At 41.5% G+C, this 115,343-nt stretch carries 89 protein-coding genes, 1 other RNA gene and 3 pseudogenes; 44 read left to right on the top strand and 49 right to left on the bottom strand.

Features of this window, described 5'->3' with window-relative positions; translation table 11 throughout:
* Positions 1-129: 129 nt before the first annotated feature.
* Positions 130-453, bottom strand: a complete 324-nt coding sequence (locus tag AACU32_RS37910) for a hypothetical protein (RefSeq protein WP_339378603.1) — start codon at positions 451-453, stop codon at positions 130-132.
* An 852-nt stretch (positions 454-1,305) separates the two neighbouring features.
* Between AACU32_RS37910 and hoxU the strand changes: the two genes are divergently transcribed.
* The 3 genes from hoxU to AACU32_RS37895 all read left to right on the top strand — a co-directional run bounded on the left by hoxU (position 1,306) and on the right by AACU32_RS37895 (position 4,159).
* The gene (gene hoxU / locus AACU32_RS37905) at positions 1,306-2,022 is read left to right on the top strand and encodes a bidirectional hydrogenase complex protein HoxU (RefSeq protein ID WP_096607375.1); all 717 of its coding nucleotides are present in this window, start codon (positions 1,306-1,308) and stop codon (positions 2,020-2,022) included.
* Between the two features lie 75 nt (positions 2,023-2,097).
* On the top strand, positions 2,098-2,643 hold the full coding sequence (locus tag AACU32_RS37900; RefSeq protein ID WP_096607374.1) for an oxidoreductase: 546 nt from the start codon (positions 2,098-2,100) through the stop codon (positions 2,641-2,643).
* Positions 2,644-2,707: 64 nt separating this feature from the next.
* Positions 2,708-4,159: a nickel-dependent hydrogenase large subunit gene (locus AACU32_RS37895; RefSeq protein ID WP_096607373.1), complete on the top strand. Its 1,452-nt coding sequence runs from the start codon at positions 2,708-2,710 to the stop codon at positions 4,157-4,159.
* Between the two features lie 11 nt (positions 4,160-4,170).
* Here AACU32_RS37895 and AACU32_RS37890 read toward each other — a convergent pair whose 3' ends face one another.
* A complete protein-coding gene (locus AACU32_RS37890; protein ID WP_096607372.1) occupies positions 4,171-5,601 on the bottom strand; it encodes a sensor histidine kinase in 1,431 nt (476 codons plus the stop codon).
* A gap of 392 nt (positions 5,602-5,993) precedes the next feature.
* On the opposite strand from AACU32_RS37890, the gene AACU32_RS37885 reads away from it, so the two are divergent.
* From AACU32_RS37885 to AACU32_RS37865, 5 genes are all read left to right on the top strand, one after another.
* Positions 5,994-6,428: a hydrogenase maturation protease gene (locus AACU32_RS37885; protein ID WP_096607371.1), complete on the top strand. Its 435-nt coding sequence runs from the start codon at positions 5,994-5,996 to the stop codon at positions 6,426-6,428.
* A gap of 118 nt (positions 6,429-6,546) precedes the next feature.
* A complete protein-coding gene (locus tag AACU32_RS37880; protein WP_096607370.1) occupies positions 6,547-7,416 on the top strand; it encodes a DUF4231 domain-containing protein in 870 nt (289 codons plus the stop codon).
* 197 nt (positions 7,417-7,613) lie between these two features.
* Positions 7,614-10,412, top strand: a complete 2,799-nt coding sequence (locus AACU32_RS37875; protein ID WP_096607369.1) for a bifunctional acetate--CoA ligase family protein/GNAT family N-acetyltransferase — start codon at positions 7,614-7,616, stop codon at positions 10,410-10,412.
* Between the two features lie 330 nt (positions 10,413-10,742).
* Positions 10,743-11,486: a Uma2 family endonuclease gene (locus tag AACU32_RS37870; protein ID WP_096607368.1), complete on the top strand. Its 744-nt coding sequence runs from the start codon at positions 10,743-10,745 to the stop codon at positions 11,484-11,486.
* Positions 11,487-11,635: 149 nt separating this feature from the next.
* On the top strand, positions 11,636-12,199 hold the full coding sequence (locus AACU32_RS37865) for a Uma2 family endonuclease (RefSeq protein WP_096607367.1): 564 nt from the start codon (positions 11,636-11,638) through the stop codon (positions 12,197-12,199).
* Positions 12,200-12,336: 137 nt separating this feature from the next.
* On the opposite strand, the gene mgtE is transcribed toward AACU32_RS37865, so the two are convergent.
* Complete coding sequence (gene mgtE / locus AACU32_RS37860) at positions 12,337-13,728, bottom strand: magnesium transporter (RefSeq protein WP_445223209.1); 1,392 nt, start codon at positions 13,726-13,728, stop codon at positions 12,337-12,339.
* Positions 13,729-15,018: 1,290 nt separating this feature from the next.
* Between mgtE and AACU32_RS37855 the strand changes: the two genes are divergently transcribed.
* Positions 15,019-15,417 carry a hypothetical protein gene (locus tag AACU32_RS37855; RefSeq protein ID WP_096607365.1) on the top strand — a complete coding sequence of 133 codons (399 nt, stop codon included), beginning with the start codon at positions 15,019-15,021 and terminating at the stop codon, positions 15,415-15,417.
* Between the two features lie 28 nt (positions 15,418-15,445).
* On the opposite strand, the gene AACU32_RS37850 is transcribed toward AACU32_RS37855, so the two are convergent.
* The 5 genes from AACU32_RS37850 to AACU32_RS37830 all read right to left on the bottom strand — a co-directional run bounded on the left by AACU32_RS37850 (position 15,446) and on the right by AACU32_RS37830 (position 20,055).
* Positions 15,446-16,993: a mercuric reductase gene (locus AACU32_RS37850; protein WP_096607364.1), complete on the bottom strand. Its 1,548-nt coding sequence runs from the start codon at positions 16,991-16,993 to the stop codon at positions 15,446-15,448.
* 241 nt (positions 16,994-17,234) lie between these two features.
* Complete coding sequence (locus AACU32_RS37845; RefSeq protein WP_339378602.1) at positions 17,235-17,978, bottom strand: TVP38/TMEM64 family protein; 744 nt, start codon at positions 17,976-17,978, stop codon at positions 17,235-17,237.
* A gap of 115 nt (positions 17,979-18,093) precedes the next feature.
* Positions 18,094-18,870 carry a TVP38/TMEM64 family protein gene (locus AACU32_RS37840; RefSeq protein WP_445223208.1) on the bottom strand — a complete coding sequence of 259 codons (777 nt, stop codon included), beginning with the start codon at positions 18,868-18,870 and terminating at the stop codon, positions 18,094-18,096.
* 76 nt (positions 18,871-18,946) lie between these two features.
* Positions 18,947-19,657 (bottom strand): TIGR04283 family arsenosugar biosynthesis glycosyltransferase, encoded by a 711-nt coding sequence (locus AACU32_RS37835; RefSeq protein ID WP_096607362.1) that lies wholly within the window; start codon positions 19,655-19,657, stop codon positions 18,947-18,949.
* A 2-nt stretch (positions 19,658-19,659) separates the two neighbouring features.
* A complete protein-coding gene (locus AACU32_RS37830) occupies positions 19,660-20,055 on the bottom strand; it encodes a CU044_2847 family protein (protein ID WP_096607361.1) in 396 nt (131 codons plus the stop codon).
* Positions 20,056-20,778: 723 nt separating this feature from the next.
* Between AACU32_RS37830 and AACU32_RS37825 the strand changes: the two are divergent.
* Positions 20,779-22,776, top strand: a pseudogene (locus AACU32_RS37825) (nSTAND1 domain-containing NTPase); the annotation flags it as partial.
* A gap of 342 nt (positions 22,777-23,118) precedes the next feature.
* Positions 23,119-23,613 carry a pentapeptide repeat-containing protein gene (locus AACU32_RS37820; protein ID WP_339378733.1) on the top strand — a complete coding sequence of 165 codons (495 nt, stop codon included), beginning with the start codon at positions 23,119-23,121 and terminating at the stop codon, positions 23,611-23,613.
* A gap of 100 nt (positions 23,614-23,713) precedes the next feature.
* On the opposite strand, the gene AACU32_RS37815 is transcribed toward AACU32_RS37820, so the two are convergent.
* On the bottom strand, positions 23,714-24,025 hold the full coding sequence (locus AACU32_RS37815; protein WP_339378601.1) for a hypothetical protein: 312 nt from the start codon (positions 24,023-24,025) through the stop codon (positions 23,714-23,716).
* Here AACU32_RS37815 and AACU32_RS40845 point away from each other — a divergent pair.
* From AACU32_RS40845 to AACU32_RS37805, 3 genes and pseudogenes are all read left to right on the top strand, one after another.
* A pseudogene (locus AACU32_RS40845) lies at positions 24,005-24,058 on the top strand (hypothetical protein); the annotation flags it as partial. The gene AACU32_RS37815 and the pseudogene AACU32_RS40845 sit on opposite strands and share 21 nt — an antisense overlap.
* 118 nt (positions 24,059-24,176) lie before the next feature.
* A complete protein-coding gene (locus AACU32_RS37810) occupies positions 24,177-24,593 on the top strand; it encodes a XisH family protein (protein ID WP_096607360.1) in 417 nt (138 codons plus the stop codon).
* Entirely contained in the window at positions 24,581-24,919 is a 339-nt protein-coding gene (locus tag AACU32_RS37805; RefSeq protein WP_096607359.1) for a XisI protein, read from the top strand. Before AACU32_RS37810 ends, AACU32_RS37805 begins: the two co-directional genes overlap by 13 nt.
* Before the next feature lie 220 nt (positions 24,920-25,139).
* On the opposite strand, the gene AACU32_RS37800 is transcribed toward AACU32_RS37805, so the two are convergent.
* Entirely contained in the window at positions 25,140-26,447 is a 1,308-nt protein-coding gene (locus AACU32_RS37800) for a dihydrolipoamide acetyltransferase family protein (RefSeq protein ID WP_096607358.1), read from the bottom strand.
* A gap of 545 nt (positions 26,448-26,992) precedes the next feature.
* On the opposite strand from AACU32_RS37800, the gene AACU32_RS37795 reads away from it, so the two are divergent.
* A complete protein-coding gene (locus tag AACU32_RS37795; RefSeq protein ID WP_445223207.1) occupies positions 26,993-27,511 on the top strand; it encodes a hypothetical protein in 519 nt (172 codons plus the stop codon).
* Between the two features lie 177 nt (positions 27,512-27,688).
* Here AACU32_RS37795 and AACU32_RS37790 read toward each other — a convergent pair whose 3' ends face one another.
* The 3 genes from AACU32_RS37790 to AACU32_RS37780 form a co-directional block, all read right to left on the bottom strand.
* The gene (locus AACU32_RS37790) at positions 27,689-28,141 is read right to left on the bottom strand and encodes a YlqD family protein (RefSeq protein WP_096607356.1); all 453 of its coding nucleotides are present in this window, start codon (positions 28,139-28,141) and stop codon (positions 27,689-27,691) included.
* 43 nt (positions 28,142-28,184) lie between these two features.
* Positions 28,185-30,161 carry an AMP-dependent synthetase/ligase gene (locus AACU32_RS37785; protein WP_096607355.1) on the bottom strand — a complete coding sequence of 659 codons (1,977 nt, stop codon included), beginning with the start codon at positions 30,159-30,161 and terminating at the stop codon, positions 28,185-28,187.
* 231 nt (positions 30,162-30,392) lie between these two features.
* Positions 30,393-30,575, bottom strand: a complete 183-nt coding sequence (locus tag AACU32_RS37780) for a hypothetical protein (RefSeq protein WP_339378600.1) — start codon at positions 30,573-30,575, stop codon at positions 30,393-30,395.
* Positions 30,576-32,241: 1,666 nt separating this feature from the next.
* Here AACU32_RS37780 and AACU32_RS37775 point away from each other — a divergent pair.
* The 7 genes from AACU32_RS37775 to AACU32_RS37745 all read left to right on the top strand — a co-directional run bounded on the left by AACU32_RS37775 (position 32,242) and on the right by AACU32_RS37745 (position 39,066).
* A complete protein-coding gene (locus tag AACU32_RS37775; protein ID WP_096607353.1) occupies positions 32,242-32,730 on the top strand; it encodes a pentapeptide repeat-containing protein in 489 nt (162 codons plus the stop codon).
* Positions 32,727-33,887 carry a 5-(carboxyamino)imidazole ribonucleotide synthase gene (locus AACU32_RS37770; RefSeq protein ID WP_096607352.1) on the top strand — a complete coding sequence of 387 codons (1,161 nt, stop codon included), beginning with the start codon at positions 32,727-32,729 and terminating at the stop codon, positions 33,885-33,887. Before AACU32_RS37775 ends, AACU32_RS37770 begins: the two co-directional genes overlap by 4 nt.
* A 59-nt stretch (positions 33,888-33,946) precedes the next feature.
* Positions 33,947-34,128: non-coding RNA, 6S RNA (ssrS, locus tag AACU32_RS37765), on the top strand.
* A 287-nt stretch (positions 34,129-34,415) separates the two neighbouring features.
* Positions 34,416-35,657, top strand: a complete 1,242-nt coding sequence (locus tag AACU32_RS37760; RefSeq protein ID WP_096608351.1) for an insulinase family protein — start codon at positions 34,416-34,418, stop codon at positions 35,655-35,657.
* A 538-nt stretch (positions 35,658-36,195) separates the two neighbouring features.
* Positions 36,196-37,479: a M16 family metallopeptidase gene (locus tag AACU32_RS37755; protein WP_096607351.1), complete on the top strand. Its 1,284-nt coding sequence runs from the start codon at positions 36,196-36,198 to the stop codon at positions 37,477-37,479.
* A 197-nt stretch (positions 37,480-37,676) separates the two neighbouring features.
* Positions 37,677-38,555, top strand: coding sequence for a peptidoglycan-binding protein (locus AACU32_RS37750; protein WP_096607350.1), 879 nt, complete (start codon positions 37,677-37,679; stop codon positions 38,553-38,555).
* Between the two features lie 157 nt (positions 38,556-38,712).
* Positions 38,713-39,066, top strand: coding sequence for a phage holin family protein (locus AACU32_RS37745; protein WP_096607349.1), 354 nt, complete (start codon positions 38,713-38,715; stop codon positions 39,064-39,066).
* A gap of 16 nt (positions 39,067-39,082) precedes the next feature.
* Here AACU32_RS37745 and AACU32_RS37740 read toward each other — a convergent pair whose 3' ends face one another.
* Positions 39,083-39,559 (bottom strand): cobalamin biosynthesis protein, encoded by a 477-nt coding sequence (locus AACU32_RS37740; protein WP_339378598.1) that lies wholly within the window; start codon positions 39,557-39,559, stop codon positions 39,083-39,085.
* 989 nt (positions 39,560-40,548) lie between these two features.
* On the opposite strand from AACU32_RS37740, the gene AACU32_RS37735 reads away from it, so the two are divergent.
* From AACU32_RS37735 to AACU32_RS37720, 4 genes are all read left to right on the top strand, one after another.
* Positions 40,549-40,998, top strand: coding sequence for an Hsp20/alpha crystallin family protein (locus AACU32_RS37735; RefSeq protein WP_096607347.1), 450 nt, complete (start codon positions 40,549-40,551; stop codon positions 40,996-40,998).
* A 567-nt stretch (positions 40,999-41,565) separates the two neighbouring features.
* The gene (locus tag AACU32_RS37730) at positions 41,566-42,183 is read left to right on the top strand and encodes a hypothetical protein (RefSeq protein WP_096607346.1); all 618 of its coding nucleotides are present in this window, start codon (positions 41,566-41,568) and stop codon (positions 42,181-42,183) included.
* A gap of 310 nt (positions 42,184-42,493) precedes the next feature.
* Positions 42,494-42,934, top strand: coding sequence for a DoxX family protein (locus tag AACU32_RS37725; protein ID WP_096607345.1), 441 nt, complete (start codon positions 42,494-42,496; stop codon positions 42,932-42,934).
* Between the two features lie 12 nt (positions 42,935-42,946).
* Complete coding sequence (locus AACU32_RS37720; RefSeq protein WP_096607344.1) at positions 42,947-43,441, top strand: ureidoglycolate lyase; 495 nt, start codon at positions 42,947-42,949, stop codon at positions 43,439-43,441.
* A 334-nt stretch (positions 43,442-43,775) separates the two neighbouring features.
* On the opposite strand, the gene AACU32_RS37715 is transcribed toward AACU32_RS37720, so the two are convergent.
* The 5 genes from AACU32_RS37715 to AACU32_RS37695 all read right to left on the bottom strand — a co-directional run bounded on the left by AACU32_RS37715 (position 43,776) and on the right by AACU32_RS37695 (position 50,415).
* The gene (locus AACU32_RS37715; RefSeq protein WP_096607343.1) at positions 43,776-44,939 is read right to left on the bottom strand and encodes an XdhC family protein; all 1,164 of its coding nucleotides are present in this window, start codon (positions 44,937-44,939) and stop codon (positions 43,776-43,778) included.
* A 164-nt stretch (positions 44,940-45,103) separates the two neighbouring features.
* The gene (locus AACU32_RS37710) at positions 45,104-47,218 is read right to left on the bottom strand and encodes a xanthine dehydrogenase family protein molybdopterin-binding subunit (RefSeq protein WP_096607342.1); all 2,115 of its coding nucleotides are present in this window, start codon (positions 47,216-47,218) and stop codon (positions 45,104-45,106) included.
* Positions 47,215-48,210, bottom strand: a complete 996-nt coding sequence (locus tag AACU32_RS37705; RefSeq protein WP_096607341.1) for an FAD binding domain-containing protein — start codon at positions 48,208-48,210, stop codon at positions 47,215-47,217. The genes AACU32_RS37710 and AACU32_RS37705 overlap by 4 nt, the downstream gene beginning before the upstream one ends.
* Positions 48,207-48,920, bottom strand: a complete 714-nt coding sequence (locus tag AACU32_RS37700) for a 2Fe-2S iron-sulfur cluster-binding protein (protein WP_096607340.1) — start codon at positions 48,918-48,920, stop codon at positions 48,207-48,209. The genes AACU32_RS37705 and AACU32_RS37700 overlap by 4 nt, the downstream gene beginning before the upstream one ends.
* A gap of 187 nt (positions 48,921-49,107) precedes the next feature.
* Positions 49,108-50,415, bottom strand: coding sequence for an RNA-guided endonuclease TnpB family protein (locus AACU32_RS37695; protein WP_096608350.1), 1,308 nt, complete (start codon positions 50,413-50,415; stop codon positions 49,108-49,110).
* A gap of 671 nt (positions 50,416-51,086) precedes the next feature.
* Between AACU32_RS37695 and AACU32_RS37690 the strand changes: the two genes are divergently transcribed.
* Entirely contained in the window at positions 51,087-51,239 is a 153-nt protein-coding gene (locus AACU32_RS37690; RefSeq protein WP_339378597.1) for a hypothetical protein, read from the top strand.
* Positions 51,240-51,580: 341 nt separating this feature from the next.
* Here the strand turns inward: AACU32_RS37690 and AACU32_RS37685 are convergent, their stop codons facing one another.
* The 3 genes from AACU32_RS37685 to AACU32_RS37675 form a co-directional block, all read right to left on the bottom strand.
* Positions 51,581-53,188 (bottom strand): serine protease, encoded by a 1,608-nt coding sequence (locus AACU32_RS37685; protein ID WP_096607339.1) that lies wholly within the window; start codon positions 53,186-53,188, stop codon positions 51,581-51,583.
* A gap of 418 nt (positions 53,189-53,606) precedes the next feature.
* Positions 53,607-55,628 carry a tetratricopeptide repeat-containing S1 family peptidase gene (locus AACU32_RS37680; RefSeq protein ID WP_096607338.1) on the bottom strand — a complete coding sequence of 674 codons (2,022 nt, stop codon included), beginning with the start codon at positions 55,626-55,628 and terminating at the stop codon, positions 53,607-53,609.
* 251 nt (positions 55,629-55,879) lie between these two features.
* Positions 55,880-56,428, bottom strand: a complete 549-nt coding sequence (locus AACU32_RS37675) for a COP23 domain-containing protein (RefSeq protein ID WP_096607337.1) — start codon at positions 56,426-56,428, stop codon at positions 55,880-55,882.
* Between the two features lie 484 nt (positions 56,429-56,912).
* On the opposite strand from AACU32_RS37675, the gene AACU32_RS37670 reads away from it, so the two are divergent.
* The gene (locus AACU32_RS37670; RefSeq protein ID WP_096607336.1) at positions 56,913-58,331 is read left to right on the top strand and encodes a serine/threonine-protein kinase; all 1,419 of its coding nucleotides are present in this window, start codon (positions 56,913-56,915) and stop codon (positions 58,329-58,331) included.
* Positions 58,332-58,492: 161 nt separating this feature from the next.
* Here the strand turns inward: AACU32_RS37670 and AACU32_RS37665 are convergent, their stop codons facing one another.
* The 3 genes and pseudogenes from AACU32_RS37665 to AACU32_RS37655 form a co-directional block, all read right to left on the bottom strand.
* Positions 58,493-59,281: a S1 family peptidase gene (locus tag AACU32_RS37665; RefSeq protein WP_096607335.1), complete on the bottom strand. Its 789-nt coding sequence runs from the start codon at positions 59,279-59,281 to the stop codon at positions 58,493-58,495.
* Between the two features lie 315 nt (positions 59,282-59,596).
* Positions 59,597-61,561 (bottom strand): multicopper oxidase family protein, encoded by a 1,965-nt coding sequence (locus tag AACU32_RS37660; protein WP_096607334.1) that lies wholly within the window; start codon positions 61,559-61,561, stop codon positions 59,597-59,599.
* Positions 61,562-62,284: 723 nt separating this feature from the next.
* Positions 62,285-62,395 (bottom strand): annotated as a pseudogene (locus tag AACU32_RS37655) (ABC transporter ATP-binding protein); the annotation flags it as partial.
* Positions 62,396-62,625: 230 nt separating this feature from the next.
* Between AACU32_RS37655 and AACU32_RS37650 the strand changes: the two are divergent.
* Positions 62,626-65,046 (top strand): FG-GAP repeat domain-containing protein, encoded by a 2,421-nt coding sequence (locus AACU32_RS37650; RefSeq protein WP_096607332.1) that lies wholly within the window; start codon positions 62,626-62,628, stop codon positions 65,044-65,046.
* Positions 65,047-65,173: 127 nt separating this feature from the next.
* On the opposite strand, the gene AACU32_RS37645 is transcribed toward AACU32_RS37650, so the two are convergent.
* The 3 genes from AACU32_RS37645 to AACU32_RS37635 all read right to left on the bottom strand — a co-directional run bounded on the left by AACU32_RS37645 (position 65,174) and on the right by AACU32_RS37635 (position 68,427).
* Positions 65,174-65,869, bottom strand: coding sequence for a DevA family ABC transporter ATP-binding protein (locus AACU32_RS37645; RefSeq protein ID WP_096607331.1), 696 nt, complete (start codon positions 65,867-65,869; stop codon positions 65,174-65,176).
* Positions 65,870-65,944: 75 nt separating this feature from the next.
* The gene (gene devC / locus AACU32_RS37640; protein ID WP_096607330.1) at positions 65,945-67,123 is read right to left on the bottom strand and encodes an ABC transporter permease DevC; all 1,179 of its coding nucleotides are present in this window, start codon (positions 67,121-67,123) and stop codon (positions 65,945-65,947) included.
* Positions 67,120-68,427, bottom strand: a complete 1,308-nt coding sequence (locus AACU32_RS37635) for an ABC exporter membrane fusion protein (protein WP_096607329.1) — start codon at positions 68,425-68,427, stop codon at positions 67,120-67,122. Before AACU32_RS37635 ends, devC begins: the two co-directional genes overlap by 4 nt.
* 230 nt (positions 68,428-68,657) lie before the next feature.
* Between AACU32_RS37635 and AACU32_RS37630 the strand changes: the two genes are divergently transcribed.
* A complete protein-coding gene (locus tag AACU32_RS37630; RefSeq protein ID WP_096607328.1) occupies positions 68,658-69,284 on the top strand; it encodes a TetR/AcrR family transcriptional regulator in 627 nt (208 codons plus the stop codon).
* Positions 69,285-69,657: 373 nt separating this feature from the next.
* Here the strand turns inward: AACU32_RS37630 and AACU32_RS37625 are convergent, their stop codons facing one another.
* Positions 69,658-72,408 carry a cation-translocating P-type ATPase gene (locus AACU32_RS37625; protein ID WP_096607327.1) on the bottom strand — a complete coding sequence of 917 codons (2,751 nt, stop codon included), beginning with the start codon at positions 72,406-72,408 and terminating at the stop codon, positions 69,658-69,660.
* A 129-nt stretch (positions 72,409-72,537) separates the two neighbouring features.
* Here AACU32_RS37625 and AACU32_RS37620 point away from each other — a divergent pair, with 129 nt between their 5' ends.
* Positions 72,538-73,665 (top strand): ATP-binding protein, encoded by a 1,128-nt coding sequence (locus AACU32_RS37620; protein ID WP_096607326.1) that lies wholly within the window; start codon positions 72,538-72,540, stop codon positions 73,663-73,665.
* Positions 73,666-73,690: 25 nt separating this feature from the next.
* Here AACU32_RS37620 and AACU32_RS37615 read toward each other — a convergent pair whose 3' ends face one another.
* The 4 genes from AACU32_RS37615 to AACU32_RS37600 form a co-directional block, all read right to left on the bottom strand.
* Complete coding sequence (locus AACU32_RS37615) at positions 73,691-74,437, bottom strand: GIY-YIG nuclease family protein (protein WP_339378596.1); 747 nt, start codon at positions 74,435-74,437, stop codon at positions 73,691-73,693.
* 518 nt (positions 74,438-74,955) lie between these two features.
* Positions 74,956-75,939: an RNA polymerase sigma factor, RpoD/SigA family gene (locus tag AACU32_RS37610; RefSeq protein ID WP_096607324.1), complete on the bottom strand. Its 984-nt coding sequence runs from the start codon at positions 75,937-75,939 to the stop codon at positions 74,956-74,958.
* Between the two features lie 524 nt (positions 75,940-76,463).
* Entirely contained in the window at positions 76,464-78,197 is a 1,734-nt protein-coding gene (locus AACU32_RS37605; protein ID WP_096607323.1) for a helicase HerA domain-containing protein, read from the bottom strand.
* Positions 78,198-78,581: 384 nt separating this feature from the next.
* Positions 78,582-79,373 (bottom strand): glutathione S-transferase family protein, encoded by a 792-nt coding sequence (locus AACU32_RS37600; RefSeq protein ID WP_096607322.1) that lies wholly within the window; start codon positions 79,371-79,373, stop codon positions 78,582-78,584.
* 1,021 nt (positions 79,374-80,394) lie between these two features.
* Here AACU32_RS37600 and AACU32_RS37595 point away from each other — a divergent pair.
* Positions 80,395-81,273 carry a fasciclin domain-containing protein gene (locus tag AACU32_RS37595; RefSeq protein WP_096607321.1) on the top strand — a complete coding sequence of 293 codons (879 nt, stop codon included), beginning with the start codon at positions 80,395-80,397 and terminating at the stop codon, positions 81,271-81,273.
* Between the two features lie 232 nt (positions 81,274-81,505).
* Here the strand turns inward: AACU32_RS37595 and AACU32_RS37590 are convergent, their stop codons facing one another.
* Positions 81,506-81,889 (bottom strand): nuclear transport factor 2 family protein, encoded by a 384-nt coding sequence (locus AACU32_RS37590; RefSeq protein WP_096607320.1) that lies wholly within the window; start codon positions 81,887-81,889, stop codon positions 81,506-81,508.
* A gap of 676 nt (positions 81,890-82,565) precedes the next feature.
* On the opposite strand from AACU32_RS37590, the gene AACU32_RS37585 reads away from it, so the two are divergent.
* Together AACU32_RS37585 and AACU32_RS37580 are read left to right on the top strand one after the other, a co-directional pair.
* Positions 82,566-83,051 carry a molybdenum cofactor biosynthesis protein MoaE gene (locus AACU32_RS37585; RefSeq protein ID WP_096607319.1) on the top strand — a complete coding sequence of 162 codons (486 nt, stop codon included), beginning with the start codon at positions 82,566-82,568 and terminating at the stop codon, positions 83,049-83,051.
* Between the two features lie 1,253 nt (positions 83,052-84,304).
* Positions 84,305-85,864 carry a serine/threonine protein kinase gene (locus AACU32_RS37580; protein WP_096607318.1) on the top strand — a complete coding sequence of 520 codons (1,560 nt, stop codon included), beginning with the start codon at positions 84,305-84,307 and terminating at the stop codon, positions 85,862-85,864.
* Positions 85,865-86,321: 457 nt separating this feature from the next.
* Here the strand turns inward: AACU32_RS37580 and AACU32_RS37575 are convergent, their stop codons facing one another.
* The 7 genes from AACU32_RS37575 to AACU32_RS37545 all read right to left on the bottom strand — a co-directional run bounded on the left by AACU32_RS37575 (position 86,322) and on the right by AACU32_RS37545 (position 95,204).
* The gene (locus tag AACU32_RS37575; RefSeq protein WP_096607317.1) at positions 86,322-86,519 is read right to left on the bottom strand and encodes an NblA/ycf18 family protein; all 198 of its coding nucleotides are present in this window, start codon (positions 86,517-86,519) and stop codon (positions 86,322-86,324) included.
* A 971-nt stretch (positions 86,520-87,490) separates the two neighbouring features.
* Positions 87,491-88,222 (bottom strand): Stp1/IreP family PP2C-type Ser/Thr phosphatase, encoded by a 732-nt coding sequence (locus tag AACU32_RS37570; RefSeq protein ID WP_096607316.1) that lies wholly within the window; start codon positions 88,220-88,222, stop codon positions 87,491-87,493.
* 18 nt (positions 88,223-88,240) lie between these two features.
* Positions 88,241-89,926: an AarF/UbiB family protein gene (locus tag AACU32_RS37565; RefSeq protein WP_096607315.1), complete on the bottom strand. Its 1,686-nt coding sequence runs from the start codon at positions 89,924-89,926 to the stop codon at positions 88,241-88,243.
* Positions 89,927-90,168: 242 nt separating this feature from the next.
* Entirely contained in the window at positions 90,169-90,495 is a 327-nt protein-coding gene (locus AACU32_RS37560; protein WP_096607314.1) for a DUF6825 family protein, read from the bottom strand.
* A 198-nt stretch (positions 90,496-90,693) separates the two neighbouring features.
* Positions 90,694-92,307 carry a ribosomal protection-like ABC-F family protein gene (gene abc-f / locus AACU32_RS37555; protein ID WP_096607313.1) on the bottom strand — a complete coding sequence of 538 codons (1,614 nt, stop codon included), beginning with the start codon at positions 92,305-92,307 and terminating at the stop codon, positions 90,694-90,696.
* Between the two features lie 657 nt (positions 92,308-92,964).
* Positions 92,965-93,429: an EVE domain-containing protein gene (locus tag AACU32_RS37550; protein ID WP_096607312.1), complete on the bottom strand. Its 465-nt coding sequence runs from the start codon at positions 93,427-93,429 to the stop codon at positions 92,965-92,967.
* Between the two features lie 122 nt (positions 93,430-93,551).
* Positions 93,552-95,204 carry a Ppx/GppA phosphatase family protein gene (locus tag AACU32_RS37545; RefSeq protein WP_096607311.1) on the bottom strand — a complete coding sequence of 551 codons (1,653 nt, stop codon included), beginning with the start codon at positions 95,202-95,204 and terminating at the stop codon, positions 93,552-93,554.
* Between the two features lie 251 nt (positions 95,205-95,455).
* Between AACU32_RS37545 and AACU32_RS37540 the strand changes: the two genes are divergently transcribed.
* The 3 genes from AACU32_RS37540 (at position 95,456) to AACU32_RS37530 (ending at position 97,726) form a co-directional block, all read left to right on the top strand.
* On the top strand, positions 95,456-96,337 hold the full coding sequence (locus AACU32_RS37540) for a 4-hydroxybenzoate solanesyltransferase (RefSeq protein ID WP_096607310.1): 882 nt from the start codon (positions 95,456-95,458) through the stop codon (positions 96,335-96,337).
* A 226-nt stretch (positions 96,338-96,563) separates the two neighbouring features.
* Positions 96,564-97,157: a hypothetical protein gene (locus AACU32_RS37535; RefSeq protein ID WP_339378595.1), complete on the top strand. Its 594-nt coding sequence runs from the start codon at positions 96,564-96,566 to the stop codon at positions 97,155-97,157.
* Positions 97,158-97,237: 80 nt separating this feature from the next.
* The gene (locus AACU32_RS37530; RefSeq protein ID WP_096607308.1) at positions 97,238-97,726 is read left to right on the top strand and encodes a TIGR00725 family protein; all 489 of its coding nucleotides are present in this window, start codon (positions 97,238-97,240) and stop codon (positions 97,724-97,726) included.
* Between the two features lie 4 nt (positions 97,727-97,730).
* Here AACU32_RS37530 and AACU32_RS37525 read toward each other — a convergent pair whose 3' ends face one another.
* Positions 97,731-98,666, bottom strand: a complete 936-nt coding sequence (locus AACU32_RS37525; RefSeq protein ID WP_096607307.1) for a LysR substrate-binding domain-containing protein — start codon at positions 98,664-98,666, stop codon at positions 97,731-97,733.
* 905 nt (positions 98,667-99,571) lie between these two features.
* On the opposite strand from AACU32_RS37525, the gene AACU32_RS37520 reads away from it, so the two are divergent.
* Complete coding sequence (locus AACU32_RS37520; RefSeq protein ID WP_096607306.1) at positions 99,572-100,195, top strand: hypothetical protein; 624 nt, start codon at positions 99,572-99,574, stop codon at positions 100,193-100,195.
* Between the two features lie 262 nt (positions 100,196-100,457).
* A complete protein-coding gene (locus AACU32_RS37515; protein ID WP_096607305.1) occupies positions 100,458-100,883 on the top strand; it encodes a YidH family protein in 426 nt (141 codons plus the stop codon).
* 137 nt (positions 100,884-101,020) lie between these two features.
* Here the strand turns inward: AACU32_RS37515 and AACU32_RS37510 are convergent, their stop codons facing one another.
* From AACU32_RS37510 to ssuD, 4 genes are all read right to left on the bottom strand, one after another.
* Complete coding sequence (locus AACU32_RS37510; RefSeq protein ID WP_096607304.1) at positions 101,021-101,311, bottom strand: NIL domain-containing protein; 291 nt, start codon at positions 101,309-101,311, stop codon at positions 101,021-101,023.
* 14 nt (positions 101,312-101,325) lie between these two features.
* Positions 101,326-101,949 carry an NIL domain-containing protein gene (locus tag AACU32_RS37505; protein WP_096607303.1) on the bottom strand — a complete coding sequence of 208 codons (624 nt, stop codon included), beginning with the start codon at positions 101,947-101,949 and terminating at the stop codon, positions 101,326-101,328.
* Between the two features lie 316 nt (positions 101,950-102,265).
* The gene (gene ssuE / locus AACU32_RS37500; protein ID WP_096607302.1) at positions 102,266-102,832 is read right to left on the bottom strand and encodes an NADPH-dependent FMN reductase; all 567 of its coding nucleotides are present in this window, start codon (positions 102,830-102,832) and stop codon (positions 102,266-102,268) included.
* A gap of 18 nt (positions 102,833-102,850) precedes the next feature.
* A complete protein-coding gene (ssuD, locus tag AACU32_RS37495; RefSeq protein WP_096607301.1) occupies positions 102,851-104,011 on the bottom strand; it encodes an FMNH2-dependent alkanesulfonate monooxygenase in 1,161 nt (386 codons plus the stop codon).
* 274 nt (positions 104,012-104,285) lie between these two features.
* Between ssuD and AACU32_RS37490 the strand changes: the two genes are divergently transcribed.
* Positions 104,286-105,533: a tetratricopeptide repeat protein gene (locus AACU32_RS37490; protein WP_096607300.1), complete on the top strand. Its 1,248-nt coding sequence runs from the start codon at positions 104,286-104,288 to the stop codon at positions 105,531-105,533.
* 410 nt (positions 105,534-105,943) lie between these two features.
* On the opposite strand, the gene AACU32_RS37485 is transcribed toward AACU32_RS37490, so the two are convergent.
* Together AACU32_RS37485 and AACU32_RS37480 are read right to left on the bottom strand one after the other, a co-directional pair.
* Positions 105,944-106,747 (bottom strand): PhnD/SsuA/transferrin family substrate-binding protein, encoded by an 804-nt coding sequence (locus AACU32_RS37485; RefSeq protein WP_096607299.1) that lies wholly within the window; start codon positions 106,745-106,747, stop codon positions 105,944-105,946.
* Positions 106,744-106,986, bottom strand: coding sequence for a hypothetical protein (locus AACU32_RS37480; protein ID WP_096607298.1), 243 nt, complete (start codon positions 106,984-106,986; stop codon positions 106,744-106,746). Before AACU32_RS37480 ends, AACU32_RS37485 begins: the two co-directional genes overlap by 4 nt.
* A gap of 1,040 nt (positions 106,987-108,026) precedes the next feature.
* Between AACU32_RS37480 and AACU32_RS37475 the strand changes: the two genes are divergently transcribed.
* Entirely contained in the window at positions 108,027-108,440 is a 414-nt protein-coding gene (locus tag AACU32_RS37475; RefSeq protein WP_339378594.1) for a four-helix bundle copper-binding protein, read from the top strand.
* A gap of 91 nt (positions 108,441-108,531) precedes the next feature.
* Here AACU32_RS37475 and AACU32_RS37470 read toward each other — a convergent pair whose 3' ends face one another.
* Complete coding sequence (locus AACU32_RS37470; protein ID WP_096607296.1) at positions 108,532-108,987, bottom strand: CoA-binding protein; 456 nt, start codon at positions 108,985-108,987, stop codon at positions 108,532-108,534.
* Positions 108,988-109,105: 118 nt separating this feature from the next.
* Between AACU32_RS37470 and AACU32_RS37465 the strand changes: the two genes are divergently transcribed.
* The 3 genes from AACU32_RS37465 to AACU32_RS37455 form a co-directional block, all read left to right on the top strand.
* Positions 109,106-109,768: a class I SAM-dependent methyltransferase gene (locus AACU32_RS37465; RefSeq protein ID WP_096608349.1), complete on the top strand. Its 663-nt coding sequence runs from the start codon at positions 109,106-109,108 to the stop codon at positions 109,766-109,768.
* Between the two features lie 527 nt (positions 109,769-110,295).
* Positions 110,296-111,648 carry a P-loop NTPase fold protein gene (locus AACU32_RS37460; RefSeq protein WP_096607295.1) on the top strand — a complete coding sequence of 451 codons (1,353 nt, stop codon included), beginning with the start codon at positions 110,296-110,298 and terminating at the stop codon, positions 111,646-111,648.
* Between the two features lie 81 nt (positions 111,649-111,729).
* Positions 111,730-115,343: nSTAND1 domain-containing NTPase (locus AACU32_RS37455; RefSeq protein ID WP_096607294.1), on the top strand; the 3,614-nt coding region annotated here is incomplete at its 3' end.

The raw sequence follows: 115,343 nt of genomic DNA, 5'->3' as shown, positions 1-115,343 counted from the left end.
GCCTTTTCTTAATGATAAATATTCACGCCGCGTTACTTAAATAAAAACTGCTCTTGCTGAATGTATAATCAAGAGCAGTTTTTATTTAAAATATTATGTTTGATAATTAGTGATACCCAAAATAAAAATTTAGGCATCTTCCATTTCAAATTGAGCCACCGTAACAGCGTTAAATGCAAAAGCAAATACTAATGGCATAGGGCACTTAAACAAAACGGTAGACAAGATAGCTACAACTGTGCCAATTATTGCTGAGATCGACCACAATCTTTCTTCAGAAGTTAGTCCCTTTTCAGCTTTAATCAATCGGAGGACGTCTACTGGAATTGGTTCAGGCATTACACCGCCTGGAGGAAAAGCCCAGTAGTTATTGCGCCGCTCGACAAATAAGTCTGTCCAGCCATTTTCTAGGCACCATGCCTCAATCCATTCGATAGCGTAATGATTCATCATCGGGTTGCTAGTGTAATTTGTTGAATTGGCGTAGTTTTCTGAATATAAATACTTATTAGAATCGAGAGTAGCTGTCTAACTGCTATTAACTGAAGGCTACTTTTCCAATTAAATACAGCTTGATCGGCAGTTGAAACCCATATATCAATAAACTCAAACAATTCTTAGGTTAATTACAAGGCTAACAGCCTATTGAGGCTGGTTAAATCAAAATACAATAAACTTAACCAGAAGCTAAATAAGTAAAGTAATGTAAATAAGTTGCTGGATAATAGCTGGAATCTAAAATAGACCTAAAAAAAATATATATGCTAAAAATCTATTTTTTAAGTCAAGAATTGTAAACAATATGTAGTTATGCCAATAGTGCAAGATAGCCACGATCCCATAAATTCGAGAATGTTTTCTCACATGCAGTTTTCTGGTATTCAGTTATCTGCTTGTAGGTAGATTTTGGCGATCGCCTAGAAAATGTAACCAAATATAAAGCGATCGTCTGTTAATATTTCTTAATTCTTGCCACCAATTCCCCTAGTGGACATCCAATTTTTTTAATACCCAATAAATTTGTAGTGCGAGCGTCTCGGAAGCTAATGTTCATTCATCAAGCAAGATGCTCGCACTACAGAATATAGGTAATTTATCAAAAAAGTGAAGGTTCAAACCTCGCCCCTTCTTCAAAAGCGAGCAAGATGCTCGCACTACGGAATATGGGTAATTTATTTTTTGTAAGTCCCTAGAAGCCCCATAGCTTCATCGCCTGTCATCTTCACAAGTTCCTCAAACTCTTTGTCTATAACTCAAGGGGGGACTTCCAGAAGCTAAAGGCAATTCTGATTGAGGCTAGGAGCAATGTCTGTAAAAACTTTAACAATCAACGACAACCTTATTAGCGCTCGTGAGGAGGAAACTATTCTTGAAGCAGCTCAGGAAGCTGGTATTCATATACCGACGTTGTGTCATTTAAACGGAGTATCAGATGTTGGTGCTTGTCGTCTTTGCTTAGTAGAAATTGCTGGTACTAATAAACTCCTACCTGCTTGTGTGACTAAAGTAGGGGAAGGAATGGAAGTTACAACCCATAGCGATCGCTTACAAAAATATCGTCGCACAATTATTGAAATGCTATTTGCAGAAGGTAATCACGTTTGTTCTGTCTGCGTAGCTAATGGTAATTGTGAATTGCAAGATCTGGCAATCGAGATGGGTATGGATCATGTACGTCTAAGTTATCATTTCCCCAACCGCAAAGTCGATGTTTCTCACGATCGCTTTGGTGTCGATCATAACCGTTGTGTGCTTTGTACCCGTTGCGTCCGTGTCTGCGATGAAATTGAAGGTGCGCATACTTGGGACATGGCGGGGAGAGGAACAAAATCTCATGTCATTACAGATTTAAATCAACCTTGGGGAACCTCAGATACTTGTACTTCCTGCGGTAAATGCGTTAATGCTTGCCCAACAGGTGCGCTTTTTTACCAAGGTTCCAGCGTCGGTGAAATGAAACGCGATCGCGAAAAACTCGATTTTTTAGTGACAGCAAGAGAAAAGAAGCAATGGAATCTTTAGTTGACGGTTGACGGTTGACTGTTGACAAATGACAAATGACAAATGACAAATGACAAATGACAAATAAGAATTATTATGGCTCGTTTAAAATTAGCAACGGTGTGGCTGGGTGGATGTTCTGGGTGTCACATGTCCTTTTTAGATTTGGATGAATGGCTGATTGATTTAGCCCAGCAGGTGGATATAGTTTACAGTCCTTTAGCTGATATTAAGGAATATCCCCAAGGTGTAGATGTGGTATTAGTTGAAGGTGCGATCGCTAATGAAGAACATTTAGAAATGATTCGCACAGTGAGAGAGCGATCGCAAATTTTAATTTCCTTTGGAGATTGTGCTGTTACAGGTAATGTGACTGCTTTGCGCAATCCTTTAGGTAAGGCCGAATCTGTGCTTCAGAGTTGTTATATTGAAGCCGCCGATATCTACGGGCAAATTCCCCAAGCACCAGGCATTGTACCGCCCTTATTAGATAGGGTACAACAAGTGCATAAAGTCGTACCAGTTGATATTTATTTACTCGGTTGTCCACCTTCAGCAACTCGAATTCGTGCTGTTTTAGAACCAATATTACAAGGCAAAAAACCCCAATTAGAAGGACGTGAATTTATTAAGTATGGGTAATTTGTCAACCGTCAACCGTCAACCGTCAACATTTCCCCTACCCTGTATCTTTACTAAAATAACTATGTCTGAAAAAATCATTATCGACCCAGTGACGCGGATTGAAGGACACGCCAAAATCTCTATTTATTTAGATGATAGCGGACAAGTCAGCGATGCTCGGTTTCATGTTACCGAATTTCGCGGATTTGAAAAATTTTGTGAAGGTCGTCCTTTTTGGGAAATGCCAGGAATTACGGCGCGGGTTTGTGGTATTTGTCCAGTAAGTCACTTATTGGCTTCAGCAAAAGCAGGCGATCGCCTTTTATCAGTTACAATTCCTCAAGCCGCAGAAAAACTGCGTCGCCTGATGAATTTGGGGCAAATTGTTCAATCTCATGCTTTGAGTTTCTTTCACCTCAGCGCCCCAGATTTCCTATTAGGAATGGATAGCGATCCGCAAAAACGCAATGTATTTGGATTAATTGCAGCTGAACCAGAACTAGCCCGTGGCGGAATTCGCTTGCGTCAATTTGGACAAGAAATTATTGAAATATTAGGCGGAAAGAAAATTCACCCATCCTGGGCTGTTCCTGGTGGTGTACGCGAACCCTTAACAGAAGCAGGACGCACCCACATTCAAAAACGCATTCCCGAAGCGCGAAACACAACTATAAATGCAATAAGTACATTTAAACAAATACTAAATGATTATCAAAAAGAAGCGCAAACATTTGGGAATTTTCCCAGTTTATTTATGGGGTTAGTCACACCAGAAGGTTTATGGGAAAATTACGACGGACATCTTCGCTTTGTAGATAGTGCAGGTAATATTATTGCCGATAAACTTGATGCTAGTCGCTATCACGAATTTATTGGTGAAGCAGTGCAACCAGACTCATATTTAAAATCTCCCTACTATCGTCCTTTAGGACATCCAGAAAAAGATGGTCATTGTAGTTTGGATAGTGGTATATATCGAGTAGGCCCACTAGCACGGCTGAATGTTTGCAGCCATATTGGTACACCGCTAGCTGATGCTGAATTGCGGGAATTTAGAGATAGAGGTAAAGGCACAGTTACCTCATCATTTTTCTATCATTATGCTAGATTGATTGAAATTTTGGCATCAATAGAACGAATTGAAATTTTACTTGACGATCCAGATATTCTATCAACTAGACTGCGGGCTGATGCGGGGATTAACCAATTAGAAAGTGTCGGTGTAAGCGAAGCACCACGCGGCACATTATTTCATTTTTATCAAATTGATGAAGATGGATTAATTCAGAAAGCTAATTTAATCATTGCCACAGGTCAGAATAATTTAGCCATGAATCGCACCGTGGCTCAAATTGCCAGACATTTTATTCATGGGCCAGAAATTCCTGAAGGAATGTTAAACCGTGTTGAAGCGGGAATTCGAGCTTTTGATCCTTGTTTAAGTTGTTCGACTCATGCAGTCGGACAAATGCCATTACATGTTGAATTAGTCGGGGTAGATGGTACGGTTATGAATGAAGTTTGGCGGGATTAAAACCTTGGCAATTATTCGGGAAAATTATATCTAATTGGTAGAATAATCGTAAATTCACTACCTTTAGCAACTTCAGAATTTAGGGTAATTTTACCTTTATGTTTATCAATAATTTTATATGCAACCGCCAGCCCTAAACCTGTACCTTTACCCACAGGCTTAGTAGTGAAAAATGGGTCAAATATTTTGCTTTGAATTTCAGGTGGTATTCCTGAACCGTTATCTCGAATTTGGATGCAAATTTTATCTTGTGTAAGTTTTTTAGTTTCAATGACAATTTGCTTATGAATTAACGACTCCTGACTTAGAACAGCATCAACAGCATTGCTCAAAATATGCATAAAAACTTGGTTGAGTAATGCCGGAAAACACTTGATTCGCGGTAATTCACCATATTTTTTGATAATTTCTATCTGGTTGAGTAACCTAGAATTAAGAATTAATAGTGTACTCTCAATACCTGAGTGTAAATCAACTTCCTTGACTTCGGATTCATCTAAACGCGAAAAATTACGCAGCGATAAAACAATTTTACTAATACGCTCCGTACCATTATTCATCGATGAAATAATCTTTTCTAAATCTTTGATAATAAACTCTAAATCAATATTTTTAATTAATTTTTTAATTTCTGGTGTAGATTCAGGATAATTATGTTGATAAAGATTTACCAAAGAAATTAAATCTTCAATATATTGTTTGATATGGGGCAAATTTCCATAAATAAAGCTCACTGGGTTATTAATTTCGTGGGCAATACCAGCTACTATTTCACCTAAACTCGCCATTTTTTCGGACTGAATTAACTGATTTTGGGTTTGCTGTAGCTCATCTAATGCTTGTTGTAATTTTTGTGTTTGAGCTATTAAAAAAGCGTTAAAACTCCAAAATAAAATCCCAAGCGCTCCAGCTGCTAAGAGTAAAGCAACTATAATGCCTATGTCAGACATTTGATCGGCATTATTCTTTTCATAAACATATAAATTACTCAAGCGATTAATTTCATCGCTGAGACTGTTGAAGGTAGGATCTACCTCATCTTCATCAACCTGGATTGCTAATTCAATCTGTTTTGTTAAAATTAAATTTAACTCTTTATCTAATGCTTTATTGTATTGTTTATATAGTTCGATTAGTTGTGTTAAATTTTCATAATTTAATTTATAGTTATTTAAACTAATAATTATTTCAGATACATATTTTCGCCGATTCTTTATCTCTTGAACTAATTCAGGCTCTATCTCCTTTGTGGCAATAGCCTCCCATTCCAGAGCGCTGATGTGGTTTAATTCTCTAGATATTTTGAGCAGTAAAACTTCTGCCTTGTAGCTTTTGTCAGCCCATCTTTGTAATGTCAATATATTAGCGGCAGTAATTATTGCAATCCCTAGAGAAACAACTAAAACTGTCCAGCTTGGAAGGCGAAACTTGGGTTTACTCATATTTTGCTATAAAATCTCAGATAAGAATCATTAATACCATTAGACTCATATAAACCTCGTCCATTTTGAAACCTGGAGTAGTGTGGAACGGAAAGCCCGCTACGATGCGCAGGGAGCAAGATGCTCCCACTACTTTTAAAACTATGGTTCTCAAAATAGATGTGGTTTATATAAATAAATTTCCCAAAATTTTTACTTTAATCACAGTTTGTTGATTTTTTTCGGATTCAACTTAATTTTTAATATCAGACTATCTAAAATTTTGAGCGATACTGAATTAAGTATTGACAAATCATGAGTTAAAGCAGTTATGATTCCTGCTGAGCTATTTTTTCACAACTTCTTCCAATTTGTGATTTAACTTCACAATAGAATCAGCAGAGTGAAAAACAATGAGCAATATTGTAGCTATCGGTTACGGTAATGACTTACGGAGTGATGATGGTATCGGACAACGGGTAGCGAATACGTTACAGTTATCAAATGTGAAATCTTTGGCTGTCCACCAACTCACCCCTGAACTAGCAGAAATTTTAGCAAGTGCAGATTTAGCCATTTTTATCGATGCTTGTTTAACTAGCGAAAGTTCCGAAGTGCAAGTGCGATCGCTTGCTCCTGACTCTAGTGGTAATATCAGTGGACATATAGCCGATCCGCGATCGCTTTTAGCCCTCACACAAGTCCTTTACGGCTATTGTCCAACCGCTTGGTGGGTGATTGTTCCTGGAGAAAATTTTAACATAGGCGATCGCTTATCACCCACTGCGGAAACTGGAATTGCGATCGCTCTCGAAAAAATCGCCCAAATTATCCACTTTCGCCCATAACATCAGCTAAAAATCTTGGACAATTAAATATTCATTGTATATATTTAGGTTATTGAGCTTGCTAAGTATTATAGTATACTTAGCTACTTCGCTCTCATAACTAATTGAGTACTAGCCAATGACTTCTTCAGAAATTGCAAATATCAACAATAGAGTAGCGCTTTCTCACCCTGAAACTATCACTTCTTCTACTAGTTCAAAAAACTTGTATCCCTTCAAAGTAATTCAGTATTTTTTACTGACTTCCTGTGTTGGCTCTAGCATCGTTTTTCTGGGTTTTCGCGATAGTCAACAAGCTGTAATTATTGGCATAGTTGCTCTCACTATTGCAATTTTTCTCTACTTGATCAACAAAGAAGTACTGCAAGCTTCTCAACAGGCTGCAAAACAATCTGATATCAGTAAAAAAGCCGAACTCTATAGCTATCTCCTAGCAAATAATAGCGAATTGTATAAAACCACAATCACACCAGCTAGAGAAAAGGCTTTGCAGTATTGCCAAGATTTGATTGATGATTACAAGCGGACACGTAATCTCGCCAGAAATCTTTATTATATTTTGCAGATTTCCACTGTGATTTTATCAGGAGTCACACCAATTTTAGTTTTGGTAGACAAATTAGAAACAGGACAACCTTGGTTGAAGTGGTTACCCGTAATCTGTCCAGCAATTGCCTCGATAGTTGCAAGTATTGTCACATCTTTTCCTTTTCAGAAAAATTCGGTTGCTGCTAACACAGCCGTTGAATTATTAGAAGCTGAACAAGAAAAGTTTATTTTGGGAATTACTCCGCTTTATCGTTCTAACAATTTGTCTTCTGAAACAGAACAGTTGCAAACAGCTAACCAGATCATCGAAAATTTTGTTGTGCAAGTGAATAACATTCATCTCCAGCAAGTACAACAAACAAGTGAGCAATCCTCAGAGAAAAAAGATACTTCACCAGCGAATGAACAAAACAAAGAAGCCACAAATGAGGAAAAGTGAGCTAAAATTCATAAATCATTTGTGAACAGCAATAACCCCGGTTTATCATAGAAACCGGGGTTAGGTTTTTTGTGGGCTTTTCCACAAGAGGTAAAAAGTTAAATATCCTCACAACTTCCTCAACAATGTTTCCTACCCTCATAATGTCTTGGTGAGAATCCATAAAAGACGCTGTCCCATTAGCGAGGTTTAGCACAATGCAAACCCCCAATATCCCTAATATATTTAAAACAGATCCCACCTCCGACATCCTCCGTACCGAGCGCCAGCCCCTCAGTTCTATTTTTGCGCCGACAACGGTGGCTGTAATTGGTGCTAGTGACTCGCCTGGGAGTGTAGGCCGTACCTTGCTGTGGAATTTAATCAGCAATCCCTTTGGCGGTACGGTATTTCCTGTGAACCCTAAACATCACAGTGTTCTGGGTATTAAGAGCTACACAAATATTGCCGAAGTACCGGACGAGGTAGATTTGGCAATTATTGCCACCCCTGCCCCGACAGTACCGAAAATTGTGCGGGAATGCGTAGCAGCCGGGGTCAAAAGTGCGGTAATCGTGTCTGCTGGATTCAAAGAAATTGGTGCCTCTGGCATCGAACTGGAGCAGCAAATTTTACATGAAGCCCGTCTCGGCAAACTCAGGATTATCGGCCCCAATTGCTTGGGTGTGATGAATCCCCATACAGGATTAAATGCTACCTTCGCCAGTACAATGGCACGTCCGGGGAAAGTCGGCTTTATCAGCCAAAGTGGCGCTCTTTGCACGTCTATTCTCGACTGGAGTTTGCGCGAGAATGTAGGGTTTAGCGCCTTTATGTCCATCGGCTCGATGTTAGATGTCGGTTGGGGCGACTTAATTTACTATCTTGGTGATGACCCCCACACCCAAAGTATTGTCATTTACATGGAATCCATTGGGGATGCGCGATCATTCCTCTCTGCTGCCCGTGAGGTAGCTTTGACCAAGCCGATTATTGTCATTAAAGCAGGTCGAACTGAAGCCGCCGCTAAAGCCTCAGCTTCCCATACCGGAGCCTTGACTGGTAGCGATGAAGTACTTAATGCTGCCTTCAGGCGCACTGGGGTACTGAGAGTTACTGAGATTTCGGAACTATTTTACATGGCGGAGGTATTAGCAAAACAGCCCCGCCCCAAAGGCCCACGCCTGACCATGATTACCAACGCCGGCGGCCCGGGAGTCCTAGCAACTGATTTTCTGATTACCACCGGGGGAGAACTGGCAGAACTCGCACCAGAGACGATCGCTTCCCTCAACCAAACTTTGCCACCTTACTGGAGTCATAGCAACCCCATTGATATTTTGGGAGATGCCGATCCAGAACGCTACAGCAAAACCTTGGAGATTGCCGCCAAAGACCCGAACAGTGATGGTCTCCTTTTGATACTCACTCCCCAGGCAATGACCGATCCCACCCAAACTGCTGAAAAATTGAAATCTGTAATTGAAAAGGGACAGGTTCCTTCAGGCAAACCGATTCTGGCAACTTGGATGGGCGGTGCTGAGGTGATGGCAGGGCAAGAAATTCTTAATCGTGCAAGCATTCCTACCTTTTCCTACCCGGATGCTGCTGCCCGTGTATTTACTTATATGTGGCAGTCTAGCTATAACCTACGCGGCATTTACGAAACTCCCATATTACCAGCAGAAGAAGATGGTATACCTAACCGCAACCTGGTAGACAAAATAATTACCACAGCCCATCAAGCAGGGCGAACCATTCTCACAGAGACAGAATCCAAGCAAATCCTTGCAGCATACGGTATCCCAGCGCTACAAGCCTGCATCGCCGCCACAGAAGACGAAGCCGTTGGCTGTGCAGATTCCCTTGGTTATCCCGTAGTCCTAAAACTTTTATCGAAGACTATCACCCACAAAACTGATGTGGGCGGTGTCCAGTTAAATCTCATGGATGGGGAAGCTGTGCGCTGGGCGTATCGCAATATTAAAACATCTGTTACCGAAAAAGTAGGGATAGAACACTTTTTCGGGGTAACAGTGCAGCCAATGATTAACCTCAATGGTGGCTATGAATTAATTATTGGTAGCAGCTTGGATGCACAATTTGGGCCAGTACTGCTATTTGGCGCAGGGGGACAATTAGTGGAGGTGTTGAGAGATAGAGCGATCGCACTTCCACCCCTAAACACTACCTTAGCTCGGCGGATGATGGAACAAACGCAAATTTACAAAGCTCTCAAAGGCGTGAGAGGACGCGCACCTGTAGATTTAGCAGCCTTAGAACAGGTATTGGTGCGATTTTCGCAATTAATCGGAGAACAGCCCTGGATTAAGGAAATTGATATCAATCCCTTGTGGGCGCGATTTGAGGGTAGGGGTAAAGAAGAAGACAAAGGAACTGCGTCTTCCTCATTACTAGCTCTAGATGCGCGGATCGTCCTCCACCCAGCGGAACTAACAGAAGAGCAATTGCCAAAACTAGCGATTCGCCCCTATCCAACACAATACATCACACCTTGGACACTCAAAGATGGCTCATCGATTACCATCCGTCCCATCCGTCCCGAAGATGAGCCGTTAATTGTGCAGTTCCATCAAACACTCTCAGAGGAAAGCGTCTATTTTCGTTACTTCCATTTGCTTAAGCTGAGTCAACGAATCGCCCACGAACGGATGACGCGGATATGTTTTATTGACTACGATCGCGAAATGGCATTAGTTGCTGATTATAAAAACCCCACAACAGGAAACCATGAAATTCTCGCCGTCGGTCGCTTGAGTCAGATGCATGGCTTCAAAGAAGCGGAATTTGCCTTATTAGTTAGCGATCCCTACCAACGCTTGGGGTTAGGTACAAACATCTTACGCCAACTGTTGGACATCGGTCGTCATGAACACATTCAGCGCATCACTGCTGACATTCTGCCAGATAATGTTGCGATGCAACGAGTCTGTGAAAAAGTTGGCTTTCGTCTCCATCGCAGCGCTGATTTAGTGCAAGCGGCAATTGATTTGTAATACCTATTCACAAAAGTTCTCTTACACATAGATTTGTCTTCAGGGCATAGCATTCCTATGCCCTTAACCATGTATTTATATGATTATTAAAGTGAAATAAGTAGCTCAATATAATTAAACGTCAAATGTCATTACGAGCGAAACGCAGTGTAGCGAAGTAATCGCCAGGAATCTATTTTACGTTTTTCAAAGTTGACCTACTTAGTATTAAGCTAAAATACCGATCAAGTTTGCATATTGACTATTAAATGTTTAACGCAGTGACAGGTCAACACAAAGACGCAAAAAAGCTAAAATAAACCCATTAACACATGATGCCGTTGGAATTTTATGGGCATTACGCAAGAATTAGATTCAACTGAAAGCATCTCTGAAGAAGTGATCTTTCCCCCTGGTGATTTATATAGTGACGAGCCTCCCTTGGAAACAGAACTACATCTAGAGCAGATCATGCTCTTACTCAAATGTCTAAAATGGCTGTGGCGAGACAGAAATGATTTTTACGCTGCGGGAAACTTGACCATCTACTACAGCCCCCGTCAACGTAAATCAGAGCAATTTAGAGGGCCAGATTTTTTTGTTGTGTTGGGAACTGAACGTAAAACTCGTAAAAGTTGGGTAGTGTGGGAAGAAGAGGGGAAATATCCCAATGTAATTGTCGAAATTCTGTCAGAATCAACAGCGGATACTGATAAAGGATTTAAAAAAGAACTTTACCAAGATACCTTCCGCACACCCGATTATTTTTGGTTTGACCCATATACATTAGAATTTGCCGGATTTCATTTATTAGATGGTGAGTATCAACCTCTACAAGTTAATGAACTAGGACATTTGTGGAGTCAGCAGCTAGGGTTATATCTGGGAATTTATCAGGGACTATTGCGGTTTTTTACACCAGAAGGGCAATTATTGCCGACACCAGAAGAAGCAGCAGAACAGGCAGAACAAAGACTTGAACAGGCAGAACAAAGACTTGAACAGGCAGAACAAAGGGCACAACAAGAAGCTCAAAAAGCCGAACGGTTGGCTGCCAAACTGCGGGAGTTAAATATCAACCCAGATACAATTTAAATAATTACTAATTCGTAATGACGCTCGTTCCTCGCTACCGCTTCGCTAACGTAATTCGTAATTATTGGTGAAACAGTTTTGCATAATAAGTGATGAAGCAAACTTGAGAAAACGATAAAATACTGATAATCCTCCCACCTGAAGCGGCAATGGTTCAAACTCCGACTAAACCTTTGACCCTGGAAGAATTTCTCCAGATCCCAGAAACTAAACCCGCCAGCGAATTCATCAACGGTCAGATTATTCAAAAGCCTATGCCCCAAGGAAAACACAGCACGGTTCAGGGAGATCTGGTATCATCTGTCAACACAGTGCTAAAACCAAACCGGATCGCTCGCGCCTATCCAGAATTACGCTGCACCTTTGGTGGTAGATCGCTTGTTCCCGATGTGACAGTTTTTACTTTGGAACGCATTCCCCGCGATGAGAATGGCAAAGTGTCCAACACGTTCTCGATCGCGCCTGACTGGACAATTGAAATCCTTTCCCCCGATCAAAGCCAAACTAAAGTCGTTCGCAACATCCTCCATTGTCTGGCGCATGGTACGCAGATGGGTTGGTTGATTGACCCAGAAGAAGAACTGGTGTTTGTCTATTTTGCCGATCGCACTCTCGCAGTTTTTGAAGAACAAAGCGATCGCATACCCGTCCCACCTTTTGCTGAGTCCTTTCATCTTTCCATTGGTCAACTCTTCAGTTGGCTAAGTGAATAATTTAATAACCTAACTTGGTAGACAAGGGAGACAAATGACAAATGACAAATGACAAATGACAAATGACAAATGACAAATGACAAATGACAAATGACAAATGACAAATGACAAATGACAAATGACAAATGACAACTGACTCATAACTGTAAAATCACCCGCGCCAAATTAAAGTAAATCAAAACGCCAAGTACATCGACAGCTGTGGTAATAAACGGCGCTGACATCAATGCTGGATCGAGGCGGAGGAAGCGAAATAAAAACGGTAGCGCAGAACCGGAAATCGAAGCTAATACAGAAATTGCTACTAAACTAGTGCCAACAGCGATCGCTACTTCTAATCTTCCTTGGAGGAAATAAGCCCAGACAGTGGCGATTGTGCCTAACATGACTCCCAATAATGCACCCGCGATCGCTTCTCTGACAATCACCTGTAATGGCCCCAATAATCTAATTTCTTCGGTGTTCATCCCACGAATCACGACTGTAGAAGATTGTGCCCCAACATTGCCACCAGTACCAGTCAGCAAGGGAATAAAAGCTGTAAGTGTTACTACTTTTGTCAAAATATCTTCTTGGGATTTAATAATTGTTCCCGTAACTGTATTTGTGATCAATAAAACAAATAACCATACAACCCGTTTGCGTGCAACTTCCAGTAAATTCATCTGAAAATAATTGTCGCCACCTGACTGCACACCACCACCCAAGGCGTAGATATCTTCTGTAGTTTCCTCTTGCAGAATATCTATAACATCATCCACAGTAATAATACCGACAAGGCGCTGTTCTCGATCCACTACAGGCACAGCCAAAAAGTCATATCTTTGAATTAATCTGGCAACTTCTTCTTGGTCTGTATCGGTGTGGACAAACACCACATCACGGGTCATGATCTCACCAATTAATTCTTCAGGTTGAGATATTACCAACTCCCGCAATGACACAATCCCTGTCAATCGTCTGGCTGTATCGGTGACGTAAAGATAATAAATGATTTCACTGGCTTTAGCTAAGCGGCGAATTCGCTCTAGGGCTTGATATACCGTAAAATTTTCTTTGAGCGAAATTAATTCTGGGGTCATAATTCGCCCAGATGTACCGGCTTCATAACCCAAGAGTTGGGCTGTAGCTGTGCGTTCTGCGGGACTGAGTTGTTCTAGGAGGCGATTAACAACTTTTGCTGGGAGTTCGTCAAATAACCTCGCTCGATCGTCTGGCGACATTTTATCAACGATGTCTCGAACTTCTTGGCTTCTGAGTTCCTCAATTAGTCGTTCTTGAATACTATAGTCGAGATATTCATAAACTGCGATCGCTTCATCCTTAGAAAGCAAGCGAAAAGCTAAAGCGTGCATTGCTTCTGGTAAACCTTCAATCGCCTCAGCAATGTCCGCCGGTTGTACAGGTACGAGAATCGCTTTTGCGCCACGTAAATCCCCCTGTTCTAACAGCATTTGTAGCTGAATTCTCACTAAATCTCGCAATTCTCTCCGCGACATATCCGGGAGACTAGAGGATAAATTATTCATTTCTGTCACAAATTACACTTTCCTCCGGCAGTTTGAACAAGGTGGCTACACAATATAGGAATCCGCTTTGATAATTAAATTTATCTGTCTATGCAGGGAACCCTTAACATGGAAATATACGGAGTTTTGGTCAAAAATCAAATAGGACTCCTAATATAATTGCATTAACTTTATATAGATAATATTTTTCCTAAAATATATCGGTTTTCATTTCCATTAAATACGAAACCCTAGCTCCTAGTCCCTAGCCCAAGCGCCGCTTTTCTTTGCTAAGGTGGATTGAAATCAACCGAGAAGCGCTATATATCTAATCTTTTAATTGCCTCAGCAAGGCAGTTCTACAGGAAAATTCTTTCATAGCCATGCATAAAATGTAAAGGCACAAGAGTTCAACATAGTTGTCTGATTGACAAATACAGATTTTTAAATTTTGTGAGTAATGATTGGTTAATATCAAGCTGTTTAGATACAAAAGTTATTATCCTACTTGATGCCACTCAAAATATAACCCTAAATTTAGGTGCGCCTCATCAAATTATTAGTGAGTGAGTCACAGTCTTTACATTTATTCATAAAATCAAAGCTGACTTATATGTGTAGCACCACAAGATGCATTTTTTGTGAGAAAATTATTTAATTTTTTGCTAAAAATCTACTGTTTATCTTGGTTTATCTTAATAGATAATTTATGCATGAAAATGCAATGATTTGCTTTGATTGCCTTATCTATAGTATGCATATTAGTTTCTTATAATACTGATCCAGTGATAATTGGAACCTTGTCAAAGCTGGAAATTACCTCAATAGATTACACGCTTCATAATTTGTAATTTATCTGCAAATTTATGATTAACAAGCACAAAGGCTATTACAGCTATAGCTTGGTGTACTTCATCTGAGTTAAATAAGTTGGCACAAATAAACCGAACTATGTAACAGAATGTAAAATGCACGAAACCTTGGCGATGACTACTCTGTGGGAACGCTTTCTAGTGCATCCGCTACGCTAACGGCAAACGTTTCACTCGCTGCGGACATACCAGGAAATTGTTACGCCAACTTAGCTTTATTCCCCAGCAAATAATTACAAATTGTTAATTATTAAATGTTTAGATATGAGAGTAGTCTGCTCAGATGTAACAAAAAAGTTACACAGAGGTTAGTTATTTTAGCGGAACATTTTTTTGGTTAGCTTGTCGTGTTTAAATATGACATAATCAAAATGTCCAATTTTTTAGAATTCATCAGATAAAGTCAACACAGGTAGACACTTTTAGTAATTCCCCGAATATGACTAACAAAAAGCATAGTGATGATTACAAACAAATCAGCAGCTATATCTCACTTGAGTTAGCCCTAGATTTTAAAAGCATCTGTGCCCGTTTGGATATTTTTCAAAGCGATGCCTTAGAGCAGATGACTCAAGATTGGATAGCCCAAAAAACAAGTCATCGTCGTTCTGTAACCTCTCAAAAAGCTAAGCCAGAAACAATTGCCGATTTAGTTAATGCCAACCGAGCAAAACTAAGAAAGTGTGGGGTCAAGAATCTGCAAGCACTAGCTAAAGGGGAGGCATTACCAACACCAGGAGATTTTGCTATTATCACATCAGCTTTAAACCTCCCAGAAGAAGAAAGAAAACAAATCTGGCAAAAAAATCTGCGAAATTTCCATAGATTGCGAAATTAAATTTAATTTCCATCTACAGCTTTAAGTTTTAAGATAATTTGGTTAAAAACCCCAAAATTCGTTTAGTGTTATCTGTGAGAAGTTTACGCCGATAGGCATCAGCTGCTTTTTTAATAGCTTCAGCCTGAGTTGGGTAGGGATGAATGACACCGCTTAACTTATTCAAACCTAGCTCACCAACAATCGCCGTAGTTACTTCCGAAATCATCTCCCCAGCATGACGAGCAACAATAGTTGCGCCAACAATTTTATCAGAACCTTTTTTGTGAAGAATTTTCAAAAATCCTGATTCTTCCCCATCTGCGATCGCACGGTCTATACTACTAAAAGGAATTTTAATCGTATCTACATCAATACCTTTGGACTTAGCTTCTACCTCGGACATCCCCACATGGGCAATTTCCGGGTCAGTATAAGTTACCCAAGGCATAACTAAACTGCTGAGTTTGGAACGTCCTAAACCAAAGGGAGAAAACAGCGTATTCTTAATGACAATCCTGGCTGCTGCATCCGCCGCATGGGTAAATTTCCAATTCATGCAGATATCACCAGCCGCATAAATCTTGGGATTTGTCGTTTGCAAATAATCATTTACCTTGACACCGTGGCGTTTATCGTACTCCACCCCAACAGCTTCTAAATTTAAACCTTCTACATTAGGAGCGCGTCCCGCACCTACTAAAATTTCATCTACAGTTACAGAATCTCGATGATTATTAGAGGAAAAGTAAAGCCGCTTACCTTCGGTGACAGTTACCACCTCTTCTAACTTGGAATTTAAGACTAAACGAATTCCTTCCTTAATCAAAACCTTTTGCAAAATTTCCGCAGCTTCCCCATCTTCTTTATTTAAGATGTGAGAACTACTATGAAAAAGCACCACCTCACAACCCAAACGCCGAAAAGCCTGAGCTAATTCGCAACCGATAGGGCCACCACCAATCACTGCTAAACGTTCCGGTCGTTGAATCAAAGAAAAAACCGACTCATTGGTGAGATAACCAGCTTTGTCCAGTCCCGCAATTGCAGGTTGTGCAGCTCTTGCGCCGGTAGCAATTACAGCTTTTTTAAACCGCAGAGTTTGTCCACCAACCTCCACTGTATTTTTACTAGCAAATCGACCGCTACCCAAGAAAACATCCACCCCCAATTTTTGAAAGCGTTCCGCCGAGTCATGAGGACTAATCCCAGCTCTAATGCGGCGCATTCTCGCCATCACCGCAGAAAAATCAACATCAATATTTTTGGGAATATTAATTCCTAATTCCTTCCCATCCCACAGTTCGCCTATCACGCGAGCCGAACGGATAATAGTTTTCGAGGGAACGCAACCCACATTTAAGCAATCTCCACCCATGAGATGCTTTTCAATTAACGCCACCTTTAAACCCAAACCCAAACCCGCCGCACCCGCAGCTACAACTAATCCCGCCGTTCCTGCACCAATTACTACCAAATCATAAACATTAGCTGCTTCTGGATTCACCCAATCTGCTGGATGAACATGAGATACCAAAGTTTGGTTATACTCATCCATTGGGCGAACAGTTACTCTCTCAAATTCTAAATTAGACATTATTTATATCTCCGGAAAAGTCTAAAATCTAATTAACTTATAATTCTGATTCAAAATACTTAATTTACAGCATTTTTCACGTAGTTGAACCACACTCTCAGGGCACAGCATTGCTGTGCCCCTACAGCATGAAAATAGCTGTAATGTGAGTTCAATGCATAATACTTTGACCTCACCCTCAAGCAAATCTGAAACGTCTTGACTCTGTGTTCTCTGCGTTCTCTGCGGTGCAAAAAAAATTTTAATTGTTACTCACCTCCTCCTCTAAAGCCTTCCTGGCTATGCGAGTAACATAAATAGTCACAGCGACTGTAGCAATAAAACCTATAATCCGAATTGCCCATTTTACTGTAGGGTTAGTAGGTTGAGTTTCAGTCCCAATTCTTGCCAAACTACCAGCTAAAGAACCGATATAAACATACATAATTGTTCCGGGAATCATCCCCACAGAACCAATAAAGTAATCCTGCAAAGAAACACCTGTAATGCCAAAGGCATAGTTTAATAAATTAAAGGGAAATATGGGCGAAAGTCGGGTTAACAGGACAATTTTTAATCCAGCTTTACCCACAGCATTGTCAATAGCCGCAAATTTTTTATTATCTGCAATTTTCTGAGCAACCCAGCCTCTAGCTAAATAACGTCCTACCAAAAAAGCTGCGGTAGCGCCTAAAGTTGCACCAATAAATACATAAAGGGAACCCCAAACTACACCAAAAACGACACCAGCGCCTAAGGTTAAAATCGAGCCTGGTAAGAAAGCAACGGTAGCAATAATGTAAAGTGTAATAAAAGCGATCGCTCCTAGTGAACCCAGGCTATCAATCCATTGCAAAGCATCTCGTAAAATTGTTTGGGGATTAAAGGTAGTGGTTGTAGATTGCTGTGCTAAGGCTAGGTCTGTGGTGGATAGGAAAAGGATAGTTACTGCTAGCAATGTTAATAAAGTAAGCTTTTTTAATGAACCGCCTTCTCTACGAGACACTACGTGAACGCGCAGCGTCTCGCAGAGAAGGACGCCAAATCCGCCAAGGAAGAGAGGAAAGAAGAGGTAGGAATTTCTTACAGTCGCGGTAGATGGTTTGAAAATCTGATTAATTTTAGTTATTTGTGTCATGGGTATTTGTGGCTGTTGCTACACTTTCTTTGAGAGCTTTTTGAGCAACTTTTGTAACATAGATAGTCACGGCGACTGTAGCAATACAACCCATCACTTGGATGACCCATTCTCCGATTTGAGCTTGAGTATTACTAGGCTGATTAGGCGTATTCAGCATGGCAAGATTACTAGCTAGAGAACCGATATAAACATACATCACTGTACCCGGAATAATGCCTATAGAACCTAAGATATAATCTTTGAGGGAAACTTGGGTCACCCCAAAAGCATAATTTAATAAGTTAAAGGGGAAGATAGGCGAAAGCCGAGTTAGTAGTACAATTTTCCATCCTTCTTTGGCAACTGCTAAATCGATTGCTTTAAATTTAGGATGCTGATCAAGTTGTTTAGCTACCCAATCCCGTGAGAGATAACGCCCAATTAAAAAGGCTACGGTTGCTCCAATAGTTGCCGCAATTATTACATAAACAGACCCCCAAAAAACGCCAAATAAACAACCTCCTTTCAACGTCAATATGGAACCTGGTATAAATAATAAAGTGGCTACGTTATAAATCGCGATGAAAGCAATGGGGCCAAAATAACCAAGGTTATTAACCCACATGACTGTGGTTTGTAAAATTGCTTGAATGTTGAGATATTGACTAGCAATTATGACCGTGGCAACTAGACAGCTTAATAGTAAAAGTTTGAGTTTGGCATTTGGCATGGGGCATTGGGCATTGGGCATTGGGCATTGGGATGGGGCATTGGGCATTTGTTATTTATCTCCTTTGTCCTCCTTGTCCCTCCCTCATCTTCAACCAAAATATTCTACTTCCCTGAGAATCAGCTTAATTCTTCCTAAATTTTTCTTGGCGATACCAGCGACGAATTCGCTGTGGTGATATTCCCAGTAAATAAGCGATGATGACTATTTGATTAATTAGGGTGGTTTGAAGAATTCCCTTACGCAACCAACGCCGAGCAGATGTGATAACTGATTCTTGGATAATCGCAATTTTACCAATGCATTTTAAACGGCGGATGAGTTCAAAATCTTCCATAATCGGCAATTCAGGAAAGTTGCCAATTTGCTGAAATATATCTTTTGTGATAAAAATTGCTTGATCGCCGTATGGCATTTGCCAAAAATGCGATCGCACTTTTACCCCCAATTCCACCAACCTCATACCCCAACCCGATGCATCAATCCGCAAGTTAAACGCACCTGCCACTGTTCCCGGTTGTTGTAGTGCGGTGCGAATCATCACCTCAAAGCCAGCAGGTAACCGAGTATCTGCATGGAGAAATAGCAGAATTTCACCGCTAGCAACTACAGCACCAGCGTTCATTTGCACCGCCCGCCCAGGAGATGAAGAAATAACTTTTACACCTAATAATTGGGCTATGGCTACAGTGTCATCTTGAGAGCCACCATCGACCAAAATAATTTCTGTATTTGTACTGTTTTGAGTTGTGATAATTACATCTTCAATATTTGCTGCTTCATTGAGAGCCGGAATAATGATAGAAATTTTGGCAGCATCAAGATTCTGATTCATGATTACTGAGTTTTCTTTTCCGGCTGATTAGGAAAGGAACACTCTACCGTTACCTTGAGATTACTTTCAGCCGTACCTTTAGTCACGTAGGGTATACCCGCCTCACCACCAACTTTGATGCCAAATTCCAGAGTGACTTTATCGATATTAGCCACAGGGATTTTCTTAAAAGCATTCAGCGTATAAACAGTGTAAGCCCGAATCGTCCCTTCAATTGCCTGAAAATTCTGCACTATCTGTTTTTGAGCAGCATCAGCATCCCATCCCTTATTAATCAAAGCTTCTTCCTCACCCTCTGGAGAAACTTCAATGCTAACAGGCGGCGCATCGACATTATTTGTGGCTTCAATGTAAATAATCGTGCCATCTTCTAATTGAATCGGTGTGAGTTGGGGCATAGGATAAATCTCGCGTAATACAGTTACTTAATATCATGTCAAGCTCATTACCTAAAGTATCTACCCCTTTCCAGGTGGCTCAGAAAATCTTTGCTTTCCTCTGGAGCGTTATCTGCGTCCTCTGCGGTTTAAAAGTATTTTATTTAACCGTATAGCATTTCTCGGTTGAGTGAGAAGAACCCCACCCCCAACCCCCTCCCCGCAAGCGAGGAGGGGGCTATTGTGCATTGGTGTCAACTTAACGTGAAACCCGCTTTGTGAAAACGTTTTGCCCTTACCCCCAGCCCCTCTCCCTTAGGGAGAGGGGTGTTTTTAATCAGATTCCCCTTCTCCTTTAGGGAGAAGGGGTTAGGGGATGAGGGCGAGAGGGTATTTGCACAACGCTCGCCCTATATAGCTTTTAACTTAAGTTGACACCAATGGCTATTGTGTACCTCATTTGATGAGGAAAAGCTATATTAGGCACAGAGTAAACAGGGATTTTTTGAGCAAAATTTTTACTCATCTTGAAAGGGCTACCTAAAGTATCCTTACCAATCCCACCCCGCTAAACCTAAATTTTACTCCCCTCCTCGCTTGCGGGGAGGGGCTGGGGGTGGGGTGCTAGTACTTTGGGCAATTTAACTAACATCAATGATTACTACACCATTTTTACGGAAAATACGGTAAATTTTCTGTATAACCTAGAAATAATGCGACACAACTATCATAAGGCTTACCAGGATGAGTCGAGACGCTTTAGTAGTGGGAATTAATAGCTATGACCGCTTAAGAAGTCTCAACGCACCCGCTGCGGATGCAGAAGCCATAGCGCAAATCTTGGAAAAGTACGGGGAATTTAAAGTAACGCGCCTACCTGCTGTCAAAGACAAAGAAAATGAGACAATTCGCATTGGTAAGCAAACTAAAGTTAGTTTAACGCAATTAAAAAAAGCGATCGCTCAACTATTTAAGCCAAAAGGTAATCCACCAGACACCGCGCTACTGTATTTTTCCGGTCATGGATTGCGGGAAGAACAAGGCGTTGAGGAAGGCTTTTTAGCCACCAGTGAAGTTAACCCAGAAGCGGGGAATTGGGGATTATCTCTGCAATGGCTGCGGCGACTGCTACAAGAAAGCGAAGTTAGACAACAAATTATAATTTTAGATTGCTGCTATAGCGGCGAAGTGCTAAATTTTGCTGAGGCAGATCCAGGGGATAGAGGTAAAGGCAGAGACAGGTGTTTTATTGCGGCTTCTCGTGATTTTGAACTGGCGTATGAAGACATTAATAGCCAAAACAGCGTTCTTACCGCCGCACTAATCAAAGGTTTGGAACCAAAACAAGACCGTTGGATAAGTAATTACACCTTAGTAGACTTTCTCAATCAAACACATCACCCCTTCCCCCAGCGTCCCATTTTTGCTAACTCTGGTGAAGCAATTAATCTTACCCGTCAGTGGAATACATCGCCTACCAACTCCACCGTACAAGAATCAGCTATCTGTCCTTACAAAGGGTTATCTTATTTTGACTGCACTGAGGAAGATGCTAAGTTTTTTTATGGCAGAACTGCGTTAACAGATGAATTATTAGACAAAGTGCGTTCTGGTAATTTCCTGGCTGTGTTGGGAGCATCAGGAAGTGGTAAATCTAGTGTTGTGAGAGCAGGTTTACTTTATCAATTAAAATTAGGACGTAGGTTATCGGGTAGCGAAACTTGGCAATTTAAAATTTTTTGACCAGGCGCTAATCCTTTGCAAAGTTTAGCATTAGCATTTGTAGAATCAGGATTATCAGATGTTGAACGCGCATCACAATTAGATAAAGCTGAAGAATTAATTGCTAAAGGAGCAGTCGGTTTAGGAAAATTGATTACTGCTACCCAAACTCAGCGTGTGGTATTAGTAATAGACCAGTTTGAGGAAGCTTTTACCCTGTGTAAAGATGTTAAAAAACAACAAGAATTTTTTGAATGTTTGCTAGGTACTTTGCAGCGTGATGACAATAAACTCTGCTTAGTAATTACAATGCGAGCCGATTTTTTTGGGAAATGTTTAGAACAAGAGTATGGCGGACTTGCTAAGAAAATTCAGGATAATTTAGTAACATTAACACCGATGAGTCGGGGGGAATTAGAATTAGCAATTATTAAACCTGCTGAACAGGTGAGTTTAAAAATAGAACCGGAATTAGTTTCAGAAATGATTGCGGATGTAGAAGGTTCACCGGGAAGTTTACCATTGTTGCAGTATACGCTAACAGAACTTTGGAAGCAAAGAACTGAGCAACAGTTAACCCTTAATGCTTATACCAGGCTAGGTGGAGTTAGGGGAACGCTGCAAACACGCGCTACAGAAGTTTATGAATCATTCTCACCAGAGGAACAGCAGGCAACAAAGCGGATCTTTATAGAGTTGACGCAGTTGGGAGAAGGAACAGAAGATACGCGTAGACAGGTTGTGCAACGGGATTTAGTGAGTTCGCAGTATTCAGAAGTTTTGATTAATAGAGTAATTCAACGGTTAGCAGATGAGAAGTTAGTTGTTACCAATACTTTAGATGTTGCGGAATCCAGAGATGAAAATCTCACGCAAAGGCGCAAAGACGCAAAGGAACAAAGAAGAGTTTATACATCAATTCAGCAAGGTAAAATTGCTGTGGTTGATGTAGCGCATGAAGTATTGATTCGCCATTGGTCGCTATTACGCAAGTGGATTGAAGAAAGTCGGGATGTATTGCGACAAAAACGCAAAATTGAAGCGGCGGCTGTTGAATGGCGAGATAGAGGAAAGGCGAAAGATTATCTACTTCAAGGAAAGCGGCTGAGAGAGGCAGAAGAATTTCAGAAGCAACAAACTGATAACTTAAGATTATCTGACCTATCTGCTGAGTTGATTCAAATAAGTGTCAGACAAAGACGGAATAATCGCTTTATATCTGTTGGTTTACTCTTAATTATCTCGCTGGTTGCGTCAGTAGTTCTGGGTATTGTAATAGAGAGACAAATTAGGATAAGCCAACTTAAGCATGACCTAGATACTGCTAAAAGACAGAATAATCGTTATGCATTCAATACAGCGATGGAGAAGCTAGTGAAAACTAATGAGAGCCTAGCTCATGGAAATTTTAGTGGTGCTGACCTCAGCTTTGCCAACCTCAGTGATGCCGACCTCCGCGCTGCTAACCTCAGCTTTGCTAATCTCGGCTTGACTAACCTCAGTGGTGCCGACCTCAGATTTGCTTACCCCATCGGTGCCAGCCTCGTCGCTACCAACCTCAGCGATGCCAACCTCAGCCGTGCCTATCTCAATTATGCCGACCTCCGTGGTGCCAAGTTCATCGGTGCTAAGCTCATCAGTGCTGACCTGAGCAATGCTACACTCTTGCTTGCCCTGTTCATCGGTGCTGACCTCAGGGATGCCAACCTCACTAATGCCGACCTCAGCTATACTAACCTCAGGTATGCTAAAAATCTTACTCCTGAGCAAGTTAAATCTGCTAAAAATTGGGATAAGGCAATATACGACAAAGATTTCCGTGCCAAGCTTGGTTTACCACCAGAACCAGCTAAGTAGATGGGCAAAATATTTACAGTCATTGCGAGCGAAGCGAAGCGATCCCAGCCATTGCGATTGCTTCATTCCGCTTCGCTACATTCGCAATGACTTTTTATCATTAAGCGATAATTAAGCGATCGCACCACACAAAAACGAACCTTGTAGCGGCTTTCCTCAACTCAATAGCGGCTTTCCTCAACTCAATAGCGGCTATTCTCAACTCAATAGCGGCTATTCTCAACTCAATAGCGGCTATTCTCAACTCAATAGTGGCTATTCTTAACTCAATAGCGGCTTTCCTCAACTCAATAGTGGCTATTCTCAACTCAATAGTGGCTTTCCTTAACTCAATAGTGGCTATTCTTAACTCAATAGCGGCTTTCCTCAACTCAATAGTGGCTATTCTCAACTCAATAGTGGCTTTCCTCAACTCAATAGTGGCTTCCGCAAACTCTGCATCTAATCTGAAAAAATGGCATTAAAGAGCGATCGCCCTTTTCGAGATTGCTTTGCTGGCAATGACTTTTTATAATTAGGCGATCGCGTTAAAATTGAAGCGGTATGTAGTTCAAAAATCATAGATGCCTGCTAAGGATGTTTACCATAATGCTGTGAGATTTGCATTGATCAAGGATGGCTGGGAGATTTTAACAGAAGATTATACTTTGGAGTATGGTGGCGATCGCTTATATGTGGATATTGCAGCCGAAAAATCGATCGCGGCAGAAAAACAGGGTCAAAAAATCCTTGTAGAAGTCAAAAGCTTCTTAGGTAAATCGTTTATTAATGACTTAGAGCAAGCTGTGGGTCAGTATGTTGTTTATCGAGATATTTTGCTAGAGACAGCATTAGATTTTGAACTGTATTTGGCGATTACACAAGGAACCTATAACAGTTATTTTCAACGTCAGTTAGCTCAGATGATTATCAATCGGAATCAGGTTAAATTGTTAATCGTTGATGCAGAAAATGAGGTAATTGTGCAATGGATAGATTAAAGCATCATCGTCAAATCGTCCAAGAAGTTTTAACAGAATATCATCAACTCAATGAAAAATCTGGTTCTACAACTGTTAGTGCTTTAGCCTTTGATGAGGTACGCGATCAGTACCTTTTGCTATTGATGGGTTGGCACAAAGACGAACGGATTAAGAGTGTGATGATTCATATCCGTTTGCAAGCTGACAAAATTTGGATTGAGGAAGATTGGACAGAGGATGGGGTGGCGACAGATTTGTTGCACAAAGGAATTGCCAGGGAGGAGATTGTTTTAGCCTTTCATCCACCTCATCTCAGACAATATACTGAATTTGCGATCGCGTAGCAACTCACCAAGTAAAAAGACTTGAAGTTAAATTAACTCCAAGTCTTAAAAGTAACATTCTTTTCTTAAGAAATTATTCTTATACCAATTTAATGTGAAGTTGCACATATCTCGATCCCCCTAAATCCCCCTTAAAAAGGGGGACTTTGATTCTTTCCCCCCCTTTTTTAAGGGGGGCTAGGGGGGATCGAATTCTATGCAGCTTCATAAAAAATTGGTATTACATTGTCAAAGATTGCGGATTGGTTTCAATTAACTTAGCTAAATCTTGCAAGAATGCAGCAGCATGAGCGCCGTAAATAATCCGATGATCTGCGGTAATATTTACCTGCATTTGTTGCTTTACACCAAACAAACCGTCAGGTGTGGCTACAAGTTGCGGGCGAGATGCGCCGATCGCTAAAATTGCACCTTGTCCAGGTGGTAAAATCGCGTCAAATGTATCTACACCAAACATTCCCAAGTTTGACACGGTAAAGGTGCCGCTGTTGTATTCATCTGGTTGTAGTTGTTTTGCTCTCGCACGCTCTACTAAAGACTTCCAAGTGCGCGATACCGAATAAATATCTACTAAGTCTGCATTCTTTAACACAGGTGTAATCAATCCGCCATCATCCATTGCTACAGCAACAGAAATGTTGATATCAGAATGATAAACAATTCCTTGCTCTGAATAGCTAGCATTGATTAATGGATGTTTTTGCAGCGTTACGGCTACGGCTTTTGCCAATAGCGCTGTCATTGTCACGCCTTTGGATTTAATCTGCTTATAAAGCTTGTCTAGCCCATCGGTGGTAATTGTATAACCTACACGGAAAACAGGTACAGATAAGGTAGCTACCATGTTCCGGACAACTGCATTTTGGAAGGTAGTTAAAGGTACTACCTGTCCCGGAACAGCACTGGCGACGGCGGGGATGGGTGCAGGTGCGGGTGCAGATGGGGGAGTAGGTGGTGCTACTGGGGTGGTTGTGGGTACAGATGGTGGCGGTGCTACTGGTGCGGTAGCGGCTGGCTTACCTTGATTTGCAGCTGCTTCTACATCTTCAGCAACAATCCGACCGTAGGGGCCACTACCTTTGAGCGTCTTCAAATCGATTTTGAACTCTTTCGCCAACTTGCGGGCGCGGGGTGAAACCACTAACCGCCCGTCTTTGTGATTTGAGCCATTTTGAGACGTTGGTATTGCTGTTGCAACAGTTGCGGCTACAGGTACAGGAGCAGCAGTAGCAGGCGCAGCTGCACTACCAGAATTTGCAGCAGACTTGGCGGCTTCGATTTCCGCTTCTGTTTCGACGATGAAAGCGATCGCATTTCCCACAGCCGCAGATTCACCCGCAGGCACTAAAATATGAGCTAGATATCCTTCATAAAAGGATTCCACATCCATATCTGCCTTATCTGACTCCACAACCACCACTGTTTCGCCTTTTTCCACTTTATCGCCTGGCGACTTCACCCAAGATACAATCTTACCTTCGGTCATGGTGGAACTCAGCGCCGGCATAAATACTTCGTAAATGCTCATAGGGTGGTTTGGTGAATCAATGAATTTATGGACTTTAACAGCTTTTACCAGATCGAATTGTATCTTGGTGTGAGGGTTTTCGCTTCGGGATTTTTGACTGCGCTTTGCGTATCTGTTAACGGTTGACTGTTGACTGTTGACTGTTGATTGTTGTACGGGCGGGTTCACAGATATCCTCGTGGATCAACAATGATCTAAATAAACCCGCCCCTACAGACTGTTGACTGTTGACGGTTGACTGTTGACAAATGCCCAGGAACCAAAACCCCAGATGAAGGTCTATATATAAAGCAATTAAATTGCGATCGCTAAGTATTTACAATCAATAGCCACAGCAAGTATTGTATCCCGCAAATGAGTTTGTTATCTATCTTTATTTCCCGCATAATTACTTACCTGATTTCAAAGGCTGCTGACAACCAAAAGGTAGACGCTCAGCGATTCAGCTTCCATTTACAATTCAAAGTTGATAATTTACTTGTTTGAAATTCTTGTTTAATTTTATGTCAGTAAAATGGAAATTGTTTTTGATTGTGATACTAAGTATGTTTGCCACTGCTGGCGCGGGAGTTTATTTCTCTCAACACCAGCCATCAGTACACAGTTTGGAAACTAAAAATGGGCAAGCACAAGAAGTAGCAGCAACTGAGATATCTCAGGATATTAAAACTTATCCAGAGCGTACCCACTATAAAACTATCCCGCTTGCAAGTATTAACTCTACTCTTCAAGGTAGCGATCCTGCTACTCTGGCATTAAATTTGTTTGAGGACAATGTATCAGAGGTAGGCACACGTAAAGTAGAGGTAGCTTATCCCCAACGGAATCAGGCTTTAGTGATGATTACCCAAGTTCAACAGGGCGATAATTCTACTAGTGAAGTTAAATATCGGGTGGAGATGAGTACCTTTGGGCGATCGCTGTTAGTTAGCTCACCTCCTGTATGGGAAATCGTCTGGGCTGGCTCCCAGGTACAATGTATGCCTGGAAGTCGCCCTAAAAAGAATTTCACCCTCAGCTGTCAACCCCCGATTGAGGACTACAAAGCCGGAAATTCCTTGTGAACAGTTTGCTTGCTCAACAAATCCACGCCACAGGCAATTTTCTCAATGATTGCTGTGACATGGATTAAAAACATGAATGCTAAAAAAGATCAGTAGATGCTTTGAGATCAGTCATTAGTGATTGGCTAGTAGAACATACACAGCAAATGACTATTGACTATTGACAAATGACCAAATTTAGATATCGCCACGAATTTCTTCTACAATCCCATCACGTAGAACAATTTCGACTTGGGTTTTGCTGATGAGGTTATCGCCTGGTTCGATGCGGAAAAAACCTTCCATTTGGAATTGGTTAACTTCCTGATCTAACTCCAGATATTGTACTTGCTGGAGGTTTTGCAGGAATTGATTTTTTTGCTCTAGGAGTTCGCTTTTCTTTTGATTGACTTGGAGTTGGATATTGTCAATTTGTTGCAGGGTTTGCGGTCCTGGTGGTTGCAAACTCTGCTTTTGAATTGCGGTAATTGCTCTTTGTCCTTCAATGTCTAGTTGTTGCAATTGCTGATCGGTTTGATTGATCTGAGCTTGCAATTGCTGTTGTACTTCATCTTTCCACAGAGGAGTTACAATGACTTTGACATTAACGACGCGTTTCAAAAGCATTTGTTGAGATTTCGAGGCATCCATACAGTTTCACGTTCACTCTATATTGATTGTTTGTGCGGAATTATTAGCCAAACATGGCGTTAATAATATCGCGATAGCGTTCGGCGACAATATGACGCCGAATTTTTAGTGTTTGTGTCATTAAGCCATTTTCAATGGAAAACGGCTCGGGAATGAGTTTGAATGGGCCAATGCGATCGTCGGCTCGATAGCCGGGACGATTTTGCACTTCCCGATTCAATTCCTTCCTATATAATTCCTGGATTATTTTACTCTCCAGGTCTATTTTTTGACTGGGTGAGGCGGTAATATTATCATTTTTGCTGCTTAAGTCAAGATTTTGAGTTTGGGCCCATTTTTCTAAGGCTTCAAGATTAGGTACAATCAAGGCACCGAGGCTACGTTGATCTTGACCGACAAGCATAATTTGATCGATGTAGGGCGATCGCAAACAAGCATCTTCTATCGGCTGAGGCTCGATATTTTCCCCATTGCTTAAGACAATCGTATCTTTTGCCCTGCCAGTCAGCACCAAATCTTTTTCCGGTGTCAACCAACCCAAATCGCCGCTATCAAACCAACCTTCTGCGTCGATGGCTTTTGCTGTCGCTTCTGGATTTTGGTAATAGCCTTGCATAATTTGCGGCCCTTTCAACAGTACCAAGCCTCGCTCCCCAATTGGCAGAGATTTGCGAGTCTCTGGATCGACAATTTTAATTTCTGTAGCAGGTAGTGTGGGGCCTGATGAACCACGCACATTATGCCAAGGACGACGCACATTAGTCACTGGGGATGTTTCTGTTAAACCGTAGCCTTGCAAAATTTGAATACCAATGATTTCAAAAAAATTATCTATGTGCTTAGGAAGTGCGCCACCACCGCTAATTACATACTTGATTCTTCCTCCCGTTGCTTCTCGGACTTTAGCATACACCAGTTTTTCTCCTAAGGCATGGATCGGGAATAAACTAGAAGCTAGTATCCTAGCTGATAATCGCTCAATTGCTCCTGAGTGAAGATGCTCTAAACTTAATTTTTGGGCAATGCGCTTGGCTTTAATATAGCGATCGCTATTGTTTAATAAAAAATTAACCAGGCGTTGCTTTTTGGCTGGTTGTTCGCGAAACTGCTTTTGCACTCCTTCATAAATTGATTCCCAGAGCCGGGGGACAGCCACCATATAATGAGGTTTAAATTCTTTCAAATCTTTTTTCACAGCACGCAGGTTAGTGTAAACCTGTGAGCAACCTTGAGAAAGTAAGTAATACTCAGCTGTTCTTTCATAGCTGTGCCAAGTTGGCAGGATACTTAAGGCTAATTCTCCTACGTTGGGTTGTAGTACTGTCCCAAAAGTATTGATTTGGTGCAGTAAATTCCCATGAGTCAGCATCACACCTTTTGGTTTACCCGTCGTCCCCGAAGTATAAATCAGTGTTGCTAGGGTATCGTAGTTTTGCTGTACTGGTGCTAGGGAATGGTTACTACCAACTTCTATGATCTGCAAGAAATTCAAAACTTTGAAATTTTCTTTTGTTGGTGGGGTTTCGTCTGAAAGCAAGATTACCAGTTGAATTGGTAAATCGTTGAGTCTATCTTGCAGTCTCTTTAGCGTTTTTAAATCCTCGACTACTACCGCCGTGCTGTCACTATTTGCCACAATAAACAGCAATTCTTCCTTTTCTGCTTGGGCGCTACGTACCGCATCCACCCCCCCAGCCGTCATTATCCCTTGATCGGCAATAAACCATCTGGGACTATTATCGGCAATTAAGGAAATGCGATCGCCTGCTTTCACCCCTAAAGCCTGTAAACCCGCTGCAAATTTTTGAATTTGCTCTGCCAATTGAGTATAATTAAGTACTACTTCTGGTTTGCCATGAGGATCGTGTAGAGCAACGGTATTACCAAAGAACTTGGCTGCTAATGGCCAAATTTCCGGAATTGCATTCACATTTGTATAATCTGCCAAACGCTTTAATGCTAAGCGTTCTCGCTCACTAATATTAGCTAAATAAATAGATGCGGATTTGGTTGTTGACATAACACATCACCTAAATACTGGATGGACTGTTTTTTGAGAGGATTTTACTATTCTTCGGCAACAAATCTCTTTAATATACACAATGGCTTCTGAGATAGCATTTGCGGAAAACTCACGCTTCCATTAACAAAAATTTATGATAAGATGAACTTATATAGTCTTAAGGCTATGGATGTAATTGTATTTAATGCAATTACAGAGATTTTCCTAACAGCCAACAATAGTGACCACCTATTTTACAGGGGGGTGATTACCTGTGGTTTTAAAACACGCTGCATTACTGACAATCATCAATACTGTTGCTTGTCTGGGGTTTCCCAAGCTGCTCTCAATCATTCTCTCATCTAAAGCTAAAGCTGCCGAAACTTCAGCCAATGCTTCCAGTCCGCAAAAAAGCAAAGTAGCAATAACCACCTTTCCTTATTGTACAACTCACACATTGACTGGAGATCCATTCTGTAAGTTCCGTCCTCATTTCTGCGATCGATGTACTCCTAATTAACAAAGTTTTGGCAGTATAAATACTGCGCGAATATTTTGCTGGACGGTTTTGGATCATGCTTCAGAATCCGCAGGTGCATTCATACCATTTTGAAGTGGAATTTTTATCTACCTTGAGATACAAGGACTTTTTCGCCCACAATTCCACTCGGTTTTAAACTTTCACTGTTTGCATAAATTAAATCAAGCTTGAAAAGCTGATTATTGGTTGATTTATTCATAAATAATCATCAATCAGATTTATTTCACACAAGTAATTTATCTTGGCGTTGATCGCTGATTAAATATTAATATTTTGATTTTTATAGCGTTTCTCTGTCAAGTGAGGTATAGTCACCCCACCCCCAACCCCCTCCCCGCAAGCGAGGAGGGGGCTATGATGTACTTCATGTGATTAGGAAATGCTATATATGATAAACATTGAAAAATTCAATATTAATTAAGGTAGACAACACGCGGCGAAAATGATTAAATATTCCTTTAAAAGTCAAATTTCTAGATGCGTCTTTCCCATTAGCTATGCCAGAAATTAAGGATTTGCGAAAGTAGGAAATAGCCGTAACGCAGTGCATGTCGGCAAGTTAATATAAGTTAACAATGGATATATTTGATTAGCTTATAGAGGCTAGAAGAAAATCAAAATTTTCAAAGTAGTTAAAAGTACAGATTTTAAGTCACACTAAGAAATAGACTCACAAATTGTTCATTCAGGAGGCGGTAATCTATGAGTTTCGTAGATTGTATATTATTAACGCTCATCAATACTGTAGCCTGCCTTGCATTTCCCAAGCTGCTATCGATGATTTTGGCAGTCAATCAGAAAAAAAATGCGCCATCCCCAACTCCCATCAGATCAACAGAGTCTAGCCCTGAGATTCCCAGTTTTCCTTAAGCACTGGTTGAATCTAAAACGTTTTCCTACCGACAACAGGACTTTTAAAACATCCTCTTAAGATATAAAGATTAGATCCCCGACTTCTTGAAGAAGTCGGGGATCTTGTGTAAGCATTTCTCAGCTACATCAACAAATAGCGATCGCCAAAGAAAGGTTTTATTTGTAATACCAATTTGAAACAAGAATGCGACAGATGGTAGGGGCAAGGCAATGCCCATTGGTGTCAACTTAAGTTAAAAGGCTTATCCCACAAGCGTTTTACCCCACCCCTCAATCCCCTCCCCGTAAACGGGGAGGGGAGGTTTTGCGTCAGCAAAGCCGGGGTGGGGTAACGCGGATCTTGATTTTAAGTGAGAGAATTCGCTCATCAAGTCTTGGCAAGGGTTTCGCGTTAAGTTGACACGTATGGGCAATGCCTTGCCCTCTAGAATATATTGATTTGTCGCAAACATTATTTGAATTGGTATAACATAGGAGTCGGGTAGACAATCAAGACAGTCGCTACTGGCGCGGGAAAATGACAAATGACTCCTTGATTAATGAACCTTAAGCCTTGATCGTTGAATATTTAGGCGATTTGTGGAAATATCCTTAGATATAGCCTACAGCAGCTAAATGAATTCCCTGATGGAAATGAGATAAGCTAAAAAGCAGTGACCTAGACACTACATGAGCTAAGTAAATATGTTTTGGCGGCAAGGGTTGGCATTAATTTTGGGGATAATGGTATTGTTCACAGCTTCCCCTGCGCTTGCAGACTGGACTCATCCCCTGTCCTTCAGCAATGCAGAATTAACAAGACATGATTTTTCCGGACAAAGTTTGCAAGCAGCAGAGTTCTCTAATGCTAATTTAGAACTGACCAATTTTACAGGTGCAGATTTGCGGGGAGCAGTTTTGAGCGCTTCGGTGATGACAAAATCAAATTTGCATGGGGCAGATTTAACAAATGCATTGATGGATCAGGTAAACTTAACTGGATCTGATTTAAGTGATGCCGTTTTAAAAGAAAGCCTTTTATTACGTACTATATTTACTGATGTGAACATCAGCAATGCAGATTTCACTGATGCAGTTTTGGATGGGGCACAAATTAAAGAACTGTGCAAAAAAGCCAGTGGTGTCAATTCTCAGACTGGTGTAGAAACTCGTGATTCTCTAGGATGTCGATGAAGCGTGTTGGTATAATTGGTGGCGGACAACTTGCCTGGATGATGGCAGATGGGGCAAAAAAGTTAGGCGTGGAATTAATCGTCCAAACTCCCAGTCAACATGATCCTGCTGTAAATATTGCCCAAGAAACTGTTTTTGCTTTAGTAGATGACGCTAAAGCTACAGAGATTTTAGCCGAAAAATGTGATGTCATCACCTTTGAAAATGAATTTGTTAATCTCGAAGCTTTATCTGTCTTAGAAAACCAAGGTGTTTGTTTTCGTCCCAGATTAGCAGCTTTGGCTCCCCTATTAGATAAATATCACCAGCGTTGCTATTTACAAGCATTGGGTTTACCAGTTCCGCATTTTTTTGCTGTCGATGAGTCCTTAATTGAGCAACCGACAGAACTACAATCGAAAATTGCCCATTTAAGTTTTCCCCAGAAAAACCCCATAGTTCTCAAATCTCGTCGTCACGGTTATGACGGACAGGGTACGTTTATTATTAAGGATGGGGATAGTTTACAGCAAAAGCTCACTAGTAGTAGCTCACACTATTTAATTGAAGAATTTGTCCCCTTTGAGCGAGAATTGGCAGTAATCGCCGCCCGTTCTGTAGATGGCGAGGTGGTGACATACCCAGTTGTGGAAACCCAACAAGAACAACAGGTTTGTCGGCGAGTGATAGCACCAGCAGAGATTACAGCTAATTTAGCAGCAGAAATAGACGTGATCGCTCGCACTTTATTAAATAATCTAGAAGTAGTCGGATTATTTGGCATTGAGCTATTTCTCACCCCAGATGGGAGAGTTCTCGTCAATGAAATAGCCCCCCGCACCCACAATTCGGGGCATTTTTCCCTAGATGCTTGTGAAACCTCCCAATTTGAACAACACCTGAGAGCAGTGTGTGGTTTACCTTTAGGCGCTCCTACACTCAAAACTCCCACTGCTGTGATGGTAAACCTACTGGGTTACGAAACTTCCCAAAGCGACTACCAAAGCCAACGCCAACAAATCGCCGCCATAGCCCAATCCTACATCCACTGGTACGGCAAGACAGAATCCCGTCCAGGGCGTAAATTAGGACATGTAACGGTTTTACTCGATACTCTAAACCGAGATCAGGCTCAGGCGATCGCTCGTACCATAGAATCTATCTGGTATCCCAGTTAAATTTCTGAGAAAATTTCTATATAAAACACACAACCAGTTTTGAAGGTTATAATGAGTGAGTTGCACTACGACGTTGGTGACTGCCATCAAGTTTTTTGATCTATGTCTTTAAAGAAAAGGGAATCAACAAGTCTCGTGGCAGTAAACCGGGCAAGTACCCGGAAACTTTAAACGAGGGATTTGATACCCACCTGGTTTAACCAGGTCATAAACTTAGGTAAAACGGCGTCGCGGTGAACTCAAAAATTTTAAGCTCCCAAAGTTAACTTCAACCTTGGGAGCTTTAATATTATTAGTCATTAGTCATTTGTCATTAGTCATTTGTCATTTGTCAAAAAGGCAATAGTCATTTGTCCCCCTTGTCTCCCTTGTCTCCCTTGTCCCCCTTTTCCCCATGCCCAATGCCCAATTCCCAATTCTGTATAAATTGATTCTGAATTAGGCCCCTTTCAGAGTTAAGATGGCAAAATTGCGTTAAATTGTGGTTAAAGCTACAAAAAATTGTCACAACAACAACTCATTGATACCTTGTTTCCAGCCTCGGTTGTCCATCTCGACAATGGTTTAACGTTGATTCATCAAGAGATTCCAACTACCCCTGTAGTTGTGGCGGATGTGTGGGTGCGTGCTGGAGCCACTCTAGAGCCAGAATCTTGGTTTGGGATGGCGCACTTTTTAGAACACATGATCTTTAAAGGTACAGCAACGTTACCGCCTGGGGTTTTTGATCATAACATAGAAAATAAAGGTGGTGTGAGTAATGCAGCTACAAGTTATGATTATGCTCATTATTCCCTGACAACAGCTGCTTCTTACCTGGAAGAGACTTTACCCCATTTAGGGGAACTGTTGCTCAACGCCGCAATTCCCGATGATGAATTTAGCCGGGAACGGGATGTAGTCCTAGAGGAAATTCGCTCTTATCATGATGATCCCGATTGGTTAGCATTTCAATCTCTGATTGGGATTGTTTATCAAAACCACCCTTATGGACGTTCTGTGCTGGGTACAGAGCAAGAAATCATGCAGCACTCACCAGAGGCTATGCGCTGTTTTCACCGCGCCCATTACCAACCGGAAAATATGACTGTGGTAATTGTGGGCGGAATTAATCAAAATTCAGCCGTAGATTTGGTAAATTGCTCTTTTGGAAATTTTACCCCCCGCGCTGATTGTCCGCTATCACAACCAAGCCAAAAGCCCGTTATCAAAGGAATTCACCGTCAAGAACTGCATTTACCAAGACTAGAACAAGGGCGGTTGCTAATGGCGTGGCTAGCACCAGGAGTAGAACAACTCCGTACTGCCTATGGTTTAGATATGTTATCAGTGTTACTGGCAGAAGGGAGAACTTCTCGCTTAGTGCGTGATTTGCGGGAAGAACGGCAATTAGTACAGGGAATTTGTAGTAATTTTTCTTTACAACGGGAATCGAGTTTATTTACAATCACTGCTTGGGTGGAACCAGAACACCTAGAAAAAGTAGAGTTCTTGATTCGCAATCATTTGTCAGAATTGCAGAATACACCAATCAGCCAGCATGAACTGGCGCGTACACGTAGACTTCTATGTAATGAATATGCTTTTTCTACCGAAACGCCCAATCAACTGACTGGGCTTTATGGCTACTATAATACGATCGCCCAAGCAGAATTAGCAGTTACATATCCTCAACAAGTTCTATCTTTTGATGGGGAAGAACTGCAACAATTAGCGAAAAAGTATCTCCAACCAGAAAATTATGCTGTGACTGTCCTCAAACCCTGTTAGCCATTAGTCATGAGCTAATACCAATTCTATGTGAGGCTGCACGTTAACGCCCTCACCTCCGGGTGGGTCTAAATAAACAAAGCTTGCCTCCGCAGGCTAGATTATCAGAAAAATGGGTCTAAAACCCCGTCCTTTGGTATAACGAGGATGTTTATTTCACTTCTTCTCACCCCCTTCTGTTGTCGGGAAGGGGGAAGATTCAAAGTATTTGGACTTGTAGGCTAGGGTCGGCAAATTATTAGCCGTGAAATGGTGTATGATAACAGTAAGTCAGCCCTCTCACTTAACAAAGACACAGAATCTAGCCTCCAGTTTGTCTGGAGTTTCGAGGAAACCGTTGCGAGGCTGTTCTCCTAGACGGTGAAATTCCTTCCAGAACAAAACTTGTGAGCAAGGGACGAGAAACCATGTGTGACTCCTGGCAAAGAATTAAAGGGTTATTGGGATGCGGTCAATCACCCTATTGCTGTCTACCCGAAAGGAATCTGGAACAGCAAGCCTCATCCCCTTGTGGGTAAGGCGGTTGACTTATTGACTAATGACTCAAACTGTGAAAAAATCTATATTTAATTCCCCGATTCACCGTACTGTATTAAGCAATGGCATTGTCGTCTTGGTGGCAGAAAATCCGGCGGCAGATATCATTGCAGCGCGCATTTTTGTCCGTGCGGGAAGTTGTGCCGAAAGCCGGGAACAGGCCGGACTAGCACATCTATTATCAGCAGTGATGACAAAAGGATGCGATGGACTTTCTAGCTTAGAAATTGCGGAAAGAGTCGAATCAGTCGGAGCGAGTTTAAGTACAGATACTGCCAATGATTATTTTTTGCTATCTCTGAAGACTGTTACCTCAGATTTTGCGGAAATTTTAACCTTAGCAGGGCTGATTTTGCGATCGCCAATATTTCCGGAAACTCAAGTTGAACTAGAACGGCGTTTAGCACTACAAGATATTCGCTCCCAAAAAGAGCAGCCGTTTACCATTGCTTTTGACAAACTGCGCCAAGCAATGTACCAAGATCATCCCTATGCTATGTCGGTGCTAGGCGATGAAACAACTATGAGCAGCTTAACTCGTGCGGACTTAGTTGCTTATCACAAAACTCATTTTCGTCCAGATAATGTAGTCATTAGTATTGCTGGACGCATTACACTAGAGGATGCAGTCAAACTGGTAGAAGAAGTATTTGGTGATTGGCAACCTATCAGCGAAAAGCTGCCAATCTTGAATCTGCCGGAAATTCAACTCCAACCCCAGCATCAGCTACAGCCCCTACAGACACAGCAATCCATCGTCATGCTTGGTTATTTGGGTTCCGCCGTAGCTGATGCTGACTATGCCGCTTTGAAGTTGCTGTCTACCTACTTGGGTAACGGACTTTCTAGCCGCTTGTTTGTGGAACTGCGCGAAAAGCAGGGCTTAGCTTATGAAGTATCCGCATTCTATCCCACCAGGCTGTATCCAGGATCGTTTGTAGTTTACATCGGTACAGCCCCAGAAAATACCAGCATAGCTTTGCAAGGACTGCGGAAAGAAGTCGATTTACTGTCTACTACTGAGATAGCAAAAGACGTACTTCAAGCCGCTAAAAACAAAATATTAGGACAGTACGCCCTAGGAAAACAAACAAACGGGCAGATTGCTCAGATATATGGCTGGTATGAAACCTTGGGATTAGGAATTGAATTTGACCGCGAATTTCCGGAGCTAATTACCGCCGTTAATGCAGCAGATGCGATCGCTGTAGCAAACCGATATTTACAAGAACCTTACTTGTCTTTAGTCGGCCCGGAAGCAGCAATTAATAGTGCGATCGCTTAGTTTTTAGTTTGAAGTTCGTAGTCAGCACAAAGCGTGCTTCATCATCCACTGACTAAAGTAGGGGCACGGCATCCAAAGAGTAATCTTGCAGATGCCGTGCCTCTACGAAATAATTTACACAGAAAAAAAAATCACCTGCTTTTTTCTTGGCTCAAGCGGCTGTAATATTAGCATCATGAAGATTGCGGGCATATACCATGAAAGGCAGCCGTTCAGTAAGTAGCTTAAGCCACTTAGATTCACTCAAATCCTCTCTCAGCTCCAGTACCAACAAATTGAATTGGTTACTTTTGTTTTCTGCTGTGCCTGTGTTGATTGCTGCCTCTACCTTGGTAACAATTGCAGCACCACAGAAAATTTCTCAAGCAACCCCAAGCGCTGACATCAATCGCCCTACCCTAGGTATTGGTAGCCAAGGCGAGCGCGTTTCTGAACTTCAGGCGGCTTTAAAGCTTTTGGGTTTCTACACAGGTGCAGTAGATGGTAACTATAACAACATTACCGCCAGCGCTGTTTCTCGCTTTAAGCAAGCAGCAGGCTTAAATTCAGACGGTGTTGTTGATGCTGCTACTTGGCAAAAATTGTTTCCTAGCCAAACAACAGCATCATCAACAGTTCCTGCACCTAAGCCAACCCCAAAATCAACACAGCCAGTCATCGTTCCTGCACAAGCGGGCAACATCAGAAGACCTACTCCTCAACCGGAACCAAAACCTGCGCAGCCAAGACAGCCGACAACTCCAAAGCCACAAAGAAATACCAATCGTTCTACAACCACTCGGACTCCAGCACCTCGGACACCACAAATCCCGCGTTTTGAACGTAGCCCTGGTATTCAATACACCACAGAAGGATTACCAATTTTGCGTTTAGGGAACCGTGGATCGGAAGTTGGTAAATTGCAAGAAGTTTTGAAAAGGCTGGGTTTCTTGAGCGGTGATGTAGATGGAGACTTTGGCCCAACAACAGAAGCAGCAGTCAAAGCTGCACAAAGCCGCTATGGTTTGGAAGCTGATGGTGTCGCTGGTGGCGGTACCTGGGAAGTGCTGTTAGAGCGATCGCAGCGCCAGCGTTAGACTCATAAACAGGGGGTAGGGGGAAAATGATTGTTGACTGTTGACTGTTGACTGCGCCGCACTGAAGCTCACTCGAAGTGTTGATTGTTGACTGTTGACAAATGACAACTGACAACTGACAAATGACTATTGACAAATGACAACTGACTATTGACAAATGAAACACTTTTTATTAACGTGGCTCGGTACTGCCGTGGCCTTAATAATCACCTCTAACATCGTTGATGGATTCAAGATCAAGAGTTTTGTGGCGGCGCTGGTTGCTGCTATTGTCATCGGGCTAGTTAATGCCTTTATTCGCCCTATTTTACGTTTTTTCGGAATTCCCATTATCTTGCTCACCTTTGGTTTATTTACATTTGTGATCAATGCGTGGACTCTTTGGTTAGCAAGCTTCCTTACTCCCGGTTCGGGTTTTAAAATTGAGGGCTTTTTACCTGCTTTGTTGGGATCAATTGTGTTAGCGATTGTTTCTAGTGTGATTAACTATTTTCTGCGCGTGGTTGAATAACACTCGCTATTCTTTCTCATCCTTGAGCAACGGCTATTGTAACTGCTCCTGGTTCGCCCTGTAAGCGGAAAATTTGTTTAGGAACTAAGCACCTTACTCCTTCAGCAGTTATAGCCGGAGTCAGGTGTGATGAACTTGAGTTCAGGTTGAAAGCTAGTATCTTAGTTTGCCAGTTAATATCAGCAGCTGCAAGTATAGCAGCAGCTTCTGCTACACTGGGAGTTCCCATTGCTTGCTCGGTAATCTTAGCCGGATTGGGTACACAGACGAGACGGAGAATTTCAGCGGGAAAGGTTTTAAAAGTCAAATTGTGTAATTGGCAAAATTCCCGTAAACATACTTCTTTAGCCTTATTGTCAATGGTAGCAATACCTGCGATCGCACTTTGGTCGAGTTGATTTTCTTGAAACACCTGCTGAATTGCTTTTTCAAGCAAATGTGTTGATGTACCTCGCTGACAGCCAATTCCTACCCACAAACTTTGTTGATTCACTACCAGCTTTCTCCGCTGCTAAATTTAAAATTTTTATTTTTTCTCTAATTGCAGGAATCAGCGCGAATTAACCTTTTTATATGAGTTATATACTTTCAGGTTCAGTATTATACATAAAAACTGATCTTTACAATACTTTTCCCAAAAATAAAAAACTATATATTGTTTACATCTAGCACAGTAGGAAACGCCGAGGGAGAGATAAGGTAAAAGGTAAATGTCCTGATTCTTTTTGAATTCATGAGTATGCTTGAGGCGCAAGCATTTTACCTTCTCTATCTTGGTGTTTCAATTTCTTCCTTCTTCGTTGCAGCAAGAGTTTAAAAGTTGCGACGGAGTTTTGCTCTCTTCACTATATCTTGAACTTTTCACTAATCCCATGTAGTTTTATATCTGTTTTAGCCAATATTGAAAACTCCATTTAGGGACTTCCAAGTAAAAAAATCTTCCATTAGTAAGAATATTTAACACAACCGATTACTGTTAATATTTTCAGTAATTTCCTCTGGGTATATCACTTTCGGATAGTACGTAGATACTATTAAATGGCGATCGCGCTGTGCCAGTTGCGTAAGTCCTGTCAGATTTATCAACAAAGGCAGAGGGCAGGAGCCAGCTATGCTCAAGGGAATTCTGATTAGATCCCTTTGGCACGACCGAAAGGGAGTAAAGGTTTAAGACCCCCAGCAGATTGAAAATTTGGGGCTGCTTGTTTAGGAGGGGTCGGAATCCCCTTCTAAATAAAACCTTCTGCCTTCTGCCTTCTTCAAGTACCTATTTTAGAAATTAGTTGGTGAGTTGACCGAACCAAGAAATGGCAGATTTCTACACATAGGTTTATACCAAGATTTTGGTGTGGCAATCATCATTAATTGAGTGATATTAACCGAACTAACAATCTGATTATTAAACATTACTATAAGAATCAAAGCAATGAATTAAAACTTCGATTGTTCAAACAACTAAAGACTACTAAAAAGGAAATCAATATGTTAGTTCGTTACAACCCCTGGCAAGAATTAAACGCTATCCAACGTCAAATTAATAGCCTATTTGAAGACACCAGAGTACCATCTACAGTGTTTTCCAAAGGCTTGGTAAGAGTGCCGGCGGCTGAATTACAAGAAACTGAAGAAGCTGTTCATCTCAAACTAGAACTCCCAGGATTAGAAGCTAAGGACTTGGATATTCAAGTTACCGAAAAGGCTGTGTATGTTAGCGGTGAGCGCAAAACAGAAACTAAAACTGAAGATAAAGGCGTGACTAGAAGTGAATTTAATTACGGTAAATTCCAACGTGTAATTCCTTTACCTGCGCCAATTCAAAATACTAACGTAACAGCAGATTATAAAGATGGTATCTTGAATTTGACCTTGCCGAAAACTGAGCAAGCAAAGAACAAAGTTGTGAAAGTAAATCTTGAGCAACCTGCTGCTTAATCGGTGGGAATGCGACTAAGTGGTAAATAAATTTGTAGTTAGGACTTTAGTCCTTGATTTGAGGACTTAAGTCATCACTACAAACTCATGAAAATTAAGCTAAAAGCCTGGTCATCGCACTGACTGGGCTTTTTTTTAGTTGTTCAGCGATTGAAAATAACTATATTCAGAAGGGGAATGGGGAATGGGGAATGGGGAATGGGGAATGGGAAAGTAATTGTGTCCCTATCTTTAATCTCACAGATTTCTCTTCCCCTTTACCCTTTACCCCTTTACCCTTTCCCCTACAAAAATTTACATAATTCGCTAGAATCATGCTTACTTAATTTTTAGTCTCATGTATAACTGATAGAGCTTTGTTTACAAGCAACGGATGTTTTGGGGGTATGGGTTGGCTAAAGTCTAGACTGATTGAGCGATCGCACTTTTCATGAAGTGATGGAAACAACCAGGCGATCGCCACTTAAGAGAGTTTATTCGGCTATAACAGTAGCGATCGCACTCTTAACAATAGCAAAATAATTGGCATTTTTCCTGAGAGTCGGTGACAAGGAGATAGGATTGGGGATGGACGCTGCATATTGTTTGTATCAGACGCGCAAAAACTTTCACAAGCACAGTCGAGAATTTTCCTTAAAGCGGTTGATGTATAATTCCCTGATTCCTCCTTGGTGGATGATTAAAGCAGGCGATCGCCGATTTTGCGTTTTATACCGCGACCAAAATATTCTTTGGAAAAAAGGTATAGTTGTTTGGGGACGCATAGTGCAAGCGAACAATTTACTATTTGATCCGGGAAAATGGGATCATCCAGCAGTCATCGTTTTTAGTCCTGTTCCTGTATTTGATAGTAAACTCAAAGATCTGACAAGAATCGCCCATGATCTTTATGAACTCAAAGATAAAAAACTGAACCATCCAGAGATGGCGGATTTTGTAACTTTTGCTGAGGCGATTACCAATGAAATGGATTGTTTGTTTAACGTCAAAATCCCCGAATCTTTAACATTAAATCAACTAGTATATTTCACATCGATTATGGTATATCGTAAACATCTCCCTGGAGGCTATTTAAAATCTGGTTGGTTTCCGATTTTAATTGCTCCAGACAAAACTCCTGCTGCCATGATTTTACCAGCGAAATATTGGTTTTCTGAAATATTAGATTTATGGTGTTGTGATTAAATTGTTTTTGTCATTTGTCATTTGTCATTTGTCCGCGTCCCTCTCATCCCTAACCCCTAGGGCGTGTTTTCAAACTCCTCGTTTAGCCTTCTAAGTTTCTCGATCCCCCTAAATCCCCCTTAAAAAGGGGGACTTGAAGACTCTTTTAGCCCCCCTTTTTAAGGGGGGTTGGGGGGATCTAAGACTTTGAAGACACGCCCTAGCCCCTAGTCCCTAACGTCGCCAATTTTCCTACTCTTGACTGAAGACAAAATGACATATATCCCCAAAACTGAAGAGATATTAGTAAATTGAGAATCAGGCGAATCCCATGTACAAAAATAAGGAACTTTGGCGCGTCATCCTTGCAGTATCCATCATTATCGTTGGCGTGACGCACTTTGTTGTTCCCCAACCATTTGTGAAAATTATGCCGCCACAACTGCCATATTCTTTAGAATTAGTTTATCTCAGTGGCTTTTATGAAATTTTGGGTGGTATCGGCTTATTAGTCCCACCTGTGAGTAAAGCGGCGGCTTGGGGATTAATTTTGTTATTTATTGCGGTTTTTCCTGCCAATATCAATATGGCAGTTAATCATATTAAGATTGAAACCATACCATATTCCGATTCACCTTGGTTGCAAGCAATTAGGCTTCCCTTGCAAGCAGTTTTGATTGCTTGGGCTTGGTGGTACACTAAACCTTCAGATAAAGATAAACAAGCCTCAATAATTCCCAAATCACTGATTCCCAAAGAGTTAGAATGGTAATTTCCTAATCTTATGAGTACATCACAAACAGTACAACAATTGCAGGCAGAATTAATCACACCAGAAAACTTTCAACGTTATGGACAGGTGATTTTTCCGAGTTCAGATGGTAAGGCTTTTGATGGGGAAGATGCCGAATTAAATCTGCAAAATGGCACTCCCCGCTTTTATATCATGCGCCTGGATAGTAGAGGGCGAAAGTTTCACAAAATTACTCGCCATGTGCAATGTACTCAATGTTTAGGTTCTTTATCAGGGAAAGATTGGTTCATTGCGGTTTGTCCACCACATAATGAATTGAATGAACCAGTGTTAGAAGAGATGGCTGCTTTCCGAATTCCTGGGGATTGTTTTATTAAGTTAAATGTGGGAACTTGGCACGCTGGCCCTTATTTTGATCATGAGTTTGTAGATTTTTATAATTTAGAATTGAGTGATACGAATGTAGTGGATCATTTCACTCATGATTTTCTCAAGAGTCATCGGTTAACGTTTGAGATGGTTTAGCTGCAATCCTATCTGATTTGTGAGAATTCGCGTTGTCCAGATCCCCGACTTCTTTGAGGATGTTACTGGCGAATGGTGGGTTTGACCCGTAAATGCTGATACAAATAATTCTCTCGCTTACCCGATATACCGCCCACAGGCTTCCAGCCTGTGGCTAACGCTACAAAGCCCACCTTCGTGGGCTGAATTCTTTAGCCCACGAAGGTGGGCTTTGTTTGATTAGCCGCACCATTCTATGGTGACGGCGGGATTTCGGGATCAGCGAGGGGTCTTACCCCTGATTCGCTAGCAGCATCCGTAAAAGTTGTCGGGGATCTTATTACCCACGAATGATTTAGAACTGCAATGCATTAATGGGAATTTCTTTCATCTCATGTGGCTGGTGAATTGGTAAAGCGCGATTTCTTAAAAAACCACCAGAACGGTTAGCTAATACAGCTTGAATTTCTGCGATGATGGATAAAGCGATCGCTTCTGGTGTATCTGCGCCAATGTCAAGCCCAACTGGGCTATGCAATTTTTCTAGTTGTTCTGGGCTATATTCTCCGCCTTCAGCCTGCAATTGGTCAAGTAATTTTTCACTGCGACGCTTCGGCCCCAAAATACCCAGGTATTTTACACAAGAGGGTAATAACATTTTCAGAATTGCTAAATCGTCGAGATAATTATGAGTCATCACTACTGCGACAGTTTGCTCATTCACAGATATTTGTTGATGTAAAATCTCTCGCCGACTGAGAATTACTTCATCGGCTATAGCAAAACGTTCTTTAGTCGCTTCATTGGCGCGACAATCAACTATAGTCACTCGCCAGCCTAAAGCTTTGGCAAACTGGACTGTGGGTAAAGCATCTTGTCCTGCACCAAATATTATCAGGTTTGTGGGTGGCTGGATAATTTCGATAAATACATCTACAATCCCTGAAGAAAATTGATATTTATTAATAGTTGATTTTTGATTTTTTAAGGCAATTTGAGTATCGTTAATTAATGCAGATTTTAAAGTAGATTCTGTGATATTAGTAATTATATTATTGTCTGGTTGAATAATTAAGCGATCGCCTACTTTGACATTAATAGCACCATCGACAGCAAATACAGTGGCGATCACACCTGGTTGCTGTTGCTCAAAACATTGCTGAATCAACAGCAAAGGGTTACATAAGTCACCTGATTCTAACCGTTCAATCAGTACTTGCACTAATCCATTGCAACCAAGCCCAAACCCCCAAAGGATATCTTCATCAGCAGTAGAGTCATAGGCGATCGCAATTGGTCGTCCATCCGGCATGGAAACACGAGTATGTTCAAACACATCATTTTCCAAGCAACCAGCGCTGATTGTGCCGATGATTCTACCTGTTGGCATCATCAACATCCGCGCCCCAGGACGACGATAGGTAGAGCCTTGAACATTAACTACAGTTGCCAGAAAAATTGATTCAGCATCATGCTGAATTTCTGCAAATGCTTGCAAAATAGCAGTAATTTCTTTCATTTGTCATTTGTCATTTGTCATTTGTCATTTGTCATTTGTCATTTGTCATTTGTCAACAGTCAACAGTCTGTAGGGGCGGGTTTATTTAGATTATTGTTGATCCACGAGGATATCTGTGAACCCGCCCGTACAACCGTCAACCGTCAACCGTCAACCGTCCCCCTTTACAGCAACTTATCAGGTGTTATGGGTAAATCACGGATGCGTTTACCTGTGGCATGATAAATAGCATTGGCGATCGCAGCTGAAACTCCGGTAATACCAATTTCACCTACACCACGCGCCCCGGCTGGGTTAAAGTTTAAATCTGGTTCGCCCACGAAGATTACTTCAATGCGGGGAATGTCTGCATGGGCGGGAAAGTGGTATGTGGCTAAGTCGTAAACTACGGGGTAGCCGATGTTGGGGTCAAGATGACATTCTTCCATTAAAGCTTGTCCAATACCCATAATTACGCCGCCACGGATTTGGCTGGCTGCGGTTTTGGCATTCATGACTTTACCAATGTCCATCACCGACACCCACCGCGTTACTTGTAAGCGACCAATTTCTTCATCGATGCTGACTTCACAAAAATGTGCGCCCCAAGATTGAAATGCCCATTTCTTCGCCTCATCACCAGGGGCGCTGGTAGCTGTGGCTTCAAAGGCTGATTGACCAGATTGTTGCAACTTTGTCAAGGCTTCTTGAGCAGTTTTCGCGTCGGCAGTTTTTAGGACTTCCGCACAAGCTGACATGACTGCTGGAATTAGGGATGCAGTCATTTGGGAACCACCTGCTAAACCACCATCTGGTAATAAAGAGTCTCCCATCTCTACCCGGATTTGTTCAACTGGTAAACCCAATATCTCTGCGGCTGTAGCAGCAACAATGGTATAAGCACCAGTACCCATATCATTACCAGCAGTGAGGATGTGGGCTGTACCATCTCCTAGCAACCTGGCTTTGACTGATGCTTGACCTCTCATCCCGGGGAAGGTGGCGGCGGCTACTCCCCAACCAATGAGTTTACCATCACGAGTGAGCGTTCGCACTTGTTTTGGTCTGTCTTTCCAGCCAAATTTATCTGCACCGACGCGCAAACAATCAGCAAAATGCTTGGCGGAGAAGGGTAAGCCATGTCGCTGGTGTTCTGTGGTTTCGTTGTTTAACCGCAGTTCTACTGGATCAATTTTCAACGCCCAAGCTAATTCATCGATGGCTGATTCCATTGCCCACATCCCCGGATTTTCTCCCGGCGCACGCATGAATGTGGGTGTACCAATATTTAAGGTGGCCATGTCTTGCTTGAGGCGCAGATTTGGTGCATCGTACATTACTGGGGTGATGCCGGTGCAGCCTTCGGGAAACACATCTACAGGTGAGGTGCAAGATTTCGCTTCATGCTCAATTACAGTTAGTTTACCATCAGCCGTTGCCCCCAAACGAATTAATTGCTCAGTTTCCGAACGGTGTCCGGTGTTGGCTGTTAAGTGTCGGCGGCTGAGGACAACTTTCAAGGGACGTTGAATTTGTCGCCCTGCTGCTGCTGTGAGGATAGCATGAGGCCAGGGGAATGCTTTAGAACCAAAAGCTCCACCGATAAAAGGAGTGACAATCCGCACTCGTTCTGTTGGTAAGCCAAAAAGTTGGGCATAGGTGCGTTGCGAACCCGCTACCCATTGCGATGGCTCGTAGATTGTCAACGAGTTGTCATCTTGCCAATGGGCAATAATGGCATGGGGTTCCATCGGTGCGTGCAGTTCAGTAGCAGTGGTGTAAGTTGCGGCAATTTTCACCTGGGCGGCGGAATTACCTGCTGCTATATTACCTTTTTCAAACTTTAGCTCCTCACCAAACAAAGGTGGTGCATCTTTGAAGGTGGCTTTTTTCGCATCTACTAGGGGCTGTTGAGTTGTGTATTCTATCTTCAGTAAGTGGGCAGCGTGACGTGATCGCTCGAAGGTATCTGCAACCACTAAACCGATAATTTGCCCACCATAGTAAATTTTATCATCTGACAACGGTAACCGCTCCTCATAAATTTTCGAGGACATAAAATCGTTGGCAGGTTTAAATATCTTGGGTGGGTTTTTGGGGGTAAAAACTGCAATTACCCCTGGTGCTTTTTCGGCGGCGCTGGTATCGATACTTTTAATTTGTCCGTTGGCGATACTGGCGGTGACGAGATAACCATGAACCAACCCAGGAATTTGATGTTCGGCGGCGTAGGTTGCAGTACCCGTTACCTTGGCTCGTCCATCTTTGCGGTTTACACCTGTGCCAATTACTTTATTCATGCTACACCGCCTCCTTTGGCAGAAATCGTGAGTGCGCGCCGAATTGCTCGTTTTGCTAATTCGATTTTGTAACTGTTGTGAGATAAAGGCTTGGCTTCCTTGAGCGCAATTTCTGCTGCTTGTTGAAAGGTTGTGGTTTCAGCAGTCTTACCAATTAAAAACTCTTCTGCATCTTTTGAGCGCCAAGGTTTGTGAGCGACACCACCAATTGCGAAGCGGACAGTTTGAATTTTATCGCCTGCTAAGTCAACAGCCGCTGCTACGGAAATTAGTGCAAAAGCATAAGAAGTGCGATCGCGTAATTTTAAATAAACTCCCGATTTAGCAAAGGGTAATGGTGGTATAATCAACGACGTAATCAACTCCCCAGGCTCTAAATTTGTATCTCGCTCTGGTGTATTTCCTGGCAGCCGATGGAATTCTGTAAATGGTATTTGTCGCTTTCCTTGAGTGCCGACAACATCAACCACCGCATCTAAAGCCGCCAGCGCTACACTCATATCGGAAGGATTCACCGCAACACACTCCTCACTAGCTCCTAGGATAGCGTGCATCCGATTAATTCCACTGATGGCTGGACAACCTTGCCCTGGTTGGCGTTTATTGCAAGGAAAAGCAGTATCGTAATAATAAGGACAACGGGTACGTTGCAGTAAATTCCCGCCGACAGTCGCCATGTTGCGAATTTGCTGGGATGCGCCCGCCAGAATCGCCCGGGAGAGGATGGGGTAATTACGGCGGACATCGGCATGATCGGCGACATCAGTATTTGTCACCAATGCGCCTAAACGTAAACCGCCATTCGCCATTTTTTCAATTTGCTTCATCTCCAATCGCGAAATGTCAATCAGTTGCGATGGCTGATCTAAGAATACCTTGAGGCGATCGACGAGATTTGTTCCCCCTGCAATAAACATAGCATTGCGATCGCTAGTTGCTTTTTGAACTGCATCTTTCAGGGAACTAGCGCGGGCGTAGGTAAAATTATTCATGCACTTTCCCCTGCTTCACTAAATATCACATCTGCAACCGCAGAAGGTGGTGTTTGTCCCAGTGCTTGTTGCACTGCTGCTACAATGCCGTTGTAGGCGCTACATCGGCAAAGATTACCACTTAATCGCTCTTTAATTTCCTGTTGTGAAAGTTCCGCCAACTGTGGGGGACGAGTCAAATCTGCGGTGACAACACTAGCACAACCTCGTTTCACTTCCTCAAGTAACGCCACAGAAGCACAAATTTGTCCTGGTGTGCAATAACCGCACTGAAAGCCATCATGCTCAATAAATGCTGCTTGTACTGGATGGAGAGTATCGCCCTTTGCCAAACCTTCAATAGTGACAATCTGCTTATCTTCTTGCATCACTGCCAGAGTTAGGCAAGAATAAACTCGTTGACCATCAATTAACACTGTACAAGCCCCACACTGCCCATGATCGCATCCTTTCTTACTGCCCACTAGCCCTAAATTTTCACGCAATGCATCTAGTAGGGTGACACGCGGCTCAATATCCAGAGTTTGCAACTGGCCATTCACTGTTAGTTTCACCGTCATCTCTCCTGGGGAATTTGGGGTAACTTTTTTAGCTATGCTGGTTTGATTGAGCAAAGTCGGAGCAGCTATCGCCGTACCCGCAGCGGTTAATGCTTGTCCGAAAAAACCGCGACGGGAAGTTTTTCCTCCGCCTTTTTCATTCTGCGACATGATTTTTCCCTTTAAATTTGCCCGGTTAGTAGTTAGTCAAGACTTTAGTGCTAGATTTGAGGACTTGAGCCGCTCACTACAAACCGTTCAAACTTTACTTGATCGAGTAGTCATAAAATTATTTTTACTATGAGTTTGTTCATCTGACTGTGAACTACACAGAAAATCTACCTAAAGTTTGACACTCTCAGGGCTGAAGCCACTGAGATTCTGCGGACAGAGTAAACTTAGGTAGCACCCAAAGTCTAACTCTCGCTACGGTTGTCAAAGACCGTCTACCCAGTAAGCCTAAGTCTAAGCTTAGATTGCTGGCTACTTTTCTTAAAATATTTGCTGCCCCATTGAGGTCGGCGTTAACGATTAAACCTTTAGCTGACTGATACAATCCACGTTCAACGCGCTTTCCTGATGCTTTCCACCCTGGAGGTTTTTCGCCATACTTGGGCAGGGAGTCGCCATCTAAGTAGCTGGCTTTTGACGTGTAAGATTCTTCGGTTTCTTGATATCTAATTCCGTGTAAATCACAAAGCTGTTTCAATCGGTCTTTGAGCTTACCTAATGGCATTTGAACAAACTTTTGATTGTTTAGTCTGCCCATGTCAGCATTAGACTTAAAGCCTTCATTCCAACCAATTATTAATGTTCCAATGCCATATCTAAGACAATGGCTGATAATTAGCTTCGCTGCTTTGTTGATGCCATCACGCATTTGATGGTTACGTTTACGAGTTACACGGTCTAGCCAGTTGTCCCAATAAGCTTCTGGTTTACCTTCTTTACGAGTCGATACTTTCTTGTTCCATAATTGATTCATTGCCTTCATTGCACGAGCGTCAATCAGCAAAGAATTCCCCAAAGTATCAACACACGCCGCAAGATTATCAGCAGTGCCAAGGTCAATCGATAAAGCTTGATTAATGTCTAATTCGTGCTTTTGTTTCTCCACCTCATAGGACATCTCAAGATAAAAAGCACCATTTTTAGGAAGAATGGTGAACTCTTTAATCTTTGAGTAATCAATGTTTGATGGCATTGGTAAAAAAAATTCTGAAATACCAAACCAACGTTTTACTGTCAATCCCAAAGAGAATCTAAGTTGTCCATTAATTAATGTTGGTTTCTGTCCTCCAGAATTAGGATAGGCAACTTTAAACAACTTAGAACCTTTTAGATAATCAGGAGGTTTAGGTTTGAAATGTAGCTGTCCTTTGAAGTATAGCTCTCTAAGTTCTTTAAAAGATTTAAAAGCTTCTGTCACTGACATCAATGTTTGTTGCATAGGCGTTGATGGTAACGATTGAGCAATCAAGGTTTTTGAAATTGATGGTTCAAAAGCTAAATCAAACTTTCCAGTCAGCAACTTCCCTGTTTTAAAAAACACCTGACGGGCAAAGTATACACAATTGTTATATAGCTTGCCTGCTTGTTGACAGAGATACTCTAATAACGCTGTAGTTTCACTATCAGGAGAAAGTAAAACTTGTTGTACTCCGATTGTTTTCTTCGCTTTAGCCACTGGCTCGACCTTCCAGAACTTTGTTGACTGTTGACTGTTGACAGTCAAAACGGATATTTTTTCACAAATAAAAAAAACTGGGATTTTCAATTAATAATAAACGAATTCAGTGATAATTTTTATGTAAAAAAGTTATCAAGCGTAAAATATTATAACACGATCAATTATCATTCTTAACTAAAAATTAAGTTATTTAAATAATATATTTTTTAATCATCCCGCAATGGTGCATTACTGTATATTTATAAGCTGTTAAGCTAATAATCATCGTCAACGGGAGCATCCCAATTTTGCCTTGAATAAATTCGTAGTGGGAGCATCTTGCTCTCTAATGCAAACGCAGCGGGCAAGATGCCCGCACTACAAAAAATGAATTTTATTATAGATGTACCCCTGTCAGATAATTCTAGAGCTAGCTTGCCTGATGAAAGATAGATTTTCCATCAGCAAAATTAGCTAATTATTGGACTTTAGTTTTGGCATTTTTAGGGTAAATACGGGTAAAATTCCTGATCATTGGCATCTACAAACCTGAGTGAGTTATTTTGCGCAGTTGATTCAAATTTCTGTGTGGTGACTACAGACTTCTGTGTGGTGACTACAGACTTCTGTGTGGTGACTACAGCTAGTGGTCTATCGCATTAATTGTGATGAGTCGCGGATGTTCAGATCCCCGACTTCTTCGAGAAGTCGGGGATCTGACACCTGCAACCTGTCATAAGTTTTGGGAATTGCGATCGCTCAAGTTGATTGTTACCCGGAAACTGGCTGCAAGCAAACTACCAAATCCTCTTGATTGTTAAAATCTAACCAGGCTTTGGCTCAGGGACTTACTCGTAAAAAAATATTTCATTAGCGGTTCTCATTTGGATGCGATACAATGGAGGGCGGGGAAACCCATTGGTGTCAACTTAAGTCAAAACGCTTATTCCACAGGCATTTTACCCCACCCCTCAATCCCCTCCCCGTAAACGGGGAGGGGAAGTTTTGGCTTTTAGACAAAACTGGGGTGGGGTAGCGCGGATCTTGGTGCTACGTGATTTTGTATCAAATCATATCCTGGCAAGGGTTTCACGTTAAGTTGACACGTATGGGGGAAACCCCACCCCTACGCCTGTACCTAATCGGCAGACAACCGGGTATACTATTGAAGTTTTCTGATTTGATTCACCGCATCCTGATAATCATCTTTTTTGCCTTGTTGCTGATAAAGCTCTGCGGCTTTTTGAAAATCAGCGATCGCACCGGGCTTGTCGGGTAAATTTTTGCGAACAATTCCTCGATTGTAGTAGGCATCGCCATCGTTGGGATTAATCTTGATAGCAGCAGTGTAATCAGCTATAGCCCCAGACTTATCTCCTAAATCGTTGCGGGCATTTCCTCGACCTGTATAAGCATTGGCATCGTTGGGATCAAACTTAATCGCAGCCGTGTAATCAGTGATCGCCCCAGCATTGTCTCCCAATTTGCGGCGGACTAATCCTCGGTTGTAGTAGGCTAGCCCATAGTTGGGATTAATCTTGATCGCAGCGGTGAAATCAGCGATCGCCCCTGGCTTATCTCCTATATCGTCGCGGGCTGAACCTCGATTGTTGTAGGCTTTGGCATAGTTGGGATTAATTTTGATCGCAGCGGTGTAATCAGCGATCGCTCCTTGCTTATCTGCTATATCGTCCCGGACAACACCTCGATTGTAATAGGCTTGAGCATAGTTGGGATCAATCTTGATCGCAGTGGTGTAATCAGCGATCGCCGCTTGTTTATCTCCTAAATCATCGCGGACAAAACCTCTGTTGTAGTAAGCATTGGCATAGTTGGGATCAATCTCAATAGCAGCATTGTAATCAGCGATCGCCCCTTGTTTATCTCCTATATCGTCGCGGGCATTTCCTCGGTTGTTGTAGGCATAGGTATAGTTCGGATCTAGGCGAATGGCTTCAGTGTAATCAGCGATCGCGCCTCGATAATCTTTACGATCATATTTATCGTTGGCTTTAAGATAAAAATCATCCGCTTTGGGTGCAGTAGCCACATTGATACTTGGCAACTTCACCCCCAAATCTACCCCCATTGCTAACATCTGCCTTGCTGCTGAATAGATAGTAGTTCCTATGCCCGTGACAATTTTACCCTGGCTCTTGTCGCTGATTTGTTGCTCATCAGCCCTGCCGTGAACTGCTATCACTTCCCCTTGCTCGTTTAAGACTGCACCCCCACTCATGCCTTTTAAAGTATCATTATCGTAAATGATGTTATAACCATCACGCTGCGCTGTGCCATTGGCGTTTACTTGTCCTTTGTTAAAAAACAAACCGGGCTGAGAAATAGCTGCTGTTTTCGCCGGAAACCCAGCAACATAAACTGTCGTGGTGCGTGTCGCTTGATCGGAATTTCCGATTTTGGCAATGGTATAACTTTTATTACTGTTAAACTGTAATATTGCTAAATCTGTCTGTGCTAAGGGCTGTATTGATTTTATTTGATAACTTTCCCCATCGGCAGTGAAGATTTGATATTTTTGCCCACTTCTGACTACATGATAGGCAGTGATGACAGTGTAACTATTGCCAGAGCGTTTAATTATAATTCCCGAACCGGAATCAGTGGACTTTTGAGTGTTAACAATTTTGACTGTAATCTCTGTGGCAATTTTTTCGATTTCGGGTGCAGATAATCCTAATGCTACCTGCGATTGTACCAATACTATTGATGCGCCAATCAGCGCCGATGACAGTGTGTAATAATATTTCATCATCTATAAAATCAAGTAATTAGGCTGTTTGTAAAAGTGTAATATTCTGTCCGCTTGATTACTTACTAAATCCCCAGAACCCCACCCCTTAATCCCCTAAGAGCAAGCGAGGAGGGGAGACAGGTGAGGCGGGGTGGGGTGCAGTAACTATGGGCATCATAATTAATTACTCGGACATGATATAAGTAAGTAGCCGTCATAAATTGCATACACCAGGAAATAGGAAAAAACTTCTGATTCCCCTCCTCGCTTGCGGGGAGGGGTTAGGGGTGGGGTGCAGTGACTATAGGCATCATAATTAATTACTCGGACATAATATAAGTTGATATGTAGAAAACAAGATTAATTATGAATTTAAATAGACAATAGCAGACCAGCAAATTGTCAATAAAACCTACAATCTTATTGATGCCATGCTCTATTGTTGATATTTTTTAATCAACTCTAAAGCGTTTTGATACCACTCTGTATTTCCTTGTTTTTGAAGTAGTTCAGCGGCTTTTTGCAAATCGGCGATCGCTCCTTTTTTATCTCCCAATTGATAGCGGGTTAAACCCCTGCCATAATAAGCATTGGCAAAGTTGGGATCAATCTTGAGCGCAGCGTTGCAATCAGCGATCGCTTCCTTGTATTGTCCTAAATCGTAACGGGCATTTCCTCGGTTATAGTATGCATCCACATCTTTGGGATTAATCACCAGCGCAGAGGTGTAATCAGCGATCGCCCCTGGAATGTCTCCTGATTTGCGGCGGGCTAATCCTCGGTTGTAGTAAGCATCGCCATACTTGGGATTAATCTTGATCGCTGTGGTATAATCAGCTATACCCGCTGGGTATTCCCCTAAAGCGACACGGGAAATGCCTCGGTTATTGTAGGCATCGCCATATTGGGGTCGAATGTTGATGGCAGAGGTGTAATCAGCGATCGCCGCAGTATTGTTTCCTGATTCGCGGTTGGCATTGCCTCGGTTGTAGTAGGCTTCAGCATCTTTGGGATTAATCTTGATCGCAATGGTGTAATCAGCGATCGCTCCAGCATTGTCTCCTGATTTACGGCGGGCGATTCCTCGGTTGTAATAGGCATCGCCATAGTTGGGATTAATCTTAATCGCCGTATTATAATCAGCTATAGCCGCTGGGTATTCTCCTAAATCGGCGCGGACTATTCCTCGGTTGTTGTAGGCATAGGCATAGTTGGGATTAAGCTTGAGCGCAATGTTATAATCAGCGATCGCCGCTTGCTTGTCTCCGGAAGCAGCGCGGATGATTCCTCGGTTATAGTAAGCATAGGCATAGTTGGGATTAATTTTAATCGCCGTATTGTAATCAGCGATCGCCCCTGACTTATCTCCTAAATCGGCGCGGGCTATTCCTCGATTATTGTAAGCATCGGCATAGTTAGGATTAATCTTGAGGGCAATGTTATAGTCAGCGATCGCCCCAGTATTATCTCCTAAATCGGCGCGGGCTAATCCTCGGTTGTAGTAAGCATAAGCATGTTTGGGATTAATCTTGATCGTAGCATTGTAATCAGCGATCGCACCGGGCTTGTCTCCTAAATAGTAGCGGGCTACACCTCGGTCATTGTAAGCTTCCGCATAGTTGGGATTGAGGCGAATCGCTTCGGTGTAATCAGCGATCGCCCCTTGATAATCTTTCTGGTCATATTTATCGCTGGCTATAATATAAAAATCATCGGCTTTGGGTGCAGTCGTCCCATTCATACTTGGCAGATTTACTCCCAAATCTACCCCCATTGCTAACATCTGCCTTGCTGCTGAATAGATAGTCGTGCCAATGCCAATAATAATTTTACTCTGGCTCTTTTCGCTAATTTCCTGCTCATCAGCTCTGCCGTGAACTGCTATCACTTCCCCTTGTTCATTTAACACTGCACCGCCACTGGTTCCCTTTAATGTCGGCACATCATAAATCATGTTGTAACCATCACGTTGGGCAGTACCGTTAGCATACACTTTTCCGTCTTTAAAGAATAAAAAATCTGGGTTAGTGATATTTGCTGTCTTCGCCGGAAATCCTGCAACATAAACAGTCGTGGTGCGTGTGGCTTGATCCGAGTTCCCGATTTTGGCAATGCTATAACTTTTGTTACTGTTAAACTCTAAAATTGCTAAATCTGTCTTTTGTAGGGGCTGCATCGATTTTATTTGATAACTTTGCCCATCGGGAGTGTAGATTTGATATTTTTGCCCACTTCTAACGACATGATAAGCAGTTAGTACCGTGTAACTATTGCCATTACGTTTAATAATGATTCCCGAACCAGAATCGGTAGCATTTTGAGTATTAACAATTTTGACTGTAATTGCTGTGGCGATTTTTTCAATTTCGGGTGCAGATAATCCTAATGCTACCTGCGACTGCACCAATACCATTGATACACCAATCAGCGCCGGTGACAGCGTGTAATAATATTTCATCTTTTTACCCAATTTTTTTAATTTTAGATCCCCGACTTCTTGAAGAAGTCGGGGATCTGAGCAGCATACACCACCGCATTCACCAAAACATAGTTACTTGTTGCATAGTCAAAATGTATACAAACACCAACTATCTACTCAGATGCTAATGCAAAAAATCGGTAAATTGTAGGGAACACTAAGCAAATCGAGAATTTCCCGATAGTCTGTAGATGTTCCCTACTTGTCTGCATTCACTCACTCCGAAATTTTTACTTTTCCGGTGGGATGTTGTTCAAGAAGGTATCAAAATCAACGTAGATTTGCGTATCATCATTATTTTGATTGAGAATCCTTCCCGAAGCTAAACCACGCCTATCTAACAGCCTTTCCGCCGCCAGTCGCGCATTCGCACCTCGCTTGAGGGTAAATAAAACACTTTTGCTGGTGCAAACATCGTTTGTACTCACAGCAGCGCAGACTACCGGATAACCATTGACTGTTCCAGAGATAATAGTTCTGAGATTACCGCTGTCATAGTTCTGTTGAAATCTGTAAGATACTTGCTTACAGCGTTCTAAAGCCGTCAACTTAGAAGAGAAAAACTTTTCGTCACTCCAGCGAATTATTGGTCTTGGTAGGCCATCTTCTGTATACACAACGGTTGCAGGCTTACCCTGGCTCTTAGCACATCTAAAAGCTGGGCTGCTAGCATAACTAGGCTGATGCATAATTACAGTTGTCGTAGATGCCATGAGCAAAGCTACGCCAGAAACTCTAGCACCCTTGGTCAAAATGGAACTGACTAAATTGCCAACCATAAATTTATGTGTGTTTGACTAGTAGAAAAGGGTATAAATTTAATTATCGGGAAAATATCGCTATTGACAAACTAAATTTGCAGAATTTCTGCATAATACTTAAACATATCAGTAAAAATTACCTTCTTAGATGAAGAAAATTAAAGTTGGCTGTTAGATCTTCAGCCTTTTGTGTCAAAAAAATCACCAAATGTTATGGCATTATCTTCAAGCAGGGAACAAGTCGTTAACGGTTGACTGTTAACTGTGAACCGTAAACCGTTAATAATAGCAATGGAATATTTTTTGACTGGGAAGTACCTAAGAAAACAAAAATACGAAAATATTCGGAATATTATGTAACTTTTATGGCAAGCATCGAAAATATTTCTTGAGAAGGATAAACTAGCCCAGCCTAAAGAAATATTAATTTTTAGTAAATGATTTAGGATGGCTATATATAAGCCAGCGGGTCATCAGTTCTAGGATTAATGGGTGAATATCAATGAATCAAAAGCTTGGTGGACGTTACCAAATTCTCAAACAAATCGGAAAAGGGGGGTTTGGAGTGACTTTCTTAGCCGAAGATACCCAACGTCCTGGAAATCCCAAGTGCGTTGTCAAACAATTTCAACCCATGTCTACCAATCCCAGAACTTTAACCGAAGCACAACGTTTGTTTCAAACCGAAGCTGAGACTTTAGAAAAGTTAGGAAAGCATGACCAAATTCCCCAGCTTTTGGCGCACTTTGAAGAAAATCAAGAATTTTATTTAGTTGAAGAATATATTGCCGGACAGGACTTGAGTCACGAATTGCTTCCTGGGACAAAATTGAGCGAAGCTGATACAATTCAACTGTTAAAAGATATTTTAGAAGTTTTAATTTTTATTCATCAGCAAAAAGTAATTCACCGCGATATCAAACCATCAAATATTATCCGCCGCACAGATGGTAAAATTATTTTAATTGACTTTGGTGCCGTTAAACAAATTAGTACCCAAATAGTTCTTTCTTCTGGACAAACACAAATAAGTGTTGCTGTTGGGACTCCAGGCTATATGCCTAGTGAACAAACATCTGGTAATCCTGTGATTGGTAGTGATATTTATGCAGTCGGAATACTGGGTATTCAAGCTCTTACAGGAATACAAGCACAACAATTACCAAAAGATGTCAATCATGAAATTGTTTGGCGCGATCAAGCACAGGTTCACAAAGAGCTAGCATCTATTTTAGATAGAATGGTGCGTTATGACTTTCGCCAGCGTTATGAGTCAGCAGAGAAAGTATTACAAGCTCTACAACAACTGTCACTAAACTCAACATTACCCCCAACAATTCTGCACAAATATATACCTGATGCAATACCTTGGAAATGGATAATTCCTTCTTTTACAGTTGTCGCCGCATCTATTGCCATATTTATTATCTTTAAACCGTCGATATCGCAACCACCAACGCCACCTCGAGAATTATTATCCTATGAAGATTCCGACTTAAATATCAAAATAAAATATCCTGACAATTGGGATAGACAAGATTTGAAAAATCCGATTACTGGAGAATGGGTAAAATTTTTATCGCCTAAACAAAGCCCAAAAGATAATTTTCAAGAACAGCTAACCATCAAAGTTGAAGACTTTTCCAAAACCTTAGAAGATTCGCAAACCGAATTTGTTAAAGAAATTAAAAATTCCAGCAACTCGAAAATTACTAGTAGCAATACAACTACTTTGGCGCATAAAAAAGCGTATCAATTAATTTATACTGTCACAAATGAGGAAAACAATTTAAAAAATTTGCGGATTTGGACTTTAAATGGCGATAAGGCATACATTATCGTCTACACTGCTGCTATAGATGATTATGATACATTTCTGCAAACCGCCCAAACAATGATTAAATCATTTGAAATTAATTAGTCATTTGTCATTTGTCATTTGTCATTTGTCATTTGTCATTTGTCATTTGTCAGAAGGAAGATGGCGGAATTTTGAATTGCTTGTCCTCCTTGTCCTCCTTGTCCCCCTTGTCCCCTTTCCCGTTTCCCCTTCTGAATACAGTTACATTTATTTCCGTTAGTCTATTTACGAATTACAAATATCGGGACAGCCCAACTGAGATGATTAATTTGCTTATGTAAATCCTTATCAGCTTCGGAACCATCCACAAATACAGAAGGCGCATCCCACAAAGGATTGGCTTGCATTCCATTGACACCAACTAATTCACCGCGATGATTGAGTAATGGACCGCCACTCATCCCTTTTTGGATATCATTACTGTAACCAAATTGATAACCACCTTCTAAAGCTTTGGGTAGTAAAAGTGAGACTTTACCAGTAGTGAAATTAAATGTTTGTTTTTCTTCATCTTCTTGTGCAGAAAAACCACTAGCAAACACTTCATCGCCTACTATTGGTTGAGAACCAATCGATGATACTGTATAATTTTTTTTAGGGCTGCGAAACTGCAATATTGCTAAATCATTTTTGCCAAAGTTTGCGTTTTGAGGTAAAGTCGCTGCATATATGTGCCCATCAGGTGTTTGAATTCGATAGGGAGCATCACCGGCTCTGAGGACATGAGCATTAGTGACAACTGTATAAATAGAGTTTTGTTTTTGCAAAAGAATCCCAGAACCCAAGAATTCTTTTGACATGACTTTGACAGTAATAGCTTGAGCTTGCAGACGTAACTTGTCTGTTGAGATTTGCGCTTGGGGTACTCCCCCACCGACAGCTTGGGGGATAGGTGATTTGCAATTAGCGATCGCACATTCACGGCGCTGGCTCCAATATGATGCTAATGCATATATTGCCAGCAATAAACAACCAACACAGGTAACTAGTGTCAATTTGTGCTTAGTCATCCCATGTTCAAGCTCATAACTGTAGTTTGAGAGCGATCGCTAAATCTCACTTTAGCGAGAATATATAATTCTACAAATTCAATTTACCGCATTTTGCAATCTTCGGGACTTCCAAGTAAAAAAATATTCCATTGCTATTGTTGTAGGGGCGGGTTTAACCGACATATCTGTTAGCACCGTGAATATCTCACAAAACCCGCCCGTACAAACAGTCAACAGTCAACCGTCAACAGCCATACCTGAAAATTGCTGTAAGTTAGTAGTCAGGACTTTAGTCCTTGACTTTTTAACTGAAGTCCTGACTACGGATTAGGTTTAAATTAATACAGCAGTGTTGGCATTATTTAATGATGCTAGCGGATTTGTACCCGGAGCTAATATTTCGTAAGGTCGCATCATCTCATTGTCTTCATGGGAGAGAATATGACAATGCCAGACATACTCTCCGGGAAGGTCGAAGGTGGCGACAACACGGATAACTTCACCGGGATCGATCGTGACAGTATCAAGTATACCCGCTTCGTTGGGCGCTGCCGGAGTCGCTGCTCCCTGATATTGAATATTGATTAATGGTGCTGTTGGTGAATACGCTCCTGTTAGTGGATCAATCTGAGTTGCAGTAAAATCCTGTCTGTCGAGCAGTTGGAAACCCGCTTCGTGCAAATGGATGGGATGGGAATCGCGTGTAGTATTGTAAATTTCCCAAATCTCGCAATCGCCAAGTTTGATATACTCGGTAATCGGATCATCCCACATCAGCGCACCTTCCCGAATCGTTCCCAGCATCGGTGTGATGCGTCCAAAATCATCGCCGGGGTTCTCAAATAGAGCTAACTGTTTTGCGATCGCTAATCCTGTGATTGGATCGGTTGGAGTAACATAATTTGTAGGGTTCTTAAAGCCATTAAAGCCTATATAGTCAGGACTTGTATGATCGTAGCGATCAATCTGGCTAACACTAGTCGGTAGCAATATCCAAGCCGGTTTAGTCTTATCTCTAGGGTTATCGGTTCGTAAGGTTGTCGGTAAGGGAGTATCAGCAACCGTTACCTGATTCCCTACTCTAAAAGCCATAATCTGACCCGTTGTATCTGGGTTGTTGGGAATTGGTTCACTGGTAATACCACCAGCAAAATTATTCAGAATTAAAGTTTCTCCCTGATACCCTTTAAAGTCTACAACTACATCCGCTCGTTGACCCGGTGCAAGTTCCAGGTGAGTAAGTTTCACTGGCGCATTGAGTAAACCTAAGTCTGTACCAATCTGGTAAAAGTCTAACCCTTGTTGCAGTTTGAGGCTGTAGAAGCGCGAATCAGAACCATTCAGCAGGCGGAATCTGTATTTCCGTGGCTCAACATCTAACACAGGCCAGGCTTTCCCATTCACAAGCATAACATTACCAGCACCGAATTCTGGTATTACACTGGGATTAGGTGCAGTTGCCGGAAGCATCCCTTCTAAGCCTGCTGCAAGTAAATCTGCATTGGAAGATGGATAAAATAATTTACCATCTGCTGTAAATATCTTGTCTTGAATAACTATGGGATATTCATAGTAAACATCTGGGTCTTTGCGCCAATTACCTTGGTAATCGAAATTAACGTAATTACCTGGAAGTGCGTTTTCGATTTGAGGTGTTTTTGGATTATCAGGTATGCCAGTATCATATTGATCCCGCAAGATATAAAAACCTGCTAAGCCAGCATAGACATTGAGGCGAGTGATTCCTAGGGCGTGGTCATGATACCAGATGGTGGCAGCTTGTTGATCGTTGTCATAGGTATAGGCTTGGATCGCACCTTTATTTATTGCTAAACTTCCGCCTTTACCAGTAGAAGTAAACCAAGCATCTGGAAGACCATCGTATTGAGATTTATTCTTTCCGCCATGCAGGTGGGCGACTACTGGAACACCGTTTTTGCTAATGGTATACTTAGTGCCAGTATAAGCCCAATGAAGTGTGGTATCTACTGGCAGTAAATGTTGTTTAGGAAGCTTGCTCTTCCAATTTATAGTAATTGGTGTACCTTTTTGTGCCACAATCGCCGGACCAAGGTAATTAAGACCAGCCGCATCCCAAGCTGGAGCAAAAGCGCTATGGTAACCCCAGGTTTGGGTTAGAGGTATTCCTGTCCCTAAACCAAAGTTATGAGTCCCTTGACTCATTGTGATTGTATATCTACCTTTACGCCTAGCATCAATAAAGAATCCCGGAGCGAGTAGGTTTGGTAATTGATTAGTGTATTTAGGAATAGTCAGTGGATTGAGCAGCGCAACCATAATAGATCATCCCTGTGTAATTGAAGTAAAAACCATAGAAAAAACCACAGCAAAACCAGCTTAAGCATCGTCTTGAACTATCTTTGTTTGCAGTTTGTTCAGCGATGTTAACCGATGATGTAGTTGAGTTAATTTGTGGTCGATTAAATGTTCAAAAATGCTCTGGCTCTCCCAACATATCAGTAGCATCAAAAGCTAAGAAAAATCTCGCCTTCATTCCCTACATAGGAAATGAAGGTTTCGATTACGAGAGTCAAAGCTTTTATGTAATTAAATTAGATAATAATTGTGAGGAACTTGTGAGGAAAAAATACAGCTAATAATTTTTACAAAATTCTATTTTTGGATAGAGTAATTGCAATGATAGCTATTTTTAAATTATCAAATTTTGTTACTTTTTTAATAACTCAAGATTAAGATATATTTCATAATTAGAAAATTTGCTATACAAATTGAAATGTAACCATGTTTTGAGGATTTGTCCTACTTATGCCTATTTTCTCATGCCTATAAGCTATTAAAATTTTCCTACTTTATAGCTAATTAACTATTTAGTAAATCACACAATGAGCATGATAATCCTACTTTCTCCGCCCCTAGCCCCTAGCCCCTAGTCCCACAACCAAGGAATCAAAATTAACATTCTATGACAAATGACAAAATGCAAAGTCTCTTGTCAAATTTGCGCCAATCATAAGTTTGTCAGCGAGAAAAATCAACTGACTATAGAGCCGGAACTATAGCCCGATCCTGAGCTAACTTACCATCTTCCATGTGAACAATGCGATCGGCAATATTCAAAATCCGGTTGTCATGAGTCACCATGACAATAGTCACATATCAGCTTGGGTGTTGCGCTTTTCGGCAGCTAAATAGGCTACGGTTACTTGTAAGCTTTGTTGCTTTATTGCTGCCCATAATTTTACTGTCTCTTTACATAAAAAATCTACTTTTATGCATCTGAATTTTATTTAAATAAAGAATTTAATTTTTCATAAAATTACTTATAAATTGGGCATTTCTGCAAAAATAATACTAAAAATAGCATCTACTTGGCAAATTTAATGGTTAACCCTAAGAAAATAAAGATTGGCTTCGATATAGAACAGAAATCGCACTTACGCAAGCAATTGAGTTCCGGCTTAGACTCTGAATTAATAACAGCTTTACCTCAAGAATCGATAGTAAAAAACCACGCTGATTATGGTAATCTTTTACCACCTAATATTACTCTTTCAGAAAAGCCTATTAGCTCGCCTAATGATTACATCGTTAGTGATAGTTCAAATGGATCTCTCAAACTAGGGAATTTAAGAACTCAACAGCCCAGGACAAGCAAGAGTAATCCAATATCGAGGGACAATAGTAATTCCACTTTGTATGCACTGCCTCTAGTTGTGCCAACGTTAATTAGATATCGACCACCAGTAGTTACTGTATTACCTTCACTAGACCTCTCTCAAACTTTCTTTTTAAACAGCTTACCAGGAGCTAACCACACAATTTATTTAGATTTCGACGGTCATACCACTTCTGGTACTCAGTGGAATACAAGTAAAAACATAGCTAACATTATCACACCAAGCTTTGACATAGACGGCAATACAGCGTCCTTTAGCTTGGCTGAACTTGAAAGAATCCAGTATATCTGGCAGCGCGTCGCTGAGGATTTCATCCCGTTTAATGTTAATGTCACAACCCAGGCTCCAGCAGATATTAATGATCTGATTAAGAGCGACAGTAATGATAAACGCTGGGGTGTGCGTGTCGCTATCGGTGGTAGTAATTCTGATTGGTTGGGTACTGGAGACGGAGGAATTGCCTACATTGGTTCTTTCAATTTGAATAGTGATACTCCCGCCTTTGTTTTTGCTAAAAACACGAACAACGGTAATGAGAGAGATACGGCTTATGTTATTTCTCATGAAGTAGGTCATACACTGGGACTCAAGCATGATGGACGAATAAAGCCCGCTGAAGAATACTACGCAGGGCATGGTAGTGGGCCGACTGGCTGGGCACCAATCATGGGATTAGGGTATTCCCAGGAGCTACTCCAGTGGAGTAAAGGCGAGTATGCTTCTGCTAACAATACTGAAGATGATTTGCAAATTATTACTACCCAAAATGGGTTTGGCTACCGAAACGATGATACTGGTGATACAATTGCGACAGCAAAGACACTGACCAGTTCTGGTACGTCTGTAAGTGGTAGTGGCATCATTGAGCGCAATACAGATGTAGATTTCTATCGTTTTTCTACAAGTTCTGGTACGATTAATTTGACAGTAAATCCCTTCACTAGTGGGCCAAACTTAGATATTTTTGCAGGGTTATACAATGCTACTGGTGCTTTAATTACCTCGTCTGATCTGACAGATTCATTATCTGCAAGTATCGCTACAACTGTTCCTACTGGAACCTATTACCTCAAAATTGATGGTGTGGGGAAAGGAGATCGTCTGACTACAGGCTACACCGATTACGGCAGTTTGGGGCAATATTCTGTTAGTGGTACAACCTTCAACAATTATGTTATTACTATTCAGCGATGGGCGACAGGTCAAGGTGGGTTTTGGGATACTCAAAAATGGCTATCTGGTGATTTCAATGGAGATGGGAAAGTTGACTTGGCTAAAACTTTCAATGATGTGGGTCAAGCCAGTATGGACGTTCACCTGTCGAATGGTGGAAGTTTTGGTATCGGGCGATGGGCGACACGTCAAGGTGGCTTTTGGGATGCTCAAAAATGGCTGACTGGGGATTTTAACGGTGATAAAAAAGATGATTTAGTTAACATCTTCAATGATGTGGGTCAAGCCAGTATAGACGTTCACCTGTCGAATGGTGGAAGCTTTGGTATCGGGCGATGGGCGACACGTCAAGGTGGGTTTTGGGATACTCAACAATGGCTGACTGGGGATTTTAACGGCGATGGCCAAGATGATTTAGTTAACATCATCAATGATGCGGGTCTAGCCAGTATGGATGTTCACCTGTCGAATGGTGGAAGCTTTGGTATCGGGCGATGGGCGACTCGTCAAGGTGAATTTTGGGGTACTCAAAAATGGCTGACTGGGGATTTTAACGGCGATGGCAAAGATGATTTGGCTAAAGCTTTCAATGATGGGGGTCTAGCCAGTATAGACGTTTACCTGTCGAATGGTGGAGGCTTTGCTAGCCAGCGATGGGCTACTCGCCAAGGTGGATTTTGGGAGGCTCAGAAATGGCTAGCTGGGGACTTTAACGGCGATGGCAAAGATGATTTGGCTAAAGCTTTTGATGATGGAGGTCTAGCCAGTATAGACGTTCACCTGTCGAACGGTGGAGGTTTTGGTATTGAGCGATGGGCGACGCGTCAAGGTGGGTTTTGGAATACTCAACAGTGGCTAACTGGAGATTTTAATGGAAATGGAATGGATGATTTTGCTAAAGCTTTCAATGATGCGGGTCTAGCTAGTATAGATACTCATATTTTTATTTAGCAGCTGTTTCCACAAATGCGATCGCTGTTCTTGTAGTGCGATCGCATTTATTGTTTTCGTCATCACGATCAATCATTGCTTTGTTGTTTGGATCTGTGTAGATTCCATTTCAGTTAAAATGCTGGATTTAGGCTGTGGCAACAACCATATCTTTAGCTAACTTACCATCTTCCATGTGAACAATGCGATCGGCAATATCCAAAATCCGGTTGTCATGAGTCACCATGAGAATAGTACAACCTTGCTCTTTAGCGAGTTTTTGCATTAGGTTAACTACATCTCGACCAGATTTACTATCCAGCGCCGCAGTTGGTTCATCTGCTAAGACAATTTTAGGGCGACTGACTAAAGCACGAGCGATCGCAACTCGTTGTTTTTGTCCCCCTGATAAATCATCAGGATAATAATTGAGGCGCTGTCCTAATCCTACTTGCTCTAGCATTTCGGCAGAGCGAGTTTTCATTTCTGCTGGTGAAATATCCTTGTGTAGTTCTAAGCCCATTCTCACATTTTGCAGTGCAGTTAAACTTCCATGCAAGTTATGTGCTTGGAAAATATAGCCATGACTGCGCCGTGCTGCGGTAAGTTGAGCTGCATTAGCACCGCAGAGTTCTGTTCCTAATACTTGCAAACTACCAGATTGCGCAGAACGCAACCCCCCCACCAAAGTTAGTAATGTGGTTTTACCAGAACCGGAAGGCCCGGTCATAATGATAATTTCGCCAGCATTGATTGTTAAGGTAATATCAAACAGAACTTGCTTTTTTAGTTGACCTTGACCAAAGTAATGGTCGAGATTTTGCACAGAGATTACTGGATTCATAATGAATAGGGGACAAGGAGGACAAGGGGGATAAGATCTACAAATGACCAATGACCAATGACAAATGACAAATGACTAAAACATATCCGCTGGGTCAGCAGATTGAACTTTACGAGTAGCGATCGCACCGGATATGATACACATGACGAAAGTTAGCGTCAGCACTTGAATAGCTCGTGCTAAGGTCATATATAGTGGTAGATTTGTCGCACCACGAGTTAAGGCATACAGTCCTAAAGATACTGTCATCCCTGGGATAAACCCTAATATTGCCAGGATTAAAGCTTCCTCAAACACGACACCTAGCAAGTAGAGATTGTTATATCCCATCGCTTTAAATGTGGCATATTCTTTCATGTGGGCATTAACATCGGTGGAAAGGACTTGATAGACGATAATCACCCCGACGACAAATCCCATCGATACACCTAAGGTAAAGATAAACCCGATCGCAGTGTTTGTCTGCCAGTAATTTTTCTCAAAGGCAATAAATTCTTCGTGGGTGAGAACTTTTACATCATCTTTAGGTAGGTAAGATTTTAAAGCACTGGCTACTTGTTTAGGGTCGTAGCCTGGTTGTAACTGAATCAAACCAATACTGACACTACCTGCTTGTCGTTTAGGAAATAGTTGTAAAAAGTTCTGATCGCTGGTGATCAAGCTACCATCAGCACCAAAAGATGCTCCAACTGAGAATAAGCCATTAATGCTAATTGTCCGCCGATCTATTTCTGTGGTGACAGGTTTACCTTGAGAAATTTGTGCGATCGCTTCTTTGTAATCTCCTCTGGAAGCAGCATCAAATAATACAGTATCCGGTAGTTTAATTGTCGATAATTGGCGGTTAACTTCTGGTAAGTTAAATGCTGGCTGGTCAGGATTAAAGCCGATAATCAGCATCCCTGTCTCACGGCGAGTTTGGGGATTTTTCCACGTAACGTTGTTGGTATACAAAGCTTCTGCCGATTTTACACCAGGTACATCGGCAGCCTGATACAGTCTTCTTCTGGGAAAGGAAGACATAAAGGAGAGGTTACGGGCTTGGTTACCGATAATTACTACATCTGCATTTAATACTTGATGCAGTCTGGTGGCGCTATCATATAATGCTGACTGAAAGCCCAGCTGCATGAACATCAGTAAATCTGCAAAAGCAACGCCTGATAGTGCGACTAAAAAACGACTCCTTTGCTTATTCAGTTGCAACCATCCCAGAGGGGTGCGGCGCTGTAGTTGAGAGATAAATCCTATCATTGTTCAATCACCGCCTTGACTTGCAAATTGGTAAACTGGGCGGCTTTGGCGCTGGATGCAGAATCTAGCTTGACATGAACTTCGACTACTCTGGCATCAATATTACTAGAGGGGTCGGCATTAATTACATTTTGCCGTTGCACTTGCATCCCAATCCAATCAACGGTTCCCTGCAATTCAGTGGGGAGAGAATCGCTAATAACTTTGACACGTTGACCAGGCCGGACTTTATGAATATCACTTTGGTATACTTCTGCTACCGCATACATCTGGTCAGTTTGACCTAACTCGACAATTCCGTCATTACCAACGGTTTCACCAGCGCGGGTATGAATCTTTAGAATTTGTCCAGATTTGGGAGCGCGAATATATGCTTGATTAAGTTGGGCTTGAATTTTCGCTACAGTAGCTTGGGCGCTATCTACCTCAGCTTGGGCGTTGGCGATATCTGTAGGACGAACTTCCGCTGTTTGATTCAGGGTAGCTTTGGCTTCGTTGATTTGTTGTTCTAGTGTAGCGATGGTTTTGTCGCGGTTAGCTTTAGCTTCGTTAATTTGCTGTTCTAGTGTGGCGACAGTTCTTGTCTTTGTGGCTTGGCTTTCGATAAATTGCTGTGTAGAAGTTTCCGCGCTTAACCTGCGGCGATCCACTTCTTGATTAGAGATTGCGCCTTCTTTATATAAACTCTCATAGCGTTGCACATCAGCTTGGGCGTTGCGCTTTTCGGCGGCGATACGGGCTACAGTTGCTTGTAAACTTTGTTGTTGTCCTTGCAATTCTGCTTCTAGGCGATTAATTGTCGCTTGGTGCGTTTTAATGCTTCCTGCTAGTTCAACTTGCAGACGGTTGATCGTAGCTTGACGCGCCCCAATTTCTCCTTGCTTTGCACCAGCTCTTACCTGCGCCAGTCGGGATTTTGCCACTTGTACTTGTCTTTGGGCTTCACCCAAACTCGCCTGTAAGCGATCGCGACTATCCATGATCGCAATTACCTGTCCAACTTTAACGCGATCGCCTTCTTTCACCAACAGTTGCTCAACCCGATTTCCTTCATTAGCCGTCGGTGCAGACAGTTTAATCACCTCACCATTGGGTTCTAAGCGCCCCAACGCAGTAACAGTTTTGACAACTGGTTGAATCGGCGTTGCTAGTTCTTGCTTCTTCCCAGAATCCGCCTGAAACTTAGTTACCGTATAAACACTAGCTCCGGCTGTAATCAAAGCTGTAATTATTGCCAGGATGGTAGGTGACTTAAAAATACTTTGGGAAGCTCTAAAACCTAATAAATTCCAGTTTTGCGCCATAGTATTCCCCTCTTTTGGGCGGCATTTTTAAACTAAACCGTCCAGTTCAGAATTATGCTAAACTAAACCGAGTAGTTTAGTCAATAGTCATTTGTCATTGGTCAATAGTCATTTGTCCATAAGGCAATAGGAAATAGTCATTAGTCCCCCTTTCCCCTTTTCCCCTTTTCCCCTTTCCCCCTTCCCCCCAATCACCAGTAAGATGGTTTATAAGCAAGGTTGATGAACACATGGCACGCATAAAAGCTGACGAAGTAGAACGGGAGAATTCCGTTGAGAAAGTGGAACAAATTCTGCAAGGAGCGATGCAGGAGTTCCTCAAACATGGCTATGCTGGTACAAGCATGGACAAGGTAGCGATCGCTGCGGGTGTGTCTAAAGCCACAGTCTACAGCCACTTTCAAGATAAAGAAGGGCTATTTAAAGTTTTGTTTGAGCATCTGGCACGCCAGAAGTTTAAGTCTATATTTGGTACAGAACCTCTACAGGGAGAACCAGCAATAGTCCTCCGCCAATTAGGAACCAAAGCCTTAGAGCAAATGGTAACAGATGAACAACATTGTGCATTTATGCGCGTGTTAATTGGCGAATCTGGACGCTTTCCCGAGTTAGCACAGATTTGTGTGCGCGCCATGATTAAACCAGTGATAGAAACCCTGACTCAATACTTGGCTAGTCATCCTGAACTGAAAATAAATGACCCAGAAGCACTAGCGAGGATTCTTGTGGGGTCATTAGTGCATTTTCATATTGTTCAGGATGTTTTGCATGGTAAGGATATTTTACCAATCGAGAGCGATCGCTTAATTAATACCATGACAGACTTGATTATTAATAACGCTCAGGCTAATTCGTAATTCGTAATTCGTAATTCGTAATTACAAAACTCGGACAACAATGTTAAGGAGATTTGACAGGAGTTGAGTAGGTGGGCAGAAAAATTTATAACTACCTTAAAAGCGAATGTTCCAAAGCAGAGTGAAGCAATCGCCAGGGTTTTGCTAAATTTACATTTTGTTAGATAGATAAGTTCATACCGACCTACTTACACCTGATACAACAGAGAGAACTAGGGTAAGTTTTTCTACTTGCTGATAAGTAAGTCGGCATAAAAAAACCGAACTAAGTTAAGAAACGTAAACACCATTAAAACTCTTACCAATGACCAATGACAAATGACAAATGACGACCCTAACCAGTTATATTTAATTACGCCGACTTACTTAATCATTAATTGGGTGGATCTAAACGATTCACAACTGTCGCCCACAAAATCATCGGTGAACCCACGCCTAAACAGAACAACCACTGTTGAAAATTTAATGGTGCTGTCTCGAAAATTTCATTAATCAACGGCACATGGGCAAAGACAATTTGTAAAAGAATTGCGCCGACAATCCCAAAACCGATGGCAGGAATATCTACATTCTCCTTTATTGTGCCATCCATCTTGGCAATAAGATTGGGGATTAATTGACTAATACTCAATAAATAAAATATCCGTCCAGCAATTAGTGAGTTAATCGCCATCGTTCTGGCTAAATCTATATTTCCTGTGGTTTGGCGGATGTATTCAAACACTCCAAATATCACAATCCAGTTAAACAAAGATATTGCTAAAATGCGCTGTATTCGACTGCCTGATAATAAAGGTTCATGGGGATGACGTGGTGGTTGTTGCATCACGTTTTGTGCTTTGGGTTCAAATGCCAAAGGTACTGTCATCGTGATGGAATTCAACATATTCAGCCAGAGAACTTGTAGGGATAAAATTGGTAAATCTCTAGCGAATAATGTACTAATTAAAATCGTCATTGATTCCCCACCATTCACAGGGAGAATAAAGCAAATCGCTTTGATGAGATTTTTATAAACTGCTCGTCCTTCTTCTACAGCCGCTTCAATGGAGGCAAAATTATCATCGGTGAGTAGCATATCTGAAGCTTCTTTAGCTACTTCTGTACCTGCACCTCCCATTGCAATCCCAATGTCTGCTTGTTTTAAGGCGGGTGCATCGTTGACACCATCCCCTGTCATGGCGACAATTTCACCTTTAGATTGTAAGGCTTCAACTAGACGCAGTTTTTGCTCTGGTGCAACACGGGCAAAGACTACCCCTTCTTCTGCAACTTGAGCAAGTTCGGTTTTATCCATTTGGGCGAGTTCTGCACCTGTGAAAGCCAGAACTGAGCCATTTTTGTTAATTCCCATTCTCCGGGCGATCGCCTGCGCTGTCACAGCATGATCTCCGGTGATCATCTTCACCTGAATTCCCGCTGATTGGCAAGCTTGCACGGCTTTAATCGCACTCTCACGGGGCGGATCAATCATCCCCTGCAATCCCACGAAGATTAAACCATCAGCAATATCCGGATGATCTACTGTATTTTGCTCATTTCCTACAGGCTTTTTCGCCAAGGCTAAGACTCGCAAACCCTGACGCGCCATAATATTCACTTCCCGTTCAATTTTGGCTCGTGATAATGTTTCTACACAATCTAAGGGGTGGGATTTTCCTTCGGTATTGATGATCAGGTGACAGCGTTGCAAAAGCGCCTCTACTGAACCCTTTACATAAATAGTTTTCCCTCTCGGTGTTTCATGTAAAGTTGCCATGTACTGATAATCTGATTCAAAGGGAATCCCATCTAGTCTAGGCATTTGCTGAATCAAAGCGGGTTGATTAAAACCAGCTTTATTTGCTGATGCAATCAAAGCGCCCTCTGTAGGATCTCCCATCACCACCCATCGGCTATTTTTCACTTCTAGATGGGAATCATTGCAGAGTAATCCCGCAATTAAACATTCTTGTAAACCCTTGTCGCTATTTAAATCTACCGGGTGTTCATCTCGCAGAATTTCCCCATCAGGGGCATAACCTATACCTGTAACCGCATATTGATGTCCTCCAGCATAGATGGCTTGCACTGTCATCTGATTTTCTGTCAAAGTCCCGGTTTTATCGGAACAGATGACAGTTGCACCACCCAAAGTCTCTACAGCTGGTAATTTGCGGATGATGGCATTCCGCCGCGCCATGCGGGAAACACCTATCGCTAAAGTAACGGTGACTACTGCTGGTAAGCCTTCTGGTATGGCACTAACTGTTAAAGCAACTGCGGCTTCAAGAGCTTCATTCATACCTCTAAAACTCAATCCGACAACGAAGCAGAGAGTTGCTAACCCTAAAACCATATACAGCCAATTCTGGCTGAATTTATTAAATTTCCGGGTTAATGGCGTAGAAATATCCGTATGCTGCTCCATTAATTGGGATATTCGCCCAGTTTCCGTGGCGTTACCAGTGGCGACTACTACCCCAGTACCTTGTCCGAAGGTGACAAATCCCCCAGCATAGGCCATGTTTTTCTGTTCTGCGAGGGCTGTATCTGGTTTTAAAATTCGTGTATCTTTTTCGACAGCTACTGACTCCCCAGTGAGAGCAGATTCATCAATTTGCAAGTTGCGGGTTTGAATTAAGCGTAAGTCTGCGGGTACTTTGTCGCCGGAAGTTAACAGTACCACATCCCCAGGCACTAATTCCCGTGACGGTACGCGGACTTTCTGCCCATCCCGCAAGACTGTGGCTTCGGTGGTAATAGCTTTAGCTAAAGCAGAAATCGCACTTTCGGCTTTTGACTCTTGGATAAATCCAATAATGGCATTGGTAGTAGTCACGCCCCAAATCACTCCAGCGTTGACAAAGCTACCAGTGACGGCTTTAACTAAACCTGCACATAACAAAATAATCAATAATGGCTGGTTGAATTGCAACAGAAACTTCAACCACCAAGACTGGGTTTTCTTGGCGGTGAGTTCGTTTGCGCCCACCTCAGTTAATAACTGTGTGGCTCTAGTGCTACTTAAACCTGTGTCCTGATTGGTATTTAGCCGCGCGATCGCCTCCCCAATTTCCAAAGAATGCCAAACATCCGGCTGTCTATCTCCTGGTTCCGCAACGGTAGATACAGCTTGAAGCATAATTATTTAGTTTCCCTGAATAAGTGTTATCCAAACAATAACACTAAAATTTAGTGCAAAATATTTTTTAGCACTTGTAAATTTCAATAATTACGATAATCACCCTCAATGGTTGCCTAAAAATAAAGTATGCTTGCGATTACAGTGAGGATTGAACCGGAAGGCGAAAAAGTTGTGAGTCTGGATTTGTCTACTCCATTGCAATTGATAGGGCGATCGGCAGAGTTTCAACGTATTGTCGAAGTTTTGTCAGAAGATGGTGATTTATTAATTACCGGCGTACCTGGTAGTGGTAGGCGTACCTTAGTGAAAGCAGGAGCGCAAGACGCTGGAGCGGTAGTACTGGAGATAGATTGTATCCGCGCTACAGATGGGGAAAGATTTTTACAACTGCTAGCAGAAGCTATTAGCCAAAACTGGGAAATAGCCAAAATTCAAAATTGGGTACATCACCATGCTAGTGAGTTTTTTAGCTACGATGTCGAAAAAAAATTGAAGCTGTTGCGTTCTCTCAACCAAAAGCAACTATGGCAAGCATTTGAGCTATTGTTAGAGTTGCCACAAATGATGGCTGTAGATTTACAAAAGCGGTTAGTGCTGATTATGCATAGTTTCCCTCATATCCGCTCTTGGGATCGTAATAATTTATGGGAAGCAACATTCCGACGCAAAATCAATCAGGATACTCATGTTAACTATGTCTTGATTGCAACTATCGCTGAGACTAGCCAGCACTCAGATGAAAATAATTATCCTTTAGAAACCGTGCAATTGCCCCCATTAGCCAGAGACATCTTAGCGGTGTGGGCTAGAGAAATGCTACACGTACACAGACTAACATTTGATTCCCGTTCCCAAGCACTACCACTGTTTTTAGATGCTGTACAAGGACACATTGGCGATGCAATGGCGCTCATCCGTCGGTTACAAACTTCCTGTTTGCCAGATAGTTTAATTACTGAACAAGATGTTACACAGGCCATTGAAGGATTACTCAAAGACTTATCGATGACTTATGAATCCTTAGTGATGCTTCTCCCAGCCAATCAAGTGCATCTTTTGGAATGTTTAGCGTTAGATCCGACAGAAAAACCACAAAGTAAAGACTATATTCAAAAACACGGACTTTCTAGAGGTGGTAGCTTACAAGGTGCGCTGACTGGTTTGCAGCACAAAGGTTTGATTTACGGTGCAGAACAAGCTTATAAATTGGCGTTACCACTATTAGCTTTGTGGTTGCGGCAGCGATTGGGTTAACTATTTTGCTGTGATGATAGAATTTTTAACCAATTAATTCGTCAAGCTCAGTCAAGTCCAAAAAATTATCTTCATCTGGAATGCTATAGTGAGAACGCCAATCTACGGCTCTAACTAGCACACCTGCTACTAAAACTTTTATAGAAGCCTTAGTACATTCATCCCAAAATAATCCAGATGTTACACATGGAGATATATATAACTTAATTTGTTGTGGAGTTTGTGATTTGTTATAAGTTCCAGTCCATACAGGTGAAGTTTGTATATATTCTTTTTCCCAGGTAAAACTATTTTGACAATGCTTAATAAGTTGTCCTATTTTTCGGCTAGCATTATGCTCTGGCCAAGCATAGCCTATTTTCATTTCATAGCCATAAGAACGTTTAAATAATCCTAAAACTACTATATTTTTTGCCAGTTTACTTATAACTACAGAAAAATCTCCTTTGGGAATTATCGGAACTATACTATTATTTAGCAATGGTTTATATACTTTTATATAAAGCTTTTCAGCTTTAGTTAGCAATTCTGACTCTGGAGAGCATTCCCACCAGCCTATTCTGACACTATTAGTACGATTAATGTGACTGAGTTGATCAAAACGATGATGGTTTCTCCATCGAAAAAATAGGTTAATTGCTTTCCCTATATATAAGACATTATTATTTGAATCTAGTGCAAAATAAATGGCAGAGCATTTGGGCAAATTAGCCTTCTGCGCCAGAGGTAAAGACGGTATTTGAAACAGGTCTAATTGAGAAAAAGTCTGCACAAACTCTGAGCCTGAATTAATGATTAGTAAAAGTTACAGGGGCTGGGGAGCAGAGCGGAAAAAGAAATAATACCAATTAATTATAAAAAAGAATGTGACAAATGGGTAGGGGCACAACAATGTTCACCTGTGTCAACTTAACGCGAAACCCAGTTACCGCAAGGAACTGAACTTCCTTGCTAATAGCCAAAGTCATCTTTAGATGACTAAATATCCTCAAAATATTGAGTCTACTTCAGTAGGGGCGGGTTAAGCGAGATAGTCGTGAATTATTGGAGCATATCTGTGAACCCGCCCCTACTTGGGCTATGAGCCTTGGAATGAATTCCAAGGCGGGTGACAAAGCTAAGAGAGAGGCTATTTTTAGCTTAAGTTGACACCAATGAACAATGTTGTGCCCTGACAAATAATTTATGTATCCCAAACATTATTCAAATTTAGTCTGACAAATGACAATTAATAAAAAAATTGCCCCCTGAAATCAGGAGGCTTTATTTTTAATTAAAAGCTGTTGACTTTTAGCTAGCAACATACTCTTTGACATTGGCTCGACGACGACGTAGATGAGCAAGCGCTTGATGTTCTAATTGACGAACACGTTCGCGGCTGAGATTTAATCTTTCACCTACTTTCGCCAAAGACATTTCATTCCCATCTTCTAAGCCAAAACGTAAAGCTACAACTTCTCGCTGTTGGGGGGTTAGTTCCGCCAACAGAGTGTTCAAGTCTTGGCGCAAGAATTCCTGAGTAGTGTAATACTCTGGTGAAGGGCCGTCATCTTCTAGCATTTCTTGCAGCTCGGTATCCTGGTTGTCACCGACGCGCACATCCAAAGATACTGGCTGACGTGCCATATTCAAGTATTCGCGAATTTGCAAAGGCTCTAACTCTAGTTCTTGAGCAATTTCTGCCGGATTTGGCGATCGCCCTAGTTTCTGAGCCAGTTCACGCTGTACTTTTTTGATTTTGTTCAGCTTCTCTGTAATGTGAATCGGTAACCGAATTGTCCGCCCTTGTTGAGCGATCGCTCTGGTAATTGCTTGGCGAATCCACCAGTAAGCATAGGTAGAAAACTTATATCCCCGAGTAGGATCAAATTTCTCTACACCCCGCTCTAATCCTAGAGTTCCTTCTTGGATTAAATCCAGAAACTCCATATTGCGCTTTTGATATTTTTTCGCAATAGCGACGACTAAGCGGAGGTTAGCTTCAATCATCTTTTGCTTTGCCCGTTTACCTTGAGCAACTGTCTGTTTTACCTCAGTTTCAGGTTGGTTAACATGATCAGCCCACTCGGATAAACTCGGTTCGCGGTGCAGTTTTTTCGCCAAAGCCTCTTTAGCGTCCACTAGCGTCATCATTTGTTGCACCTGCTTCCCGAAAACAATCTCTTGCTCACGGGTTAAAAGTGGCACACGACCAATTTCTCGCAGATAGGTTCGCACCATATCAGCCGTGAATTTGGTGTTTAGGTTCTCGGTTTGGGTGTTAACAGTAGGCATTGGTGCGTTGTCCTCTACTCCGTAAACACAATGAATCTTTAATAATTAAGTCAGATTGGGACAGGTACTACATCTATCACGGAACATAGGAAGCTACCATAAGCAATCAATTTATACATTCGTTGAAAAGACGATGCTTCCCTGAGATAGGTTCCCCTACCCTGGCTAAATTTTGCAGTTTCTTAGAAATACACTGGCTGGTTATCAAGAATTCTTCTTGTCAGTCACTGGCGGTAACTGTAAAAATATGAAGTCAGTATGAGTTCTACTTTTATTATGATACGACAAATCTAGTGGATAGTAAAGTAGCCCAGATAAATCTTTTTATTATAGGGCAAAGTGGTTTGTTTGGCAAAAAATTTGAACTTCCTTTCGTGTGCTAACTATATCTATAGTGACGCGAAAACCTCTGCTTCTGTTGCCGAGCAGTAGGGAGATAACCGAACTGATTATTTGTGGGATGTTACGACAGGGGCTGGGGAACTAGCAGAGGAGGCTGTTGACTGTTGACTGTTGACTGTTGACTAAAAACCCAGATCCGCCTTGGCTAGTTCAGCCGCAGCGAATAATTCTGCGTCTGGCTTTTCTGACCAAGCTGGATCGCCAATTTCTGCATAAAAAGTTGCATCATAAGGACGGGTACGGACTACCACTGGCATGGGGACGGCGTGACCTAAAATTAAGGCTTGTTGCTTAGAATCCAACTTTGCTAATACCGATCGCAAACTGCCAGCACCAGAGACTCCCGTAAAAATTGCATCAATGTCTTTTTCGTCGTTGAGCAAAGCGGTGATGCGAGTCCCAATTTGGGACATAACTTCATTATCTATGCCCGACGGGCGTTGATCAACTACTAGAAGTGTTACGAAATATTTCCGCATCTCCCTGGCGATTGTCCCAAAGATTGTACTTTGAACGATCGCGGGGTCAAGAAAACGATGGGCTTCTTCAATGGTAATCACCAGTTGCGTGGGGCGATCGCTGATATTCCCACTGTGCAAAAATCTTTCGGCTTTGCTGACGTAACGCTCGTGAATTCTTCTGGTGATCATATTCGTCACCAACATATAAGACAGCATATCCGACTGGGAGCCAAATTCTACAACTACGTGCTTACCGGCTTCGAGCGATTGCAAAATTTGATCGATGTAATTATGGGGACAAGCGGCGCGCATATACTTTAAGTTATCCAGCCGCAGCAGTTTACGCTGTAATGACATGATTGAACCTTGATGTCCGCGCTTTTCATCGCAAAACAGCTTGATTTCTTCGTTATTCATATTCAATAACTGCAAAATCCAAGCTTTACCAAATTCTGCATATAAAATATTCGCGTTATCTAAGGCGGCTTCCGATAGTCCTAAATCACGAGAGCATAACTTGACATCTTCAATTTTAATTTGCTCATAACTCAAATAAAGTTCTTGCGCATCTCGCACACCCCGGCGCTTTGTTGATTCCGGATCGAGGGTATAAACTTCTACTTTACCGGGAAATAATTGCTTTAACCCTTTAACTGTACTATATTGCTTGCCCTCACAGACAGCTTGCCAGCCGTACTCGGAGTGCATGTCAAAAATTAAATTTACCGCCGCGTTTTTCCGGACTATCCCGGCTAAAACTAAGCGTGTGAGAAAGGATTTACCTGTTCCCGATTTCCCAAAAACTCCGTTACTTCTTTCGACAAACCTGTCTAAATCAATACATACAGGCACATCCATATCTAGAGGTTTACCGATGGAGAAGTTTTTCCTTTGGGTATCATCTTCCCAACCAAAAACGCGGCGAAAATCTTCTTCACTCGCTTCATACACTTGGCTAAAGTGGCTGGGAATAGTTTTAACTGGAAGTAATTCCATTGAGGTACTGGTTTGTGGCACAAATGAAGCCAAACCAGTCATCGATGGTACAAAAGGATTGGCAGATTTACCATTAGTGGGAGAAAAAGATTCTTCCACTTCTTCTGGGGTAAACATTAACATCGGCGCAAGATTAATCGTACCGTATGTACCACTTCCTGCTAAGACTTCCCGTAAAAAAGTATCTTCCCAATGAGGAGGATCGGCAATAATGCGTGCATTAGCAGTTCCTAGCGCCACATCTGTCAGCATACAGAAAAAGCGCGATCGCATCCCTTGCACAACTAAAAACTTACCCACCCGCATATCTTCAACAGAAATATCAGGGTGTAATCTTACTTCTAACCCTCCAGTGAGAGAGCCTTGGGTAACTGAACCTAAAGGTTGTCCAGAAATCATCTGATTAGTTATATCAATATTGGGCTGAGCTGATGTTGCATTTTAGTTGTAGAGTTCAAGCTTGCGACGAAATTTTAGCACAAATTGTCAATGGTCAATAGTCATTTGTCCTTTGTTATTAGGACTAGTCTTTTCAATGTGGGTAAATTTTGCTCAAAAAATCTTTTTTTAATCTCTCATCTCTGTGTATTCTATTTTTTCAGTTAAATAAAATACTTTTTAAACCGCAGAGTACGCAGCGAAAAGTTCCTCGAAGCCGGGTTCCCCGGCGTAGGAAACTTTTCAAGACAGAGGGCACAGAGAAAAAACAGATTTTACGAGTCACTTTGAAAAGGCTAGTCTAGTTATTTAACCAATGACAAATGACCATTGACCAATGACTAATTACTCAATTTGAATTGAAGTTGGTCTGCTGGCTGAGGGAGAAGTCCCAATTAACGGTTTCCGGAATTGGGCATAAAGGCGATCGCGCCACTCAAAGAATGGTGCATAATCGGGATTATCTGCTATAACTGGTACTCCTTTTCCTTGTAGGCTGGCGGGTAAATCTAAATAAGGCCCCTCAGGAAACTTTAATAATATCGATAATCCCGCCACTGCTAAGTCAGCTAAACTCGGCTCATCTCCTAGCAAATAAGGACTATCGGCTAATAATAGCGTCAGTGCTTCTAAGTCTTGCTTTAAATCTGCGATCGCAGATTTGATCACATCTGGACTATAACCTACCCCAAAACCCAACACTGTTAATAAATCGCGGGGTACACCTTCAATGAAATTTTTCAATATATCTGGTGTAGAGGTCGGTAATAAAGACTTGCGAAAATTTTGGTCTTGACTAATAGCCGCAAATAGTGCTTTACGACCTTTGATACCTATCGACTCATCCGCCCATTCTTCTATCAATAAACATGCACCTCTTTTCTTCGGATCTGTCGGTATCAGTGGACGTTCAGGATACTCTAAGTCTAAATACTTAGCTATTTCTGTAGAATCAACAATATATCTACTACCATCTTTCAACACTGGTACTTGCTTTTGACCAGTGAGGCGAAATAGCTCTACCTGTCCAATTCCCGGTGTCACCTCTATTTTGCGGTAATCTAGCCCTTTATAATCCAAAATTAACCGCACTTTTTCTGAATATTGAGATAGTTCCCATTGGTATAATTCCAGCATCTTGTCTACCCTATAACTAGTGAACTGAGCAATTTTACAGCGCAAAGTGTGTCAGTTGCTTTCGATCTGGTTTAATGCCTTCGGTGTAGGCGGTCTAAATATATGTTTACCACTGACTACTGACAACTGACAAAATCAATGAATGAAGAATCCTCGCACTTCTAGGGCGGGGAGTGTCAATAATTGTATCTTCAGTTTCAGTAATCGCTTTGTTAATTCAATTGATAGAAGACTCAACTTAATTGCCAACAGAGTTAAACTTTCTGGTTTTTTTTGGACAACCCATAAGTGTATCAAAAAATTATTTCTACAGGTATGCAGTTATCAAATAATTAAATTGCTTCCGTAGTTATGCATAACTTAACCTAACATCTTCTGGATGAATTTGCACCCATTATTTTCATTTTTCCGAGATCTGGATTGCATCTCAATAAGAATCTTGACTCCTTCACTAAAATAGTGTATAAAAAAATACGATTCTTCTAGAATTTAAAAGTAATTTGCAATCTAAAGTCGCCTGATTTTGATTGGAAAAATTTCCCTGTAGACCAACTCGTGCATTCTGAATCTTGGTGTTGTACAATGACTAATTTCAATCAAATTCAGCACGATCAGAAAGTTAATTAGGTAAAGGACTTCCAAGTAAAAAAATATTCCATTGCTATTGTTCACTGTTGAATGTTAACTGTGAACCGTCAACAGTCTGTAGGAGCGGGTTCTCTCTCGATATTTACACAGAAAACAAATATGTCAGTTAAACCCACCCGTACAACAGTCAACGACTTTAACGGAATAATTTATTTTTTGGAGTTCCCTAACTTAACTGGATAGACATTACCTGCATCTCAAAAATACCTTGCAAATGTTGATACTATAAATTTTGGCTCCATCCATCATGCCCACGCAGCATGATTTTGGCTAATTTTAGAGAAAATTTCTTACTTCTGAGGTGAGATTTTGTGCGTAACAAAATGTTATAAGTCTTTATGTAAGCTGTGCAAAATAAAAACAAACAAAATTTATGAAGGCAAATTACAATCAATTGCTGACAAATCTGGCAGGTATAGTCGGAATAGCAGGATGCAGCCTCTTGATTACATTACCATCTCAAGCAAAAGAGGCAACAAATCCCAACCCCAAGATTTTTAGCGAAGCCCCCTATAACCGTAGTCAACGTATAGATGCTAACGCTAACTATGCACCTGTTCAGCCTACAGAAAATACAGCAAAAGGCACAACTTCAAATGGAAATTTGGTAGCACAGAAGCCTGCTAAGAGGGGTCTTAATCCTAGCCCAAGTATTTTTAATGAGCCTCCTTATAACCGTGGTAGTCGCACTACAGGAGGTGAAGTAACTCCTCCTCCAAGCAATACCCCTGAACCTACACCCAGCACACCACCGACAACACCCGTACCAACAACACCGACAACACCCGCACCTAATCAAACTCCACCCGCAGGTGGTTCCAGCAATAATACCCAAGGTAAGACTTTGGCAGCACTGGCTGAGTCAAATGCTTCATTTACCACTTTAACTAAGGCATTGAAAGCAGCTGGATTAACAGCAACTTTAGAAGGCAAAGATAATTTCACAATTTTCGCACCCACCGATGCAGCCTTTTCTAAATTGCCACAAGATGCAGTCAGAGATTTGTTGAAGCCTGAAAATAAAGAAGTTTTAGTCAAGATATTAACTTACCATGTGGTACCGGGTAAGGTACTATCAACTGATTTAAAATCTGGCGAAGTCAAAAGTGTTGAAGGCGGAGCTATCAACGTCAAGGTTGATCCTGCTACTGGCGTGACGGTAAATGATGCCAAAGTAACTCAGGCAGATATTACAGGTTCTAATGGCGTTATTCACGCGATCGATCAAGTAATTTTACCTCCTGACTTGTAATTGCATAGCAGAGATAAATTTATAATCTGCACGATTTTTTGTTGAGTGGAAACTGATGGTTACATTACATTTTTGTATCCACCCGACGCAACAAATTCACTTTTAATAAAAACCGTTCAAGCTAAGTTTGAACGGTTTTTTATTTTATTTAGTACAAAGATCTACATTCTAAAATCTATTGACTATTGACTATTGACTATTAACTATTGAGCATCAAGATTTGGCGATCTAACTAACGCATAATTGGGCTACCGTGATGATGAACCAAATACCATTTTCCACTGAGAAATTGGAATACATTTGTAGCTATTGATTGCGCTTCTAGCCTTCTACCATTAACGACTTGGAGAACATTTTCGACCACCACAACATAAGCGATATTGTCAGCTACTTCTGTAGCCATGATATCCAAGTTAATTTCTATATAAGCAGTGTTTCTAAATATCTGTTCCCAAGAGGCGCGAACCTGCTTCCAACCCCGCAATATACTGCTTCCAGGATGAATACAAGTACTACCAGTTCCTTGTGACCATAAAGCACTCATTGCTTCAAGATCTTTTTTTTCAAAAGCTCGATAAAAAGCTGTATTAACGGCTAAAATTTCCGATGTCAGCATGAAGGATGAAGGATGAAGGATGAAGTAGGAAATACCTAATAGATAAATCTAGAGGCTATAAATCAGAATACATTTTTATTTCCCATCAAGGAACTGAGGTGTTTGTATCCATTTTTGGATGATGAAGTATAAATTGTTTAATTTTTTATATTAATAGTTCAGAATTTTTCAGTTATATAGAAAGAAAATTATTATATCATGTTCGGCTCAATAGCAGGCAATTGCCAGCGATGGGTAGACGCTGCATCAAGTTTTATTAGTCCTGAGGAAAACCTGTCAAAGTGCAAAGTCTAAGCGCCAGTTTCGGGTGATCGCCCAGCGTCAAGGCTTGTGTTAAGGTCGCACGCGATCGCCAACGTCTATACTACGGGTTCTCCCTGAGGAGTACGACAAACAGAATCTTGTAGGGACATCCAATTTTTTAAATACCACCAAAATTTGTAGTGCGAACGCCAGAGCGTGTCCGTAAAGCCTGCGGCATAGCTACGCTTAGGGCGCAGCCTCCCGCCCTTAAGGACAAATGTCTCGCGAGGTGGTGTTCATTCATCGAGCTTTTCGGCTCGCACTACGGAATATCGGTAATTTATTTTTTGTAAGTCCCGTAACAGAGGACAAATGACGACCCAAGCCAGTAAACTTTATTTGTGCTGACTTACTCATTGATATAAACTCTTTTATGACGAATACACTGGACTTTCGCGTTCAAAAAAGAACCGAAGATAGCTTTGCTATTACTCTTGCACCTTTGTCTATTGAAGAAATCTACACCAAAGCTAACGATCCAGCTAATGGTGCAGTGGTGTTGATGAGTGGTATGGTTCGCAATCAAACTGATGGTAAGCCTGTGGTTTCCTTAGAGTATCAAGCATATGAACCAATGGCATTACGTGTATTTACGCAAATTGCAGCAGATATTCGCTCCCTGTGGCCTGATGTCAACCGAGTGGTGATTCATCATCGAATTGGACGTTTACAGGTTGGGGAAATTAGCGTTTTGGTAGCTGTAGGTTGTCCCCATCGGGGTGAGGCTTTTGAAGCTTGTCGCTATGCTATTGATACACTAAAACACAATGTACCGATTTGGAAAAAAGAATTTTGGCAAGATGGTTCTAGTACCTGGGTAAGTATTGGTGCTTGTGAACAGTCAGGAGAAAATTGTTAAAATTTTTGAAGTAATTGCTGATGTCGGTGTTGAGGAAAAGCGGAAAAAGCGATCGCATATAACAGCTTTATCAGCTAACAAAAATGACCCCACCAGGAGGTCAATAATTGTTGAGTTGAACTAATTAACAGCCGCTATTGCACCACAATCAAGGATGAGGACTAGGTAGCAAAAAATCTGCAATCTTCCCTGCACAGGCTTGATATTTAGGTGTTAACAATAGCAATTATCAAACCTATACAGGGTAAAGCTTTTTTGTTATAGTTGTAAATTATAATACAACTATGTCCGAATATTCAGAGTTCGTAAAACCAGAAACGAAAAGCTTTACAAACAAAAATTATCCTTGATTTTTAATAATTGCACATAGTTTATAAAACATTTTTTTCATCACGTCACTAGGATAGATGCGGAACAATTGCATTCTGGACAAAGTGACAATCATTATGTTAATTTCATCATCTGTCAAGTAACCATCGGCAGCAACAGAAGCTCAAGCGATCGCTGCAAAGGCTTCTACTGGTCCTAGAGAAACATTGTCTTGTGTGCGTAGGTTAAAATTATTTCCAAATAAACCCATAGGAACAAAGTTTTAATGCTACAACCTTAGGATTCCCACATCTCGTCTTGATATAACAACGAGTAAATTGTAGTTTCTAATCAAGACAGTCCTAGGAAAAATTTTCATGCTCATGCATGAAAAATCAGGAGGATGAGGGGGACAAGGAGAGAAGTCTGAGCGGAGGCTTCCTCCGATCAGAACTTCTCCCAAGGGGAGACGCTGCGCGAACGGAGGGACAAGGGAGACACGGGGACGCGGTGAAATGACCAATGACAACTGACTATTGACAACTGTTATTTTTTTGTTTGAAATTGGGCATTCTTATAATAACTATGCCAATTAGGAGTTGGAAGTTAGACTATTGCACTTGAAGGTCATCACAAATGGATAGCAGCAGAGAATAATTTGTAACTCTAATTGCAGCAAAGGATGACTCGAAAGTTCTTAGTGCAGCACCAACCTACCACTCTGAGTTCGCGGCGATTAATTTGCCTTATTTGGGCAATAGTTTATGTTTTGCTACTTGCTTGGGTAAAATTGGGCACAATAAATCATTGGTAAAGTCCAAAATGATGGAAATATCAGAGTGAATCTACCAGTTGCCTTGGTTTAAGCAAACTGTTAAACCCTTAAAACCTGTCTTTTAAACAGGAATCACCTACAATTGTTGGACATTGGAGCCAAATTTTCTATGTCAGCAGATCCCAACATTGGTCGCTTACTCAGCAAACGTTACCAGATGCAAGAATTAATCGGTACTGGCGCAATGGGCCGAGTTTACCGTGCTAAGGATGTTTTGTTGGGAGGAGTACCTGTAGCCGTTAAGTTTCTGGCGTTGTCCATCCAAAATGAAAAAATGCGATTGCAAGAACGTTTTGAGCGAGAAGCCAAAACCTGCGCTTTGCTTGGGCAAAAAAGCATTCACATTGTCAGAGTGATGGACTATGGTGTAGACGACAGGAATACGCCCTTCTATGTTATGGAATATTTGCAAGGGGAGAGTTTGAGTCAGATTATTCGCCTACAAAATCTGACTGTACCAAGATTTTTGAGTATGGTGCGTCAAATCGGTCTGGGGCTACAGTGCGCTCATGATGGTATCCCAGTTGACGGCGCAATCTACCCAATTATCCATCGCGATATCAAGCCCAGCAATATGTTGGTGATTCAAGATCCTAGTTTTGGTGAATTAGTTAAGGTTCTAGATTTTGGAATTGCTAAGTTACTACAGTCAGATGGCAATGTGACTAACTATTATCTAGGTACTCTAGCTTATTCTTCACCGGAACAAATGGAGGGTAAGGAACTAGACAAACGCTCTGATATTTATAGTTTGGGCGTGATGATGTTTGAGATGCTCACAGGTACAATGCCACTAGTACCAACAACTTCTTCTTTTGGTGCGTGGTATAAAACACATCGTACTCAACAACCACTTTCTTTTGCTGAGGCTGCGCCAAATTTGCAATTACCAAGCAAGCTAGAAGATTTAGTGATGAGCTGTCTAGCTAAGGAACCAAGCGATCGCCCTCAAAGTCTCAGTGAAATCCTCAGTACTTTAGCATCAATAGAACATCGTTATCATACAAGCTTGATTGTAGCACCAACTGATGTACCTACCCAGGAGCGTGGAGTTCAATTACAGTTGGCGCAGAGGGCAAAAACTGAGTTAGAATCCCCTGATTCACGAAATGAACCAATCAGTTCCATTTATTCTTGGCCTCAAGATAAGCCAATTGCGGATATCGTATTTCCCCAAATCATCAATACTAATGCTGGCACTTTACCATCTCTATGGATAATGCTCACGCAAGAGGAAATTCAAAAGCGCTTAGTCTGTAAACGCTACAATCAATTTCTGTTTATTCCTGTTCCCCATCCTATGCTGCTGTGGATTACTGCAATCTACAACCGCAAGCATGGCCCTAAATGGTTACCTTACTACCTCGATCTGAAAAGTAGTTTCGGACAAGAAATAACTAATCTCCTAGGACAAACAGGTTACTATCGCCTGTTATTCTTTTCTCGAGAGTCACCAGGTAGCTGTTCTCATGTGCAAATCGCCACTATCGATCCGATGCAATGCCAAAAACTACAAGAATGGGCTACAAGAAGTCAAATTCTGGTTTCAGCCGCTGAACCCCACATGAGTAGAGGTTTGCTCAAACGCGAGTATGAAAAAATTAAACCCTTGATTTTAGCAAGGCTGGAAGCAGTTAATACTAATTCCCATTTTGATCTTTCCGGCTAGATACTAGATAATTTTCTTTGTATTTTACGTAACTTATGTAATATTGAGAGTGCTTTTGCTAAATAAGTTAAGTTTTATTAACAAAAAACTCTATCTAGTTGTAAGTTTTATTTATAAAAAATATAATTAGCTACGGTAAGACTTGTAGAAGCTGCTGTTCATCATAATTTCTACAAATATTACTCTGTACTTAGTCATTAGTACAGTAGATTCGTTGAATGTGCGCAGTGAAAAGTATCCAGTTATCTAACAGCTCAGTTGTTTAGTTACTAAGATGTTTAATTTGAGTGCGCGTGACGAATTTAGCCGTATGGCTAGGATTCTATAATATTGTTTTTAGTTGTTGTCGAATTTTGGTAATTGCCTATCGAAGTTGACGCCCCAGCATCCCCAGCTCCTTTCCTCGTTGGAACCGAGCAAGAGAAGGAGGTCGCCCACTGCGACTATAGAAGAGAATCTATGCCAAAGTGGAGCCTGAATCTAAGCCCCATTGGTGCTTAAGTAATTCTTGATAAGTTGCTTCGCGGACTACCATTTGCTCATAAAGCTTGACCAAAAAGTCTTTAGCTTGATCATGGCTCATATGCTGCACCTGAGTGGCAAATGAGTGGATGCTGAATTGTTGTTCCAAGGACAGTTCGATTGGACCGTTCATAGTTAACTCCAGAAAAACAACGCGTAAAGGTTATGTTGGTTTAGGTTACAGAGGTGCCAATAGCATAATCAGGGGACGGGAGTTCGTTTGACATTTGTTCCTCTGTATTAAGAAAGATAACAATAGTTTGACGAATTTGCCTACACCCTTATGGATTAATTTTGCCCACTGCCTTATGGGTTAGATTTTGGCTTGGTTATCCGACACCTCACTCTAGTGATATACAACGGAAGTCTGCCTATTCAGGCGGATATCCTGAAGTTTGTCTGTTGCTTAACCCTAGGAGGGTTAATAAATGCCCCTTACCTAGCATTTCTTTTAAGATTGTCTTAAGAAGAGAACTAAGGTAAGTGGGTAAATTATTATATTCTCTATAGCGTATTCATGGCAAGATGTCAATCTAACATAATAGGTAAAATCAACCTCGTTGAGGTAAATTTCCAGCTAGAAATAGTTGTATCAAGTTGGAAAAAGGAAAAATGCTCAGGCTGAACAAATTGCTGAGTATATTTACTAAAAACAATCAAAAAGGAACAGGGTTGGGGTAAATACCCCTAATTCGCGTGAATTAGGGGTATAGTATTGCGACGTCACGCCCAGCCCTTTTCTTCAGCGCATACAGCTGGCGAATCGTGGATCTGACACATCAATTCAGATAAAAAAGTTCTCTCGCATATCCGAAATAACGATCGCCCGAACAGGTAGCTACTGGCTCTTGATACAGAGCTTACCTTTGTGGTTTGAATTCTTTAGCCTACGTTCGTCCTTCGCGTAGTGAACACACCATAAGGCTTTCCCACTTTCTTAGGGTAGGTAAGCTCTGTACAATTAGCTGCACCATTATATGGTGACGGGGGAATTACAGCATAAGTGAGGGGACTGATCCCTGTGTTGCCAGTAGTATGCTTGTAGTATTGGACGATCTCACATGAAAAATTACGAATTACGAATTACGAATTAGTAATTAATTGTTATTTTTCCTCAACAGCAACGATCGCGACGGTGATGTTATCATGTCCACCATGAGCTTTAGCCGCCGCGATTAGAGATTCTGCTGCCTTGGAAAGTACAGAGTGGTCTTGCAGACAATCAACAATTTTTTCCTCGACTAGTTCTTCTGTTAGACCATCACTGCATAAAAGTAAGCGATCGCCCACATTCACGTCTAGGGGTTGAACATCGACTTGGTGTAAGTCTTCTCGCCCCAAACAGCGCGATAAAACATGACGAAAGGGATGAATCCGCGCTTCCTCGAAAGTAATGTCACCGAGTTTAATTGCTCTGGCTACCCAAGTATGGTCTTCTGTGATTTGTTCTAACTGGGAATCCCGTAGGCGGTAAAGCCGGGAGTCGCCAACATGGGCGCACCAGGGACTTTCTGGGTCGCGAAAAATCACTACTACAGCCGTTGTACCCATATCAGCACGTTCGGGATGATTTTGCTGATCCTGCAAAATTGCTTCATTAGCCCGCCACAAAGCCTGTACTAGTAATTCCTGTGAAGATTGAGAAGATTGCCAATTTTCTGCTAAATAAGCCTGAATTTCCTCAGTTGCAATCCGGCTGGCTTCCTCTCCACCAGCGTGTCCACCCATTCCATCAGCAACGATGCAAAATCGCTGTTGTGGGTCAATATAGTAAGCATCTTGGTTATTAGAACGAATCAGTCCCGGATCGCTGTGACCGGTGAATTTAAGTTTCATAAATTTTTACTACAAAAACTAATACATACGGTCGGAACGTTCGAGACGTAAAAGTAAGCGAATGAGTAACGCGGCGATCGCTGCTGCAATTAACCCAGCCAAAACTGCTAACAATACAAATTTATTCACCACTAAAATGGTGGCTGAAAGCGTAAATCCACTGATAAGTAGAGCATAGCTAATTCCGATTTGAATATTGCTTTGCCGTCTCAGTAAGCGTTCCGTTTCTAGAGAACGGACGCGCATACGCATATCGCCCCGCTCTAGTTTCTCTAGTGTATCTTCTAATCTACGTGGTAACCCAAAAGCAGTAGTACTAACTTGAACTGCTTGGCGACTTAATTCATTTAGGAAGCTATTGCTTTCAGCACCATTCATATTGGTCATTAGCTGCATTGCATAGGGTTTGGCAACTTCCATAAAATTAAATTCTGGATCTAAGCCCTTGCCAACTCCCTCGAGAGTGGAAAAAGCTCGCATCACAAAAGTGAAGGTTGCAGGAAATCTAAATGGTTGATTATACGCTATTTCGTACAAGTCGTCACTGATTGCGGCCACTGATTGGTTTTCAAAAGGCTTATCCATGAAATTATCCAGCATGTACTGGACAGAACGCCGGACTGGCCCCATATCATCGACTGGTGCGATCGCTCCCAAATCGATCAGTGATTGGACTACGCGATCGCCATCTTTTTGCGCAATCCCAAACAGCGTTTCCATCAGTCCTTCACGGATATTAGACTTAATCCGCCCCATCATCCCGAAATCGTAGAATATTAAATTGCCATCCGCGCTGACAGCAATATTTCCGGGGTGGGGATCGGCGTGGAAAAAGCCATTATTCAGCAGCTGAATTAGGTATGCTTGGGCACCATAACGGGCAATGAGCTTACGATCCAAACCCGCAGCCTCTAAAGCTTCGTATTGGCTAATTTTAATGCCTGGGACGTATTCCAAGGTCAGGACTCGCGAAGAAGTATAACGCCAGTGAATTCTCGGTACTTTCACCCACTCGTAACCGCGAAAGTTACGCCTAAAAGTATCAGCGTTACGTCCTTCATTCAAGTAATCAATTTCTTCCCAGAGAATCCGACAACATTCTTCGTAAATTCCCATCCAATCCCGTCCCCGTCCCCATTTGGGATGGTTTTGAAAATAACGGGCAATTCCCTTAAGAATTTGTAAATCAATTTCAAATAGCTTTTTCAGTCCAGGACGCTGCACTTTAGCAACCACAGATTCGCCAGTATAAAGCACAGCTTTGTGGACTTGCCCCAAACTAGCAGCTGCTAGAGGAATCGGGTCAAAATTCTGGAACAGATCCGGAATTTTCTTACCTAATTCTTGCTGAATAATTGCCTCTACTTGCTCATAGCTAAAGGCGGGTACTTTGTCTTGTAACTTTGCCAGTTCTTCTACATATTCAATCGGAAATATATCAGCACGAGTAGAAAATAATTGCCCAACTTTAATAAAGGTTGGCCCTAAGTCGAGGAGGGTATTACGAATCCAGATAGCTTGTGCTTTACGCCTTGCAGCTTGTTTAGCCTCCGTTATGCCGCCAGGATAACTCCAAGCTTTGTTATATCGCCAAAGCTTGAACATTAAGCTCAAAACAAAAGACCAAATGTCTACAAAGCGCCGTTTACTAGAATAATTTTCCCGATTCCAACGGTAAGCCTTGTCCGAATAACCTTTTTCCATATTTGTTGCGTACCGTTGGTTTTTCACCGAATCACTTGGAAGAAAAGACACTCTGATTCCTAAACTTTTGATGATCAATTGTCATTTGTCCTTTGTCTTTTGTCATTTGTCTATAACTTTTGACTCATGACCAATGACCCTTACGGGTTCGGCATTTGCTACAAGTCGGGGAACCCGCCCAACGCAATGCCTCACCAATGACCAATGACGAAATACGCTTCCCAGTAGATTTTATTCAACCCTTAGACTGAAGTACTACGATACTTCTGCAATTCGGTACGCAATAAGGCGATTTCGGCTCGCAATTCATCAATCATCGCTTGCAAGTCAACAGGCTCAGATCCGCTGGGGCCACGTACTGTAGTAGATTGACCAGCATTAGCAGCGTCTGCGGCTCGATTTGCCCGTTCTAGAACTTCATCTGTGAACTGGCGTAACTGTTCTCTAGCTTCAGCATCAAATTTGCCAAGTTCACTTAAAGCATCAGTCAAAGCGACCTCTAAGCGTTCGTTGACTACTTCAGCGACAGCTCTACCGACAAAAAAAGCTTGCAAAAGGGGGTTACTCATAAATTTTTGTTACGTCTATCCGCAAGAGAATTATAACTTGCTCGTATGCTTTACGGCTTCTACTGTGGAGCTAGATATTTAGGAAGGGGCTAGGGAATCGGGGAACCAGGGTTAGGGGGTAGCGATGAGAGAATGAGGGGGACACGGGGAAGAGGAGAAATAATTTATAACAAATGACAAATGACTATTGACCAATGACTATTGCTGACATTCCAGCAATTCTCGATAATATAGTTCTGGTGTACTTGGTAAATAATTCGTCATTTGCAAAGCTTGGTTACTTAACTTGAAACCTTGAGAAATGTGAATACGGCTGAGAAAATCTAAATCATGGGAAATTACCCAAAGCGCGCCTTGGTACTCATTGATACCTATGACCATTTGCTCAACGGTTTCAATATCCAAGTTATTCGTCGGTTCATCGAGAATTAATAGGTCAATTTCCGAGATGCTGATAATTGCGATCGCTAATCTGGCTAATTCACCCCCACTCAACACCGATGCGCTTTTGTGAACGTCATCGTATTTAAACAAAAAGTGTCCTAGCTGTTGACGCAGCAATTGATAGCTGAGGTGAGGATTCGCAGCTTGCATATTTTCGAGAATTGTCTGCTGACGGTTTACCAGTTCATAGGTTTGGTCGAGGTATACGGCTTTCATTCCTGGCGCGAGTAAAATCTCACCGGAATCCAAAACCGCTGTTTGCTGTTCCATCCCTAAGATGGCTTTGGCGAGAGTCGATTTACCTGAACCATTCGCACCGACAAGCGCAATGCGATCGCCTGAGCTAATATGCAGTTGTATATTTTCTATCAGCAGGCGTTGTGATACCCAAAGGTTAGCACCTTGAATATCAATCAGATTTCTCCGTTTTAGTCCTCTTTGGGCTAACTGGATACTGGTGGCTTTAGCGGTTTTTACTTTTGTTTCGGCAACATTTTGCGTAGCTTTTGCTACTGCCATTTCATGTTTCTTTTTGGCATTTCCAGCTGAAGCTTCGGCTTTGGTTTTAATTAATCCCGCTGACATCCGGTCAATACTACCATTAAGAAACTTAGCACGCCCACTGCGGTGAGATTGGGCGGCGCGTTGCTGTTCTTGCATAGCTGTTGCTTGAGTCCGTTTGAGTTCTTTTCTGGCTACTTCGTGCGATCGCACTGCTGCTTCTAACTCTATTTCTTTTTGTTGGCGATAGTCAGAAAAATTACACCCGTATAGTTTTACACCCTCAGATGTAAGTTCCCAGGTAACATCTGTCACTTGATCCAAGAAAAAAGGCTTGTGGGAGACAATCACATATGCACCAGCGAAATTTTGCAGAAACAGCCTTAAACTTTCTAGCGCCAACAAATCCATGTGGTTTGTTGGTTCATCTAGTAATAGTAAATTTGGTTCTTGAGATAAACCAATAGCTAAAAACAGTTTTGTTAGTTCACCTCCACTCAAGTTAATAACTGGTAAAGATAAATCAAGGTTGGTGTGAAATTGCGCCTGTAAAATTTCCTCAATCTTCCACCATTCATCAGAGATAGAACTCAAAAAATCAAGTACTGTCTCTGCTGTAATTTGTTGTTTGATAGTGCTGATTTGAGGCAAATAATAGACAACACCATTACGCCAAACTGAACCTTGACTAGGGCTAATTTGACCTGCAAGTATCTTCATTAGAGTGGATTTTCCTACACCATTGCGACCGACTAAAGCAATGCGATCGCCCATATTAATATTTATCTGAACTCCTTGAAATAGAGTTCTATTTAAGCCGAGTTCGTAACCTAAATTCTCAGCTAATAAAATAGAATTTTTATGCATATTAATCTCCATCATAGTCAGGAATTTAGTCCTGAAGTTTGCAGCAGGCTTTGTGCTTACTACGAATTCATCACAATTCATCACCCAGACTATTATTTATGGGACACCCATATGACTATCCCCTAAGAGGATGTTTTAAAAGTCCTTTTGTTGGTAGCAAAACGTTTAGATCCCCCTAAATCCCCCTTTTTAAGGGGGACTTGAAGAAGTTTTTCCCCCTTAAAAAGGGGGGACTTGAAGAAGTTTTCCCCCCTTTTTAAGGGGGGCTAGGGGGGATCAATAAGTGCGAAGATACAGCCAACCACTTTTCAAACAACCTCTAAGAAAATAAAGAGTATGGCGCTGATAATTGTTACATCATTGCTTGTTTAATACTTAGAAATACTCAACTACTGCGTTAACAGCAGTTGAGTAGAGTGATGAATTGTAAGTAAGCTTTTATAGCAAGAATGCTTTGCGCGAACTTGCTAATCTGTTGATTATTTTTCTTTGACACGGTTGCTTTCCAGCAACACTTTTTTGCTACTACTTCATGTCAATTAAGTTAATCGAAGCGTTTTTAGGTTTGAGGTTATCTACAGCTTACCACAATCTAATTCCGGACGGCTCTCAATAAAAATTTTTTGTTGCCCAAAATATCCTCAATCTTCGGAGAGCTTATGACAGGGATGAGGTTTTCATTGCTAGAATCTTTTGAGCGACTACTTCAGGAACAGGTATGACTGATAACCGATTTCCTGTTCTCACTAAAAGTAAATCTTCAGGACTAAACTTCTCTTTGAGCGTTGTGAGCAAGATAGGCTGGGTAAAACTCTCAACAAATTCTACAACAACTGTTTGCCAGCGAGGTGATTCAGGAGTTGATTTTGGGTCATAGTATTTGCTGGTTGGCTCAAACTGGGTCGGATCAGCAATACCTGATTTGATAACACGCGCCATCCCCACAATACCAGGAATATTAGTATTGGAATGATAAAAAAATGCTAAGTCTCCTGGTTGCATTTGGCGAAGAAAATTACGAGCTTGATAATTACGAACGCCGTCCCAGATAGTCTCTCCTTGCTGTTGCAGGTCATTGATGCTATAAACCTCTGGTTCTGACTTTATTAGCCAATAATTCATCGATTTTATGGTATTTTATATATCTGGGAATATTTTAATTTTAATTGAAAAGAGTGCCTTAATTGCTGTTAACGCACTCTTTGAAAAAATTCACATTTTGCTGTTCATATTAATTGAGTAATCTATGAGCTAATAGCGAGAGCATAAGGTTCTAAAACAGTAATTAATTTGACACTAAACTCAGCCTCAAATACGGCTTTTTTGTAATCTAAGCTCCAGAGTTCTAAGCCACAATCATCATCAGGATGTGCTGGAAAAACTAGCAAGCGAAATTCTTCGACATGGGGATAGTATTCGCACTGTATCCTTTGAATAGCACCAATTTGCCGCCGATCAAGAGCAACTGCTAATCTTAACATCGCGCTCAATTGGCTGACTATTTGGCGTTGTTGTTTGGTTAACAGATTGCGGAAATTTTCGTGTTTTTTCTTCGGGGCTGATTTGCGATGATATCGGGCTAAATTGGCGATGATTTCAATTTCAGTTTCGGTATAACCGAGTAATTCACTATTGCGAATTAGATAGTATGAATGTTTGTGGTGAGATGAATGGCTGACATAATGACCGCAATTATGTAAGATTGCCGCCGCCCATAGTAGTTGACGTTCTTCTGTACCCCAAAAATGTAATTTATTTTGAGTTTGATCAAATAAACTCAGGGCAAATTTGGCGATGCGATCGCTATGCTCTAAATTGATTTGGTATTTATTTGCTTGTTTGAGTACACTACGCTGCCGAATTGTACTTTGGAAACGCAATTTATCTTCAATTAAACCGTGGGCTAGCATCCAGTCCACGATTACACCCTCACGAAGCGCACGTTCACAGATTGTGACTGACTCCACACCCAAAAGCGTCATAGATTCCTGTAATATTACTGCGCCTGCCAGTATAACTTCTGACCGTTTTTCTGGCATACCAGGTATCACACTTCTTTCGACGTTAGTCAGTTTCCGCAAGCGATTTACCCAATCCCGTAAATCTTGGAGACTTAATTGGTAGCCATTGAGTGTGGAAGGAACATAACCCAATTTTTCCCGGGCGTTAATTAGTGCCAAAGTCTCAATCGTTCCTGAGGTGCCAACCAAACGCGGCGTTTCGCCAAATTTGAGGTTTGCCAATACTTCTTCTACAGAACGTTCTAGCATTCCCCGTGCATAAGCTTGCAGGTACTGAAACTCAGAGTTGCTAATAGGATCAGTGTTGATTAACTCGCTAGTCAAGCGGACTGCGCCAATTTTTGTACTGGTGAGGGTGCGTGGCTCGTTACTATCTCCTAAAATTAATTCTGTGGAACCGCCGCCAATGTCAACAATCATGTGCGGTTGGTTGTTAAATTCCATACCCGACAGCACACCCAGGTAGATGCGTCGCGCTTCTTCTTGTCCAGAAATCAAGTCAACGCTTAAACCTAAATCGACTGCTATCTTGTGTAAAAAATCCTTACCATTAGGTGCTTCGCGCACGGCGCTAGTTGCTACAGCCACAACCGTTTCCGCGTTGAAGGTTTTGGCAACTTTTTGAAAGCGTCCTAGAGCGGCGATCGCTTTTTCCATGATCTCGGATTTGAGATCGCCAGTAGCTAGATCGCGATCGCCCAATCTCACAGTTTCTTTTTCTCTGGCGATAATGCTAAAAGCTGGTAGTGTGGTGTCAATTCTCACTACTACCATGTGCAGAGAATTCGTACCTAGGTCAATAGCCGCAATAATCCGGTTTTGCTTAACTGTCTGAGTCGGAAGGCTCACGCAGTTAGGGGAAACTAAACTTAGCATCTAATTTTCTCTCTGTTAAAGAAAAATATTAAAAACTGGTGTCTTAAGAGCATCAAGGTAGAATTTTTAACCACTCAACCTGATTTCAGAAGATTTACTCTGGTACTCACAACTAAATTGACCTTTTAGGTGTATCTAAAGATGCAAGTTTAGGTTGTGTTTTTACAAATAGCAAATAAAGATATTCTATAGATGTAAAGATGTATGAATTCATCTAGCCAAAGTAATTACTTCATTTCTTCTTCACTTCTATGCTCAGAACGCCAGAAAGCAACTCCGAACCGATATGGCTTGTGATTATTCGGCTTTTGCGGTGGCATAAACCAGAAGGTCGGTTAATTTTGATGATTCCTGCCCTTTGGGCTGTGTTTTTAGCCGCTGGAGGTAAACCACCTTTACCTTTAGTGGGGGTAATTATCTTGGGTACTCTGGCGACAAGTGCAGCGGGCTGTGTTGTCAATGATTTGTGGGATCGGGATATCGATCCAGAAGTGGAAAGAACGCGCGATCGCCCCCTGGCTGCGCGTACACTGTCAATTAAAGTCGGGATTGGTGTGGGAGTAGTCGCGTTAGCTTGTGCAGCCGTTCTGGCGTTTTATCTCAACCCCCTAACTTTTTGCTTGTCGGCGGCGGCGGTGCCGGTAATTTTGTTATATCCAGGGGCGAAGCGAGTTTTTCCCGTACCTCAACTGGTGCTTTCCATTGCTTGGGGTTTTGCTGTATTGATCAGCTGGAGTGCAGTTACTCAAAACATTTCTCCACCAACTTGGCTGCTTTGGGGTGCAACGGTCTTGTGGACATTGGGATTTGATACTGTTTATGCAATGAGCGATCGCGAGGACGATCGGCGCATTGGTATAAATTCTAGCGCTCTCTTCTTTGGTAATTACGCCCCTGTAGCTATTGGCATATTCTTTGCTGGGACGATTGCTTTACTTGCATACTTAGGTATTTTCATCCATCTTCACATTACCTTTTGGATTAGCCTACTAATTGCCACGATTGCTTGGGTTTGGCAGTCAGTACGTTTAAGCCAGCCAGATTTACCTAACCCTGTTTATGGTGAAATGTTCCGACAAAATGTCTGGATTGGTTTTATCTTATTGGCTGGAATGACTACAGGCTCGTTATAATTCGTAATTTATCATTCGTAATTCACGATTCTAGGGGTTGAGCATTGCGCTTGACCCCTATAATTTTTGCTGTCTTTTTTTGCATTCATCCTGAATTACTTCATCGAAATTTTACATATATAGAGTTTTTACGGAAAATAGACAAAGATTTCATCAAGTTTATGAGGCAATATCCGAAATCCTACGGCTTTAGTTTAGTAGTTGGATATATAACGATGAATGTTTTATGTACCCAACACTTACGAAGCGATCGCATCTTGTCAAAATCGCTATGGTAGTTTTATTTTCCCTAGGCAGTCTTGGTATTGTTGGGGGAAGTTTTTTCCTCAAAAAAGCTTTTAGCAGTTCCAGTGAACCTGAGATAGTAACTGATACCTCCCGCTATGGAGAAATACGTAATAAATTGATATCTAATGACTACCAGGTAAAACATTTTCCTAATACAATTCCCAAAGACGCTAAAGATGTACGTATTGCTTATTCTCCAGGTTTTTTACAAGGTGGGAGTTTTTTTCAAATTAGGCTGAAACAGTCACCAGAAAAGATAAAACAATTACTTTCTGAGTATAAAAGTGTTGCTAAACATCAATATCGGGGTGGTAATACAAACGACCACGCCAACCTACCAAATGGAGTGCCAACAACATTTTTTTATACTAGTGACACATCTGAAGAATCTTTTCCACCTAGCTACGAAATATTAGTTTTGGATGCACAAGACAAAGGTAGCCCTGGCTTTAAATGGAATCATGGTAATACCTATGGGGTAGCGATTGACAGTTCAGCCTCAGAAATTGTTTATTGGAATGAACAATGGTAAAGGGATGAGGGGAAAGGGAAAAGGGGAAAGGGAACAAGGGAGTGTGGGGAGTGTACCCAATGACAAATGACAAATGACAAATGACAAAGATAATTGTTGGAGTGATGGGGCCAGGAGAAAAGGCGACAGTAAATGATTTACAAAACGCCTATGAATTAGGTCGTTTAATTGCTCAACAAGGATGGATTTTACTTACTGGCGGTCGAAATGCGGGAGTGATGGATGCAGCCAATAAGGGTGCGAAATCTGCCGATGGTTTAACCCTTGGTATTCTCCCCAGAAACAATCGAGATAGCATTTCTCATGATGTAGATATTGCAATTTTCACAGATTTGGGAAACGCGCGTAATAATATTAATGTCCTCTCCTCCGATGTGGTGATCGCCTGCGGAATGGGTGCGGGAACTGCTTCCGAAATTTCTTTGGCTTTAAAAGCAAATAAGCCAGTAATTTTATTGAATGAGGACGAAGCCAGCAAAGTGTTCTTCAAAAAGCTGTCGCCTGAGAATGTGTCTATTGTTGAGAGTGCATTAGATGCGATCGCCATTGCCAAGGCAATTTTATCCTAGTAGCCTAAGCCACCTGTACATCTTCCTGCATTAGCATATTTTCAAAAGCTATCATGACCCGTGTATGAAACCGTTGACGGTGTTTTAGCTTCCAAATTGGCTGAATAATTTCTAATTTTTTGATAGATTGTTTTTGCGGATTGGTAATTTGGACAGCGTGTAAAGTCCCTAGTTGTAATTCTTTTTTCACCATTAACTCTGGAAGTGCAGCCGCACCAACACCACTTTCTACAACTGCTTTCACCATTTCGCTAGTGTTTAGATTAAGCACAACATCGAGTTTGCTGGGTTCAATTCCCCAACTTTGTAAAGCTTGAGCAAATATCTGCTGTGCGCCAGAACCGGATTCACGCATCACCCAATTGGTGTTGAATAATTCATCTAGATAAATCTCTGTAAGTTGATACCAAGGGTGAGATTTACCGACAACAATTTGCAGGCGATCGCATCCTACTTGGGTTTTCTCTAAAGATTGCTGTAATGATGCTTTAATGTCTCCTGTCACCAACCCCAAATCATACATACCCACAGCAGTTCCTTCACAAATTTCTTCAGCATTTCCCAACTGACAATTTATAAAAATGCCGGGATATAACTGCTTAAATTGGCTAATTTTTTCGGGTAGCCAATAGTTACCAACTGTGAGACTTGCGCCTATTTTTAACTCTCCCCGTTGTAGATTATTTAATTCCTTTAAGCCACGTTCTGTTAACTCCACATGGTCGAGAATTTTTTGTGCCTCACCCTGTAATAATTTACCAGCATCTGTGATTTCAATATGACGACCAATGCGATGAAACAACCTGACACCATATTCTGTTTCCAAGCTTTGGATAGCAGCACTGACTGCTGGTTGAGTGATATAAAGTGATTCAGCCGCACGGGTAAAGTGCAGCATTTCCGCCACAGCTAAAAAAATTCGCAACTGTTCCAGCGTCACTTCGCTTTGCTCCGAATTCAAAATTCAAAATTCAAGGCTTCGGCTTGCAAGAGCCTTGACCCTGAGCGTAGTCGTAAAGCCTGCGGCATAGCTACGCTTAAGGCGCAGCCTCTCCGTTCGCGCAGCGTCCCGTAGGGAAGGAGAAGGGTAAAAATTCAAAATTTAAACATAAATAAATCGTGCAGCAGTTATTTTGAACGCCTTGAAAGGATTATACGGTAATTTTAGCGGAAATATGTAGATAACTGTAAATGTTTTTAATTACCTATTTGCAGTCATCGTTGCACAATCATAAATTTAGTCTATGGTTTTGACAAAAAAGTCTGTTTGCTCTTATTGATTGGAAGCCATAGAGTGAAACTATGCTTTTATCGCAGTGCTATTTGATATATGAACAAAAAGGACAAGGGAGACAAGGACAAGAAATGTTTGTAACTTTTACACCGATTGCCATAGCACAGACTCTTTAGTCAAGGAAATCACTAATTAGATAGATATTACATCTGAACTACAAATGGTCAACACTTGAAACCTTGATCTCATCGATACAGATGGTTAAGAGTTACTACTCTAGAGGAAACACGACGTACTCATGGGCGAATTACTGACTGCTATTCCCACAGGGCTTACTGCTTTCGCGAAAGCTACTCTCTAGAAAACCCTAATTTAGTTGTCATTAGCTGTATAAATATTGGCGCTTTTTTGTTAATTTTGCGACAAAATACTTAGGAAGAAAATTAGGGATTTTCTTTGGGATCATCGGAATCAGAAATTTTATCCAGAGTCAAAAAAAATGAGCTTTCATTTGAGCCAACTGCATCAACAGATAGATGCAAAAACTGTAAATTAATACCTAAGCTTAGGTAAATATTATCTGAAAAATCTAAATCTTCTAGGAAATAAACATGAATTTTTTCAAAAATACTCTTGTCAAAATTACTCTTGTTTGCTTGTTAGTGCTAGCAAACTTGATGATTGCACAACCATCTTGGGCAGGAAAAAAATATGCTCAAGACCCAGACTATATAGAAATTACAAAATCACTAGAATCTGCTTTACAAGATAAACAAACCCAAGGCTCTACACCAGAGATAGAACAGAAAATTTCTAATTTAAAATACCAAAAGTACATTTTGCAAACTAGTGAAGATGCTGTGGGAATTTGTCGCAATGATACAGATAAAACACTGTTAATCTACGGAGAGAAATCGAAAAAATCTACTTCAACTTACGATAATGAATTGTATCTGCTCCCCAGTGGTGTAGAAACTGATGATGAGTGGGACTGTCAAGGTGTTTATCTTCCTGCACAAGCAGCGACAGCAGAGCAAGCAGCTATACCTGCTCAAGCTATTAAGATTGTTCATGGAACTCAGTTAGTTGCTACAACTAACCCCCAAACTGGAGAAATTGAATTTAATATCCCACCTGCCAAAGTTTTCCAAGCTGGTGAAGTTAATTGGTTGATTCCTGAAGATTTACAAGCGGCGCTAGATGCTGGAATTACCACTGCACAAATCAACGATTAAATAACTGGCATGGATTGAATATGTCAATGAAGTCAAAATCGTAAATTAAAACTATAAGTCAGAACTTTTCTGGCTCTTTTTTTATATTTATATTATAAAAGCTATTCATCAATAAAAATTAATAAAAATATTTTATGGAAAATTTTATATTCATCAACTGTATAATTTAAGAATATCTGCCTAGGTTCAACTTTCATTACAAACAACTGACAACTAACAACTGATAACTGACACCCAAAGCTCATTTAACAGATAAATTGGTATGAAGATAGAAACAGCAAAACTCGAAGTGAAGAATTTAGAAAAAAAGAAGTATAGGTCAGATCGAGTTCGGGATCACTTAGCGAATGAACGCACTTATTTAGCATGGATGCGGAGTGGTATTGCACTCATGGGTTTTGGTGTGTTGATTGTGCGGTTGCGGATCATCCGACCACCATTAGCGCCACAACCTCCTGGTAATGGTTGGAAGTTAGGTTTAGCATTTGCATTAGTCGGGGTATTAACAGTATTACTTTCAACACAGCATTATTTCGCCGTGCGCAAAGATATTGACGAGGATACTTATCAACCCCCAGACCGTTGGATACTTCTGGCGAGTCTAGCTGTGACTCTCCTCGGAGGCGGTGTACTATACTATGTGTTTACAGTTCCTCTAGATTATTTGGGTAGTTATATTCTGGAGTGATAGAGGTAAGTAGGGCATGGGGCATTGGGCATTGGTTATTTCTCCTCTGCTTACTTGTCTTCCTTGTCTCCCTTGTCTCCCTTGTCCCCTCATCTCCCTTGTCCTCCTTGTCCCTACATCACCCTGATGAAAAATTATTAACAACTCCAACTGTCACCATCTGTATTTGCTTTACCCACAATCTTGATATTTAAAGATTCTAAATAACTCAAACAATCAGTGATGTTAGACAGACAACCCCGCAGTTCTAAGTCAAAACATCCTTGTCTATTAGTGTTTTTATCTAACTTGGCTCCGGTAATATTAACTGTTAAGTTATAACGAGAAATCATCTGGGAAATAATTGGTTCTCGCCAGTAATTGGCTGGAATATATAAACGCACACGCAGTCGAGTTATACTGTTGTTTCTATAAAGAAATGAAACCATAAATATAAAAGCCTTTAAATGAGATGTCCTTGCAGAGAAGATGAGTCTAACCACAGGGGTAAATTTAGGGTTTTTAAGTAATTGAAACTAGCAATCAGTTGTTGCGGTTTACCCCAAAGATCTAAATCAAACCAACCATCATCTTGCTGATGGGCGGCTAGTGAAGCTGCAATAATATTGACAGTGATTCCATATCGAGCAACTAAGTCAAAGATGATTGGTTGATGGTAATAATCTTTCAAGATGCAAACCTGCAAGCGTAGCCGGTAAGATTGACCGTTGTGAACTTCATGGGCTTGAGTATCTTGAGGTATTGGTAAGTGGGGGAATTTTTGAGTTGATTTAGGAAACGGCTGAGAGTTCAAGTTATACTGCACGTTGCCGGAGATGCTCAGCTGCATTAAATCTACTCCCAAATTCTGTAGATACAGCAGCCCATCGCAGATATGTTCTGAATTACCTTGGAGTTGCAAGTCAAACCAACCATAACTTTCTGAAGTTGTGAGCATTGCAGCGGTAATATTGACTGTGACACCATAGCGCGACACCAAACGGGAAATTAGCGGTTGGCGTTGATAATGCTGAGGTATGCGAATGCGGCTATCAATTGGGGTGATTTGCGGAAATTTCTGCTGCATAAAAATAGGTAATGAAGGAAACAGTTAATCACCGACTTCTGACGCTATTTTTGTTTTCTCTTAATCTACAGTTAGTCTATCAAAATTTAGTAGTTTATGCTTTAGTAATATATGTTACCATAATCTTGTGGTAAAAGACACGGAGACACGGAGATTCTTGGACGTTGGGACAGATGATTTGACAAGCCGACAGAAAAAAGCGATCGCAGAATCTTCTTCATCAGCTGCGATCGCCTAATTTGAAATCAATCAAAAAACAGCAGACAGGTGGGAATTGCCTATCTGCTGGTAACTTGGAAGTATTTGATGACTTTAATTAATTAGCATGGGCTAATTCTTGAGGTGCATTTTGAGAATAATTAACTGCTAAAGCAAACTCTTGCAGAACATCTTGTAATCTTTGGGCAATTTCTTGATCGAGTTGTACCGCGCCATCAGCCTGAATTTGAATTTGCTTATCGACTGCGTAAACTGTACTCAAAATGTGCCTTGCGCCTAATTCTGATAACACAGGTTTCAAAGCATACTCTACTGATAATAAATGGGCGATCGTCCCACCTGTAGCTATAGGTAGCACAACTTTGCCTGTTAAGGCTTTTTGGGGTAATAAATCCAGAAATGCTTTCAGTACACCTGTGTAGGCTGCTTTATAAATTGGCGTAGCAATAATTACACCACTAGCTTTTTCGAGTAATGCTTTTGGGTGTTGTAATGCGGTACTATCGTAACGTCCATAGGCTAAGTCTTCAGCAGGTATATCTCTGACTGAGATGATATCAATATTTAATCCTTGCTCTGATAGGGTTTTAGCTGCTTGTTCCAAAAGAGCGTAGGTTCTCGAAGGGTGAGAGGGACTACCCGCGATCGCTAATATATGTGCCATGTTCAATAAATCCTGATGTTAATCTACGGTAGCAATTGTCTTTTCTTTTACTGGCTGTTCTGGGAATTCTTGGTTAGCTACAACTTCACCAAAGGGACTTAATAGTTGCGGTTGTTGGGTTGGGAGATTTTGTAGGGGTAACCGAGGAAAGAGTAATTCTGCTACTCGGTATGCTTCTTCTAAATGGGGATAACCAGAAAAGATGAAGCTATCGATACCTAACTTTTGATATTCAAACATTCTTTGCGCCACGGTATCCGGATCGCCTACTAAAGCAGTCCCAGCACCACCACGCACTAAGCCAATTCCCGCCCACAAATTCGGACTAATTTCCAATGCTTCCCGACTACCGTTGTGTAATACTGTCATCCGCTGTTGTCCAACGGAGTCCATACGCGCGTAGGCTTGAGTGGCTCTAGCGATCGCAGTTTCATCTACATAGCGAATTAAATCGTTGGCTGCATCCCAAGCTTGGCTTTCAGTCTCCCGCACAATTACGTGTAAACGAATCCCAAACCGGATTGTTCTACCTTGTGCTTCTGCTAGTCGGCGAACCGAAGCAATCTTTTGCGCCACTTGTTCTGGTGGTTCGCCCCAAGTTAAGTACACATCTACGTGTTTAGCCGCAATTTCTTGCGCAATGGCTGAAGAACCGCCAAACCACAGCGGCGGATGAGGTTTCTGGACTGTGGGAAATAACAGCTTACCGCCTTCAATGTTAAGATAATCTCCCTGAAAGTCGCTAGTTTCCCCTCCTGCTATCTGTTGCCACACTGTCAAAAATTCAGCTGTTAATTTGTAGCGATCATCATGAGAAAGATGTAATCCATCTCCCGCCAATTCCACCGGATCGCCACCTGTAACGACGTTAATCAACAATCGCCCTCCAGAAATGCGATCGAATGTCGCCGCCATCCGTGCTGCTACTCCCGGTGACATCAACCCCGGACGAATCGCTACCAAAAACTTCATCTGCTTGGTGTGTGTTACCAAAGTAGATGCCAAAATCCAAGCATCTTCACAAGAACGGCCTGTAGGTAATAATGCCCCTGTAAAACCCAAATGATCCACAGCTTGGGCAATCTGTCGCCAGTAATCAAAGTTGACTACCCGCCCGCCTATAGCAGTACCTAGATAGCGCCCTTCACCGTGAGTCGGAATAAACCAAAGTAGCTGCATGATATCTATGTTAGAGCCAAATTTTTTATTACGGTAAGTCTATCTGTCTACCGTATTATTTTTACTCTTAGACTATCGCACAGCTAGTAAGGCAAATCAAGACCTTGGGCAAAATAAATCCGGTTAATCTATCAACTTTTAGTAGTTTTATACTTGCCGTTTGGAATTGGGTATGACATACTCATAAACATAACAACACTAATTCGACAGATTTACCGTAGTTTAATAGTGATATTACCAGCACGACTGTAAAATTGAGTGCAAGGAATTTATTATGCTTAAAGATGCACAAGGACTAGTTGTCACGACAGAAAAAGCCCAAGCGATCGCCGCCATTAACCGTTTCATCGATCAGGCGCTTTATTATGGCAAAGATGCAGAAACAGCGATTTTGCAAGCAATTGCGGCAGATCCCACTTGTGCATTAGCTCATGCTTATGCGGCTGCTTATTATCTCAGCCAAGAGAACAGCAAAGCTTGGCAGCAAGCTCAACCATATTTGCAAATAGCACAACAGCATTCAGCAAAGATTACTACCAGAGAAAAATTATATCTGCAAGCAATTTCCGCTTGGGCAAATCAAGAGATTGAAGTAGCGATCGCCATTCACGAAAAAATCACCAACCGATTTCCCCAAGATTTGATTTCCGTGCAACAGGGACAGTATCACTATTTTTACTTAGGCGAGCCAGAAAAATTACTGCAAATTGCGCAAAAAGTTTTACCTAGAAATCAGGAAAATCATTATTTATACGGAATGGTGGCGTTTGGGTTAGAACAATGTAACCAACTCAAAGCAGCAGAAAAGATGGCATTGAGAGCGATCGCCTTAAATAGATATGATCCTTGGGCGCATCATGCGATCGCCCATTTGATGGAAACTCAGGGAAGAGTCGATGAGGGGATAACTTGGATGGAGAGTTTTGCAGATACCTGGGAAAACTGCAACTCTATGCTCTACACCCACAACTGGTGGCACATTGCACTGTATTATTGGCAGTTAGAAAACTACCAAAAAGTTCTCCAACTCTACGATCGTCACATTTGGGAACGTGCTAACAAGCAATCTCCCAAAGACCAAGTATCAGCCATTTCACTGTTATTACGGTTAGAATTGCGCGGTGTAAATGTGGGGAACCGTTGGGAAGCGATCAGTCCTTATCTTTACAGCCGGATTGAAGAACACGCATTACCATTCCAGGATTTACATTATGTCTATGCACTTACCAAAGCTGGACACCATGACTGGGTAAAGCAAATGCTACAGAGTATGCAATATCATACTTTGAGAATCAATCCGTTTCTGCGTCAGCGTTGGCTAGAGGTAGCAATTCCCGCAGCTAGAGGGATGGTAGCTCATGCCCAAGGTGATTTTAACACCACCGTTGCAGAACTCAAACCTGTGTTGTCGCGCTTGCATACAATTGGCGGGAGTCATGCACAGCAAGTATTATTTCAGCAAGTTTATCAAGATGCAGCGTTTTCGGCTCAAAAGCAGAGTTGGATTTATGCAGCTTCGTGAATCAATTTTGGATTTTAGATTTTGGATTTTAGATTGGAGAATCTCATCCAAAATCTAAAATTCGGTAATTTTTGATTTTAAATTTGTTCTTTGATTAAATTCGCTTTCTTCAAGCTTTTAAACCTTGTCCATTTTGAAACCTGGAGTAGTGCGGGCATCTTGCCCGCTATGAAGAGCAGGGAGTTGCCCGCTATGAAGAGCAGGGAGCAAGATGCTCCCACTACTTTTAAAACTATGGTTTTCAAAATAGATGTGGTTTAGTACTTTAAACTCTGTATTTTTCTCTGCGTTCTCTGCGTCCTCTGCGGTTCAAAAGTATTTTATTTACAAATATTTTCAGATAAATGAACCACCGACGTTCGCGCAGCGTCTCGCAGAGTAGGCGCAAAAACGCAAAGGAAGAAATAATTTCATGGCAAGCTGACACAAGAGCGATCGCGATAAATTTGATTTAATATTTGATAATCTGCCAATTTCACAGATGCAAAACGCCTAACTCCAAATTGTGCCATCACTTTTTGCAACTCTGCATCTGGTTGGAGTAGCGCTAACTGCATTTGTTCAATTAAAGATACACCTAGATGCTGTGCTACAACCAAAGGTGGCATTGGGGCAGGCCCTAGTACTTCCACCACACGCAAATGTTGTGATAATTCGGGAGATTTGTTTAATTCTTGTTCTAATACCACACTGTCTATAGCTGCACAATCTGCCAATCCCTCAACTACCCAGCGAATTGAACGCTGATGAAAGTTTGATTGTACGGTTTTACCAAAGAAATTTTGCGGATCTTCTTCCTGAATTAACCGATGGCAGAGTAAATTGTAACCACTGTTAGAACCAGGATCGTTATAACAGAATGTTTTGCCTGCTAAATCTGTAAATTTTTTGATATTACTATGAGCATTGACAATCACATCTGCATAGTAAATCGGAGAATTGCCGTATCGTAATGATTCCATCACAGGCGCAACCAACGTCTGCAATTGATGGGAAATTATTTGGCTATAGCGAATTAGTGGTAATCCACAAATAAAAGCTAAGTCTATTTTGTCTTGGAATAATAGCGGGTCTTCTAAAGGGTCTTGTTCAGCTTGCTGTAGTTGGAATTCTAGTTTTAAAACTCGACCTAAATAAGCTGCGATCGCTTGATAAAACTCAAACCAATTGGGAGCAAGGTAAGATGTAATTTGCAACCTTTTATATAGAGTCATTTTTGTTCGACAACAGTCTCATTCTGAAGAGATTGAGTTAGCTTTTTCCCAGACCACTGGATATATAAAAAGCCCAAACTGGCAAACGCCATAGACATAATACCGAAAACTGTTGTATATGCTTTAGTGTGCCACCATAGCCGCTTGCATAATGCTGTAACTATTTGATATATCTTCCACAAAAAATGATGATTTACACTCTTATCGCTCTCAATACTGATGTGTGGGGCTAATGTCATTGCTATTGTTACCTTCAATTCAACAGTAATCTACACTAATTCTATTGGTTTAGTGTAGATTATAATCTATGTTAGAGAATTTCGTCAAAAAAAAGTGGAATGTAGAAAGATAAGTAGGTCGGCGTAATTAAAGCTAAGTGGCTATGGTCGTCATTCTTACAAAGTTCTGATCTAAGGAAGCCTTAGCTCAGACTTTGCGCTTTGTCATTGGTCATTGATCATTGGTAAGTAGGTCGGCGCAATTAAACATCACTGGCGATGGCTGTCATTTGTCCTTTGTCATTAGTCATTGGTAAGAGTTTCAAGCCTATTTACGTTTAGTAACATAGTTTGATTTATTTCCACCGCCTTAGAGGATGTTTGAAAAGTATTTAGAGTAACATTTAAGTCTCAAAAACCTCTCCCCCCTATTTCCAGAGGAGTCCCCGAGTTCCCCCTTCCCTACAAGGGAAGAAGGGTTTCAAAGCCTCTCCCCTTGTAGGGGAGAGGTTTGGAGAGAGGTTTCTAGTATACTTTGCAACTTTTCAAACATCCTATATCCCTCGCTCTAGGGTGAGTATTGTTGCAGAATGGAAATAAAGTCATGAAATTTTGATATAAATCAAACATAAGAAAATATACTCATAGCATTTTTTCAACTAATGAGGTCGCTCAATTATGTATCTAACTATATTGTTTGCTAGATAAGGCTTTGAGGTTTGAGCAACTAGAAAATAACAGCGCTCCGATTCCAGAAATATTTTTTATTTGCTAGCCGGATAAATCAAACAAAGCGACAGTAAATTTTGGATATTCAGGGAGAGGTTACTTCAAAAAAGTCATTCGGGATAGCTAGCACAAGAGTCTCAGCCCTTATTTGATGGGAATTTGAGCTAATTAGATTCTCATCAAATATTATCAAGCTGCTGAATTTACGTCAAGTACATAGATATAGTGGCCTTGAAATTCCTCGCACTGTAAAAACTATTGATTTACCAAAAATAAAGTTTTACATTGCTATTAAGTCAGCCAAACTACCAGCCGCGAAAACTAGGAGACTTTTGATGATGATCGCAACTGAATCTATACTCAGCGAATTGGAAGCTTGCAAACAAATCTGTATCGAATCCCAAACAGCTTGTATTGACACCCTTAAATACTGCAAGAGTCAAGGCGGTCAATATATGGATATGACGATGATGTCCATGATGCGGGATTGCGCGGAAATGTGCATGATGTGCGTCAACATGATTAATGACGGCTCTGAGTTTATGGGAAACACCTGTAGCTTGTGCGCCCAAATTTGCGATCGCACTGCTATGGCTTGTGAACAGATGAGTGGCGATGACACAATGAAGTTCTGCGCCGCTATATGCCGCAAATGTGCTGAATATTGTAATAAACTCGGACTGAACTCTGCTTCTTATTTCCGCAGATCGAGTTTGGTAACAGAAGATGCACTAATGTCCATCTAATGTACCCCCAAGATTGAGTTTTCTAATTTATAACAAACTGATAGTTATACCTAAATAAATACTTTTCCCTGTAGATTTAGTTTTTCGCTACTCAAAAATCTTTTTGAGTGGCGTTTTGATTTTTGACTCGATCTATTCCCAAGCGCAGATACTCAACTTTGATGCAAGCATCCATAATCACGTTTAAACCAGCATCTAAAGCTTGCTGTGCTGAAGCTTGATTCCAGATCCCTAATTGTGCCCACACGGTTTTGGCATTAATGGCAATTGCTGCTTCTATAATTTGTGGTAAATACTCAGAACGGCGAAAAATATTAACAATATCTATACTATCGGGAATTTCTCTGAGGGAAGGATAGCATGGCTGACCATCAATTTCTTTCACTAAGGGGTTTACGGGATAAACTATGTAACCTGCTTGCTTTAAAAATTGAGCAATTTGATAGCTGGTGCGATCGCGTTTATCTGAATGTCCCACGACGGCGATCGCTTTAGCGTTGGTTAATACTTCCCGCAAGGTGTTGTGATTATCTTTCGGGTTTGGCATATTATTATTGATCGTAAAAGGCAAATGGTAGAGATTAGGTAAACAAGGGAACAGGGAGGACAAGGGAACCGAGACAAATGCCCAATGCCCAATGCCCCATGCCCCATGCCCATTACCAATGACAAATCAAACACTGGGACTCGAACCACATCTTTATAATTATTTACTGTCTGTCTCTTTGCGAGAAGCAGAAATTTTGGCTCAATTGCGCCAAGAAACAGCCCAGCATCCGATGGCTAGGATGCAAATTGCTCCTGAACAAGGGCAGTTTATGGCTTTGTTGGTGAAATTAATAAGTGCGAAAAAAACTTTAGAGTTAGGGGTATTTACGGGATACAGTACGCTGGTGGTAGCTTTAGCGTTACCAAGTGATGGTAAGGTAGTAGCTTGTGATGTCAGTGAAGAGTTTACAGCGATCGCCCGTCGTTATTGGCAGCAAGCAGGAGTGGCAAATAAAATTGACCTACATATTGCCCCAGCTTTAGATACTTTGGATAGATTGCTAGCCGCAGGTGAAGCCGAAACCTTTGATTTTGCCTTTATTGATGCGGATAAGAGCAACTATGATGTTTATTATGAGCGATCGCTACAATTGGTACGTCCGGGTGGACTGATTGCGATCGATAATGTCCTTTGGTCGGGAAGAGTTGCCGATCCGCAAGTGCAGGATAACAGAACTGGCAAAATTCGCGCCTTTAATGAAAAGTTACATCAAGACCAGCGGATTACTCTGAGTTTAGTACCGATTGGCGATGGTTTGACGCTGGCGTTGAAAAAATAAAAAATGATGAAAATGGGCATTGGGCATTAAAGTATCTACATGAATATTCGTCGAAGTAGTACTTAGAGGTTGTTTTAAAAGTCATGATTAATGTATCAAATATTTTTACCTCACCCTAACCCTCCCCTTTCTAAGGGGAGGGTTAGGGATTTTTCTTTGCTCCCATTTCAGATTTGCCAGATAAGTTTTGTTATCTAAATTAAAATCCAAGACTTACCATTCGCCAGCAGCACCCTTGGAGAATTAAGGAAAATTGTTGATCGTTAATCACACAATCCGATTAAATCACTTGTACAAAAATTTACAGTCTAGAATTTATTAACCATTGCTTATTATTGCTGATTCACTATAGTATAAATACTGGAATGTTCAATTATACCTAGTGGGCATTGTCATCGCATCGGGGTTGTATTTTCGTAGGTGATGCCCAATATACAGAGATTATAGATAGTTAAGTTGCTGTAAATAACTGTCTTCTTGCTAATAAGAATATTTCGCACATATAAGCTAAATAGAATACTAGCATTATGGCTTTAGATGTACTGACCTTCTTTCAAGCTACTGACCCTAGCCGGACTTTGTTTATCAATAATGAACTGGATGCAAAGTATTATATAGACTTTTCTGCGGTGCGGGGCGGGGATATTATTAACAAGCTGCAACAGAAAATCACATATTTTAAACCAAATCAGCCTACCTGTACTTTATTTACTGGACATATTGGTTGCGGTAAATCGACGGAGTTATTAAGGTTACAGGCGGAACTAGAAAAGGTAGGCTTTCATGTAGTGTATTTTGAGTCTAGCGAAGACCTGGAAATGACTGATGTCGATATTGCCGATGTATTATTGGCGATCGCGCGGCGTGTAAGTCAAAGTCTCGATAAAATTACACTGGCAGAAACCAGCAAATTTAATGAATTGCTGCAAGGTGCTTTGAAGGTCTTAAACTCCGAAGTCACAGCAGTTAAGGTCAAAGTTCCCAGTTTTGGGGATGTGGGTTACTTGGCGGAAAAGGAAAAGGTATCTTTAGCCTTTGGAATTGGGGAAATTACCACCAAAATCAAAAACGATCCCACATTGCGGGAAAAACTCAATCAATATTTAGGGCCGCAGAAAACCAAGTTACTCGAAGCCATTAACCGCGAACTGTTAGAACCTGCGATCGCCAAACTTAAGCAACAAGGTAAAAAAGGTTTAGTGGTAATTGTCGATAACCTCGACCGCATCGATAACCGCGTCAAATCTTGGGGTCGTCCGCAACAGGAATATTTATTTGTCGATCAGGGTGAGTTTTTAACTAAGTTAAATTGTCATTTAGTTTATACCATGCCCCTATCGCTGAAATTCTCTAATGATTATGGCACTTTGACTCAGCGATTCCCCGAAGACCCAAAGGTTTTGCCGATGGTTCCCGTACAATGGCCTGATGGTAGCATCCACGACAAGGGAATGGCACTGATCCAGCAGATGGTCTTAGCAAGAGCCTTTCCTTACATGGAACCAGAGGAGCGTTTAAATCATATTACAGAAATATTTGACGATATCAGCAGCTTAGACCGCTTATGTTACATGAGTGGCGGTCATGTGCGCGACTTGTTGCGGTTGCTAAACACCTGGATTATGGAAGAAATGACCCTTCCCCTTTCCCGTGACACCTTAGAACAGGTAATACGTGCGCGTCGCAACGAAATGACAATGCCAATTTCTGATGATGAGTGGCAATTATTACGTCATGTCAAGCAGAGAAAAAAAGTCAGCGACGACCAAGGATATCAAAAACTGATTCGCAGTCGCTTTGTTTTTGAATATCGCGATCGCGGCGAGTCTTGGTTTGATGTTAACCCCATTTTGACAGAAGCCAAAGAATTAAGCAGCTAATTCTGACTGACCATATCCCAGATCCCCAACTTCTTGAAGAAGTCGGGGATATAAATCCACCGTTCCCCGTTCCCTTGATTTATGAGTGAACAGCAAACCGACCACGATCGCTCTTTACAACAACTAGCTTGGGCTATTCAAGCTTCTGTTGGGCAATTTAAACTGATTTTGGCAAGGTGCAATTATGTGCAACAGCGCGATCGCTTAATTGCCAGATTACAGGAAATCTCTACGGTTAAGATTCACGTTTTAACTCTCAAACCATCCCAAAGGACACTATACACCGCCATTCGTGAGGAATGTGGGGATAATGTCCCAGCTTTGATGATTGTGGGGTTAGATAAATTGCACGATTTACCCCAAATGTTGACTGCTGCTAATCAGGTGCGGGAAGAGTTTCGCAAAAGTTTCCCCTTCCCGATTGTGTTGTGGGTGAACGATGAAATTCACAAACAGTTAATGCAAATAGCGCCAGATTTAGAGAGTTGGGCAACTACGAAAAACTTTGCGATCGCTATTCCTGATTTAATTGAGTTTCTCCAACATACTGCATCAGAATTATTTGCCAATATTTTAAATATAAATTTAGAAAGTCTCTCGGAAATTAAATCAGCTTGGCAAGAATTACAAACTCGGACACCAGATTTAGCACCTGAGTTAAAAGCCAACTGTGATTTTGTCTTGGGTTTAGTTGAATATATCAATAAAAATCTCGATGCCGCGATTGAGCATTATAATCAAAGTTTAGATTATTGGCGGACAATTAATGATTTTGAGCGTCAAGGAAAGATATTTACACAAATTACCATTTGCTATTACGAAAAAGCTAGAGCAGATGACAGAAATTGCCTACCACGTAGAAGGCTGGGGTTAGACACCAACAGCCTAAATTTGCAGCCAAACAATCATGAAGCGGCGGATACAGCGTTAATTCATAACTCTGCACCTTGTAGAGAAGCGACTGTAAATCAACAGCCAACTAGAAATAATCTCCAACAAACTATCGCCGCCTTTCAAGCCGCCCAACGCCCCGATTTAATTGCCAATTCCCTTGAGCAATTCGGCATCATCCTCAGCTATTTAGAAGATTGGCAACAACTCAAAACTTTAGCCCAACAGGCTTTAATTTTCCATGAAGCCGAGAATAATACTCTGAAAATATCTCAGGATTATGGTTTTTTAGCAGAGTCAGCATTCGGACAGAAACACTGGCAACAAGCCCAAGAATTAGCCGAAACAGCATTAAAATTTGTCTCCACGACTCATCAGCCCGTACCGCTAGAGTTATCACAGATAAATGTCATCTCTCATCGGCAAAAGTTATTATTAATCATCGCTTTAGCCCAAGAGAATTTAGCACAACATCAAACAGCAATTAATAACTTAGAACGAGCTAGAAAATTAAGTATAACAGACAACGACCCCCAGATTTATTTGCAGATTCTGGATAAATTACAAGACTTATATTTTCAGCAAAAGCAATATCTCAAAGCCTTTGATGCCAAACTAGAAGCAAATTCCATTGAGCAGCAATTTGGTTTACGGGCGTTTATTGGTGCAGGGAGATTACAAGCCACAAAACAGTTAGATACCCAAGTTTTAGCAGCATTACAAGTAGATAATCGAGATAATATTGCCCCAGAAATTGCCGCATCTGGTCGTCAATTGGATGTAGAAAGGTTAATAGAACGCATCGGTCGCCCAGATTATAAATTAATTGTCATTCATGGGCAATCGGGTGTTGGTAAAAGTTCCTTAGTCAATGCGGGATTAGTCCCAGCTTTGAAACAAAAAGCCATTGGCGTACAAGATAACTTAGTCGTTGCTATTCGCGTGTATACCAATTGGGTAGAAGAGTTGGGGCGGGTGTTGGGAGGAGATGAAGACGCAGGGACGGGGAGACACGGAGACGCGGTGATAGAGGAAGGAAAAGAGTTGGAATTTGACACTCCGAGTTTGGAACACGACACTCCAAGCTTTTTACCCGACACTCCGAGTTTGGAACACGACACTCCAAGCTTTTTACCCGACACTCCGAGTTCAGAACACAACAATCCAAGCTTTTTACCCGACACTCCGAGTTCAGAACACAACAATCCAAGCTTTTTACCCGACACTCCGAGTTCAGAACATAACAATCCAAGCTTTTTACTCAACAATCCAAGTTCCGAACACGACAATCCAAACCCAAAACCTCCCCGCGTCCCCGCGTCCCTGCGTCCCCGCGTCTCACCTCTCACTCTTCTCACTCAACTGCGGGAAAACGAACAACACAACCTGCGAACTGTACTAATTTTTGACCAATTTGAAGAATTTTTCTTCGTTTACCCAGAACCAAAACAAAGACGACAGTTTTTTGAGTTCCTGGGAGAATGTCTGAATATCCTCTCTGTAAAAGTGATTTTGTCACTGCGGATGGATTACTTGCATTATTTGCTGGAATGCAATCGCCTTTCCAGTCTGAAGATTATTGGCAATGATATACTCAGCAATAATGTGCTTTATGAGTTGGGGAATTTTTCACCCACTGATGCTAAGGCAATTATTCAGCGCTTAACTCAACATACTACCTTTTATTTAGAACCTGCGTTAATTGACCAACTAGTCCAAGAGTTAGCCGGAGAACTGGGAGAAGTGCGCCCAATTGAGTTGCAGGTGGTAGGGGCGCAACTGCAAACCGATGAGATTACCACACTGGCGAAGTATCAAGAACTTGGGACTAACGCCAAACAAGAACTAGTGAAGCGCTACTTAAAAGAAGTGGTTGATGACTGCGGTACAGAAAATCAGCCAGCAGCGGAATTATTGCTTTATTTGCTTACCGATGACAAAGGAACTCGCCCCCTAAAGACTCGTGCTGAACTAGAAAGAGATTTGCAAGCATTAGTGACAAATGCCAGCGGCAATGGCAATAAATTAGATTTGATATTAGATATTTTTGTCAAATCTGGCTTAGTGGTTTTATTACCAGAAAACCCAGCGAACCGTTATCAACTAGTACATGATTATTTAGCCGCCTTTATCCACCAGCAAAAGGAACCCAACTTAAAGAAGGTAATGGTGGAACTGGAACAAGAAAGAGAACAAGTAAAACAATTGAAACAGTTGATGGCGGAACTGGAAGAACAAAGAAAGCAAATAAAACTTAGTGAAGATAAGCTCAGGAATTTTCTCAAAGGCTCTTTGATGGGTTCAATTGCCGCCAGTCTAATATTTGCTGGGTTAGCGTTTACAGCAGTGAATGAAGCACATACGGCAGAAGAGCAAAAAAAACAAGCCGCGATCAGTGAAATTAACGCCCTGACGAATTCTAATGAAGCGTTTTTTATTTTAGAGCAAAACTTTAATTCCCTGATAGAAGGCTTAAAAGCAGGAGGAAACCTCAAAAATGCCGAATATGCATCCCCAAGCACCCGAATGCAGACAATTGCAACATTACGGCAGGCAGTATATTTACAATCAGACGAAAATCAATTCAGAGAACGTAACATATTAGAAGGGCATAGCGATTATGTCAATAGTGTGAGTTTCAGTCCCGACGGCAAGACGATTGCCACAGCAAGTGATGACAGCACAGTCAAACTCTGGGACATCTCTGGCAAACTACTCAAAACCCTCAACGGGCATAGCGGTTCTGTCAGGGGTGTGAGTTTCAGTCCCGACAGCAAGACGATTGCCACAGCAAGTTCTGACAG

Source organism: Calothrix sp. NIES-2100 (assembly GCF_963875285.1).
Taxonomy (GTDB): domain Bacteria; phylum Cyanobacteriota; class Cyanobacteriia; order Cyanobacteriales; family Nostocaceae; genus Aulosira.
Note: the sequence above shows the minus strand (reverse complement) of the source record. Positions and strands in the feature narration are given on the sequence as shown.

What these genes read in the sequence shown, in the direction of transcription:
- AACU32_RS37910 (WP_339378603.1), bottom strand. Translation starts at nt 453, where the DNA reads ATGATGAATCATTACGCTATCGAATGGATTGAGGCATGGTGCCTAGAA.
- hoxU (WP_096607375.1), top strand. Translation starts at nt 1,306, where the DNA reads ATGTCTGTAAAAACTTTAACAATCAACGACAACCTTATTAGCGCTCGT.
- AACU32_RS37900 (WP_096607374.1), top strand. Translation starts at nt 2,098, where the DNA reads ATGGCTCGTTTAAAATTAGCAACGGTGTGGCTGGGTGGATGTTCTGGG.
- AACU32_RS37895 (WP_096607373.1), top strand. Translation starts at nt 2,708, where the DNA reads ATGTCTGAAAAAATCATTATCGACCCAGTGACGCGGATTGAAGGACAC.
- AACU32_RS37890 (WP_096607372.1), bottom strand. Translation starts at nt 5,601, where the DNA reads ATGAGTAAACCCAAGTTTCGCCTTCCAAGCTGGACAGTTTTAGTTGTT.
- AACU32_RS37885 (WP_096607371.1), top strand. Translation starts at nt 5,994, where the DNA reads ATGAGCAATATTGTAGCTATCGGTTACGGTAATGACTTACGGAGTGAT.
- AACU32_RS37880 (WP_096607370.1), top strand. Translation starts at nt 6,547, where the DNA reads ATGACTTCTTCAGAAATTGCAAATATCAACAATAGAGTAGCGCTTTCT.
- AACU32_RS37875 (WP_096607369.1), top strand. Translation starts at nt 7,614, where the DNA reads ATGCAAACCCCCAATATCCCTAATATATTTAAAACAGATCCCACCTCC.
- AACU32_RS37870 (WP_096607368.1), top strand. Translation starts at nt 10,743, where the DNA reads ATGGGCATTACGCAAGAATTAGATTCAACTGAAAGCATCTCTGAAGAA.
- AACU32_RS37865 (WP_096607367.1), top strand. Translation starts at nt 11,636, where the DNA reads ATGGTTCAAACTCCGACTAAACCTTTGACCCTGGAAGAATTTCTCCAG.
- mgtE (WP_445223209.1), bottom strand. Translation starts at nt 13,728, where the DNA reads ATGAATAATTTATCCTCTAGTCTCCCGGATATGTCGCGGAGAGAATTG.
- AACU32_RS37855 (WP_096607365.1), top strand. Translation starts at nt 15,019, where the DNA reads ATGACTAACAAAAAGCATAGTGATGATTACAAACAAATCAGCAGCTAT.
- AACU32_RS37850 (WP_096607364.1), bottom strand. Translation starts at nt 16,993, where the DNA reads ATGTCTAATTTAGAATTTGAGAGAGTAACTGTTCGCCCAATGGATGAG.
- AACU32_RS37840 (WP_445223208.1), bottom strand. Translation starts at nt 18,870, where the DNA reads ATGCCCAATGCCCCATCCCAATGCCCAATGCCCAATGCCCAATGCCCC.
- AACU32_RS37835 (WP_096607362.1), bottom strand. Translation starts at nt 19,657, where the DNA reads ATGAATCAGAATCTTGATGCTGCCAAAATTTCTATCATTATTCCGGCT.
- AACU32_RS37830 (WP_096607361.1), bottom strand. Translation starts at nt 20,055, where the DNA reads ATGCCCCAACTCACACCGATTCAATTAGAAGATGGCACGATTATTTAC.
- AACU32_RS37820 (WP_339378733.1), top strand. Translation starts at nt 23,119, where the DNA reads ATGGAGAAGCTAGTGAAAACTAATGAGAGCCTAGCTCATGGAAATTTT.
- AACU32_RS37810 (WP_096607360.1), top strand. Translation starts at nt 24,177, where the DNA reads ATGCCTGCTAAGGATGTTTACCATAATGCTGTGAGATTTGCATTGATC.
- AACU32_RS37805 (WP_096607359.1), top strand. Translation starts at nt 24,581, where the DNA reads ATGGATAGATTAAAGCATCATCGTCAAATCGTCCAAGAAGTTTTAACA.
- AACU32_RS37800 (WP_096607358.1), bottom strand. Translation starts at nt 26,447, where the DNA reads ATGAGCATTTACGAAGTATTTATGCCGGCGCTGAGTTCCACCATGACC.
- AACU32_RS37795 (WP_445223207.1), top strand. Translation starts at nt 26,993, where the DNA reads ATGTTTGCCACTGCTGGCGCGGGAGTTTATTTCTCTCAACACCAGCCA.
- AACU32_RS37790 (WP_096607356.1), bottom strand. Translation starts at nt 28,141, where the DNA reads ATGGATGCCTCGAAATCTCAACAAATGCTTTTGAAACGCGTCGTTAAT.
- AACU32_RS37785 (WP_096607355.1), bottom strand. Translation starts at nt 30,161, where the DNA reads ATGTCAACAACCAAATCCGCATCTATTTATTTAGCTAATATTAGTGAG.
- AACU32_RS37775 (WP_096607353.1), top strand. Translation starts at nt 32,242, where the DNA reads ATGTTTTGGCGGCAAGGGTTGGCATTAATTTTGGGGATAATGGTATTG.
- AACU32_RS37770 (WP_096607352.1), top strand. Translation starts at nt 32,727, where the DNA reads ATGAAGCGTGTTGGTATAATTGGTGGCGGACAACTTGCCTGGATGATG.
- AACU32_RS37755 (WP_096607351.1), top strand. Translation starts at nt 36,196, where the DNA reads ATGACTCAAACTGTGAAAAAATCTATATTTAATTCCCCGATTCACCGT.
- AACU32_RS37750 (WP_096607350.1), top strand. Translation starts at nt 37,677, where the DNA reads ATGAAAGGCAGCCGTTCAGTAAGTAGCTTAAGCCACTTAGATTCACTC.
- AACU32_RS37745 (WP_096607349.1), top strand. Translation starts at nt 38,713, where the DNA reads ATGAAACACTTTTTATTAACGTGGCTCGGTACTGCCGTGGCCTTAATA.
- AACU32_RS37735 (WP_096607347.1), top strand. Translation starts at nt 40,549, where the DNA reads ATGTTAGTTCGTTACAACCCCTGGCAAGAATTAAACGCTATCCAACGT.
- AACU32_RS37730 (WP_096607346.1), top strand. Translation starts at nt 41,566, where the DNA reads ATGGACGCTGCATATTGTTTGTATCAGACGCGCAAAAACTTTCACAAG.
- AACU32_RS37725 (WP_096607345.1), top strand. Translation starts at nt 42,494, where the DNA reads ATGTACAAAAATAAGGAACTTTGGCGCGTCATCCTTGCAGTATCCATC.
- AACU32_RS37720 (WP_096607344.1), top strand. Translation starts at nt 42,947, where the DNA reads ATGAGTACATCACAAACAGTACAACAATTGCAGGCAGAATTAATCACA.
- AACU32_RS37715 (WP_096607343.1), bottom strand. Translation starts at nt 44,939, where the DNA reads ATGAAAGAAATTACTGCTATTTTGCAAGCATTTGCAGAAATTCAGCAT.
- AACU32_RS37710 (WP_096607342.1), bottom strand. Translation starts at nt 47,218, where the DNA reads ATGAATAAAGTAATTGGCACAGGTGTAAACCGCAAAGATGGACGAGCC.
- AACU32_RS37705 (WP_096607341.1), bottom strand. Translation starts at nt 48,210, where the DNA reads ATGAATAATTTTACCTACGCCCGCGCTAGTTCCCTGAAAGATGCAGTT.
- AACU32_RS37700 (WP_096607340.1), bottom strand. Translation starts at nt 48,920, where the DNA reads ATGTCGCAGAATGAAAAAGGCGGAGGAAAAACTTCCCGTCGCGGTTTT.
- AACU32_RS37690 (WP_339378597.1), top strand. Translation starts at nt 51,087, where the DNA reads ATGAGTCGCGGATGTTCAGATCCCCGACTTCTTCGAGAAGTCGGGGAT.
- AACU32_RS37685 (WP_096607339.1), bottom strand. Translation starts at nt 53,188, where the DNA reads ATGAAATATTATTACACACTGTCATCGGCGCTGATTGGCGCATCAATA.
- AACU32_RS37680 (WP_096607338.1), bottom strand. Translation starts at nt 55,628, where the DNA reads ATGAAATATTATTACACGCTGTCACCGGCGCTGATTGGTGTATCAATG.
- AACU32_RS37675 (WP_096607337.1), bottom strand. Translation starts at nt 56,428, where the DNA reads ATGGTTGGCAATTTAGTCAGTTCCATTTTGACCAAGGGTGCTAGAGTT.
- AACU32_RS37670 (WP_096607336.1), top strand. Translation starts at nt 56,913, where the DNA reads ATGAATCAAAAGCTTGGTGGACGTTACCAAATTCTCAAACAAATCGGA.
- AACU32_RS37665 (WP_096607335.1), bottom strand. Translation starts at nt 59,281, where the DNA reads ATGACTAAGCACAAATTGACACTAGTTACCTGTGTTGGTTGTTTATTG.
- AACU32_RS37660 (WP_096607334.1), bottom strand. Translation starts at nt 61,561, where the DNA reads ATGGTTGCGCTGCTCAATCCACTGACTATTCCTAAATACACTAATCAA.
- AACU32_RS37650 (WP_096607332.1), top strand. Translation starts at nt 62,626, where the DNA reads ATGGTTAACCCTAAGAAAATAAAGATTGGCTTCGATATAGAACAGAAA.
- AACU32_RS37645 (WP_096607331.1), bottom strand. Translation starts at nt 65,869, where the DNA reads ATGAATCCAGTAATCTCTGTGCAAAATCTCGACCATTACTTTGGTCAA.
- devC (WP_096607330.1), bottom strand. Translation starts at nt 67,123, where the DNA reads ATGATAGGATTTATCTCTCAACTACAGCGCCGCACCCCTCTGGGATGG.
- AACU32_RS37635 (WP_096607329.1), bottom strand. Translation starts at nt 68,427, where the DNA reads ATGGCGCAAAACTGGAATTTATTAGGTTTTAGAGCTTCCCAAAGTATT.
- AACU32_RS37630 (WP_096607328.1), top strand. Translation starts at nt 68,658, where the DNA reads ATGGCACGCATAAAAGCTGACGAAGTAGAACGGGAGAATTCCGTTGAG.
- AACU32_RS37625 (WP_096607327.1), bottom strand. Translation starts at nt 72,408, where the DNA reads ATGCTTCAAGCTGTATCTACCGTTGCGGAACCAGGAGATAGACAGCCG.
- AACU32_RS37620 (WP_096607326.1), top strand. Translation starts at nt 72,538, where the DNA reads ATGCTTGCGATTACAGTGAGGATTGAACCGGAAGGCGAAAAAGTTGTG.
- AACU32_RS37610 (WP_096607324.1), bottom strand. Translation starts at nt 75,939, where the DNA reads ATGCCTACTGTTAACACCCAAACCGAGAACCTAAACACCAAATTCACG.
- AACU32_RS37605 (WP_096607323.1), bottom strand. Translation starts at nt 78,197, where the DNA reads ATGATTTCTGGACAACCTTTAGGTTCAGTTACCCAAGGCTCTCTCACT.
- AACU32_RS37600 (WP_096607322.1), bottom strand. Translation starts at nt 79,373, where the DNA reads ATGCTGGAATTATACCAATGGGAACTATCTCAATATTCAGAAAAAGTG.
- AACU32_RS37595 (WP_096607321.1), top strand. Translation starts at nt 80,395, where the DNA reads ATGAAGGCAAATTACAATCAATTGCTGACAAATCTGGCAGGTATAGTC.
- AACU32_RS37590 (WP_096607320.1), bottom strand. Translation starts at nt 81,889, where the DNA reads ATGCTGACATCGGAAATTTTAGCCGTTAATACAGCTTTTTATCGAGCT.
- AACU32_RS37585 (WP_096607319.1), top strand. Translation starts at nt 82,566, where the DNA reads ATGACGAATACACTGGACTTTCGCGTTCAAAAAAGAACCGAAGATAGC.
- AACU32_RS37580 (WP_096607318.1), top strand. Translation starts at nt 84,305, where the DNA reads ATGTCAGCAGATCCCAACATTGGTCGCTTACTCAGCAAACGTTACCAG.
- AACU32_RS37575 (WP_096607317.1), bottom strand. Translation starts at nt 86,519, where the DNA reads ATGAACGGTCCAATCGAACTGTCCTTGGAACAACAATTCAGCATCCAC.
- AACU32_RS37570 (WP_096607316.1), bottom strand. Translation starts at nt 88,222, where the DNA reads ATGAAACTTAAATTCACCGGTCACAGCGATCCGGGACTGATTCGTTCT.
- AACU32_RS37565 (WP_096607315.1), bottom strand. Translation starts at nt 89,926, where the DNA reads ATGGAAAAAGGTTATTCGGACAAGGCTTACCGTTGGAATCGGGAAAAT.
- AACU32_RS37560 (WP_096607314.1), bottom strand. Translation starts at nt 90,495, where the DNA reads ATGAGTAACCCCCTTTTGCAAGCTTTTTTTGTCGGTAGAGCTGTCGCT.
- abc-f (WP_096607313.1), bottom strand. Translation starts at nt 92,307, where the DNA reads ATGCATAAAAATTCTATTTTATTAGCTGAGAATTTAGGTTACGAACTC.
- AACU32_RS37550 (WP_096607312.1), bottom strand. Translation starts at nt 93,429, where the DNA reads ATGAATTATTGGCTAATAAAGTCAGAACCAGAGGTTTATAGCATCAAT.
- AACU32_RS37545 (WP_096607311.1), bottom strand. Translation starts at nt 95,204, where the DNA reads ATGCTAAGTTTAGTTTCCCCTAACTGCGTGAGCCTTCCGACTCAGACA.
- AACU32_RS37540 (WP_096607310.1), top strand. Translation starts at nt 95,456, where the DNA reads ATGCTCAGAACGCCAGAAAGCAACTCCGAACCGATATGGCTTGTGATT.
- AACU32_RS37535 (WP_339378595.1), top strand. Translation starts at nt 96,564, where the DNA reads ATGTACCCAACACTTACGAAGCGATCGCATCTTGTCAAAATCGCTATG.
- AACU32_RS37530 (WP_096607308.1), top strand. Translation starts at nt 97,238, where the DNA reads ATGACAAAGATAATTGTTGGAGTGATGGGGCCAGGAGAAAAGGCGACA.
- AACU32_RS37520 (WP_096607306.1), top strand. Translation starts at nt 99,572, where the DNA reads ATGAATTTTTTCAAAAATACTCTTGTCAAAATTACTCTTGTTTGCTTG.
- AACU32_RS37515 (WP_096607305.1), top strand. Translation starts at nt 100,458, where the DNA reads ATGAAGATAGAAACAGCAAAACTCGAAGTGAAGAATTTAGAAAAAAAG.
- AACU32_RS37510 (WP_096607304.1), bottom strand. Translation starts at nt 101,311, where the DNA reads ATGGTTTCATTTCTTTATAGAAACAACAGTATAACTCGACTGCGTGTG.
- AACU32_RS37505 (WP_096607303.1), bottom strand. Translation starts at nt 101,949, where the DNA reads ATGCAGCAGAAATTTCCGCAAATCACCCCAATTGATAGCCGCATTCGC.
- ssuE (WP_096607302.1), bottom strand. Translation starts at nt 102,832, where the DNA reads ATGGCACATATATTAGCGATCGCGGGTAGTCCCTCTCACCCTTCGAGA.
- ssuD (WP_096607301.1), bottom strand. Translation starts at nt 104,011, where the DNA reads ATGCAGCTACTTTGGTTTATTCCGACTCACGGTGAAGGGCGCTATCTA.
- AACU32_RS37490 (WP_096607300.1), top strand. Translation starts at nt 104,286, where the DNA reads ATGCTTAAAGATGCACAAGGACTAGTTGTCACGACAGAAAAAGCCCAA.
- AACU32_RS37485 (WP_096607299.1), bottom strand. Translation starts at nt 106,747, where the DNA reads ATGACTCTATATAAAAGGTTGCAAATTACATCTTACCTTGCTCCCAAT.
- AACU32_RS37480 (WP_096607298.1), bottom strand. Translation starts at nt 106,986, where the DNA reads ATGACATTAGCCCCACACATCAGTATTGAGAGCGATAAGAGTGTAAAT.
- AACU32_RS37470 (WP_096607296.1), bottom strand. Translation starts at nt 108,987, where the DNA reads ATGCCAAACCCGAAAGATAATCACAACACCTTGCGGGAAGTATTAACC.
- AACU32_RS37465 (WP_096608349.1), top strand. Translation starts at nt 109,106, where the DNA reads ATGACAAATCAAACACTGGGACTCGAACCACATCTTTATAATTATTTA.
- AACU32_RS37460 (WP_096607295.1), top strand. Translation starts at nt 110,296, where the DNA reads ATGGCTTTAGATGTACTGACCTTCTTTCAAGCTACTGACCCTAGCCGG.